Genomic DNA, 98,983 nt, shown 5'->3' on the forward strand with positions numbered 1-98,983 from the left:
AAGGCACTGCGCAAGCTGCGTCACCCGACCCGCTCGGAACGCCTGCGCAGCTTCCTAGATAATGAACCTGGCAATACCCAATAAAAAATATTCTGCTATAATGGCGGCCTTTCGGGCCTTTAGCTCAGTTGGTTAGAGCAGAGGACTCATAATCCTTTGGTCGCGGGTTCGAGCCCCGCAGGGCCCACCAAAATGAATCAAGGACTTGCAGCGTCAGTTGCAAGTCCTTTTTCTATTCTATACATTCCTTTCAATACACGTCCTTGTGTTTAATTATTCCAACAGATGAATAGCTTAATAAAGAGGAAAATAGCCACAACTCAACAATAATTCGGATATAAAAGAAATCTTCTAGCTTTCTTTGAATTTACACACAAAATTTGTTTAATAAATCAATACAAACAAGCCATTGACAGTTTAGCCTGAGTCTTCCTGACAAGCCGATGGAGTCTCTGCATGAAACGCAAACTGTTGTGTACCTTGCTGGCGATCGTGGCGCCGGCCAGCTGGGCGGCCGGTGTGCTGAATATCTACAACTGGTCGGATTACATTGCCGAAGAAACCGTCCCGGCCTTCAGCAAGGCCAACGGCATCAAGATCCGCTACGACGTCTACGACAGCAATGAAGTGCTGCGTGCCAAGCTGATGACCGGCAAGTCCGGCTACGACGTGGTGGTGCCCACCCACAATACGCTGGATATGGGCATCAAGGCCGGCATGTTCCGCACGCTGGACAAGAGCAAGATTCCGAATCTGGCCAAGCTCGACCCCGAGCTGATGAAGCTGATGGAGCGTTTCGATCCGGGCAACCAGCATGCCGTGCCCTACTTCTGGGGCATCAACACGATAGGCATCAATAGCGATCTGGTGAAAAAAGCACTGGGCGGCAAGCTGCCGGAAAACCCGTGGGATCTGGTATTCAAGCCCGAGCTGGTGGCCAAGCTCAAGGGCTGTGGCGTCAGCGTGCTGGATTCGCCCAGCGAGTTTTTCCCGATTGCCATGCATTACTTTAGCAAAGATCCGAACAGCCCCAAGCTCGAAGACTATCAGGCCATCATGCCGCAGCTGCGCGAGCTGCGTAAGTCGTACACCCGCTTCTCCTCGTCCGGCTATATCAACGAGCTGGCCGGCGGCTCGGTCTGCGTCGCCATGGGCTATTCGGGCGATCTGAACATCGCCAAGCGCCGCGCTGCCGAGGCCAAGAGCAAGGTACATGTCGAGGTCTTGCTGCCCAAGCATATGGAAGTGTGGGTGGACTCGATGGCGATTCCGAAAGATGCGGCCAACGTCGACAATGCCTACAAATTCATCAATGCCATGCTGGAGCCGAAAACCGCTGCGGCCAACGCCAATGCGGTGACCTATGCGCCCGGCGTGCTGGACGCACGGCAATACATCGACAAGCAATACGTGAACAACCCGACCATCTTCCCGCCGAAAGAGGCGATGAAAGACAGCTTCATCGCGCTGACCGTGCCGGCCAGAACGATTCAGGGTTATACGCGGCTGTGGCAAGGCCTGAAGGCCGGGCGCTAAAAACAGCTGACAAAACCGGCACGCCGGCACAAGCCTTGGCCGCAATGCGGCCAAGCTGCACCTTGCAGCATCAGGGCTTTTGTCGGCGAGGCGGCGTCAGCAGCGGGGCTAGCTCACCAGCGGCAGTTCGTCCCAGCTGGTCGTCAGCCGTGGCGAGCACAAGGCCTGGCGCATCAGCCAGTCATCGCTGTGCAGCTCGCAGGCCAGACGCAGCGCGTCATGGCCGTAGCGACGGTTGATGCGGTCCATCACCTGCATCAGCTGTCGCCGGCGCGGGTCGGCCGGCGGCTCGAACAGATCCGGCTGATGGCTGGCCGCCGGCTGCAACTCAAGCAGCATCACCGTCGCCTTCTTGTAGCCGATCTCGGGCCGGTACAGCTGGCGCAGTGCCGTCAGCGCGGTGTGGGTAATCGCCAGCAGATCATCCGTGGCCTGCGGCAAGGGCAACACCAGCCAGCCGCGATACTGCGCGTCTTGCAGCTTGAAGCGGTCGCTGCGAATGCCGACCCCGACCAGCCGCGCCAGCAAGCCATCCTCGCGCAACTTGTGGCTGGCAGTGGCGGCATGATGGCTGATGGCACTTTCCAGCGCCGGCAAATCGCTGAGGCGGTGCGCAAAGCTGCGGCTGGCGATGATCTGCTGGCGCGGCGCGGCCACCTCCTCCAGCGCCAGACAGCTCTCGCCATTAAGCTCGGCCACCGTGCGTTCCAGCACGATGCCGAACTGGCGACGAATCTGCCGCAGCTCAGCCCCCTGCAAATCGCGGGCAGTGTGAATGCCCATTGCGGCCAACCTTGGCGCCAGCTGCCGCCCGACGCCCCAGACACTGCTCACCGGCAAACGCCGCAGCAACTGCTCGCGCCAGTGACTATCCAGCCAGTCCCAGGCAAACACGCCGCCGGTGCGCGCATGGGTCTTGGCCACATGATTGGCCAGCTTGGCCAGCGTCTTGCTGCTGCCGATGCCGACGCAATTGGGAATGCCGACGCGGCGCAACACATCGGTGCGAAGGTTGGCCGCATGGCTTTTGAGATCGGCCACGCCATCCAGCAGGATGAAGCTCTCGTCTATCGAGTACACCTCCTGGCCGCAGCCCCAGCGGCCGATCACATCCATCATGCGGCGGCTGAGGTCGCCATACAGCGCGTAATTCGAGCTGAACACCGCCACCTGATGGCGACGGCAAAAACCGGCAATCTCGAAATACGGCACAAAACCGGGAATGCCCAGCGCCTTGGCCTCGGCGCTGCGCGCCACCACGCAGCCATCGTTATTGCTGAGCACGATCACCGGCTTGCCGGCCAGGTCGGGGCGAAACAAGCGCTCGCAACTGGCGTAAAAGCTGTTGCCGTCCACCAGCGCAAAAGTCGGCATCTCAGGCAAACCGCTTGATGCAGGCCGTCACCACGCCCCAGATTTGCAGCTCCTGCCCATCCGCCAGGCAAATCGGCGCATAAGCCGGATTCTCGGCACGCAATTCCAGCCGGCCATGCTGGCGGTACAGGCGCTTGACGGTGAAATCGCCATCCACCACCGCCAGCACGATCTGGCCATGCTGCGGCAGCAGCGCCCGATCCACCACCAGCAAATCGCCACTGGCGATGCCGGCCCCGCTCATGCTGTCGCCACTGACGCGCAGCATGAAAGTCGCCGCCGCATCCTGGATCAGGTACTCGTTCAGATCGAGCATGCGCTCCTGATAATCCGCCGCCGGCGACGGAAAACCCGCCGGCACCCGGCTGGCAAACAGGGGTAGATATAACAAATCTGATTGACTCGACGGCCTGTAGATTGGCTGTAGCATAGCGGACTCCTGAAATCATTTTGATTATGTACAAATTCAAAAGAAAGGCCAAGCCCTGCGCGACCATATCCGCCACAGACTGTAGCAAAGTGCCACGGCAACACAAAAAAAGGGGAAGTCCCCGATAGCCGCAAAAAAGCACTAGCCATTACAATAGCGCGCTTCCGGTTTGCTTACTTCCAACAACGACAGCAGCCGATTGCCGGAGTCAGGCTGCAGACATAACCAGGGATAGACATGTCCTCCACCCTCTTTCGCCGTGTACTGACCCCGACGGCACTGACACTGCTACCTGCACTGGCCCATGCCAGTGTTGACGGTGCCAGCCTGTCGACCTGGTGGGCTGTGCCATTTGCCGGCCTGCTGCTTTCGATCGCGCTGATGCCGCTGCTGGCCCCCGCCATCTGGCACCATCATTTCGGCAAGATTGCTGCCGGCTGGGCGCTAGCCTTTGCCTTGCCCTTTGCCGCCCAACACGGTGCTGGCACGGTACTTCACGAGATTGCGCACACGCTGGCACTCGAGTACATCCCCTTCCTGATTCTGCTGGGCACCCTGTTCACGGTGGCCGGTGGCATCTATATACGTGGCAATCTGCATGGCTCGCCCGCCCTCAATACCGGCGTACTGGCGATCGGCACCGGCCTTGCCAGCTTTACCGGCACCACCGGCGCAGCCATGCTGCTGGTTCGCCCGCTGATCCGCGCCAATGACAACCGCCGCCACAAGACTCATGTATTCGTGTTCTTCATCTTTCTGGTGGCCAATATCGGCGGCTCGCTGACCCCCTTGGGCGACCCGCCGCTGTTTCTCGGCTTCCTGAAAGGTGTGGGCTTCGGCTGGACCATGAGCCATATGCTGCTGCCGATGCTGAGCGCCAGCGCGATCCTGCTGATCATGTTCTATCTGCTGGACTGCCATTTTTACCGCAAGGAAAGCCTTGCAAAGTTGGCCGCAGACCCGACACCTGACAGCCCGCTGGCCATCGAAGGGAAGATCAACTTTGCTTTGCTGGGTGGAATTGTCGGCGCGGTCTTGCTGTCCGGCCTGTGGAAACCCGGCATCGCCTGGCAGGTATACGGTATCGATATCGAGCTGCAGAACGTCGCGCGCGATGTGCTGCTGCTGGGTATTGCGGCACTATCACTGAAGCTGACACCAAAGACCTGCCGCGAAGCCAATGCCTTCAACTGGGCGCCAATGCAGGAAGTAGCCAAGCTGTTTGCTGGTATCTTCATCAGCATGATCCCGGTACTGGCTATGCTGAAAGCCGGTCACAATGGTGCCTTCTCCGGCCTCGTCAGTCTGGTCAGCCAGCCTGATGGCACGCCTGTAAATGCCGCCTACTTCTGGCTGACTGGCGCGCTGTCGAGCTTCCTAGATAATGCACCGACTTATCTGGTGTTCTTCAATTTGGCTGGCGGCGATGCCCAGCACTTGATGAGCACCGGCGCCAACACCCTGCTGGCGATCTCGATGGGCGCCGTCTTCATGGGTGCCAACAGCTATATCGGCAATGCACCCAACTTTATGGTGAAGGCGATTGTGGAAGAGCGCGGCGTGAAGATGCCGAGCTTCTTCGGCTATATCGGCTGGGCTGCTTGCTGCCTGATTCCGGTCTTTATCCTGCAGACCTTCCTGTTCTTCTGAGTCTCAGAAGGTTGGCCGCAAAAAGCCCTGCCCCGGCAGGGCTTTTTGCTAACTGCGATTCTTGAGCACACCAAAAACAAAACCCCGCACAAGGTGCGGGGTTTACGTGTGCCGTAGGAACTGGCTCGACTTAAACGCTCAGTACCGTCAGAACGTCGTCTTTCACCACATCCACCGGACGGGTACCGTCGATCTTCACATACTTTGGCGCCTTGGCATCGCCGGAAGCAGCCATTTCCGAGTAGAAGCCAACCAGTACTTCGGTCTGCTCGTGATAAACGTCCAGACGCTTTTTCACGGTTTCGGCCTTGTCGTCATCACGCTGCACCAGCGGCTCGCCAGTCTCGTCATCCACGCCTTCCACTTTTGGCGGATTGTATTTGACGTGGTAGGTACGGCCCGAAGCAACGTGTACGCGGCGACCGGACATACGGTCGATGATGTTTTCATCCGGCACGTCGATTTCAACCACGAAGTCGATATCAACACCAGCGGCCTTCATTGCCTCAGCCTGCGGAATGGTGCGCGGGAAGCCGTCAAACAGGAAACCGTTGGCGCAATCCGCCTCGGAGATACGCTCTTTGACCAGACCGATAATGATGTCATCACGAACCAGACCACCTGCATCCATGATTTTCTTGGCTTCCACACCCAGCGGAGTGCCGGCCTTCACCGCAGCGCGCAGCATGTCGCCGGTGGAGATTTGTGGAATGCCGAATTTTTCGCGAATGAAATTCGCTTGAGTACCCTTACCGGCACCAGGCGCGCCCAACAGAATCAACTTCATCTCTAAAACTCCCTAGTATTTACTTCGTTGTGTTATCCGGAAAGGTTGGCCGCAAAGTACGCGCGCACTCGTGCCAGATCTTCGGGTGTATCCACCCCGGCCAGCGGAGCCTGATCGACACAATCAACCGCAATGTCATAACCATGCCACAGCATGCGCAACTGCTCCAGTGCTTCGTACTGTTCCAGCGGCGCAGGGCTCAGCTGGTTGTACTGCTGCAAGAGCGATGCGCGATAGGCATAGATGCCGATGTGGCGGAAAATCGGCAAACCTGCCGGCAGTACCGACTTATCCTGCGCAAAGGCATCGCGCGGATACGGAATCGGCGCGCGGCTGAAATACAGTGCCTTGCCGGCCTTGTTCAGTACCACCTTGACCACGTTCGGGTTCAGCATCTCTGCCGCATCATGCAGCGGATGGGCCAGCGTGGCCATGCTGGCATCGGTCTGCTGCAGCAAGCGGGCAAGACTGTCAATCAGCGCCGGCTCGATCAGCGGCTCGTCACCCTGCACATTGACGACGATATGATCCGCCGCCAGCGCCAGCTGCTCGGCCACCTCGGCCAAACGGTCGGTACCGCTCGGGTGATCGGCACGGGTCAGCAAGACCTGCAGGCCATGCTCGCGGCACACATCGACAATGCGCTGACTGTCGGTTGCCACCACCACCTGCTGTGCCGCCGATTGCAGCGCACGTTCGGCAACACGCACGACCATCGGCTTGCCGCCGATATCGGCCAGTGGTTTTTCCGGCAAGCGACTGGACGACAGTCGGGCCGGGATGACCACGGTAAAACTCATTTGACTTCTTCCTCTGCGGCCAACTCGCGCGCTTCGCTTTCCAGCATCATCGGGATGCCATCACGAATCGGAAAAGCCAGGCGATCAGCCTTGCAGATCAGTTCCTGTGCCGGCTTGTCCAGATGCAGCGGGCCCTTGCACAGCGGACAGACCAGAATCTCGAGAAATTTTGCATCCATGTCTTGTTTCCAGTTGCGACAAAATCCATGTCGTCAGATCGGGTTCCACCTGTGCATGTACAGGTAGCACCCACAGTTTACCATGATTGTTGCGCTGCAACTTCACCGCATCCTTGGCAGTGACGATGATCGCATCAGCGTCCGCCGGCCACACCTGACCGGCAAAGTCATGATGATCCGGCAGGGCCACCGTGGCTGCCGGCCTTAGCCCCAGTTGTTGCAAGCCATCAAAAAAACGTTGTGGGTGGCCGATACCTGCCATCGCCACAACACGCTGGCCGGCAAAGTCACCAGCCTGCCGTGCTGGCAACTCGCCCGCAAGATGCTCGAAAGCACCATATTGCAGACGTTGGCGAAAAATCGGCAAGGCTGGCGGAAAGGCCGGCAACTGTCCGCCCGAACCGTTGATCACTACCGCATCCACACTACGCAGACGCCTCCACGATTCACGCAACGGCCCGGCTGGCAGCAGATGGCCATTACCGATGCCACGCCGGCCATCCAGCACCACAATTTCGAGACTACGCCCCAGTGCATAATGCTGCAGGCCATCATCGCTGAGCAGCAGCTGCACATCCGACACCTGTTGCAGCAAAAACTGCGCGGCGGCCACGCGGTCGCGGCCAACCACCACCGGCATGCCACTGGCCGCCAGCAACAGTGGCTCATCCCCCACTTCGGCTGCGCTACAACGCTCATCAACCAGGGTTGGCCGCAAGACGCTGCCACCATAGCCACGACTGATCACGCCAACCTTGATACCCTGCTGGCGAAAGCCGGCCAGCAAGGCCTGTGTCAGTGGCGTCTTGCCCACCCCGCCGACATTGATATTGCCGATGATGACCACCGGCACCGGCAGCGTCGTCTGCTTCAATACCCCCAGGCGAAACAGCCAGCGGCGCACTGCCGCCAACAATATGAACAGGCACTCCAGCGGCCACAGCAACACGGTCAGCCAGAAACGCGGCTGATACCAGTGACGTTCCAGCGCGCTCATCCCGCTGCCTTTTTGGTGGCGAAGGTCACGCGCAGGATACCGGCCTCACGCGCCGCCTCCATCAGCAGCACTACCGACTGATGACTGGCCTTGGCATCGGCATTGATGATCAGCACGGCCTGCTTCTGTCCCTGAGCCAAAGTGCGCAATTGCTGACTCAGACTGGCAAGATCGCTAGCTGCCAACAGTTGGCCTGACAGCGCATAGCGGCCATCGGCAGTCACGGCAGCCTGCAGCGGTGCCTGCTTCGGTGCCTCGGATTGCCCCTCCGCACTGGGCAGATTCAGCTCCAGCTCGGCATAACGGGTATAGCTGGTGGTCACCATCAGGAAAATCAGGATCACCAGCAGCAAATCAATCAGCGGAATGAAGTTGATCTCGGGCTCTTCGCGATGGCGATTGCGTCGGAAATTCATCGGCCCTTAGTCCTCGCGACGGCCGCCACACACGGCGTCCAGCAGATGAATGGCCTGCGCCTCCATCTCGACCAGCAAGGCATCGACACGGGCGCGGAAGTGGCGATAGAAGAACATGGCCGGGATGGCGACGATCAGACCGAAGGCGGTGTTGTACAGCGCCACCGAAATACCATGTGCCAGCGCACGCGGGTCGCTGCCGGACGGCGATTGCGCACCGAAGATCTCGATCATGCCGATCACCGTACCCAGGAGACCCAGCAAGGGAGCCATGGCCGCAATCGTGCCCAGCGTAGTCAGATATTTCTCCAGGCCATGTGCGACGATACGGCCTTCATCCTCGATGGCCTCCTTCATCACCTCGCGCCGGCCACCAGATTGGCGCAGACCTGCGGCCAACACGCGCCCCAGCGGGGAATGCTGGCGCAGTTCGCTGACCATTTCCTTGCTGACGCCATTGCGGCGGAATTCCTGCAGGGTTTGCGCCAAGAGATTAGGCGGCGTCACCACCGCAGTGCGCAGGCTGTAAAAGCGTTCGAACACAATGACCGACGCCACAATAGATGCCAGAATAATGGTCCAGATCGGCCAACCGGCCGCGTCGATAATCGACCACACAGGAACTCTCCAGAAACGGATTAGGGAATGCCGAGACTTTATCGGCTCGGACTGATAGCTGCAACCATGCCACTCACTACACTGGCATTCACAACTGTTTGCAGCTTTGCGCGCTAAGTCCGCAACTTTACAGGGCTTTTTCTACTTGCCAACAAATGCTGTGGATAAGTCTGTGGAGAAACTGCTGACACCTCAGGCAAACCCTTGTCCTGCTTGGCTTTTATCGTAAATACCTGAAAAACAGGCAAAATATAAATAATTGATTTTAAAAGATTTTTATCTTTTCAATCTTGAGCCGGTAGTCAGATTGTCATACGCAATCAACACAGCACGGCCAGATACGACTTGTGGATTAATGCACCAAACATGTTCCTGACTTCGCCTCAAACTGACGTCATCAGCGTCAGCTCGCTCAACCGGCTGGCACGCGAGCTACTGGAAACCGCCCTGCCCCCTTGCTGGGTCGAGGGCGAGATTTCCAATCTGACCCTCGCTGCCTCGGGCCATGCCTATTTTTCGCTGAAAGACCGCCAGGCACAGGTACGCTGCGTGATGTTCCGTAACCGGCTGTCTGCATTGGGATTTCGCCCACGCGAAGGCATGCAGGTCGAACTGCGCGGCAGCGTTACCCTTTACGAGGCGCGTGGTGATTACCAGATCAACGTCGAAGACATGCGCGAGGCAGGTCAGGGCCGCTTGTTCGAGGCTTTCTTGCGGCTGAAAGCCCAGCTTGAGGCCGAAGGATTGTTCGACAGTCGGTATAAAAAAGCGCTGCCGAGCTTTGCCACCAGCGTCGGCATCATCACCTCGCCTGCCGCGGCGGCACTGCGCGATGTGGTGACGACCTTCCGCCGCCGCATGCCGTCGATCAAGCTGGTTCTCTATCCGGCCCTGGTGCAAGGCACACAGGCGGCGGAACAGCTGGCCCAGGCCATCAGGGTGGCCAATCAGCGCAAGGAGGTCGATGTGCTGTTGCTGTGTCGTGGTGGCGGTAGTCTCGAAGACTTGTGGGCATTCAATGAAGAGGTACTGGCGCGCGCCATTCACGCCAGTGAATTACCGATTGTCAGCGGGGTTGGCCACGAGACCGACTTTACCATTGCCGACTTTGTCGCCGACCGGCGGGCGGCCACACCAACCGCCGCGGCCGAATTGCTGTCCACCGACCAGCAGGTACTGCAACGCCAGCTGGAACAACAGCGCCGCCAGCTTGACCGCGCACTGGCACGCCTGCTGACCGACAAGGGCCAGCGCCTCGACTATCTCGCCCGCCGTCTGCGCCACCCCGGTGACGCCCTGCGCCAGCAAAGGCAGACCTTGCAACAGATGCAGCTGCGCCTGCAGCACAGCGTCCGCCTGCAACAGCAAAACCACTACCGCCGCACGCAGACACTGCAGACACGGCTACAACAATTACGTCCTCAACCCGGGCGTGAACAGCAGTCACTGGCGCTACATGCGGCCCGTCTGCGTGCCGCCATGCGCCAGTTATTGAATGGCAAGCAGGCGCAAAGCCAGCAGCTGCAAGCCACCTTGCAGGCCATCAGCCCGGAGGCCGTGCTGGCGCGCGGCTATGCCATCGTGCAGCGACTGGATAACAGCGTGGTGAAAGACCCAGCCAGCCTGCAGCATGGCGAAAAGCTCAAGCTGCAGTTGGCCGCAGGTGAGGCACTGGTCAGCGTCGAGCAGCAGCAAGGCACTCAGCCGCAGCTGCCATTTTGACGATACGGGCTTGACGCAGATCAAAAGCCGGCAGACGATACCGACTTTCAAACGGCCGTTTTAATCATCATGAACCATCGTCTTGCCAAGCTCGTGTTCAATCTGTGGCCGCCCTTTCGCGGTGCAGGCATCAAGGTCAAATCCATCAGCCCGGACTGGCGGCGTGTCGAAGTACAGCTGAAACTGGGCATGCTCAATCGCAATTATGTCGGTGTGCACTTTGGCGGCAGCCTGTACGCAATGACCGACCCGTTTTTCATGCTGATGACGCTGAAAAACCTCGGCAAGGATTACATCGTGTGGGACAAGGCCGGCGACATCGACTACATCAAGCCGGGCAAAGGTATCGTCAATGCCGTTTTCCGGCTGGATGAAGCCTTTCTAGCCGAGGCGCGAACCCGAACTGCCGATGGCAATAAATTCTTGCCGACACTGCAAGTCGAGGTCACCGATCAGCAAGGCGAAGTGGTCTCGCGCATTAACAAAACCTTGTATATCCGCCGCAAGCAAACGCGCGCCGGCCACTGACAGCCGCGCCATGATGCTTTACTATCGACCTTGGCCGCAGCGATGCGGATGACGGACTGACATCAAGTAAAGATACGGAACATTCATGGCTCAGCTTACACCGGTACTGCTTCTGATCCTCGACGGCTTCGGCCACCGCGAAGAAGGCGACGACAACGCGATTCTGGCGGCGCGCACCCCGCACTGGGATGCGCTGAAGGCACGTTATCCTTACAGTACGCTGGATGCCTCCGAGCACAATGTCGGCCTGCCATCCGGCCAGTTCGGCAATTCCGAAGTCGGCCACCTCAATATCGGTGCCGGTCGCATCGTGCAACAGGACATCAGCCGCATCGATTGCGATATCGAAGCCGGCACCCTTGCGGCCAACCCGGTGCTGGCCGAGGCCATCCGCACCGCCAAGAACAGCAACAGCACGCTGCACATCATGGGCCTCTTGTCCGATGGCGGCGTCCACAGCCACGAAAACCATATTCACGCCCTGATCGAAGGTGCGCAGGCGGCCGGCGTTGGCCGCATCGCCCTCCACGCCTTCCTTGACGGCCGTGACACCCCGCCGCGCAGCGCCGAAACCTATCTGCAGCGCCTCGATGCCGTACTCGCACGCTGCCCGAATGCCCGCGTCACAACCGTCAGCGGCCGCTACTGGGCGATGGACAGAGACAAGCGCTGGGAGCGCATGCAGGCACCTTGCCATGCGCTGGTTGAAGGCGAAGCCGAATTCCATGCGGCCAACACGCTGGACGCACTCGCGGCGGCTTACGAGCGCGGCGAGAATGACGAGTTCGTCAAGACCACCATTATCGGCGAACCGCTGAAGATGCTGGATGGCGACGTGGTGGTGTTCATGAACTTCCGTGCCGACCGCGCGCGCCAGCTGACCTCGGCACTGACCGACCCGGCGTTTGACGGCTTTGCCCTGCGCCAACCAGCCTTTGCCATGTATGCCACCCTGACGTCCTACGGCGAGGCCTACAAGAATCCGGTTGCCTACGCGCCGCAAAAAATCAGCAATGGCCTGGGTGAGTACCTGTCCAATCAGGGCCTCAAGCAGCTACGAATTGCCGAAACCGAGAAATACCCGCACGTCACCTATTTCTTCAACGGTGGCGAAGAACAGGTTTATCCGGGCGAAGACCGCATTCTGGTGCCCTCGCCCAAAGTCGCGACTTATGATCTGCAGCCCGAAATGAGTGCGCGTGAAGTGACCGCGCACATCGTCGAGGCAATCGAGAGTCGTCAGTACGCTGCCATCATCTGCAACTACGCCAATGGCGATATGGTTGGCCACACCGGCGTGTTTGATGCTGCGGTCAAGGCCGTCGAAACGCTGGATGAGTGCGTGCAGCGCTGCGTCGATGCCATGCTGGCTATCGGCGGCGAAGTGCTGGTCACCGCCGACCACGGCAATTGCGAGCAGATGCACGATGACATCCACCATCAGGCACATACCCAGCACACCCTGCAAAAGGTGCCGCTGCTGTATGTTGGCCGCAAGGCCAGCCTGCAGGACGACGGTGCGCTGCGCGATCTGGCACCGACCCTGCTGGCGATGATGGGCCTGCCGCAACCGGCAGAAATGACCGGCCGCAACCTGATCAACTTCCAGTGAAACAACTGCTAGCCTTCACCTTTGCCAGCACGCTGTCTGCCAGTGTGCTGGCTGCGCCTGCGGCCAACACCGCCGCACCGCAGCAAGACCTGCAATCAGTCCGCAAGGAAATCAACACCTTGCAGAAGGATATCGCGCAAAAAGAAGCCGAACGCAAGAAAACCGCCGGTGAAATCGCCAAGTCGGACCAGGCACTGCAGGCGACTCACCAGGCCCTGAACCAGCTGGAGCAAAAGCAGCAAAACACTGGCAGTCAGCTCGATCAGCTGCAAAAAGAGCTGTATGACATCCGTACCCGTGTTGCGGTTACCCGGCAAAAAGTCAGCAAGATGCTGGCCGCCGAATACAAGCGCGGCAGTCAGCAGGATGCGCTGACCATCCTGTTCAGCAGCCAGGACCCGAACCAGCGCGCCCGTCACCTTACCTATTACTCGCACATCCATCGCGCCCAGCAAGAGCAGATCCAGCAATTGCAGGAGCAGGAAATCCAGCTGGCGGCGATGAGCGAGCGGGTTGAAGACGAACTGGTACGGCTGGGCAAACTGTCACGCGAGAAAGTCGAAGAAAAACGCCGCCTGCAGACTGCGCGTAACGAGCGCAGCCAGCAAGTCAGCGAGCTGGATCAGAACATCCGCAATCAGCAACAAAAACTGCGTCAGCTCAAGGAAGATGAAAAAGAGCTGACCGCGCTGATTGCCCGTATTAACGCCGAAATCCGCCGCCGCGAGCAGGAGCGCGCCGCCAAGGCCGCCGCCGCCCGCAAGGCGCGTCAGGAAGCCGCCAGGTTGGCCGCAGAAAAACGCCGCCAGGAACTGGCCGCGGCGAAGAAACAAGGCAAGCCGGCACCGCCCGAGCGCAAGCCGGAAAGCAAGCCTGAAAGCAAGCCGGAAGTCGTGGATGAAGTCGTCGACAGCAGCCAGTCCGGCAAGGCCTTCCGCAGCCTGCAAGGCCGCATGAAGCTGCCGGTTTCCGGCGAGATTGGTGGCCGCTTTGGCAGCAAGCGCGGTGAAGGGGCAAGCTGGAAGGGCCTTTACATCCGCACCGCAGCCGGCACGCCGGTGCGCGTGGTCGCCGATGGCGATGTCGTCTACGCCGGCTGGTTGCGCGGTTTCGGCAACACCATGATTATCGATCACGGTGGCAACTACATGACCGTGTATACCGGCTTTGGCACCATGGTGCGCGGCACCGGCGCCTCGATCAAGGGTGGTGATGTGCTCGGGGCAAGTGGCTCGCTGGAAAGCGGCGAGACCGGTTTGTATTTTGAATTGCGCTATATGGGTCGCCCGATCAATCCGCAGTCCTGGGCGCGCTAGCATCAGTACAGAAAGTCAATAATGAGTACTCCACGTCTTCGTAAACTTGCCTTGCTGACCACTGGCGCCATTCTCGGCGGGGCTTTGAGCATCAGCATCCAGGCCTTTGCCGACAAGAGCAGCAGCCAGATCCTGCCACTGGACGAGCTGCGCACCTTTGCCGAGGTATTCGGTCGCATCAAGCAGGACTATGTCGAGCCGGTTGAAGACAAGAAACTGATCAACGAAGCGATCAAGGGCATGTTGTCCGGCCTTGATCCGCATTCCGACTACTACGATCCGGCCGAATTCAAGGAATTCCGCGAAGGCACCCAAGGCGAATTTGGCGGCTTGGGTATCGAGATCGGTGCCGAAGATGGCTTGGTGAAAGTGGTATCGCCAATCGAAGACACACCAGCGCAGAAAGCCGGCATCAAGAGCGGCGATCTGATCGTCAAGATTGACGACACACCGGTGCGCGGCCTGTCGCTCAACGATGCCGTCAAGAAAATGCGCGGCAAGCCAGGCACCAAGGTGACGCTGACTATCGCGCGCAAGAATGAATCCAAACCACTGGTATTCAGCCTGACCCGCGCCATCATCAAGACCCGCAGCGTGAAATCTCGCATGCTGGAGCCAGGCTTTGGTTATGTCCGCGTGGCACAGTTCCAGGAACACACCACCGAGAACTTTGCCCAGGCGCTGAGCCAGCTTTACAAGGACAACAAGGAGCCGCTGAAGGGCCTGGTGCTGGATCTGCGTGATGACCCGGGCGGCGTGCTGCATGGTGCTGTCGGCGTGTCAGCCGCCTTCCTGCCGCAGGACGCGCTGGTGGTTTATACCGAAGGTCGCGCGACCGATTCCGGCATGAAGCTGTACGCCAATGCGCGTGACTACCAGCGCAGCAAGGGCCCGAACTACTACGCCAATGTACCGGGCGAAATCAAGAATGTGCCGCTGGTAGTGCTGGTCAATGCCGGCTCGGCCTCCGCCTCGGAAATCGTGGCCGGCGCGCTGCAGGATCACAAGCGCGCCGTGATTGTCGGCACGCAAACCTTCGGCAAGGGCTCGGTGCAGTCGGTGCTGCCGCTGTCGAATAGTGGCGGCATCAAGCTGACCACCGCGCGCTATTTCACGCCGAAGGGCCGCTCCATCCAGGCCAAGGGTATCGAGCCGGATATCGTGGTAGAAGAAGGTAACGAGGCCTTTGCCCCGCTGCGCATCCGCGAGGCTGATCTGGAACGCCATCTGGCCAACCCGGCCGAAGCCGACAGCAAAAAACCCGCTGCCACACCAGCAGGCAAGCCGGCCAATGGCAACGAGCCGAAAGCCGACAAGGCAGCCAAGACCAGCGACAACAATGTCGATCAGCAGCTGAACCAGGCGCTGAACATCCTGAAGGTTCAGCAGGTCCTGCTGAAGAAGTAAGCGCAGTTTGCCGGAGACTGGCGGCCCAGCCGTCTCCGGCGTCTGCCTCTGTCGCGCGCCTTCAGTCGCTGTGCGTCGATTCGCGCACGATAGTCATATTTTCCCGCTAGATTACAGACCGTACACCACCCTCACCCGTGCAGGCACACGCCATGTTGCATCCCGAATTCGTTCTCGCCTTTCGCGAGGCAGCCCCGTATATCAATGCCTTCCGCGGCAAGACTTTTGTCGTGGCCATCAATGGTGAATGCCTGGCGCAAGGCAATCTGTATGGCCTCGCCCAGGATCTGAACCTGCTGGTCAGCCTCGGCGTGCGCATCGTGCTGGTACACGGCGCGCGCCCGCAGATTGATGAACAGCTGAAGTTACGCGGCATAGAACGACGATTCCATCAGGGCCGCCGCGTCACCGATATGGCAACGTTGGCCGCAGTCAAGGCGGCGGTCGGCGGGCTGCGCCATGATCTCGAAGCTTTCCTGTCCATGGGCATGCCCAATTCACCGATGCATGGCGCGCACCTGCGCATCGCCGGTGGCAACTTCGTGACTGCCCAGCCACTGGGCGTGCTCGATGGCGTCGATATGGAATACAGCGGCAAGGTGCGCAAGATCGACACCGAGGCCATCAATCTGCGCCTGCAACGTGGCGAGCTGGTGCTGAGCTCGCTGATCGGCTACTCGCCGACCGGCGAAGCCTTCAATATGACCATGGAGGAAGTCGCCTGCCAGATGGCGGTCGAGTTGAAGGCCGAAAAGCTGATCTTCATGGTGCAGAGTCATGGCCTGATCGACAGTGACGGCACGCTGCACAGCGCTCTGTCAGCCGACCAGGCGGACGAGATTCTGGCGGCCGGCATCGATAACGAAGAATGCCGCCTGAGCCTGCCGTATGCGATTCGCGCCACCCGCGAAGGCGTCGCCCGCTCGCATCTTGTCAGCCATGACGAGGATGGTGCCTTGCTGGTCGAGTTGTTTACCGACTACGGCACCGGCACCATGATCGCGCGCGATTCGCTGGTGAAGATCCGCGAAGCCAGCATCGATGATGTCGGCGACATTCTCGCGCTGATACGTCCGCTGCAGGAACAAGGCGTGCTGATCAAGCGCAGTCGTGAACACCTGGAAATGCAGATCAAGGACTACATCGTGCTCGAGCACGACGACCGCATCGCCGCCTGCATCGCCATGCTGCCCTTCCCTGATGACAAGATGGCCGAGCTGGCCTGCCTTGCCGTCAGCAATGAACGGCGCAAATCGGGCTATGGCGATCTGCTGGTGAAATATGTCGAACAGCGGGCAAGGCTGTATGGTTTCCGCTCGCTGTTCCTGCTGACTACCCAGACTGCGCACTGGTTTGCCGAGCGCGGCTTTGTTGCGGCCAACGTTGACGACTTGCCGGCCTCCCGCCGCGAGTTGTACAACCACAATCGCCGCTCGAAAGTGCTGGTCAAACCCTTGTGATTGCAAGGTTGGCCACAAGCTGTCATCAATGTGACACAATTGGCTTTTATTGTTTCGTCTCTTAGCAAGGAATCAACAACATGGCACGTATGGTCAACTGCGTTAAGCTCGGTCGCGAAGCCGAAGGCATGGACTTTCCCCCTCTGCCAGGCGCACTGGGCCAGCGCATCCTGGAAAACGTTTCCAAGGAAGCATGGCAAGGCTGGCTGAAGTATCAGACCATGCTGATCAATGAAAACCGCCTGAGTCTGGCCGACGCCCGCGCGCGCCAATACCTGGCCGCCCAGATGGAAGCTTACTTCTTCGGTCAGGGCGCCGATCAGATCGCCGGTTTCACCCCGCAGTAATCGCAAGCCAGCCCTCCTCGCGAGGGCTTTTTTCTCCCCAGGCAACATATCATCAGCATAAAAATGACTCCAAACGACAACCTGCTCAATCGAGAACTCGGCCTGATCGAATTCAACCGTCGCGTCATGGCCCAGGCCGAAGAAGAACATCTGCCCCTGCTGGAGCGGCTGAAATTCCTGTGCATTGTGTCGTCCAATATGGACGAGTTTGCTGAGGTACGCGTTGCCTGGCTGAAAGATGCCGCGCATACCACCCCGGATCGCATCCTGCCCGACGGCAACAAGCCGGCCGAAACGCTTGCTCACCTCGCACAGGCCGCCCAGAGTCTGGTGCAGGAACAATACCGCCTGCTGCGCGATGAAATCTTCCCGGCCTTGCGCGCCGAAGGCATCATTTTCTGGCGCCGTAACGAATGGGATGCCGCCCAGCGCGAATGGGTCCGCGAGTATTTCTTCCGCGAGCTGATGCCCATCCTGACGCCGATCGGGCTGGATCCGTCCCACCCCTTCCCCAAGCTGCTGAACAAGTCGCTGAACTTCATCATCGAGCTGGAAGGGGCCGACGCCTTCGGTCGCGAATCCGGCATTGCCATCATGCAGGCACCGCGCATCCTGCCGCGGGTGATCAAGCTGCCGCCGGAACTCGCCGATGGCAACCCGAATACCTTTGTCTTCCTGTCGTCCATCATTCACGCCCATATTCACGAGCTGTTCCCCGGCATGCTGGTCAAGGGCTGCTACCAGTTCCGCGTGACCCGCGACAGCGAAGTCAGCGTGGATGATGACGATGTGAAAAACCTGCGCACCGCGCTGCAGGGCGAATTGCGCCAGCGCCAGTTTGGCGATGCCGTGCGTCTGGAGATTGCCGATACCTGCCCCGCGCATATGGAAGCCTTCCTGCTGCATACCTTCAATCTGCAGTCACAAGACGTGTACCGCGTTGATGGCCCGGTGAATCTGGTACGGCTGATGCAGGTACCGGATCAGGTCGATCGCCCGGATCTCAAGTTCAAACCGTTTACCGCGACCTTGCCGGCACCGCTGGCCAAGAAGGCTTCGCTGTTCGAGGCCATCCGCAAGCAGGACATCCTGTTGCACCACCCCTTCCAGTCCTTCCAGCCGGTCATCGATATGCTGGTCAATGCCGCCATCGATCCTGATGTGGTGGCGATCAAAATGACGGTTTACCGCACCGGCACCGACTCGGTGCTGATGGAATCGCTGATTGCCGCCGCCCGTGCCGGCAAACAGGTGACGGTGGTGGTCGAGCTGATGGCACGCTTTGATGAAGAAGCCAATATCGGCTGGGCATCGCGTCTCGAAGACGCCGGTGCCCACGTGGTGTATGGCGTATTCGGCTACAAGGTACACGCCAAGATGCTGCTGGTGGTGCGTCGTGAAGACGGCAAGCTCAAGCGTTATGCCCACCTCGGCACCGGTAACTACCATCCGCGCACCGCGCGGCTGTATACCGACTTTGGCCTGCTGACCTGCAATGAAGAGATCGTCAGCGACGTCAATGATCTGTTCGTGCAGATTACCGGCCTTGGCCGCGCCGGCACCATGAAGCATCTGTATCAGTCGCCGTTTACCCTGCACAGCATGATCATCAGCGCGATTGACCGCGAGATCTCGCATGCGCAAGCCGGCAAGCCGGCGCAGATCATCGCCAAGATGAATGCGCTGCTGGAACCACAAGTCATCCAGGCGCTGTATCGCGCGAGCCAGGCCGGGGTGAAGATCAACCTGATCGTGCGCGGCGTCTGCGCGCTGCGCCCCGGCGTTGAAGGCTTGTCGGAAAACATCACCGTGCGCTCTATCGTTGGCCGCTTCCTCGAGCACACCCGCGTGTTCTACTTCCTGAATGACAAGGCTGAAGACCTGTTCATTGCCAGCGCTGACTGGATGGGCCGCAACTTCTTCCGCCGCATCGAGACTTGCGTACCGATTCTGGATCCGAAACTGAAACGCCGCATCATGAAAGAAGGCCTGCGCATTTATCTGGACGACAATGCCAATGCCTGGGAGATGCAGTCTGACGGCAGCTATCGCCGTCGCCTCGCTCGTGGCAAAGGGCGCTGCGCTCAGGAAACACTGCTGCAGGAATACACTTCCTGAGCATTGTCAGGCTGAACAGGGCGGCGCTGCGGAACTTATCGGCAGCGCCGTTTTCTTTTCTGCATTACCTTTTTTAGGAGTCCCCATGGACTGGCATGTACTTTGGTATGTCCTGTCCGGCCTGCTGATCCTGATCGGCCTTGCCGGCACCATCTATCCCGCCCTGCCCGGCCTTGGCATCCTCGCAGCCGGCATTCTGCTCGCCGCCTGGGCTGGCGACTTTGCCTATGTCAGTTTCTGGCCGCTGCTGACCATCTGTATCGTCGGCGCAGCCGGCATGATCATCGAAAGCGTGGCCGGCCTGCTTGGTGCCAAGAAAAGCGGTGCCAGCCGCGAGGCGCTGTGGGGCTCGTTTATCGGCGGCCTCGTCGGCATGTTTCTCGGCCTGATCGGTGCCATCATCGGCCCTATCATCGGCGCGATTGCCGGTGAACTCAAAGCCCGTCGCGATCTGCCGCAAGCCGGCAAGGTCGGCGTTGCCACCTTCATCGGCTTTCTCGCCGGCACCGTCGCCAAGATTGCCTGCGCCTTTGCCATGCTGGCTGTTTTTGCCGCCGCCCTGATCATCTGAACCCTTGCGGCCAACGTTGGCCGCACAGCCAGGCCCGCCACTGCTAAAATTGGCGGGTCTGCTTTTTTCCAACGGAAACCACAACACCATGGCTCAATATGTGATGTCCATGCTCCGCGTGAGCAAGATCGTCCCGCCCAAGCGCCAGATCATCAAGGACATTTCGCTGTCCTTCTTCCCGGGTGCCAAAATCGGCCTGCTGGGTCTGAACGGTGCCGGTAAATCTACCGTGCTGAAAATCATGGCCGGCGTCGAGAAAGAATACGACGGCGAAGTCCAGTGGCAGCCGAATCTGAAAATCGGCTATCTGCCGCAGGAACCCCAGCTCGACCCGGAAAAAACCGTGCGCGAGGAAGTCGAAAGCGGCATGGGCGACGTGATGGGCGCACAAAAACGCCTGGAAGAAGTCTACGCGGCCTACGCTGATCCCGATGCCGACTTTGACGCATTGGCCGAAGAACAGGCCAAGCTCGAAGCCATCATCTCGGCCGGTGCCGGTGACAACATCCAGCTGCAGCTGGAGTTGGCCGCAGATGCACTGCGCCTGCCACCGTGGGATGCCAAGATCGCCCCGCTGTCCGGTGGTGAAAAACGCCGCGTCGCCCTGTGCAAACTGCTGCTGTCGCAGCCTGACATGCTGCTCTTGGACGAACCGACCAACCACCTGGACGCCGAATCGGTCGAGTGGCTGGAACAGTTCCTGTGCCGCTTCCCTGGCACCGTGGTCGCGGTTACCCACGATCGTTACTTCCTCGACAATGCTGCCGAATGGATTCTGGAACTCGACCGTGGCGAAGGCATTCCATGGAAAGGCAACTACTCCGGCTGGCTGGAACAGAAAGAAGCCCGCCTGACCCAGGAAGCCAAGTCCGAAGCTGCGCGCGCCAAGGCGATGAAGCAGGAACTGGAATGGGTACGCCAGAACCCGAAAGGCCGTCAGGCCAAGTCCAAGGCACGTATTGCGCGCTTTGAAGAGCTGTCCAGCTTCGAAACACAGAAACGCAACGAAACCCAGGAAATCTTCATTCCAGTGGCCGAGCGTCTGGGTAATGAAGTCATCGAATTCGAGAACGTGTCCAAAGGCTTTGGCGATCGTCTGCTGATCGACAACCTGAGCTTCAAGGCTCCGCCAGGTGCCATCGTCGGCATCATCGGCCCGAACGGCGCCGGTAAGTCGACCCTGTTCAAGATGATTGCCGGCAAGGAACAGCCGGATAGCGGTAACGTGAAGATCGGCCAGACCGTGCAGATGGCTTTTGTCGAGCAGCACCGCGACAGCCTGGAAGCGGACAAGACCGTATTCGAAGATGTGGCCGCCGGTGCCGACATTCTGACCGTCGGCAAGTTCGAAATGTCCAGCCGCGCTTATCTGGGCCGCTTCAACTTCAAGGGCGGTGACCAGCAGAAGAAAGTCGGCATGCTGTCCGGCGGCGAACGCGGCCGTCTGCATCTGGCCAAGACCTTGCTGCAGGGCGGCAACGTGCTGCTGCTTGACGAACCATCCAACGACCTTGACGTGGAAACCCTGCGTGCACTGGAAGACGCGCTGCTGGAATACGCCGGTACCGTGTTCGTGATCTCTCACGACCGCTGGTTCCTCGACCGTATCGCCACCCACATTCTGGCGGCGGAAGGTGATTCGCAGTGGACCTTCTTTGACGGCAACTATCAAGAGTACGAAGCCGACAAGAAGAAGCGTCTGGGCGAAGAAGGTGCCAAGCCTAAGCGCATTCGCTACAAGCCGATTACCCGCTAAGTTTCTGGCAGGGAAAAGCAAAAGCCGGGCAATCATTTGCCCGGCTTTTTCACGCCTACGAAATGTGCAGACAAAAAAAAGGGCACGGCCCACCACCGTACCCTAAACACACACATCAAGAGGAAAAAACTGCGTCCTACATCATGGATCGCTAGCGATCGCTTGCTGCAAAATTCAGTACCGCCATTGTAGTCGCTCGAATACATGGCACCTTGACCGAAATCAATAGATACATCCATGTCATTTTGCAATGCAAAAAAGCCCCGCCAGGCGGGGCTTTTTTTAACAAGCAGCAAGCAATCAGGCAGCCGGGCCGGTCTTGCGACGGCTAACTGCAGCACTTGCTACTTTGGCAGAGTTTTCGGCCGCTTCAACACTGGCTTCAGCAAAGTCAGCGCCAGCCTTCTTTACAGTCTTGGCAGCCGTTTCGAACGCAGCATTGCTGCTGTTCACCAGATTCTTCAGGGTCTGCACGGCAGCATCGGAACCAGCCGGTGCGTTCTTGGCCAGACGATCGATCGCATCCAGTACCGACTTGTTGGTCTCGGCAACCTGCTCTTCAACGAAAGCAGTCAGTTCGGTCTGGGTAGCCACGGTCGCATCATAAACTTCACGTGCTGCAGACAGTGCCTTGTCGATGCTAGGCTGCGCCAGGCTGGTTTGCAGTTCGGCGAAAGCCTTAGGATCTTTGGCTGCAGCGATCTGCTTCAGGGTCTGGGCATTTTCAGCCAGCAATTTGCGGGACATTTCCAGTTGCAGACTGGCCAGACGCTCGGCGCTGGACAACAGGATACCGGACAGGCGAACGGCTTTGTCGAACTGCGACTGACCGAATGCGGAAAACTCTTGTGCAGTAGTAAACATGATTAATCCTCTTCGTAACATAAAAATCAGCAGCAATTAGCGCGTAAGCCTTCACTCGACGTTGCCGCGGATGCAACACTTGTCATTATATTGTGCACTGCACAATAGTCAATTCTATATTGTCTTGCCGCAGCGGTAAGTCGCTATTTTTGCAACACTAATCTGCCCAATGAGCGTAACGATCAATCATGTCATTCAGATTAATCCTGTACGACAGCCAAGCTACAAAATCACGCGGCTACTGTGACATCCACAAGCTGACGTTCCTTGCTGCTTGCAAGTTATCCCGGATTGAAAGCCAAAAGACAAAGCGATACACTTCCTCAATAAAATAAATCTATCCGGTGATAAAGATACCAAATGAGCCAAGCGGCCAACCTTTTTGACATCAAATCCGCCAGTCTGGATTTGTTGAGCATCCTGCTACGCACCACCAGTCTGGAACAACTGACACCGGCTTTCAGTCAGCGACTTCGCCACACCGAACCGGAAGCCTACATTCTGGACATTGACGCGCTACCGGAAAGCGAACTCGAAGGCCTTGCCCAGGTTTGTCATTTGTTGCGCAAGCACCAGGTGCATCTGGTCGGTATTAGACACAAAGACCCGGCTTTCGCAGCGGTAGCCGCCAAACTGGGCTTGCCTTATCTCGGTGGCGCCAGCCGTAACACCGCGCGCGCGGAAGAGGCCGTTGTCAGCCGCCAAGCCGAGCCGGCTCCGCAACCTCAAGCACCACAAAACACCATGATCATCGACAGGCCGGTTCGTGCCGGCCAGCAGATTTACGCCAGAGGCGCTGATCTGGTGGTGCTGGAAATGGTCAGTGCCGGTGCCGAGCTGATTGCCGACGGCAGCATTCATGTCTACGCCCCGCTACGTGGCCGAGCCTTGGCAGGTGCGCGCGGCAATACCTCCGCCCGTATCTTCGTGCAAAGCATGGAGGCAGAGCTGGTCTCCATCGCAGGCGTCTACCGGACCATCGAACAAGATTTGCCTGACAGCATCCGCCACAAGCCAACCCAGATCTATCTGGAGCAAGAGCGTGTGGTGATGGTGTCGCTGAACAAATAACCCCGGATTCATAAGGATTTCATCGTGGCAAAAATCATCGTAGTTACCTCCGGCAAAGGTGGTGTTGGCAAAACCACCACCAGTGCCAGTTTTGCGTCCGGCTTGGCCCTGCGTGGCCACAAGACTGCCGTGATCGACTTTGATGTTGGTCTGCGCAATCTCGACCTGATCATGGGTTGCGAACGCCGCGTCGTATATGACCTGATCAATGTGATCAATGGTGAGGCCAGCCTCAACCAGACCCTGATCAAGGACAAGAACTGCGACAACCTCTATGTGATGCCCGCTTCACAAACCCGCGACAAGGACTCCCTGACTCGCGAAGGCGTTGAGAAGGTGCTGAACGAGATGGCTGGCATGGGCTTTGAATACATTGTCTGCGACTCGCCAGCCGGCATCGAAAAAGGTGCACTGATGGCTCTGTACTTTGCCGATGAAGCTATCGTCGTCACCAATCCGGAAGTCTCCTCGGTGCGTGACTCGGACCGCATTCTGGGCATCCTCGCCTCCAAGTCCCGCCGCGCCGAAGAAGGTCGCGAACCGGTCAAGGAGCATCTGCTGATTACCCGTTACTCGCCGGCACGTGCCGACAAGGGCGAGATGCTGACCGTGGATGACGTCAAGGAAATCCTGCGGATCAGCCTGATTGGCGTGATTCCCGAGTCTCAAGCCATCCTGCAGGCCTCGAATGCCGGTACTCCCGCCATTCACCTGAAGGGAACGGATGCATCGGAAGCCTACTCTGATGTGGTATCCCGTTTCCTCGGCGAAGATAAACCCATGCGTTTCCTGGAAGCAGAGAAAGTTGGTTTCCTCAAGCGCCTGTTTGGAGGCTAAGCAATGTCCCTGATCGATATGATTTTTGGCAAACGCCAAAAAAGTGCCTCGATTGCGCGTGAACGGCTGCAAATCATTCTGGCTCACGAGCGCGGCGGTAAAACCGGTACGCCAGACTACCTGCCCGCCCTGCAACGCGAACTGATGGAAGTGATTTCCAAGTACGTCGCTGTCAACCAGGACGATATCAAGGTCCATCTTGAGCGTCAGGACAATTTCGAAGTACTGGAAGTCAACATCGTGCTGCCGGAGCACCAGCGCTGACATCATGACCCTGACCGAATTACGCTATATCGTCGCCGTCGCCCGCGAGAAGCACTTTGGCCGGGCGGCGCAACGCTGCTTCGTCAGTCAACCTACGCTCTCGATTGCCATCAAGAAACTGGAAGACGAACTGGGTGTGACGCTATTTGAGCGTGGCAGTCAGGAAGTTTCGGTTACCGAGATTGGCGAACGCATCATCGAACAGTCACAACGTGTGCTGGAAGAAGCCGATGCCGTCAAACGACTGGCTGGTGAACATCAGAATGAATTGTCAGGCCCGCTGAAACTGGGGGTGATCTTCACCATCAGCCCCTATCTGCTGCCCAAGCTGATTCCAGCCCTGCGTATTCTGGCGCCGGACATGCCGCTGATTCTCGAGGAAAACTATACGGCACGCCTGGCAGAGATGCTCAAGCGTGGCGAAGTTGATGCGATTATCGTGGCTGACCCGTTTGACGAGCCAGGCACCGTCGCACTACCGCTTTATGATGAGGAGTTTGTCGTTGCGCTTCCCAAAGGTCATCAATGGGAGCGCCGCACAGAAATTGCCTCACACGAGCTGGCCAGCGAGAGTGTCCTGCTGCTAAGTCAGGGCAATTGCTTCCGCGATCATGTCTTGCAGGCTTGCAGTGAGATTGCCAGCAAGAGCAGCCACAATAGCGGCCCGCTGGGTGCCAGCGTGCAAGGCAGTTCGCTGAATACCATTCGTCACATGGTGGCCAGTGGCATGGGTATAACCGTTTTGCCGCAAACCTCGGTTTCGGAAGCTGATGCCGGACTATTGGCTATCGTGCCATTCACGGCCCCTGCCCCATCACGCAGGGTCTTGCTCGTTACACGCAAGCAATTCTTCCGCAGAAAAGCGGTGGAAACGCTGCAACAGGCGGTTTTCAGCTCGGGCCTTGAGCATGTCGCCATGCTTGACCAGCAAGCCTGAGGCAGATAGCAGGCAATAAAAAAGGTTGGCCGCATGCGGCCAACCTTTTTTGTATCCGGCACGATTACAGTGTCAGACCACCGGTCACTTCGATTGCCGCGCCATTGATATAGCTGGCTTCGTCCGATGCCAGGAAGGCGTAGACGTTGGCGATTTCTTCCGGCTGCGCCATGCGACGCATCGGCACCTTGTCTTCCATCGCCTGGATGACTTTCTCTGGCATGGCCTTCAGGATAGGCGTTGCCACAAAACCCGGGCAGACAGCATTGGCACGAATGCCTTTTTTGCCAAGCTCCTTGGCCCAGGTCTTCACAAAACCGATCACACCGAACTTGGTAGCGGCATAGTTGGTCTGGCCAAAGTTACCGTAAACACCCACTACGGAAGAAGCATTCAGGATTACGCCAGAACCTTGCTCAACCATGGTATCGACCACGGCACGGGCACAGTTGTAAACCCCCTTCAGGTTGATGTCGACGACCTTGTCAAACTGGTCTTCGGTCATTTTCATCAGCTGGGCATCCATCACGATGCCGGCATTGTTGACCAGTACATCGATGCGACCAAAGCGCGTCTTCAGGTCACCAACCATATCGGCGATCTGTGCCTTGTTGGTAACATCGACCTGATAGCCCACTGCCTCGCCGCCAGCAGCCTGCAACTCTGCGACAACTGCATTCACAGTCTCGAGATTGAGGTCACAAACCGCAACAATCGCCCCTTCTTTGACAAACTTCTCTGCTGTAGCTTTACCGATACCACTGGCACCACCAGTAATGATGGAGACTTTACCTTTCAAGCGCATGATATTTCCTTCTGCGAGGTTGCGGACAACCCAATGATTAGACTGGACATCCCCCATCGGTCACGGGATTAGCGTCCCTGTTCTTTTTATTCGGGCGAAGCACAATATCTGCAATGCACAATCTGCTGATGCAATGCACAACACCTTGCGCTGCAATATAGCGCATGGCTGCCGCAAAGGTAAAGCAATGACTCTAGCCTCTGACGTTAACGGCAACTGCTGTGGCAAAAAAAAACAGGCAGCCTAGGCTGCCTGTTTTTTTCGGAAGGTCGACTTACTCGAGACCCTTGCTCGCCAGGTAATCTTCGTAATTACCGGTGTAGTAGTCAAAGCCACCGTTGCCGTCCAGTTCGATCACGTGCGTCGCCAGAGAGCTGACAAACTGACGGTCATGAGAAACAAAGATCAGGGTGCCTTTGTATTTCTCCAGCGCCATATTCAAGGCTTCGATCGACTCCATATCCATATGGTTGGTCGGCTCGTCCATGATCATCACGTTCGGCTTCTGCAGGATCAGCTTGCCGTACAGCATGCGGCCCTTTTCGCCACCGGACAAAACACGCACGGCTTTATCGACATCATTGCTGCCAAACAGCAAGCGCCCCAGCGTACCGCGAATCACCTGCTCGTCATCACCTTCCTGACCCCACTCGCGCATCCACTCGGTCAAGGTCATGTCGGAGTCAAAATCGGCTTCGTGATCCTGGGCAAAATAACCGATCTGCGCCTTTTCCGCCCACTTGATCGCACCGCTGTCTGCGGTAATACCTTCCGCCATAGAGGTCTCGAATGCGCCAGCCAGCAGCTTGACCAGCGTAGACTTACCGGCACCGTTAGGACCAATAATTGCCAGACGCGCACCGGCTTCGAGAATAAAGCTCAGATCTTTCAGCAATACCTTCTTCTCGTAAGCCTTGTTCAAGCCAGCCACTTCGACCGCCTGACGATGCAGCTTGAACTTGTCATCCATTTCAAAGCGGATGAACGGGCTCTGACGGCTGGATGGCTTCACCTCGACCATCTCGGACTTCAGCTTGTCCACCTGCTTCAGACGGGAAGTCGCCTGACGGGCTTTCGACTTATTGGCAGAGAAGCGGGCTGCAAATTCCTGCAGTTCCTGGATGCGCTCTTTGGCCTTGCTGTTGGACGACAATTGACGCTCACGGGCCTGCGCGGACGCAATCATGTAGTCATCGTAACTACCCGGGTAGATACGGATGGTGTTGTAGTCCAGATCAGCCATGTGGGTGCAGACCGAGTTCAGGAAATGTCGGTCGTGCGAAATGATGATCATGGTGGAGTTGCGCTCGTTCAGCACATGCTCCAGCCAGCGAATGGTGTTGATGTCCAGGTTGTTGGTCGGTTCGTCCAGCAACAGGATGTCCGGGTTGGAGAACAGCGCCTGCGCCAGCAACACTCGCAGCTTCCAGCCTGGCGCCACTTCGCTCATCGGGCCGAAATGCTGATCGACAGGAATACCCACGCCCATCAACAGCTCGCCTGCACGCGACTCAGCCGTATAGCCGTCGTATTCTGCAAACTTGGCCTCCAGGTCGGCCGCACGCATGTAGTCGTCTTCAGTCGCTTCGAGATTGGCATAAATCGCATCGCGCTCGCTCATGGCGGCCCACATCTCGACATGACCTTGCAACACTACATCAATGACACGCTGGTCTTCGTAAGCAAACTGATCCTGGCGCAGCTTACCCAGGCGCAAACCATTCTCGATCGCCACTTCGCCGCTGGACTGCTCCAGATCGCCACCGAGAATCTTCATGAAAGTCGATTTGCCGGAGCCGTTTGCACCGATCAAACCGTAACGGTTACCTTCCCCGAACTTGACGGAGACCTTCTCGAACAGCGGCTTGACGCCGAACTGCATGGTTATATTGCTTGTCGTAATCACTTGGTAATCCCCAAACCAGTCACAATCCGTACCGGAAAACCCGGCATTTTACCACAAAAGTCCATGTAATCAGCGCTTTGCCCAAGCAGCATCTTTGCTTGCCCTAGCCCACATGATTTCCGTTACAATCGTTGCCATCCATTTGACCCTTAAACAAGAATAGGCAGATCTTATGCTTACCGGTAGCCTCGTAGCGCTCGTCACTCCGATGTTCGAGGACGGCCAGGTCGATTTCGAATCCCTGAAGCGACTGGTGGATTTCCACATTGATAACGGTACTGATGGCATTGTCGCCGTAGGTACCACCGGTGAGTCCGCCACCCTTGATGTAGAAGAACACATTGCCGTGGTCAAGGCCGTTGCCGAGCACGCGGCAGGCCGCATCACTGTAGTCGCCGGCACCGGCGGCAACTCTACTGCCGAAGCAGTCGAGTTGGCCGCGCTGGCCAAAACTGCAGGCGCCAGCCACTCCCTGTCGGTTGTTCCTTACTACAACAAACCAACCCAGGAAGGCATCTACCAGCATTACCGCAAGATTGCGGAAAGCGTAGACCTGCCAGTCATCCTTTATAACGTGCCAGGTCGCACCGTTGCCGACATGAGCAACGATACCGTGCTGCGCCTGAGCGAAATCGACAATATCGTCGGCCTGAAAGATGCAACCGGTGACATTGGCAGAGCATGCGACCTGTTCAAGCGCGCTCCGGCTCAATTTGGTCTTTATTCTGGTGACGACCCGACTGGCATGGCTTTCATGCTGTGCGGTGGCCATGGTGTTATCTCCGTTACATCAAATGTTGCGCCACTCCTGATGAGTCAGATGTGTAAAGCCGCACTGAGCGGCAACATCGCCTTGGCTCGCGAACTGAATGACAAACTGCAGGGCTTGCACAAACATCTGTTTATCGAGCCGAATCCGGTGCCGGCAAAATGGGCACTGACTCGCCTGGGTCTGATGCCAAGCGGTATTCGCCTGCCACTGATCGCACTGAGTGAGGCCAACCACGGCATCGTCGAGGCCGCCATGAAGCAAGCCGAGGTACTCTAAATCGTGAAAGCCCCGTTCAACAAAACCGTGCTGCTGGGTCTGCTGACCGCCACATTCATTACCGGTTGCGCAACCGGCAGCAAAGAACTGGTTGCGGCCAACTATCAGTCCGACACCAAACCAGCAGCCAAAAGCCTGGAAGTTCCGCCCGACCTGACCAATCCCAGTCAGCAAGATCGCTACCCGCTGCCGAATGCTGCAGCCGGCCTGAACAGCAAGGTTGCGGCCAACGCCGTGATCACTGCGGACCAGAAAGCCAGCGCCAAAATCGAGCGCGCAGGTAGCCAGCGCTGGATCCGAGTCGAGGGCAAGTCCCCAGCCGAGGTTTGGCCCTTACTGAAGGCCTTCTGGCAAGACAATGGCTTCGTCATCCAGAATGAAGAGCCAGATGCGGGCCTGATGGAAACAGACTGGGCAGAAAACCGCGCCAAGCTGGGTGCCGATCCCTTGCGCAATCTGCTGGAAAGCGTGGGCCTTGGCTCCGTGATGTCCACTCCAGAACGTGACCGCTTCCGCATTCGCCTGGAACAAAGCGGCACCGGCACTGACGTATTCTTCACCCACCGCGGCATGTACGAGATCTACACCAAGGAAGGGCGCGAAGAAACTCGCTGGCAGCCCCGTCCAGCCGATCCGGAGCTTGAGGCTACCTTCCTGGCACGCTTCCTGGTTCGACTCGGCATGGATCAAGCCACTGCAACCGAAAGCGCTCGCCAGAGCCTGAGCCAGCAAACCAAGGCCAATACCGTCAAGCTTGAGAATGGCAAGCTGGTTGTTGCTGACGACTTTGAACGCAGCTGGCGCCGTATTGGCCTCGCGCTTGAGCGCCAAGGCTTTGCCATCGTAGACAGAGATCGCACACTGGGCATTTACTATATCAGCCCGCTCAAGGATGAAAGCAGCAAGCCTGAAAGCGAAAGCAACGGCATACTGTCATCGCTGGCTTTCTGGAAAGACAAACCAGCCAGTACCGGCAAACTCCCGCAGGAGAGCATGCGCATCCAATTGCAGAGCGCAAACAATCTAACCAGCATTGATGTTCAATCCAGCAAGGGCCAAGCCTTAAGCCAAGCAGAAAAGAACAATATCTTGCAAAAACTGATTAGCGAGCTGCAATAAAAAATAAAGCCGACCACGAAATGGTTGGCTTTATTTTTATATAAAACTAACTACCAAACAAAAAGCCCACCGAAGCGGGCTTTTTGTTTCTACCGATCAGTAAATTACTGAGCAGCGGAAGCAGCAGGAGCGGAAGCGTCAGCTGCGGAAGCATCAACGGCCGGAGCGGAAGCTTCAACGATAGCCGGAGCGGAAGCTTCAACGGCAGGAGCGGAAGCTTCAACCGGAGCGGCTTCTTCTTTCTTGCCGCAAGCAGACAGAGCAACGGCCAGCAGAGCAGCAACGAGGAGCGACTGTTTCATTTGTAAATACCTTTGAAAGCAAGTGTTGAACAATTTGTCTGAAACACTACCTTCTCAAGTGAAATTTGTAAAATGAGGAAAGTAGTGCAGTACTAATCAGTTCGCAAATTGTAGCATGAAAAAATTTGCTGAAAAGAGGTAAAACCATAAAATATTGCGAGTGAGCGCGGACAGTCTTTCGCGTTGCAACAAAAAGACAGTGCTTGACTTTAATTAGAGCCAAAACAATATACGCATTTATTGACAAGCCCGCAAGCCGCCCGCGGTATTTTTTACTATTTACTTGGCGACATGCCACCAGCCTGCGTGATAACCCTCTAACAATAAAGGAATCATCGCGTCGGAAACCAGTCCAGCAGCCAGGTGACGTTCATTGGCAAGCTGTTGCCACTGCACGACATCTTGAGCAGACACCTCCAGCCGCTCTCCGTTGCAGTACAGCATTCCATCGGAATAAAGAATCAGGCTCTTCAAATCCAAAGCAACGCCGCATGCTCTCACCTGCTCCGCAAACTCCTCATCATCCAGCTCATCCTCACTCCCCTCATAGAAAACATGAGGCTTGGGCTCTGTCAGATAATGACCAAGGAAGTCGGCAACCAGCTTTTCGTCCCACTGAATCTTGTTGAGCATCCCGGCCACCTGCTTGACCATGTCCTGACCGATTCTTGCCGGCTCTTGCTGAGTAGCAAGATCAGGATCCGCATAACGCCCGTCAATACAGATTCTGTCCTGCATATAAACCAGAAACTCGGTAGCCAGCTCCTGGCTTGACGGCGCCCGAAAACCGATCGAATAAGTCATTCCCGGCTCAAGTGCCACGCCATAATGTGCGTACATCGGCGGCAGGTAAAGCATGTCACCATGCTCGAGGACAAACTCCTCTTCCACATCAAAATGCTTGAGCACCTTGATTGGCGCATCCTCAATGAAGTCTTCGTCTTTTTGCGAAGAAATCTGCCAGCGCTTGCTACCACCTACCTGCAGCAGGAATACGTCGTAAGAGTCAAAGTGCGGGCCAACAGTTCCACCCGGTGGCGCATAACTGATCATTAGATCATCCAGTCGCGCATATGGCATGAAATTGAATCGCCACAGGATATCGGCGATATGCGGCACATGATGGTTAACGTTCTGCACGAGTATGGTCCAATCCGACTCTGGCAGACGACGCAGACGGCCGGCCCGGAATGGACCGCGCTCCAGCGACCACTTGCCATTGCGGTATTCGATCAGTCTGGATTCAACGTCCTCGCTGCGCGACAGCTCGACGAGGCGATCAAAATCCATAGGCTCGCCCACATCACGCAAAGCACCCTTGATCAGTAAAGGCTTCTTGTGCCAGTAGTCGCGCAGAAAAGTTTCGGCGGACATCCCGCCCAGTAGTTCGACAGCGTTCATTTCCAGATTCTCAGTAAGACAAACTGCAATGGTTTACAATGCACGGTACGTGCTGGAGCCGATTATGGAGAAAATCTTCAGATAAGGCTTGATGCAGCACTAATACCTGTCGTTTCAATCCATTCAATACGGTAATTTTTCATGCCTATCGTTAAAAACTCGGTAGTGACCCTGCACTACGAAATGTTCGATGCCGACAACAACCTGCTGGACAAGACCGAAGAGCCTATTGCCTACCTGCATGGCGGCTACGATGGCATTTTCCCGCTGGTTGAAGAAGCCCTGCATGGCAAAGATGTTGGCGACAGCATCTCGGTTACCATGACCCCGGACGATGCTTTCGGCGATCCGGAAGAAGAACTGATCCGTGTCGAGCCGCTGGATGTTCTGCCGGACGAAGTTGAAGTCGGCATGATGTTCGAAGCTGATGATCCGGAAACCGGCGACATCATCCTGTTCCGCGTCACCGACGTTGCCGATGGCAAAGCTGTACTGGATGGCAATCATCCACTGGCTGGCCTGACCATCCGCTTCGAAGCCAAAGTTGCCGAAGTTCGCGCCGCTACTGCTGACGAAGTTGCCCATGGCCATGCCCATGGCGAGCACGGCCATCACCACTAAGCCGCGCTAGTCCTGATTGGCAGGTTTCGCGTTGCGAGTACCTGCCAATCCCAGCATCGCAATCATCGCCGCCACCGCAATACAAAACAGCACATACGCCTCATTCGGCACACCCGAGCGCAACTTCACCAGCAGCCATCCTGCCAGCACCACGGCAAAACCGACAGCCAGCCTTGCTTGCATTCTCGCAGCCAATGGCTGCCATTTCTTGCGATACACCATCAGGGCCAAGGACAAGCCGAGCGCCCCACCTGCCAGCACATCCAGCGGCCAGTGCACGCCAATGGCGACTCTCGACAGCAAGACCATCCACAACCATCCCGAAGCCAAATATCTTAAGTTTGGATAGTGCTTTGCCACTGCGGCCAACATCACTGCAGAAAAAATGGCATGGCCGGACGGAAAAGACTCGTTTACCGGCAAAACATCCAGCAGATTGACACTACCAGCTGGCAGGGCCAGAGGTGGGCGAAGCACATCAAACCAATCCTTCAGCAGCACACTGGCGAGAATGGCCAGCACGGCCAGCAAGATTTCCGCAACGCTACCACCCCGCCTCACTAGCGACAGACCAAGCAGCACTGCCACAGCAAAAATCGGCTCACCGGGAATACTCGCCAGTCGCCAGAAAACCCCGGGTAACACCTGCAATTCATGATGCAGCGTCAGAAAAATCGCCTGATTACTACCCGCCAGCCACAACAGCAACGCTGCAAACAACAAGAGCGGCAACATTAGCCTGCTCATGGCAAACGCCCCAGACTCACACGGTCATTCCCAGCCAGATCGACGATCGTTTCGACGGCAACAAAGCCTGCGGCCAACAATAATTCGCGACAAGCCGGCCCCTGATCATAGCCATGCTCCAGCATCAGCCAGCCCTGCGTTAACAGATGATTGGCAGCGCCGGCAATGATTTCACGCAGGCAAGCCAGGCCATCCGCCTCGTCGGTAAGTGCCATGCGAGGCTCGAAACGCACATCCCCCTCTCCCAGATGGTGATCCTGCGCCTCGATATACGGCGGATTGCTGACAATCAGCGCAAAACGGGCCGAGGCATCAGGCAAGGCCTGGTACCAGCTGCCCTGATGAAATTGCACCTGCGCCCCCAGCTTGGCCGCATTGCGTGCTGCCTGCGCCAGTGCCGCGCTGGACAAATCTACCGCATGTACCTGCCAGGCTGGGGCCTCCAGCGCCAGCGTGACAGCAATCGCACCACTGCCGGTGCCGAGATCTAGTACACGCAAGTGCTGCGAGCGATCCAGCCTTTGCAAGGCCTGCTCGATCAGATGTTCGGTTTCCGGCCGCGGAATCAGCACATCCGGACAGACCTCAAACACCCGGCCATAAAACTCGCGCTCACCCAGCAGATAGGCGATCGGCAGACCTGCAAGACGCTGCTGCGCTAGCGCAGCATAAACCTCCCACTGTGCTGGCGGCATCTCGTCATGGCTGGCGGACACCAGACCAGCATGACTCTTGCCGCTGACCTGACAAAGCAAAAGCCGCGCCTCCAGGCGCGGCAGCGAAAACTGCATGAGTGCTTGTTGATAGCTAGGCATGATCTATAGAAGAAACAGGCTGGCAAGGCCCAGGAAAATGAAAAAGCCGCCGGAGTCGGTACAGGCCGTGATCAGCACGCTGGAGCCTACGGCCGGATCCTTGCCGAATCGCTCCATCATGGTCGGAATCAGCACCCCCATACTGGCCGCCAGCATCAGGTTCAGCGTGGTTGCGGCCAACATCACCAGCCCCAACGAGAAGCTGCCATACAGCAGCCACGCCAGCACTGCGAGCGCCCCACCCCAAATCAGGCCATTGATAATGCTGACACCCAGTTCCTTGCGCCACAGACGCTGCATCTGGCCCGGCTGCAACTGGCCCATCGCCAGCGCGCGCACAATCATGGTAATGGTTTGATTACCCGAGTTCCCACCGATACCGGCCACGATCGGCATCAGGGCCGCCAGCGCCACCAGTTTTTCGATCGAGCCTTCAAATGCGCCAATTACCCGGCTGGCGATAAAGGCGGTACACAGATTGATGGCCAGCCAGGCCCAGCGGTTGCGTACCGAATCGATCACCGGGGCGAACAGGTCTTCCTCTTCCTTCAGACCGGCCAGATTCAGTACTTCGGTTTCGGACTCTTCACGAATCACGTCGACCATCTCGTCGACCGTCAGGCGGCCGATCAGCTTGCCCTGCTCGTCGATCACCGGCGCGGTTACCAGGTCATAACGCTCGAACGCCAGCGCCGCATCGGCAGCCTCTTCTTCAGGATGAAAGCTCACCACCTCGGTCGCCATCACTTCGGCAACTTCAGCCTCCGGGTCTGACACCAGCAGCTTGCGGATAGGCAGGACACCCTTGAGCACGTCATCCTCGTCGACCACGAAAATCTTGTCGGTATGGCTGGGCAGCTCGTCGAAGCGGCGCAGATAACGCAGCACCACCTCGCAACTGACATCCGGACGTACGCGCACCAGCTCGTAGTCCATCAGGGCACCGACCTGATCTTCCTGGTAAGACAGAGCCGACTGCAGCTGTTGCCGCTCTTCTTCGTCGAGGCTGCCCATGACTTCGTACACCACATGGCGTGGCAAGTCAGGGGCAAGGTCAGCCAGTTCGTCAGCGTCTAGCTGCTCGGCCGCGGCTACCAGCTCGTGCTGGTCCATCGCCTCGATCAGCGATTCGCGCACCGCATCGGAGACTTCCAGCAGGATATCGCCTTCATCCTCACTATCGACCAGATCCCACACCAGCAGGCGGTCGTCCAGCGGCAGTGCTTCAAGGATGTAGGCGATATCCGCCGGATGCAGCTGTTCGAGCTTGGTTTCCAGCTCGGCCAGATTCTGTTTGTGAACGAGAGACTCGACCAGGTCGTGGCGAGGCATTTCCTGGCGATGAACCAGGTCTTCAATCAACCGCTGACGCTCGATCAGGCGCTGTACCTGAGCGAGGTTATCTTGCAGACGATCGGTTGGCTGTTTTTTATCGATAACCGTCATGCATGGCTCCTGCCGCCTGGGCGGGAGCAAGCACCGGTCACAGGCGGGGTATTATTGTGCTGGCGCGCGGCCAGAAAAACGAATCAGAAAGGGGTAACTGGGTAAGTCCATACGTTTTTGCCCGTCTGACGGGCGATACGAAAAGAGAATGAAATTGTAGCATGGGCAGGCGAAGGCCAGCCAGTGGCTGGCCTTGTGAAACGGCTCAGGGCAGCTCGGCCATACCCATACGTCGCTGGATGATACGCGTCTTGCGTTGCAAGCCGGTTGCATTGCGGTTTTTATCGTAGAAACGCGGGTTGGGCACCATGGCGGCCAGCTTGGCAGCCTGGCCACGACCAAGGTTGGCCGCAGAAGTCCGGTAATAGTGTCGCGCTGCCGCTTCGGCCCCGAACACGCCATTGCCCCACTCGATCACGTTCAGGTAGATCTCGAAGATGCGGCGCTTGTCCATCACCGCCTCCAGCATCACGGTAATCACCGCTTCGTCTATCTTGCGCCACGGGGTTTTCTTGCTGGACAAGAACAGATTCTTGGCCAGCTGCTGACTGATGGTCGAGCCACCAGCCACGATACGCCCCTGTTTGAGATTCTTCTCGAACGCGGCCTCGATGCCATCCCAGTCAAAACCTTCGTGATCGGCAAACTTGGCATCCTCGGCTGCGATCACCGCACGCTTGAGATTGGCCGAAATCCGGTCGTAAGGCACCCAGCTATGCTTGAGCTCGGCATCAGGATTGTCTTCCTGCAACTTGGCCAGCTGGGTATCCATGAAGGCGCTGCTGTCAGGATTGGCATGCCGCCAGTAGACGATATGACCGAAGATCCACAAGTAGTACAAAAAAAGAGCGGTCAGAACGACCGCTCCGATACGCAGAAACCAGCGCATGCTCAGGCCAGTACCTCGCGCAGCATATTGGTAACCTTGCGCGTTGCCGGCTGCACACCGCGCCAGATGCGGAAGGATTCTGCCGCCTGCTCGACCAGCATGCCCAGACCATCAGCCAGCATCGCTGCCTGCTCGCTTTGTGCACGGCGCAGGAACGGTGTCAGGCCACGGCTGTAAACCATGTCATAGGCCAGCGCCTTGGGGGCAAAGATGCCAGCAGGGATCGGTGGCAACTCGCCGGACAGGCTGGTGGAGGTACCGTTGATCACGATATCAAACTGCTGACCTGCCAATGCATCGTAAGAAACGGCTGCAATCTCGCCCAGTTCGGCAAACTGCGTGGCCAGATCCTGCGCCTTGCTGACGGTGCGATTGGCAATCGTCATGCTGGCAGGCTGCTCGGCCATCAGGCTAGGCAATACGCCACGCACGGCACCACCGGCACCCAGCAGCAACACGCGCTTGCCGGCAATCGGTGCATCCATATTCTCGACAATATCGCGCACCAGACCGATGCCATCGGTGTTGTCACCGTAGATCTTGCCATCGCGGAAGCTCAGGGTGTTCACGGCTGCGGCCAACCTGGCGTTGTCGCTGACTTCATCCGCCAGCTTGAAGGCATCACCCTTGAACGGCAGGGTGACATTCAGCCCCTTGCCGCCTGCAGCGACAAAGCCTTTGACAACCTCATCAAACTTGTCGAGCTCGGCAAACAGCTTCTCGTATTGCAGCTGTTGCTGGCTGGCAGCAGCAAACTCGGCATGAATGAATGGCGATTGGCTGTGCGAAACCGGATTGCCGATGACGGCGTAACGATCAGTCATGATTCACTTCTTCCCAAACAGAAAATTGCGGACCTAGCAGGTTGCTGCCTCTATGGACGTCTGCACACTTTGCCTTCAGGCAGCGCAAACTGCAAGTCAGCCCTGAATCCACGGCAGGCCAGCCGCTTTCCAGCCGGTCAGATTGCCGCGATGCTGCGCCTCGTCACGGTCACCCTCAAAGCCTTCAAGAATGTTGTAGGCATGTGAATAACCCGCCGCTGCGGCCAACCTTGCAGCCTCGTCCGAACGCGCACCGGAGCGGCACAGAAACAAGACCGTCTTGTCACTGGCCACCTGTTGTTGCAGCTGCTGGACAAAAGCCTGATTCGGCACCATACCCGGGAAACTGCGCAACTCGATACGCAAGGCATCCGGCACCACGCCGACGAACTGCCACTCTGCCGCGCTGCGCACATCGACAATCACCACGTCCTCGCGCGCGCTCTTCAGCTGCCAGGCTTCGGCCGGGGTCAACAGACCGGCGTAGCTGATGCCCTGTTGTTCACCACGCTGCGCTGCTTGCTGCAAGATCAGTTCGTTTGCCATCTTCGTTTCCCGTCTGGTTTTGGATATCACCCTACCTTAATACAGCGTCTGACGGCTGTCATCAGCCCGAATCAAGCCCCAGCATGGTGCAAGACCAAGCAAAAGCACCAATTGAGTGCGCAAGCACCAAATATGGGCATACCAGACAGCAAATGCCACGTGCCTGTCATGGCAAATATGGCAAAATAGCCCAGGATTTCCCGCGCCACGAGCTGGCACACTTCATGCTAGACGTAGCACACTGAAATTTGCGTCATCACACATTGATGCACCTTGTCGCTCTACAGGAGAACACCATGGCGGTTGCAGACGTAGTCAAGCTCATTACCGAAAACGACGTTAAATTCGTAGACCTGCGCTTTACCGACACAATGGGTAAAGAACAGCACGTCACCATTCCGGCTCACGTTCTGCTGAGCGATGCCGACGCATGGTTCGAAAACGGCCACGCGTTCGATGGTTCCTCCATCGCTGGCTGGAAAGGCATTCAAGCCTCCGACATGCTGCTGATCGCTGATCCGGCAACCGCCAAGATCGATCCGTTCTTCGACGAGCCAACCGTATTCATGAGCTGCGACGTGATCGACCCGGCCGATGGCAAGGGTTACGACCGCTGCCCACGTTCCGTAGCCAAGCGCGCCGAAGCCTACCTGAAGGCTTCCGGTATTGGTGATACCGCCTACTTCGGCCCGGAGCCAGAATTCTTCATCTTCGACAGCATCACCTGGGGCACCGACATGTCCGGCTGCTTCGTGAAGATCAAGGCAGAAGAAGCTGCCTGGGCCTCCGCTGAAGAGTTCGAAGGTGGCAACACCGGTCACCGTCCTGGCGTAAAAGGCGGCTACTTCCCGGTTCCGCCGGTTGATTCGTCCCAAGACATCCGCTCGGCCATGGTGCTGCTGCTGGAAGAACTGGGCGTACCGGTTGAAGTTCACCACCACGAAGTGGCTACCGCCGGCCAGAACGAAATCGGCACCAAGTTCAGCACCCTGACCCAGCGCGCTGACTGGACCCAGATCCTGAAGTACGTGGTACACAACGTAGCTCACAGCTACGGCAAGACCGCGACCTTCATGCCGAAGCCTATCGTTGGCGACAACGGTTCCGGCATGCACGTTCACCAGTCGATCTGGAAAGACGGCAAGAACCTGTTTGCTGGCGACGGCTACGCCGGCCTGTCTGACACTGCCCTGTACTACATCGGCGGTATCATCAAGCACGCCAAGGCCCTGAACGCCATCACCAACCCGGGCACCAACTCCTACAAGCGTCTGGTTCCGCACTACGAAGCACCGGTTAAACTGGCTTACTCCGCCAAGAACCGTTCCGCTTCCATCCGTATCCCGCACGTGGCCAACCCGAAAGGCCGTCGTATCGAGGCACGTTTCCCGGATCCGCTGGCTAACCCGTACCTGTGCTTTGCCGCCCTGCTGATGGCGGGTCTGGACGGTATCCAGAACAAGATCCACCCGGGCGATGCTGCCGACAAGAACCTGTACGACCTGCCACCAGAAGAAGACAAGCTGATCCCGACCGTGTGCGCGTCGCTGGATGAAGCGCTGGCCGCTCTGGACGCAGACCGCGAGTTCCTGACCCGTGGCGGCGTGTTCTCCAATGAATGGATTGACGCTTTCATCGAACTGAAGATGAAAGAAGTCAACCTGACTCGCATGACTACCCACCCGGTAGAATTCGCGATGTACTACAGCCTGTAAGCGATTCGACCCGCGTACGCTGCGAACCCGCAAGCTTCGGCTTGCGGGTTTTTTCATGCCTGCTCACCAGCATTTTGCCTCTCGGGCAAAACTGGCTAGCCTTTGCGCAAAGGCCATGACCGGTATTTCACTGGAAAATAATGAGATAAATTCTCATTAACAAACAAGCACACCAGACCGAAAGCCGCCCATGCGCCAAACACCGTTCCGCCCGACGCTACTCGCCATCCTGTTGGCCACCCTGCCTTACGCGAGCCATGCCGCCGAATTGCCGACCATCCGCGTCACCGCCACACCTACCCAGGACCAGACCATCAATCAGGAAACCCTGGCCAAGCAACAGGCACAGGACCTGCAGGACATCTACAACAGCGACAGCGCCATCAGCATCGGCGGCGGCGGCAATCCGGTGGCGCAAAAGGTCTATATCCGCGGCCTTGAAGAGTCGCTGCTGAACATGACCATCGATGGCGCCTTTCACAATGGCAAGATCTACCATCACCAGACGGCGCTGATGATAGATCCGCTGCTGCTGAAAAAAGTCGAAGTCGAAAAAGGCACGGCCTCGGCCAGTGCCGGCCCGGGTGCACTGGCCGGTGCGATGCGCCTCGAAACCGTCAGCGCGCGTGATCTGCTGCGCGCCGATGAACGCAGCGGCGCCATCGTCGGCCTAGGTGTTTCCAGCAACAAGGGCTGGCGCAGCAATGCCAGCGCCTTTGGTGTGCTGGATAACGGCAGCGACCTGCTGTTCAGCCTCAGCCGTCAGCAACAGGACTACTACAAGGACGGCAATGGCCAGCGCCTGAACGAGTCCGACAGCAATATGGACAATGTGCTGTTCAAGCTCGGCGTGCCACTGGCCAACAAGCAATCGCTGCAATTCAATTACCAGCACAGCGACGAACACGGTATCCGTAATGCCCGCGCCAATATGGTGGGTTTCTTCCATCCGGTGGTGCCGAATGACCCGATTCCGCAGAGCCAGCTGCGCGACACCAGCAGCATCCGCTACCAGGCGCTTGGTCTTGGCGCTATCGACAAGGCCGAAGTGCTGCTGCATCGCTCGGCTGTCGATAGCGATCGCACCAGCAAGGTTGGCCGCAACTATGGCGAATCGCTGCGCACCCACGGTCTGGATATCAATTTGAAGTCCAGTCTCGGCGAGCACTTGCTGCGCTACGGCCTGAACTGGCGCGAAGACGAGTCGCGCGCCCGCCAGATCAGCAATTCGCAAAACAACACCGGCAGCGGCCATGAACGCGCCAGCGTGCTGGGCGGCTACACCGAGGCGGTGCTCAGCTTCTCGCCACTGACCTTGGCGGCTGGCCTGCGTTTTGACAGCTATGACTACCGCGATAATCATGGTCAGCACTTCAGTAGCAGTGGCGCCAGCCCCAGCCTGCAGGCTACCTTCGACCTGAATGACAACTGGCAGCTCAAGGGCGGCCACGCCCGTGCACTGCGCGGCGTCGGTCTGAAGGAAGCCTTCATGCTGGATATCGCCAGCTGGAAAAACGCCAGCGAGATTGACCCGGAAAAAGCCAGCAATAGCGAACTGGGCCTGCAATACCAGCGTGGCGGCCTGAAGCTTGCGGCCAACGTCTTCAATCAGCGTATCGACAACTTCGTCACCTCCTTGCTGTGCACCCCGCCGCGTGGCGTCTGCCGCGACAATGCCGGCACCGCCAAGGTGAAGGGCTATGAGCTGTCTGCCGATTATCAGCTGGGCCAGCTGAGCGCCGGCCTCAATGTCAGCCACAGCAAACCCAAGCTGAATGGCCGTCTGCTCGGCGATGGCGACCTCGGCCTTGGCACCTACACCGGTCGCACCTGGGTTGCGCATCTGGGCTACCAGCTGCCGCAATACCAGCTGGAGCTTGGCTGGCAGGGCCGTCTGACCGAAGGCATCGATTACCAGCCGGTGGCGGCCAACGGCACCACCATGCGCAAGGATGGCTATGCCGTGCATGATGTCTACCTGAGCTGGAAGCCAAGCGGCAAGAACCTGCCACGCGTGAATTTTGCCGTGAAGAACCTGTTCGACAAGGCGTATTACGACCAGGCCACCTACGCCTATCAGGGCGCACAGCAAAAAGTGCTGGGCTACCCTGAGGCTGGCCGCGACTTCCGTCTTGACCTGAGCTGGCAGTTCTAAACCCGTGAAGCACACGCCCGAAGATGCCAGTCTTCGGGCGTTTTCAATGACTGGCCCGCCACATGACTTGCCGTCTTAAAGCGCCAAGCCCGGCACTTGCTAATGCAGCCGGTTTGTTTGCTATCATTCCGGCATGTCCAGCCGCCCTCTCACCACGATTGCCCTGCTCTGCCTGCTCAGCGGCATCAGCACGGCCCAGGCCAATACCATCTACAAATATGTAGACAAGGATGGCCGCGTGACCTTTACCAATATCCCGATCAAGGGTGCCAAGCCTTTTCTGGTCACACCATCCAGTGGTGGTGGCAATGGCGGCAACGGCATCGCCAACAGCAGCCCCAATCCTTCTGCTGCGCCAGCAGCGCCCAGCACACCGCGCCAGCAAAGCACCGGCAATATCCCCAGCGTCAAACCCGAGACCCAGCGCAACCGCGACCGCGGCCGTAATCGCATCCTGCAGGACGAGCTGGCCAACGAGCAAAAGGCACTGGCCGATGCGCGCAAGGCCTTGCAAGCAGCCAGCAATGCCGACACCACACAAAAACGCAAGCTGCAGGACGAGATCACCGATCGCGAACGAAATATTTCAGCACTGCAAAGCGAGCTGAATATGGAGAACGCACCGAAGTAAAGCATGGTGCATGAATATGCACCATAATAGGGCAATCTGATTTTCTCAGGCCGATCAGCGCATGGCGCGCTTATTGCTAGCTAACAGGAAAGATTGCGGATGCCCTATATGAACCCGAGCTCATCGCCCGCCAGTTACGCCGGACTGGAGTTGCTGGACACGCCCGTGATGGTGGTGCAGCGCAATGGCGAACTGCACTTCGCCAATCCCGCCTGCGAAAGCCTGCTCAAGGTTGGCCGCAAGGAATTGCAGCGCCACAGCCTCTACACCCTGTTTCGCGATGCCCGCGCCTTGCGTAATGCGGTGCAGATGGCGCTCGATCATGCCGGCAGCTATATCGAGCACGACCTCGAGCTAGCCCCGGAAAGTGGCAGCCCGCTACACGTCAGCCTGACTGTTACCCCCATCGACAGCCCGCCGCGACTGGCCTTGCTGGAATTGCGCCCGATCGAGCAGCAATTGCGTATCGCCAATGAAGAGCGTCTGCTGCTGCAACAACAAGCCAACCGCGAGCTGATCCGCAATCTGGCACATGAAGTCAAAAACCCGCTGGGTGGCATCCGGGGTGCGGCGCAATTGCTGGAGCACGAAATCGCCGACCGGCCGGAATTGCTCGAATACACCAGCGTGATCCGCGAGGAGGCGCTGCGCCTGCAGACCCTGGTCGATCGCCTGCTGGCCCCGCATCGCCGCCAGATCGCCAGCGATGTAAATATCCACGAAGTGCTGGAACGGGTACGCAGCATCCTGCTGGCCGAGTACCCGCAAGGCCTGCAGATTCGCCGCGACTACGATATCAGCCTGCCCGGCCTGGCTGCCGACAAGGAGCAGCTGATCCAGATCGTGCTCAATATCGTGCGCAACGCCGCCCAGGCCATGCATGGCAAAGGCGAGATCACCCTGCGCACCCGCGTTGCCCGTCAGGTAACACTGGCACGCAAGCGCCACAATCTGGCGCTGCATATCCAGATCATCGACAACGGCCCCGGCATTCCCGAGGAAATCCGCGACCACGTGTTCTACCCGCTGGTGACCGGCCGCGCCGATGGCACCGGCCTCGGCCTGACGCTGGCGCAGACTTTTGTCCACCAGCACGGCGGCATCATCGAATTCGAATCCCGCCAGGGGCACACCTGCTTCAACATCCTGATGCCCTTCGGCCCGGATGCATAACAAGAAAGGCTAAGCCATGACCCAATCCGTCTGGATCATCGACGACGACAAAGCCATCCGCTGGGTGCTGGAAAAATCGCTCAGCCGCAGCCAGATCAGCTGGCAGAGCTTTTCCAGCGCGGATGATGCGCTGAACGCGCTGTACGATCAGCTACCCAGCGTCATCATCAGCGATGTGCGCATGCCCGGCACTGACGGCCTGAAGTTTCTGGCCAAGGTCAGGCAGGAGCACCCGGATCTGCCGGTCATCATCATGACGGCGCATTCCGACCTCGATTCGGCCGTAGCGGCCTTTCAGGGCGGTGCGTTCGAATATCTGCCCAAACCTTTTGATGTCGACCAGGCCGTCACCCTGATCGAACGGGCACTCGCCCAGAGCCGCGACAATGGCAGCAGCCTCGGCAATAACGAGGCGATGCCCTCGCTGCTGGGCCAGGCCCCCGCCATGCAGGACGTATTCCGCGCCATCGGTCGCCTGTCGCAATCCAGCGTCACCGTGCTGATTACCGGCGAATCCGGCTCCGGCAAGGAGCGTGTGGCCGAAGCGCTGCATCGCCACTCGGTACGCGCCAGCAAACCGTTTATCGCCCTGAACACTGCCGCCATTCCGCGCGATCTGCTGGAGTCCGAGCTGTTCGGCCATGAAAAAGGCGCGTTCACCGGAGCAGTCGCCACCCGGCGTGGCCGCTTTGAAGAGGCCGAAGGCGGCACGCTGTTTCTCGATGAAATCGGCGATATGCCGACCGAGCTGCAGACCCGCCTGCTGCGCGTGCTGTCCGATGGCCATTTCTACCGCGTCGGCGGTCATACCCCGGTCAAGGCCAATGTGCGGGTGATTGCCGCCACCCACCAAAACCTCGAAGAACACGTCAAGCAAGGCAAGTTCCGCGAAGACCTGTTTCACCGCCTGAACGTGATCCGCCTGCGCCTGCCGCCGCTGCGCGAGCGCAGCGAGGATATTCCGCTGTTGGTACGCCACTTCCTGTCGCGCACCGCGGCCAACCTGGATATGGAAGCCAAGCGCCTGACAGAGGCGGCGATGCAGCGCATCCAGCACTACCCCTTCCCCGGCAATGTGCGCCAGCTGGAAAACCTGTGTCAGTGGATTACCGTGATGGCCCCCGGCCAGACGGTTGACCTCGGCGATCTGCCGCCCGAGTTCCGCGATGTGCCAGTGACGGCAGAAAGCAGCTCGCAGCCGATACCCGGCAACACCGGCATCGCACCGCCGCAAGCCGCCAGTACGGCCGACTGGTGCACACTGCTCGCGCGCGAGGTCAGCCAGCGCCTGGCGGCCGGCGAAACCGGCATTATTGATGACCTGACCGCGCGCTTCGAGCGCACCTGCATCCAGAGCGGCCTCGCCCACACCGGCGGGCGCAAGGTCGAGGCCGCACAACTGCTGGGCTGGGGCCGCAACACACTGACCCGCAAGATTCAGGAACTCGGACTGGAGGGCGGCGAATGAGGATCCGCGAATGGCAGGTCGGCGAAGCTGCCGATCTGGCACAACTGGCAGCGCTGCTGCAAAGCTGCGTGCAAGGTGGCGCGTCAATCGGCTTTCTGGCCACGCTGGACGACCGTGGCGCGCAAGAATACTGGCAAGGCCTTGCGGCCAACCTTGGCCCGGAGTTGCGCTGCTGGCTGGCCATAAACGAGGCAGGCATCGTAGGTAGCATCCAGCTGGCCCCTTGCGGCAAGCGTAATGGCCGCCACCGCGCCGAAATCCAGAAGCTGATGGTGCATCCGCAAGCCCGCGGCCAGGGCCTTGCCGCACGGCTGATGCAAGTGGCAGAAGAAGCTGCGCAGGCCGATGGCCGTACGCTGCTGGTGCTGGATACCGATGCCGGCTCGCACGCAGCCCGCCTCTATCCACGCTGGGGCTGGCAACACGCCGGTGACATCCCCAACTATGCCGCCAGCCCTGACGGCAGCCTGCACACCACACGCTACTTCTTCAAACAGCTCGCCGGCTGATATCGGTACGATACAAAAGACTGCGGCCAACTTTGCTAAGGTTGGCCGCAGTCTTTTTATCATCTCAAAACATCAATGGAACATCAGCACCGGTACATGGCTGTGCTTCATCAGCGTGCGGGTAGTCGACCCGAACAGCTTCTCTTTCCAGCTGTTATGACCGAATGCGCCCATCACCAGCAAGGCGGCGCCCTGACTGTCACACTCGGCGATCAGGATCTGCGAGTTGGAGCCACGTGCCGACAGGGCTAGCGGCTCGGCTGGCAGGCCGTGGCTGGCAAGATAGGCTGCACCCTCTGCCGCCAGACGCTCGGCCTCTTGCGGATCGGCATGATTGGCGATGACCTTGCGTGGCAAATCATGCGCCAGCCCCAGGAACACGAACTGCTGCAAGGCACGCGCGGCGCACGGGCTGCCATCATAGGCCAGCAGCACACAACGCGCGGCGGCCGGTTTTTTCACATCCGGGGAGAACAGCAACAATGGGCGCGCCGGATTAAGCAGGTAGTTTTCCAGCCAGCGGCTGTCATGCTCCTGCTCGACATCGCCGAGATGACTTTCGGTAGCCACCACCAGTACATCGTGCAGCGGTGCATGCTTGGCCAGCTCGTCTTCCGGGTGGCCACCTTCGGCAACCGCCGAAGACAGCTCGATAGCCAGCTCGCCAGCGCGATCACGCACATCGTCCAGCAGATTGCGCGCGGTTTCCAGCCAGCGCTTCTCCAGGCTGGCATCACGCGCCGCACGGTAGGCATAAGCGCCAGCCGGCATCGCCTCGCCATCCAGCAGCGGTGCAGCATCAATCAGGGCAAGAGCAGTCAGGGAAGCCTGGTGCGATTTGGCCAGCTCCAGTGCGTAATCACGGGCTCCGGCGGCACCGTCGCCGCTATCCAGAACCAACAGAATCTTCTTCATCATGCTGTTTTCCTTATCTTCTTGACGCAGCCCGGGCAAGGTGGCTGCGGTTTCTCAGGTTGCCGATATTCTCATGACGCCTGAAGTAACAGAAAGTTTTCAGCAAAAACTTGTTCCAGATCAAGCATCAGCAACTTCCGCATCCGGCACGGCAGCCGCCAGTACATGCAAGGACATGTCTTGCAGACAGAGCATGCTCAGATAACCGTCGTAGACCTGACCTGTATCGAGATACAACACATTATCCCGCTGACGCGCATGTGGCACCACAGAATGCCCGACACAAAGCAGATCAATGCCAGCCACGCGGTTTCTTGCCTCGCCGCGGAAGCGCTCACGCGACCAGGTACACTCACGCCGCAGAGTCTCGCCATTGTTGCAGAGTGCCAGATCGTCTGCGGCCAACCTTTGCGGCAGCACCTGCCAGTCATCTTCGGGACAATCGGCATGAATGATGCCCACGGTACGTTCGCCTACCGCCAGCATCATCGCCAGCGGCAATGCAGCAAAAGCGGCTCGATAGGGCTCGCGCTCGGCCTCCGGCAAGGTCATGAACCAGTCACCGCCGTTGAGCTGATAGCGCTCCTGCCAGTCGCTGCCATCCTGATAGTCAATGGCCATCTGTTCGTGATTGCCGCGCACGGCGTAGAACCACGGCTTGGCCAGCCAATCCAGCACCGTGCGCGACTGCGCGCCACGGTCTACCAGATCGCCAACCGAAAGCAGCCGGTCGACTGACTCATCGAAGCCAGCCTGCACAAGTAAGGCTTGCAAGGCATCGAAACAGCCGTGAATGTCGCCCACGACAAAATCACGGCCCAGCGCATTGGAGGAAAGTACCCGAAACAGATTCATGAGTGCCGGCAAACAAGCTGCCCGGATGATTTGACAGACAGGCAGTGTAGCAGATGGCAACAGACAAGCCTTGTGCAGAGACAAGCGTAGAAATGAAAAACGCCCAGCATGTGCTGGGCGTTGAATTGGTGGCCAATCGCGGAATCGAACCACGGACACACGGATTTTCAATCCGTTGCTCTACCAACTGAGCTAATTGGCCAAATCTGAAGCGGCAAGTTTTGTGGTGGCCAATCGCGGAATCGAACCACGGACACACGGATTTTCAATCCGTTGCTCTACCAACTGAGCTAATTGGCCTTCTTGCGCTGCACTGCCGTGCTGCATCAGAGGTGCGCATTAAAGCAGATAGGATTTACAGCGTCAAGCACTTTTTTTAAAAAACTTGAAATCAAGGCTGCGCATCCGGCTGACGGCTTGGGTGCGCGGCCGCAAATGCCTCCAGCTGTCCGAGGTTCTCAGCAATCTTTTGCAGCAATGGAAACTGCGTCATATCGACCTTGAATCTCGTTGCATTAAAGACTTGTGGCAGCAGACAGACGTCCGCCAGTGTCGGTTCATCACCAAAGCAGTAACGCCCAGCATGCGGAGCCAGCATGCTTTCCAGCGCCTGGAATCCCTGCTCTACCCAATGCCGGTACCACTGCATACGCGCGGCTTCATCGACTGCCAGCTCGTCCCTCAGGTAATTGAGAATACGCAAATTGTTGACCGGATGAATGTCGCAGGCAATCAACAGCGCCGCCGCACGGATCCTCGCTCTTTGCAGCGCATCGCCAGGCAACAGGCGGGCCGTGTCGGGATATTGCTCGTCCAGATATTCACAGATTGCCAATGACTGCTGCAAACACGCATCGCCATCTTGCAGCGCCGGCACCAGCCCCTGCTGCTGTCGCTGCAGGTGCTCTTGACTGCGTTGCTCGCCCTTGACGAGATTCACCGCATGCGACTGGTAAGGCAGGCCCTTGAGGTTCAGGGTGATCCGGACACGATAGGCGGCGGAAGAGCGGAAGTAATCAAATAGCGTCAGTGTGACAGTTTCATTTTTATGCATTGTTCACCTCCTAGATATCAGTAGACACCCTGCATCTTAGTCATTTGCCTTACGCAACACGATACCCACCCTGTGCAAATAGCAGACTTGTTCTGCCCATCATTGCCCCCTGTTTGACACAAAGCACTAGCAGCCCGCGTGGAATCTCAGTAAACTCGAGTGCAATTTTCTTGCAACCCCGAGCAATGAAAATGCAAAACTTAAAACAAAATTCCAGAGCAAACCCCCAACAGGAGTAATCATGTCCGCTTTCTCCCTGGACAAGACCGACATCAAGATGTTGGCCGCACTGCAAGCCAACGGTCGTCTGACCAATGTCGAACTGGCAGAAAAAGTTGCACTATCCCCATCCCCTTGCCTGCGTCGCCTGAAGCAACTGGAAGACTCTGGTGTCATCCGCCAGTACGTTGCCCTGCTCGACCCGGCAAAAATCGGCCTCGGCCTGCAGGCCTTTGTCCGCGTGACACTCGAAAAGCGCGGCAACACCCATCTGCAAAGTTTCATGGATGCCGTTCAGCGCTGGCCTGAAGTCGTGAACTGCTACGCAATGACCGGTGAAATGGATTATCTGCTGCAGGTTTATTTTGAAGACCTGCAACACTTTTCCCGCTTTGTCATGGATGAGCTGCTGCAGCAGCCGGGCGTTGAAGACGTCAAATCCAGCTTCGTACTCAAAGAGTTCAAGCAAACGACCGCACTGCCGATCGCCCATCTCAATCCTTGAGACTGCCAACACCCCCCGTTATGCGGGGGGTGTTTGTTTCAGCTATCATAAAGTCTCTTCAAGCCTGCCGAGCCTGCCGTGACTAGCTACCACCCGCCCTTGGCCCGAACGCTCAACCTTCGCTCGCTTCTGGTCATTGCCCTGATAACCATTTGTGCGGGCAGCGCCTACTTTATCTACGGCTTGCAGCAACTTAATGCTCGCCTCGCCCAGACTCATGAGCTGATAGAACAACGATTCAATATCGTACTGGCACAGAGCATCTGGGATCTGGATCTCAATAATACCCAGCAGTTACTGGACAGCATTGCCAGGCTTGATGGCGTCAACAAGGTCGAGCTGCAAACTACACTTGGCCAGCGCCTGAGTAGCAAAAATGCGGGACGAACACATAACGAACTGATCCGCGACTTCCCGATTGCCTCAGAACGCAGTGGCAAACGGCCCATCGCCACGCTACGGGTTTACCTCGGCAAACAGGCACTAATAAACAAGCTGCTACTCGAAACACTGGCATTGGCATGTGCCGGTATTTTTGCGCAACTGACGCTTTTGGGCGTACTGCAATGGACTTTGCGACAGCAGCTCAACCAGCAGCTTGAAATCATCGGCAGTCAGCTCAATGAAGACCTGAGTAGCCTTGACTTTCCTAACCGTGAAATCAACAACCTGGCCAGACTGTTGAATCGCGAACGCCTGAGCAGACTGCAGGATGAGTTGATGACGCAGGCACAGCTGGCCACACTGCAACAGCAGCGCGAACAGCTGGGTGAGCTGCTGACGCTCAGAACCCAGGAACTGGAGTTACTAAGCCGCCAGATGCAGTGGCTGCACGCGCAGTCATCACGGCTGATCAATCTGCACAATGAAGACGGCCTGCTGATTATCGAAGAGTGTCTGCATCGCCTGCAGCGCTTGCTGAATGTTGACCAGATCAACTTCATCAAGCTGCCCGGGACACGTGCTGACGAGATATGGAAAGCCAACCTATCTGGCGTGGAGGCCGGACTGTTTCTCAACTCGCCCTGGCTCAGGCCTTTGCTCGAAGCCAGACAAACTATCAAGATCAGTAATCGCAATGACTTTCCACCGGACGGCCACAGCGAGTTTCTGACACTGAGCGAAAGTGGTATTCAGAGCCTGTTCTTGCAGCCAACCTTTATCGCCGGACGGCACTATGCACTGCTGGCTTGCCAGCATCACGAAGAGCGTGACTGGAACGAAGCCGAGCAAGCACTGATAGGTAGCACAGCCAATCTGCTGAGCTCTCTCTGCATGCGCCACAATCTGCACGAGCTGATCAGTCGCCAGCAAAGCCGTTTGCAGGATGCAGAGCACATGCTGTCGGTGCTACCTTTTCAGGACGGTTTGACCTGTCTTGCCAATCCGGTGCGATTGCAGAACGAGAAAAAGCATTTTCTGGAGTTGGCTTTCAGCCACCAGATTGCCCTGAGCGTGCTGCTGATAGATATCGACCACTTTCGCACCTTCAACAGCATCCGCGGTAATTCAGCCGGCGATGACTGTCTGGTTCGCATTGCGCAAAGCCTGCAAAAAATTGCCGACGAGAATCAACAGAATGGCCGTAACGGCCTTGCCGTACGTTACAGCGGCAAAAGCTTTCTGCTGGTTTTACCTGGGAAAGGTCGCGAACAGGCCGAGATCGTGGCGCAGCAGCTGGTTGACGAGGTGTACCACTGGCAGATTCCGCATCCGGCCAGCAGCACCCCTTTTGTGACGATCAGTATCGGTGTGGCAACCATCTCGCTGCAGCGCCATAACAGCATCGAAGAAGTCATCGATGATGCGAGGCAAGCGCTGCATCTGGCCAAACAGCTTGGCCGCAATCGCTATAGCCTGCCCCCGATACACTGATTACAGCCCCAGACGCTGCCAGATGGTCGATACGGTGCCCGCCTGATTCAGCGTGTAGAAATGCAGGCCAGGTGCACCATTGGCCAGCAAACGGTCACACAGCTCGGTCACGACATCTAGACCCAGCGCACGAATGGATGCGGTGTCATCCATATACGACTGCATGCGCAGGCGTAACCAGCGTGGCACTTCTGCCCCGCACATATCCGAGAATCGACAGAGCTGGCCAAAATTGGCAATCGGCATGATGCCCGGCACGATAGGGATATCCACACCACGCGACTGCACCTCATCAACAAAGCGGAAATAGGCATCCGCATTGAAGAAATACTGCGTCATCGCCGAGTTGGCACCGGCTTTGGCCTTGCGTACGAAATTGTTGAGATCATCTTCGGCCGATTTGGCTTGCGGATGAAACTCAGGATAAGCAGCCACTTCGATATGGAAGTGATCGCCATGTTCTTCACGGATGAAGCTGACCAGCTCGTTTGCGAAGCGGAACTCACCCGCCTCAACCATGCCTGACGGCATATCGCCACGCAGCGCCACGATATGGCGGATGCCGTGATTGCGGTACTCGTTGAGAATCGCGCGAATATTCTCGCGGGTCGAACCGATGCAGGACAAGTGTGGCGCGGCAGCATAGCCTTCATTGCGGATTTCCAGCACGGTAGACAGTGTGCCATCACGCGTGGTGCCACCGGCACCGAAAGTCACCGAGAAGAACTCGGGATTGAACTGTGCAAGCTGCTGGCGCGTAGTACGCAGTTTACTGATGCCTTCCGGCGTGCGCGGCGGGAAGAACTCGAAGCTGAATGTTTTACGGTCTGTCATGGTGATCTGCTTTGTTTTCGGGTTATCCCTGCGATAACAGCGCCACAAGGGCTGCCTGCGACCAAGGTTGGCCGCAAAAAACGGGCAGGTAATTTTAACCACCTGCCCGCTTTCACTTCACAAATCTTTATTAATAACGATAGTGTGCCGGCTTATATGGGCCTTCTTTCGGCACGCTGATATATGCAGCCTGCTGATCAGACAGCTCGGTCAGACGGGCACCGATACGCTCAAGATGCAGACGGGCAACTTTCTCGTCCAGATGTTTAGGCAGCACATAAACCTTGTTCTGGTATTGCGCACCGTTTGCGAAGATCTCGATCTGCGCCAGCACCTGGTTGGTGAAGGAGTTGGACATCACGAAGCTCGGATGACCGGTAGCACAACCCAGATTCACCAGACGACCTTCGGCCAGCAAGATGATGCGCTTGCCATCCGGGAAAATGATGTGATCAACCTGTGGCTTGATGTTTTCCCACTGGTACTGACGCAGGCTGGCAACTTCGATTTCGCTGTCGAAGTGACCGATATTGCACACGATGGCGTTATTGCGCATACGGGCCATGTGATCGTGAGTGATCACGCCAACGTTGCCGGTGGTGGTGACGAAGATATCAGCCTGATCGCAAACTTCATCCATGCGAACCACGCGGTAGCCTTCCATCGCCGCCTGCAGAGCGCAGATCGGGTCGATTTCGGTGACCCAAACGGTTGCGCCCAGACCGCGCAAGCTCTGCGCGCAGCCCTTGCCCACATCGCCATAACCCAATACGACAGCAACCTTGCCGGCAATCATCACGTCGGTAGCGCGCTTGATGCCATCTACCAGCGACTCACGGCAGCCATACAGGTTATCGAACTTGGACTTGGTTACCGAGTCGTTAACGTTGAACGCCGGGAATGGCAGCTGGCCGTCTTTTTCCAGCTGATACAGACGATGCACACCGGTGGTGGTCTCTTCGGTCACGCCCTTGATGTGTTGCAGACGTTTGGAGTACCACTGCGGATCAATCGCCAGATAGCGCTTGATCGCGGCAAACAGCGCAGTTTCTTCATCATTGGTCGGATGGCCGATGACGCCGATATCCTTTTCTGCCTTGCTGCCCAGCATCAGCAGCAGGGTTGCGTCGCCGCCATCATCCAGAATCATGTTGGCAGGCTGGTTTTCCGGCCATTCGAAGATCTTGTGGCTGAATTCCCAGTATTCATCCAGGCTCTCGCCCTTGAAGGCGAATACCGGAATGTTGGCCGCAGCAATCGCCGCAGCCGCATGGTCCTGGGTCGAGAAGATATTGCACGATGCCCAACGTACCTCGGCACCCAGCGCGGTCAGGGTTTCGATCAGCACGGCGGTCTGTACCGTCATGTGCAGGGAGCCGGCAATACGTGCACCGCGCAACGGCTGGCTATGCTTGTACTCCTCGCGGATGGCCATCAGGCCTGGCATTTCGGTTTCGGCGATATTCAGTTCTTTGCGGCCCCAATCGGCCAGATTGATATCAGCAACAACGTAATCGTTGAATGCAGCCATCGTGTCATCCTTTTCACGAAGGCCGGGAGGGATGCGGCTCACCCGCCATCCCGTGCCCGGCACGGGTTGGGCGATATTGCAGGCAATATCGCAATTAGCAGGTGAGCGCCGTTTTGAAGAGTCCGGGCCTGGGGCCTTGCCTCGCAGCGCTCCCCGGAACCCCGTCATTATGGCAGAAGATACCGTTGCCGCAGCTATTTTCGATGGACAAAACAAAACCGCCTGTCGGCTGACAGGCGGTTTGCAGAGCGGGAAGTCATCAGACGCCGCGGGATTTCCAGAAGTAGCGCCCGACAAAACCGGGAAACGCGAAGACCAGAAACAGGGACAGAGTCACCACATAAAACTGCCAGTTCTGGCTATGGTGCGGCGTATGCCGCCCCTCCAGCACATAGGCAAGCCCACCCAGCAGCAGATACAGCGTTACCAGCTCCAGCAAGTGCCAGCCAAAGTGCTTGCCACCAGCGGGTTGCCAGAAGCCGGCAACACGATTACTGATAAACGGCAGGTTGGCCGCAATAAGCGACAGCAACAACAGAACGGTAACGCTGACTTCCACAATCTTTCCTTACAGGCTGTTCAGGGACAGTTTCATCGCTTCGACACACATGGCGACCAAACGTTCCGGCATCACACCCAGTGCCAGCAATGCCAAGCCATTGATGGACAGAACCATCTTCATGTCACCGGACATCATGATCGGGCTGTTGTCCTGTACATCATCAAAGTAAACCAGCTTGACGATACGCAGGTAGTAGAAAGCACCGATCAGCGACATCAGCACGGCAAACACTGCCAGCCAGATCAGGTCGATGTTGACGATAGCCTGGATCACCGCAAACTTGGCGTAGAAACCAGCCAGCGGCGGAATGCCTGCCATGGAGAACATGGCCAGCAGTACCAGGAAGGCATACCAGCTGTTACGGCTGTTCAAGCCTTTCAGGTCGTCCAGTGTTTCGCACTCGAAACCAGCACGCGACAGACCGAGCAGCAGACCGAAGGCCGCCAGCGACGTCAGTACGTAAACCAGCACGTAGAACAGTGCGGACGCATAACCTTCGTGCGTACCGGCAATCAGCCCCAGCAACAGGAAGCCCATGTGCGAGATGGTCGAGTATGCCAGCATACGCTTCAGATTGGTCTGGGCGATCGCAGTGATGTTACCGATAGCCATCGACAAGGCGGCAACGATAATCAGCATGCCCTGCCAGTCCGCAACCATTTCGCCCAGACCCTGAATCAGGATACGGATAACGAAAACGAATGCGGCCAACTTAGGTGCAGCACCGATCATCAGGGTCATCGCAGTCGAAGAACCGTGATAAACGTCAGGCACCCACATGTGGAACGGCACCACGCCCAGCTTGAACGACAGGCCGGCAACGATGAAGACCAGACCAAATACCAGCAGGGTGTGGTTGGCAGTACCCGAAGATACGGCCTTGGCAACCGCGGCAATATCCAGCGAACCGGTAGCACCGTAAACCATGGACATACCGTACAGCAGCAGGCCGGAAGCCAGCGCGCCCAGTACAAAGTACTTCATGGCCGCCTCAACCGCACGGGCAGAATCACGCTGCAGCGCGATCAACGAGTACAGCGACAGCGACAGCAACTCCAGACCCATATACAGGCTGACGAAGTTGTTGCTGGATACCATCAGGTTCATGCCCAGCAAGGCGAACAGGCTCAGGGTGAAGAAATCGCCGCGATACATTTCGCGATCCTTCATGTACTGGCGGGTATACACCAGTACCAAAGCCGTTGCGCCATACATGGCAATCTTGACGATATCGGACAACGGATCGTCAATGAACATGCCACTGAAGGTAATGGTAGCGTAAGGTTGGTAAGTCGCTACCTGGATACCGGCTGTCACCAGCAGGGTCAGGATGGACAAGGAATAAGTAATACCGCGCTTGGCATCCGAAATAAACAGATCAAGCAGCAAGATGGCACAGAGCGCCGTGAACAGGAACAGTTCCGGCAAGGCCACCATCAGGTTGAGATCAGCCAAAGTCATTTTGTCTTCCTTGTGGCCTTAGTTCAGCTTGCTCTGCGCAACATGCGCGATCAGCTCGTTCACGGACAGGTGCATCTTCTGGACGAACAGCTCCGGGTACAGACCCATGCCCAGCACGGTCAGTGCCAGAATCGCCAGAATCAGGAATTCACGCTTGTTGACGTCCTGCATCTCGGCAACATGATCGTTACCGACATCACCGAAGATCACGCGCTTATACATCCACAGGGTGTAGGCGGCACCGAAAATCAGGGTAGTTGCAGCCAAGGCAGCAACCCAGAAGTTCACTTTTACCGCACCCATGATCACCATGAACTCACCGACGAAGCCGGAGGTTGCCGGCAGACCGGAGTTGGCCATGGCAAACAGCATCATGAAGGCAGCGAAGATAGGCATCTTGTTCGCCACACCACCGTAGTCGGCGATATTGCGGCTGTGGACACGGTCATACATCACACCGATACACATAAACATCGCGGCGGAAACAAAGCCGTGCGAAACCATCTGCACCAGTGCACCTTCAACCGCCCAGACGTTCAGCTCGGTACCGGTGAACAGGAACAGACCCAGGGTCACGAAGCCCATGTGCGAAATCGAAGAGTAAGCCACCAGCTTCTTCATATCGGTTTGCACCAGCGCCACCAGACCGATGTACACCACCGCAACCAGCGACAGGCCCACCATCATCGGTGCCAGCTGTACCGAGGCATCCGGCACGATAGGGAGAGCAAAACGCAGGAAGCCGTAAGCACCGATCTTCAGGGTGATCGCAGCCAGTACCATGGAGCCACCAGTTGGCGCCTCAACGTGAGCGTCCGGCAACCAGGTGTGAACCGGCCACATCGGCACTTTCACGGCAAACGACAGGAAGAAGGCAACAAACAGCAGCAGCTGAACTGTCAGCGGAATCTGCTTCAGATTCTGGAACGCCAGAATGTCGAAAGTCTTGCCAGCCTGGAAATACAGGTAGATGAACGCTACCAGCATCAGCAGGGAACCCAGCAGGGTATACAGGAAGAACTTGATCGACGCATACACGCGGCGTGGACCACCCCAGACACCGATGATCAGGTACATCGGGATCAGCATGCCTTCAAAGAAGACATAGAACAGGATGGCATCCAGTGCGGCAAACGCACCGTTGATCAGGCCGGACATGATCAGGAAAGCGGCCATGTACTGCGCGGTACGCTTCTGGATCACTTCCCAACCAGCCAGCACCACCATCAGAGTGGTAAAGCTGTTGAGGACGATGAACAGCATCGAGATGCCGTCCACACCCAGGTGGTAGTTAATGCCCAGTGAAGTAATCCACGGGGTGTTTTCGACAAACTGCATGCCACCATGCAGATTGTCGAAATCGGTAAACAAAGGCAGTGACACCAGGAAACCGGCCAGCGCACCAGCCAGCGCCAGCCAGCGCGCCAGCGTCGCGCGCTGGTCGCCGCCCGTAGCAAGCACCAGCAGGCCTGCCACGATCGGTGTCCAGATCACCAGACTCAAAGGATTAGCGAACATATCGAGAACCTAAATGTTATATCGATTCCGGTAACCGACCCTTAACGCAGGATCAGCGGCTTGAACCAGTAGGTCATCAGCACCAGGAGGCCAATGATCATCACGGCGGCGTAACTGTAGATGAAACCTGTCTGCAGTTTGCGCACCACTTTAGAGAAGCAGCCTACCAGGCGTGCACTACCGTTTACGATCAGACCATCAATCAACAGCATGTCGCCGACCTTCCAGAAGAAGGTACCCAGAGCACGCGAGCCCTTCGCGAATACGTTGAAGTACAGCTCATCCATGTAGTACTTGTTCTCGAGCAGCGTGTGTACCGCGCTGAACTTCTGTTTGATGGCAGCCGGAATATGCGGCGCCTTCATGTAGAAGAACCAAGCCAGTGCCACACCTGCTGCGGCCAACCAGAACGGCAGGGTCACGAAGGCATGCAGACCCATTGCTACCGCATCATGGGCATGATGCATCGCAGCTTCCAGACCCGGGTGAGCTTCCAGATTGGTGTAGATCACACCATTGAAGAACTCGCCACCAACCAGCGGGTGCAGGGCAAAGAAGCCGATGACTACCGATGGAATGGCCAGCAAGGTCAACGGCAGGGTAACCACCCATGGCGACTCGTGCGGCTTGTCATTCGGGCCCAGACCGTGATGATGGTCATCACCGTGCTCGTCATCGTGGTGGTGATGGTCATGCTTGACCTCCATCCAGCGTTCCTTGCCGTGGAAGACCAGGAAGTACATGCGGAAGGAGTAGAACGCTGTCACGAACACACCGGCAATAACAGCAAAGTAGGCAAAGCCGGAAGCAGCCAGATTGCTGTTCTGTACCGCCAGGATGATGGAATCCTTGGAGTAGAAACCGGACAGGAACGGCGTACCGATCAGTGCCAGCGAACCCAGCAGCGAGGTAATCCAGGTAACCGGCATGTACTTGCGCAGGCCACCCATATTGCGCATGTCCTGATCATGGTGCATGCCCATGATGACGGAACCCGCCGCAAGGAACAGCAGTGCCTTGAAGAAGGCATGGGTCATTACGTGGAACATCGCTACAGAGTAAGCCGAAGCACCCAGCGCAACAGTCATGTAACCCAGCTGCGACAGAGTGGAGTAAGCCACGACACGCTTGATGTCGTTCTGGACGATACCCAGGAAACCCATGAACAGCGCGGTAATCGCACCGGCAGTCATCACCACGTTCAGCGCCACATCCGACATCTCGTACAGCGGGCTCATGCGCGATACCATGAAGATACCGGCGGTAACCATGGTCGCCGCGTGAATCAGTGCGGAAATCGGGGTTGGGCCTTCCATGGAATCTGGCAACCACACATGCAGCGGGAACTGCGCAGACTTACCCATCGCGCCAACGAACAGCAGGATGCAGGTAACTGTCAGCAGCGACCACTCGACACCCGGAATGATCTGGATAGTCTTGTTGGCCAGTGCCGGAGCCGCAGCAAACACATCGCTGTAGTTCAGCGAACCACCGAAATAAGCCAGGACCAGGCCGATACCCAGCAGGAAACCGAAGTCACCTACACGGTTAACCAGGAAGGCCTTCAGGTTGGCAAAGGTCGCAGTCGGACGCTTGAACCAGAAGCCGATCAGCAGGTAGGACACCAGACCAACCGCTTCCCAGCCGAAGAACAGCTGGACGAAGTTGTTGGCCATTACCAGCATCAGCATCGAGAAGGTAAACAGCGAAATGTAGCTGAAGAAGCGCTGGTAACCCGGGTCTTCCTTCATATAGCCGATGGTGTAGATATGCACCATCAGCGATACGCTGGTTACCACGACCATCATCATCGCAGTCAGGGAATCCACCAGGAAACCGACCGAGAATTCGAAGCCGCCAACCGTCAGCCAGGTATAAACCGGCGCGTTGAAAACCTGGGCGGTACCGTCAAGGAAGTCCTTGAGTACGCCAATCGACAGAACCGCCGAGACTGCTACGCCGAGAATGGTAACGACGTGTGCAGCCCGACGACCGATCGCCCAGCCAAACAGGCCTGCAATCATCGAGCCCACCAGCGGTGAGAGCGCGATCAGCAGGTATAAGCTTTTCGTATCCATGTTTGTCGTGCTTTAAAAGTGTAATCCGGAAACTTAGCCCTTGAGGCTGCCCAAGTCTTCTACGTTGATGGTGTCCAGTTTACGGAACAGTACCACCAGGATAGCCAGACCGATCGCCGACTCGGCGGCTGCTACGGTCAGGATAAAGAAGACGAAAATCTGTCCCGCGGTATCGGATAGATAGTGCGAGAACGCGATGAAGTTGTAATTCACCGCCAGCAGCATCAGCTCGATGGCCATCAGCAGGATGATGAGGTTTTTCCGGTTAAGGAAAATACCCAGCACACTGATGGCAAACAGGATGCCGGCCAGTACGAGGAAGTGAGTGAGTGTCAGCACTTTTTTTCCCTACGGCCGTCAGGCCTGTTGCTCGTTGGATTCCGGAGCGGCAGGCTTGACTACGTCTACCTGCACGATACGCACGCGGTCATTACGACGCACACGCACCTGCTCCGCCGGATTGATGTACTTGCTGTCAGCACGCTTGCGCATGGTGATACCGATAGCGGCAATCATCGCAACCAGCAGGATGATGGCAGCCACTTCGAATGGCAGCAGGTAAGTGGTGTACAGCTGCAGGCCCAGCTCGCGAACGTTGCTGACGTTGGCCGCAACCTCCTGCGCCTGGAATCCGGCCAGATTGGCCTCCGGGCTGGAGAGAATCAGGGCCATTTCGGCAACCATCACGATGGCTACGGTGCCGGCCAGCGGGAAGTGACGCCAGAAGCCTTCACGCAGCTTCTCGATATTGATATCCAGCATCATCACCACGAACAGGAACAGCACCATGACCGCGCCGACGTAGACCAGTACCAGCGCAATCGCGAGGAACTCGGCCTGCAACAGCAGCCAGTGACCAGCCGCAGTGAAGAAGGCCAGCACCAGGTACAACGCAGCGTGTACCGGGTTCTTGGCTGTCACCACACGGAATGCGGCGAAAATAAGAATCGCCGACAGCACATAAAAAACAACCGCCTGAAAGCTCATGTCTCCCCCTTAGCGATACTTGGCATCCGCAGCCTTGTTGGCCGCGATTTCAGCCTCGTACTTGTCACCCACCGCCAGCAGCATCGGCTTGGTGTAGTAGAGGTCGCCACGCTTTTCGCCGTGGTATTCAAAAATGTGGGTCTCGACAATGGCATCAACCGGACAAGCTTCTTCACAGAAGCCGCAGAAAATGCACTTGGTCAGATCGATATCGTAGCGGCTGGTACGACGGGTACCGTCGTCACGCTGCTCGGATTCGATAGTGATGGCCATTGCCGGGCAGATCGCCTCGCACAACTTACAGGCAATGCAGCGCTCTTCGCCGTTGGCATAACGGCGCTGAGCGTGCAAGCCGCGGAAGCGCGGAGACAGCGGAGTTTTCTCTTCCGGGAACTGAACGGTGATCTTGCGGGCAAAAAAGTGACGACCAGTCACCATCAAGCCCTGCACCAGCTCGACCAGCAGGAAGGTTTTAAAGAAGTTGCGGATCATTGACATTTTCTTTATCCAGTCCGACTCAGTTCCACAGTGTCAGCGGGCTCATCATCCAGCCGCCAACTACCACTACCCATACCAGCGATACCGGAATGAAGATCTTCCAGCCCAGACGCATGATCTGGTCGTAACGGTAACGCGGGAAGGTCGCACGGAACCACAGGAAGCAGAACAGTACCATCGACATCTTCACCAGCAACCATACGATGCCGGATTCGCCGAGCAGACCCCAGCTAGCCGGGAATGGCGACAGCCAGCCACCCAAGAACATGATGGCAGTCAGCGCTGCAATCAGGATCATGTTGGCGTATTCGGCCAGGAAGAACACGGCAAAGGCCATACCCGAGTATTCCACGTGGAAACCGGCCACGATTTCGGATTCACCTTCCGCCACGTCAAATGGCGCACGGTTGGTCTCGGCCACACCGGAAATCAGGTAGACCAGGAACAGCGGGAACAAGGGCAACCAGTTCCACGAGAAGATAGAGCCACCGGCCATGCCAGTACCCTGCTGCTTCACGATTTCAACCAGGTTCAGACTGCCCGACACCATCAGTACACCCACCAGGGCAAAGCCCATGGCGATTTCGTAGGATACGATCTGCGCCGAAGAACGCAGGGCACCAAGGAAGGAGTACTTGGAGTTACCGGCCCAGCCTGCCACGATCACGCCGTAAACACCCATGGAGGTGATGGCCATGATGTACAGCAGCGAGGCATCGATATTCGCCAGTACCAGATTGTCGGTAAACGGAATCACCGCCCAGGCTGCCAGTGCCGGCATGATAGACAGCACCGGAGCCACCAGGAACAAGCCCTTGCTGGACTTGGTCGGCAGAATGATTTCCTTCATCAGCAGCTTCACGCCGTCAGCCAGTGGCTGCAGCAGACCTTTCGGACCGACCCGGTTCGGGCCGATACGAATCTGCATGTAGCCAATGACCTTGCGCTCAGCCAGCGTCAGATAGGCAACGCCTATCATCAGCGGGCCCACGATGACCAGGATCTTCAGCAGTGTCCACACCGCCAGACCGGCATCTGCACCCAACAGGTTTTGCAGAAACTCCATGGATTAACCTCGCTTGATCTGAATCTGGTCAAACAGGCCGCCCAGACCACGGGTAGCCGCATGGGACGCCACGCGTACAGCACCGGCCGGTACAGCATCATCGGCTGCCACCAGCAGCGCCACACTGTGACCACCCTGCTCTACCTGTGCACGCTCGCCGGCAACCAGACCCAGACGGGCAAGCTCAGCCGGATTCAACGCGATCTGCGGTACGGCGGCATCAGCCGTCAGTTGCAACGAAGCGGCACGACGGCAGATAGCATCGGCATCGTACATGGCGACTTCACCGATACGCTGCAGACCTTCGGCAACCGCAAGGTTGGCCGCAACCGGCTTGATCGCATTGCCCAGTGCGCTAGCGATATCACCACCAGCCAGCAGCTCGGCACGGACCTCTTCGGCACTGTTGAAATCGAAACCGGCGACGCCCAGCATATTGCCCAGTACACGCAGTACCTTCCAGGCCGGACGTGCTTCGCCTTGCGGACGAACCACTCCGTTGAAAGTCTGCAGACGGCCTTCCATGTTTACGAAGGAACCGGCAGTCTCGGTGAACGGCGCGATAGGCAGCAGTACGTCGGCGTAGTCCAGCATCGCCTCGCCCTTGTAGGCGGTCAGGGCAATAACGGTAGCGGCCTGCCTCATGGCAGCAACCGCTTGCTGGCTGTTGTAGCTGTCAGCTTCGACTTCGGTATTCAGCAGGACATAAGCTTTGCGTGGTGCAGCGAACATTTCACCAGCAGTCACACCGGCAGTCACCGACTTGCCGAACGGGCCACGCGCCGGATTGGCACCGGCAATGTCAGCACCAACGCTGTTACCGGCTTCGGCCGCGATACCGAAACGGGCACCGCTGATACGCGCGATTTCTTGCGCCAGCGACAGCAGTTCAGCAAAGGCTGGGTGATGTTGTGCCACATTGCCCAGCACGATGGCGGCAGTTTCGCCAGCACACAGGCTTTCGGCGATCGCACGTGCATCGCTTGCAACGTTGGCCGCAGCAACATCCAGCTGGGCGGCTTCGCCCTTGATCTCGGCAACCGCCTTCAGCACCTGCGCCAGCGCATTAACCAGCGCTTGCGGGGCAACGATCAGCTTGGCATTAAGCTTGGTCAGCAGATCATCATCACTGGTGTGAATAACGTTCAGCGCCATGCCCTTCTTGACAGCCTGACGCAGGCGCGAAGCCAGCAGTGGCTGCTCCTTGCGCTGGGTCGAACCGACAAACAGCACGGACTTGGCAGCCAGCAGTTCGCTGATGGAGCTACCCAGCCACAGTGCACCCTGCTGGGCGGCGGCGACGCGTTTGTCACCACGACGCAGCTGGCTGTCGATGTTGTTCACGCCGAAACCACGCGCAAGCTTCTGCGCCAGATACAGCTCTTCAGTCGTGCTGTACGGGCTGGAGAGGAAGCCGATGGCGTCCTTGCCGTGATCGTTGGAAACGCCGTTCAGACCTTTGACAACATATTCCAGAGCAGTCTGCCAGTCGGTTTCATGCCACTTGTTGTCAAACTTGATCATCGGCTTTTGCAGACGTTCGGCACTGATCAGGCCTTCGTATGCAAAGCGGTCACGGTCGGCAATCCAGCATTCGTTGATTGCTTCGTTTTCCAGCGGCAGCACACGCATCACTTCATTGTGCTTGACCTGGACGATCAGGTTGGCCCCCAGACCATCGTGCGGGCTGACCGACTTGCGACGCGACAATTCCCACGCACGGGTGGCGTAGCGGAATGGCTTGGAAGTCAGCGCACCAACCGGGCACAGGTCGATCACGTTACCGGAGATTTCCGAGTTAACGGTCTTGCCCAGATAAGGCATGATCTCGGAGAACTCGCTGCGGTTGGCCATACCGATTTCCTGGTAGCCACCGATTTCCTCGGTAAAGCGCACGCAGCGGGTGCAATGGATGCAGCGGCTCATTTCCTCGGCGGAAACCAGCGGGCCCATATCCTTGCCTACCACGACACGCTTTTCTTCCTGATAGCGCGAAGCGGAGTTGCCATAACCTACCGCCAGATCCTGCAGCTGGCATTCACCACCCTGATCACAGATCGGGCAGTCCAGCGGGTGGTTGATCAGCAGAAACTCCATCACGCCTTGCTGGGCTTTTTTGGCCAGTGGCGAGGCAGTGTGGACTTTCATGCCGTCAGTTACCGGGGTCGCACAGGCCGGCAGCGGCTTGGGCGCTTTTTCCACTTCAACCAGACACATGCGGCAGTTGGCCGCAATGGACAGTTTCTTGTGGTAGCAGAAGTGCGGAATATATGTACCGGCAGTGTTGGCCGCATCAATGATGGTGCTGCCTTGGGCCACTGTCAGTTTTTTACCGTCGATTTCGATTTCTAGCATCGCTCAACACCACTTGTGATCCACCAAGGACTTCTTGTGCTTGATGAGATGTTCAAACTCGTTGCGGAAGTGTTTGGTGAAGCTGCGCACCGGGAAGACCGCGGCATCAGCCAGCGCACAAATGGTGCGGCCAGCCATATTGTTGCCAACGGAATCCAGCAGCTCCAGATCGCCCTCACGGCCTTCACCGTTGGCGATGCGATGGATGACGCGGTACAGCCAGCCGGTACCTTCACGGCAAGGCGTACATTGACCGCAAGACTCTTCGTGATAGAAGTAAGCCAGACGCTCAAGCGCTTTCACCATGCAAACATCTTCATTCATGATGATGACGGCACCGGAACCCAGCATGGAGCCAGCTTTGGCAATGCTATCGTAGTCCATGGTCAGTTCCATCATCACATCGCCTGGCAATACCGGCGCGGAAGAACCACCCGGAATGACGGCTTTGAGCTTCTTGCCGTCTTTCATACCACCGGCCATTTCCAGCAGATCCTTGAAAGGCGTGCCCAGCGGAATCTCGTAGTTGCCCGGACGATTCACATGACCCGAAACCGAGAACAGCTTGGTACCACCATTATTCGGCTTGCCGGCTTCCAGAAATTTCTGGCCGCCATCACGAATGATGAAAGGCACCGAAGCAAAAGATTCGGTGTTATTGATGGTGGTTGGCTTGCCATACAGACCGAAGCTGGCCGGGAATGGCGGCTTGAAGCGCGGCTGGCCTTTTTTGCCCTCCAGCGACTCCAGCAGGGCTGTCTCTTCGCCGCAGATGTAAGCACCATAACCATGGTGAGCAAACAGATCGAAGTTGAAACCGCTACCCAGAATGTTTTCACCAAGGAAGCCAGCCTTGCGGGCTTCGTCCAGAGCCTCTTCGAACAGCTCGTAAGCTTCGAAGATTTCACCGTGGATATAGTTGTAACCTGCCTTGCAACCCATCGCGTAGCCGGCAATGATCATGCCTTCGATCAGCGCGTGCGGGTTGTAAATAATGATGTCGCGGTCCTTGAATGTGCCAGGCTCGCCTTCATCTGTATTGCAGACAACGTACTTGTCGCCCGGGAACGAACGCGGCATGAAGCTCCACTTCAGGCCAGTCGGGAAACCTGCACCACCACGACCACGCAAGCCGGAGTTTTTCACCTCGGCAATTACGTCTTCCTGGGTGATTTTGTTTTCCAGAATTTTCCGAAGGGCCTGATAGCCGCCACGAGCCACATAAGACTCGAGACGCCAGCAGTCCGGGGCGGCGGTGTCCACACCCTCGAAAATTACGCCATTGACGAAAACTGCCATTATTCCAACTCCGCCAGTTTCTTATCGATCGCTTCGCGGCTCATGAAACTGCACATGCTGTGGTTGTTCACCAGCAGTACAGGTGCATCACCACAGGCACCCATGCACTCGCCTTCCAGCAGGGTAAACTTGCCGTCAGTTGTGGTTTCGCCAATGCCGATGCCCAGTTTCTCGCCGATATACTCGGCCGCATTCATGCCGCCACGCAGTGCGCAAGGCAGGTTGGTACAGACCGTAATCTTGTACTTGCCGACCGGCTTCATGTCGTACATGTTGTAGAAAGTGGCAACTTCATAAGCTGCAACCGGCGGAATACCGACATAATCGGCTACGTATTCGATCACTTCTGCATTCAGACAGCGATCTTCCGGAGTGGCACCGGTCGCGCGACGCTCGGTCAGCGCGATACGCAAAGCAGCCATAATGGCCGAACGGTTCTGTTCGGCTGGATACTTGGCCAGTTCACGGTCAATTTTTGCCAGAGATTCTGCGGATAACATTAGCGGTCGATCTCCCCAAACACCACGTCCTGGGTACCAATGATGGCGACAACGTCGGCAATCATGTGGCCACGGGACATTTCGTCCAGACTTGCCAAGTGGGCATAACCTGGAGCACGAATCTTCAAGCGGTAAGGCTTGTTGGCACCATCAGATACCAGGTAGATACCAAACTCACCCTTAGGATGCTCAACAGCAGCATAAGCTTCACCTTCAGGTACACGCATACCCTCGGTGAACAGCTTGAAGTGGTGAATCAGCTCTTCCATATTGCTCTTCATGCCTTCACGGCTTGGCGGAGCAAACTTGTGGTTTTCAGTGATAACCGGGCCAGAATTTGCCTTCAGCCAAGCGACGCACTGCTTGATGATGCGGTTGGACTGGCGCATTTCTTCGATACGAACCAGATAGCGATCGTAGCAATCACCTGTCACGCCAACCGGAATATCAAACTCCATGCGGTCGTACACATCGTACGGCTGCATCTTGCGCAAGTCCCAGGCAATGCCGGAACCACGCAGCATCGGGCCGGTCATACCAAGGTTCTTGGCACGCTCAGGTGTTACCACACCGATGCCGACCGTACGCTGCTTCCAGATACGGTTATCGGTCAGCAGGGTCTCATACTCGTCCACTTTTTCCGGGAAACGGTTAGTGAAGTCTTCGATGAAATCCAGCATGGTGCCTTGACGATTTTCGTTCAGACGAGCGATTTCTTTGGCATTACGGATCTTGGATGCCTTGTACTGCGGCATGCTGTCAGGCAGATCACGGTAAACACCACCCGGACGGAAGTACGCTGCGTGCATACGAGCACCGGAAACGGCCTCGTAGCAGTCCATCAGGTCTTCACGCTCACGGAAGGCATACAGGAACATCGTCATCGCGCCGATGTCGATCGAGTGTGCACCGATCCACAGCAAGTGGTTCAGGATACGGGTGATCTCGGAGAACATTACGCGAATGTATTGCGCGCGCTCCGGCACATCGATACCAGCCAGCTTTTCGATTGCCAGGCAGTACGCATGCTCGTTACACATCATGGACACGTAGTCCAGACGATCCATATACGGCAAAGACTGGATGAAAGTCTTGCTTTCAGCCAGTTTTTCGGTACCGCGATGCAGCAGACCGATATGCGGGTCGGCTCGCTGTACGACCTCACCATCCAGCTCCAGAACCAGACGCAATACACCGTGAGCAGCCGGGTGCTGAGGACCGAAGTTCAGCGTGTAGTTACGGATATCAGCCACCGTAGTTCTCCTCACGAATGATGCGCGGCGTAATCTCGCGCGGTTCGATGGTGACAGGCTGGTAGATCACGCGCTGCTGGGTTGCGTCATAGCGCATTTCGACATAGCCCGACAACGGGAAGTCCTTGCGGAATGGATGACCGACAAAACCATAGTCCGTCAGCAGACGGCGCAGGTCAGGATGGCCTTCGAACATGATGCCATACAGGTCAAACGCCTCACGCTCGAACCAGTTGGCCGCAGACCAGATATCCACCACGCTTGGCACTACCGGAAACTCGTCATCCTCGGCAAACACACGCACGCGGACACGCCAGTTGTGGGCGATGGACAGCAAATGGTAAATCGCCGCAAAACGCAGGCCGTCTTGCGGTTCATCACGATACGCGCTGTAGTCGATGCCACAGACATCGATACACTGCTCGAAACTCAATTCAGGGTGATCACGCAACGTGGTCATTGCAGACAGCACGTCAGCGGATTTACAGACGATGGTCAGCTCGTCCAGGGCGATTTTGGCCGAAACCACTTTTTCGCCAAGAACCTGCTCGATTACCGACTGCAGTTTTTCCATACGGGATGCCATGGTTAACCTCAGCGGGCGATGGTATTGGTACGCTTGATCTTGTTCTGCAGCTGGATGATGCCATACAGCAGCGCTTCGGCAGTCGGAGGACAGCCTGGCACATAGACATCGACCGGTACGATGCGGTCACAGCCACGTACTACGGAATAAGAGTAATGGTAATAGCCACCACCATTGGCACAGGAACCCATGGAAATAACCCAACGCGGCTCGGCCATCTGGTCGTAAACCTTGCGAAGAGCTGGCGCCATCTTGTTGCACAAGGTACCAGCTACAATCATCAGGTCAGACTGACGTGGACTAGGGCGAAACACGATACCGAAACGGTCCAGATCGTAACGTGCAGCACCAGCGTGCATCATCTCGACCGCACAGCACGCGAGGCCGAAAGTCATCGGCCACAGCGAACCTGTTCGTGTCCAGTTGATCAGCTTGTCAGCAGTAGTAGTAACAAACCCTTTTTCCAGAATGCCTTCTACTCCCATTCCAGAGCTCCTTTTTTCCACTCATAGATGAAGCCAATGGTCAGAATCGCCAGGAAGATCAGCATTGCACCAAAGCCGAACATACCGAGATCCTTCAGGACAATAGCCCACGGGAACATAAAGGCAATTTCCAGATCAAACAGAATAAACAGAATGGCGACCAGATAATAACGGACGTCAAACTTCATGCGAGCGTCTTCAAATGCCTCAAAGCCGCACTCATACGGAGAAAGTTTCTCCGGATCTGGACGATTGGGGGCCAGCAGCCACCCCATCAGCAAGGGACCGACGCCGACCAGCAGGCCGACAATGACGAACATCAGAATGGGAAAGTAATTTTGCAGCATTTCCCGCGCACCTCTAAAAGAAAGGAGGCTATTAACCTCCTTGGCTCCAAGCAAAACAGGCCACCGGTTTCCCGATGGCCTGCTTTATCAAAGTGGTGCCGACAGTGAGACTCGAACTCACACAGCCTATGGCCACTACCCCCTCAAGATAGCGTGTCTACCAATTTCACCATGTCGGCACAGAAACTAGATTGTCATTCTGGGATAACCGCACCAGAAGCTTTGCTTGCATCAGCGCCATTCGGGACTGGCGAACCTGACTGCACGGTTACATTGCTCATAACACCCAGCTCAGTATTTTTAGTAGAGTGCGAGAAACCAATAACCATCAAAGACGAGAAGAATACGACAGCAGCAATCGCTGTTGCCCTACTCAGAAAATTCGCGGAACCGGTGGCACCAAAAAGACTACCCGAAGCACCACCACCGAAAGCCGCACCCATATCAGCGCCTTTGCCATGCTGCATCAGGACAAGGACGATGATTGCCAGCGCCGAAGCAAGCATAGCAATGAGTGCCAGTGTATTCAGAAGTTCCATACTATACCGTTTTATTTGCGGCCCAGCAAATTTGCTGGAAACCATCAACATTCAGTGATGCACCGCCTACTAACGCGCCCGACACACTTGCCAGACCCATAATTTCTCTAGCGTTATCGGGCTTCACACTGCCCCCGTAGAGGACGCGAATACTATCAGACGCCATTTCGTATTGCAACAATGTCTGTGCAATAAATTGGTGCATCTGGTCAATTTGCTCAAGGGAAGCAACCCTGCCTGTCCCGATAGCCCAGACGGGCTCATACGCAACAACCAGTTCTGCACCGATACCTTTCAGCACTGAAAGCTGCTCTGCAATCACCGCTTCATAAACCCCGGACTCACGCTCGGCAAGCGTTTCCCCGACACAGTAAACAGGCACCAACCCTGCACTCACACAAGCATCAAGCTTCGCGCGCAGCACCTCGGCACTCTCGGCAAAATACTGACGACGCTCCGAGTGGCCCACAAGCACATACTTGCAAGCAAGATCCGCCAACATCCCGGCATTCACTTCTCCGGTATATGCACCTTCTGCCACATAACGACTGACATCCTGAGCAGCAAGACTGACTGTAGCTGCAGCCGAAATAGCCTCAGCAACTTGAGACAGATATGGAAATGGCGGCGCAATAGCCACATCCACGCTCGCCTCTGGCAAGTTGCGGATGATGCCCGCAACCAGCTCAGTCGCCATCGCTTGGCGACCATTCATTTTCCAGTTTGCGATGACAAGTTTGTTCATCATGCTGTTTGCCTCTTCATTATGTGAATCGAGACATTATACCAGCCCGATCCAATATCTCGTTTTGTGTCATGACTGTAATATTTCTGAAAACTTGCACGTTTAGGATGCACCCCATCCTAACTCGTCGTGAACTTTCGGGAGCAAGCATGAAACAATCTATCCGTTGGGCAGCCACCCTGGCCGTGTCCGGTTTTGTAGCAAGCAGCGCGTTTGCGGCAGACATCACTGGTGCCGGTGCTACCTTCCCGTACCCGCTGTACGCGAAATGGGCCGAGTCTTACAAGAATCAGACCGGCAACAGCATGAACTACCAGTCCATCGGTTCCGGCGGTGGCATCAAGCAGATTCAATCCAAGACTGTCGACTTTGGCGCTTCCGATATGCCGCTGAAGCCTGAAGATCTCGAGAAAAGCGGCCTGATCCAGTTCCCGACGGTGATCGGCGGTGTTGTACCCATTATCAACGTACCAGGCATTGCGCCAGGTCAACTGAAACTCTCCGGCGCACTGCTGGCTGATATTTACCTGGGCAAGGTCAGCAAATGGAATGATGCAGCGATCGCCAAACTGAACCCTGGCGTTACCCTGCCTGATCTGCGCATTACTCCGGTTCGTCGCTCCGACGGCTCCGGCACCACGTTCATTTTCACCAACTACCTGTCCAAGGTTTCTACTCAATGGAAATCCGATGTGGGTGAAAGCACTGCCGTTAACTGGAAAACCGGTGTAGGTGGTAAAGGCAACGAGGGTGTGGCCAACTACGTAACCCGCATCAAAGGTGGTATTGGCTACGTCGAATACGTGTATGCCAAGCAAAACAAGATTGCACACACCCAGCTGCAGAATGCTGCCGGCCAATTCGTCAACCCTGATGACAGCAGCTTCAAAGCCGCTGCGGCCAACGCTGACTGGGCCAAGACACCAGGTTTCTACCTGCTGCTGACCAATCAGCCAGGCAAGGACAGCTGGCCGATTTCGGGTGCTACTTTCATCCTGATGCACAAGAAACAGGACAAACCAGCTCAGGGCCTGGAAGCCATGAAGTTCTTCGACTGGGCGTACAAGAATGGCGACAATACCGCAAGCCAGCTTGACTATGTACCGATGCCTGCCAACGTTAAGACTGTTATCCGCAATAGCTGGAAACAGGTAAGCGACGCTGCCGGCAAACCGATCTGGAAGTAATTGTTATAGACATGCAGTTGCAGTAGCCGGGGCACTGCCCCGGCTTTTACTGCTTGGCTTAATCAGGTAAACCCATGGACAAACTCAGTAATAGCTCAAGCCTGAAGCGACAGATGCTGCTGGATGCGGCTTTTCGCATGACAACCAGAGCATTTGCCTTCCTTGTGCTCGCACTGCTGGTCGGCATTCTGATTTCGTTGCTGATTGGCGCCATGCCCAGCATCAAGCACTTTGGTATCGGCTTTCTTTTCAGCAGCGACTGGAATCCGGTAACCGAGGTTTACGGTGCCATCGTACCCATCTTCGGCACGCTGGTTACCTCTCTCATTGCTCTGATGATTGCCGTACCGGTCAGTTTTGGTATCGCCATTTTCCTGACAGAACTTTGCCCGCCATTCCTCAAGCGTCCGCTGGGCATTGCGGTCGAACTGCTGGCAGGTATTCCGTCCATCATCTACGGCATGTGGGGCCTGTTTGTCTTCGCTCCCTGGTTCGGCGACAACGTCCAGCCCTGGATCATGGACAATATCGGTCCGCTGCCTTTCATTGGCCAATACTTCCAGGGCGCACCGATGGGTATCGGCATTTTCACGGCCGGCCTGATTCTCGCCATCATGGTGATTCCGTTCATTGCATCGGTAATGCGTGACGTTTTCGAAGTTGTGCCCGCCATGCTGAAGGAGTCGGCTTACGGTCTGGGCGGCACCACCTGGGAGGTTATTCGTCACGTGGTTCTGCCGTATACCAAGGCAGGCGTGGTCGGCGGCATCATGCTTGGCCTCGGTCGTGCACTGGGTGAGACCATGGCGGTGACATTCGTCATCGGCAACTCCACCAATCTGCCAGGCAGCCTGTTTGACGCCGGCAACTCGATTGCCTCGGCGCTGGCCAACGAGTTTGCAGAAGCAACTGGTGTTTTCCACATGTCCGCCCTGATTGAACTTGGCCTGATCCTGTTCTTCATTACCTTTGTAGTACTTGCCTGCTCCAAACTGTTGCTGATGCAACTGAAAAAGCAGGAAGGCAAAGCATCCTGAGACCCGGGCAGATGAACGAGACTCTGATACAGCAAACTGGAAAAACCATGGCAAGCTCGGTTAACACCTCCCGAAATAACCGCATTTATGCTCGCAGACGCTTTACCAACGCCTTCAACATGACCGCATCGATGCTGGCCATGGGTTTTGGTCTGTTCTGGCTGGCATGGATTCTTTACACCTTGGTCCTGCATGGCCTGTCCGGCATGAGCATGGATGTCTTCACCAAGGTCACCCCGCCACCCGGTTCTGCCGGCGGCTTGGCTAATGCCATTGTCGGCTCGCTGAAAATGACCTTTTTCGGCACGCTGATCGGTACGCCGATCGGCATCCTGGCCGGGGTCTACCTGGCTGAATTCGGTAATCGTGGCTGGCTTGCTCCGGCAACGCGCTTTATCAACGACATCCTGCTGTCAGCACCGTCCATCGTGATTGGCCTGTTTGTTTACGAGATGTTTGTCGTTACCACTGGCCACTTCTCCGGTTGGGCCGGCTCGCTCGCGCTGTCGCTGCTGGTTATCCCGGTTGTGGTACGTACCACCGAGAATATGCTGCGCCTGGTGCCAGGCAGTTTGCGCGAAGCGGCATTTGCCCTGGGTGCGCCACAATGGAAAGTCACCATGCTGGTTACCTTGCGCGCAGCCAAGGCCGGCGTACTGACCGGCATCCTGCTGGCTGTCGCCCGTATTTCCGGCGAAACCGCCCCACTGCTGTTCACTGCACTGAACAACCAGTTCTGGAGTGATATGAACCAGCCGATGGCCAACCTGCCTATCGTGATCTTCCAGTTTGCCATGAGCCCTTACGAGGATTGGCACGCACTGGCATGGGCTGGTGCCTTGCTAATTACCCTGAGCGTATTGACGCTGAATATTGTTGCCCGCTGGATGGGCAGTCAGAAATCTTCTTCTCATTAAGGCTTGCCGAACCATGAATCAACAAGCAAACAAGCTCCAGGTAAAAAACCTGAACTTTTACTACGGCAAGTTTCACGCCCTGAAAAACATCAATCTGGACATTCCTGCCGGCAAGGTAACTGCCTTCATCGGCCCGTCCGGCTGCGGCAAATCGACCCTGCTGCGTACCTTCAACCGCATGTTCGAGCTGTATCCCGGCATGCACGCCGAAGGCGAAATCCTGCTGGATGGGCAGAACATCCTGGCCAAGTCCATCGATGTAAACATGCTGCGCGCCAATGTAGGCATGGTTTTCCAGAAGCCAACCCCGTTTCCGATGTCCATCCATGACAACATTGCATTTGGCGTCAAGCTGTACGAAAACCTGTCTCGTACCGAAATGGAAGAGCGCGTCGAGTGGGCGCTGCGCAAGGCGGCACTGTGGAATGAGGTAAAGGACAAACTGAAGCAGTCGGGCAATTCGCTGTCCGGCGGTCAGCAACAGCGCCTATGCATCGCCCGTGCCGTTGCAACCCGTCCGGAAGTCTTGCTGCTGGACGAGCCGACCTCAGCACTCGACCCGATCTCTACCGCCCACATCGAAGAGCTGATCAACGAGCTGAAGCAGGAATACACGATTGCGATCGTGACTCATAATATGCAGCAGGCGGCACGTGTCTCTGACTACACTGCATACATGTATCTTGGCGAGCTGATGGAGTTCGGTGCAACCGACAACATCTTTACCGCCCCCAAGCGCAAGGAAACCGAAGACTACATCACCGGCAAGTTCGGCTAAGTCGGTTTCTTTGACGGACTTCCAAGGGCAGCCCATTGCGGGCTGCCCGATTCTGTTTGTTTAATTATTCAGCAAGAAATATTCACCCCATTATGACAATTTATACAGAACTAATCTGTCAGTAACATGTCTATTTTGTGAATTTTTCTTGTCAATATTTAAGGTTGTATTGTGGATCTGGAACATATCAGCGGAATTGAAAAAGCCGCGAAGAGCAGCAAAGCAGAGTTTTTGCGCCTGGGCATGGGTATTCTGTTCGTTCTTGGCGTACTGTTTTATACCTCGACCACCGAGCACGCCAGTATGGTGCTGATCGTTGCTGCCGGTATTGGTGCCTACATGGCCATGAATATCGGTGCCAACGACGTAGCCAATAACGTAGGACCTGCGGTCGGTTCCAAGGCACTGACCATGGGTGGTGCACTGGTAATCGCGGCGATCTTCGAAGCAGCCGGTGCCATCATTGCCGGCGGTGAAGTCGTCGGCACGATTCGCAGCGGCATTATTGACCCGTCCCTCATCCCAGATCAGACAACATTCATCTGGCTGATGATGGCCGCACTGCTGGCTGCAGCCCTGTGGCTTAACCTGGCGACGGCCGTCGGCGCGCCGGTATCCACTACCCACTCGATTGTTGGTGCGATTCTGGGCGCAGGCATTGCTGCGGGTGGCATGGGCATCGCGGACTGGGGCAAAGTCGGCACGATTGCAGCCAGCTGGATCATCTCCCCCCTGCTGGGCGCAGGCATCGCCGCCCTTTTCCTGTACGTGGTCAAACGCAGCATCACCTACCAAAGTGATATGTTGGCCGCAGCACGCAAAATGGTACCGCTGCTGGTAGCACTGATGGCCTGGACATTCAGCAGCTATCTGATGCTCAAAGGCCTGAACCGCATCATGGATGTCAGCTTCACCCATGCCATTCTTGGTGGTCTGGCAATCGGTGTGATTACCTTCCTGGTGCTCAAGCCTATGGTTTCCCGCAAGGCAGATCAGCTGGAAAACAACAAGCAGTCGATCAATACCTTCTTCACCGTACCACTGATTTTTGCTGCTGCACTGCTGAGCTTTGCACACGGCTCCAACGATGTGGCCAATGCTATCGGCCCCTTGGCTGCTATTGTTGATGCCCTTACTCACATTGGCAGCGGCGAGATCGTGCAAAAGGCCAGTATCCCGCTGTGGGTAATGGTGATTGGCGCGCTCGGCATTTCGGTTGGTCTGGCACTGTATGGCCCGAAAGTCATTCAGACCGTTGGCAGCGAAATTACCGAACTCGACCAGATGCGTGCCTACTGTATTGCCATGTCGGCGACCCTGACCGTTATCGTGGCCAGCCAGATGGGCCTGCCGGTCAGCTCTACCCACATTGCGGTGGGTGGCGTATTCGGTGTCGGCTTCCTGCGTGAATACCTGAAAAACCGCTATGAACTGATGGTGCAGGAGATCAAGGCACACCATCCGGAAGGTGATCAGGAAGCCATCGATGCCTTCCTGTTCAAATTCAAGCAGGCTGGTATCGATGAAAAAGGTGCCATGCTGAAAGATCTGAAGATCCGCGCCAAGCAACAGCTTGACCCTGCGCATTTCTCCAAGATGGAACGCAAGAACCTGAAAAAGGTTTATCGCAAAGAGCTGGTAAAGCGCGAGCAGATCATGAAAATTGCTGCCGCCTGGGTGATTACCGTACCAGCCTCGGCCATCATGGCAGCAATCATTTTCTTCCTGATCCGTGGCATTACGCTGTAATGGATGCAGACTTGAAAAGCCACCGCAAGGTGGCTTTTTTGTTTCATGCCCCGCTACCATCAGCCAGCCTGATAGCCTTTGCGGGCCGGACAGCACACTCGGTGCATGCCTGAGACAGAAATGCCTACCGCGATACTGCGACTGACACGATTGCGTCAGCCGGGATTTTCAGCAAAAAAGCCCAAACCAGCCACCGCCTTGACAGTTACATAAATCATATAAATCAAATGCTTAGACGACAGGACAATGAACTAGCGCAAATTATGTAACATTCCCGCAATGTCCGGCTTGACGCTGTCTGGTTTATTACGAAAAATGCCGCCTTTTATGACTTGAACTCCCATCATGCTCGACTTGCTTACGAGTCTGGATCCGACACTGGCAGTAGTACTGGTACTTTCTGTCGGCTTTGTCCTGGCCTTCGAATTCATCAACGGCTTCCATGACACAGCCAATGCAGTTGCCACTGTCATTTACACACAATCAATGAAGCCACAGACTGCCGTTTTTCTGTCCGGCATCTTCAACTTCCTCGGCGTTTTCTTTGGTGGTCTGGCTGTTGCCTACGCCATCGTCAATCTGATTCCAACCGACCTGCTGCTGAACATTAATTCCAAGCAAGGTATGGTCATGGTGTTTGCACTGCTGACCTCTGCCATCGCCTGGAACCTCGGCACCTGGTATTTCGGCATTCCCGCCTCCAGTTCGCACACCCTGATCGGTGCCATTCTTGGCGTTGGTGTCGGCAATGCGCTGATTACCGGTGAATCGCTGGCTTCAGGCATCAACTGGTCCAAGGCGATGGATGTTTTCCTGTCGCTGTTCCTGTCGCCGCTATTCGGTGCAGGCTTGGCCGGTCTGATGCTGTTCACCATGCTGAAACTGCGCCCGAACAGCAATGTGCACAAATCGCCATTCCAGCGCCAGCAGCTGGAAGGCCGCAAGCATCCGCCATTCTGGGCACGCTTCATGCTGATCGTTTCGTCGATGGGCATGAGCTTTACCCACGGCTCCAACGATGGTCAGAAAGGTGTCGGCCTCGTGATGCTGGTGCTGATCGCCCTCGCACCAGCCCACTTCGTGGTCAATCTTGATGCCGAGCCTATCCAGATCGAGCACACCCGTATTGCCGCCCAAGAGCTGAATGCCTTGTATGTACGTAATCAGGCGGTGATCGATGCCAAGTTCCCGAACAGCGGCAAGCATACTTGTGAAATCAGCAAGATCCCGCAGGAAACCCTTGATCTGCTGGCTGCTATCGGCGATGCCAAGAGCTATGACGCGCTGGCCGAAAATGCCCGCTGGAGTGTCCGTACCCAGCTGATCTGCCTTGGTGATGCGGCCAAGAAAATCAGCCAGGTTCCAGGCTTGTCCGAGCTGGACCGCAAGCAGCTGAAGTCCATCCGTCAGGATCTGTCGGCCACCACCGAATACGCACCGGCCTGGGTGATCGTGGCAGTCGCACTGGCCATCGGCCTGGGTACCATGGTCGGCTGGCGTCGTGTGGTGAATACTGTCGGCGAGAAAATCGGCAAGAAAGACATGACCTACGCCCAGGGCATGTCGGCACAGACAATGGCGGCGGCTTCCATCGGTATCGCCAGCATGATCGGCGCGCCGGTGTCCACCACCCAGATTCTGTCCAGTGCCGTAGCCGGTACCATGCTGGTAAACCGTTCCGGCGTGCAAATGAGTACGGTGAAAACCATTCTGACCACCTGGGTGCTTACCCTGCCGGTCAGCATGGGTCTGGCCATCTCTCTGTACTACCTGGGTGTCAAGCTGTTCGTCTGAATACACTGACGACTTGCTGCAAACAAAAAGGCTGCCAACCGGCAGCCTTTTTGCATCATGCTTTCAGGAAGTGGGCGCGTCCCGCCAACCAGCGCTGCAGATGCGCTTCGGCCAGTTGCGGCCAACGTTCCAGCATGCGTGGTGCCAGTTGCCGCGCGGCCTCCAGCAGCTCGATGTCTGCCTCAAGATCGGCAAAGCGCAACATCGGCACCCCGCTCTGTCTGGCACCGAGAAACTCGCCCGGCCCGCGGATATTCAGATCCTGCCGTGCAATCTCGAAACCATCGGTGTGCTCGTAAATCACCTTGAGTCGCGCCTTGGCCAGCTCCGACAGCGGCGGTTCGAACAGCAGCACGCAAGTCGACTTGGCTGCTCCCCGCCCTACCCGACCACGCAACTGGTGCAACTGCGCCAGCCCCATACGCTCGGCGTGCTCGATCACCATCAGGCTGGCATTCGGTACATCGACTCCCACCTCGATCACCGTGGTGGCGACCAGCAGTTGCAGCTCGTTGGCCGCAAACTTCGCCATCACTTCGGCTTTCTCCGCCGCTTTCATCCGGCCATGTACCAGTCCGACACCCCATTGCGGCAAATCCTGCTGCAGCACGGTAAAGGTATCGACGGCCGTTTGCAGCTGCAGCGTTTCCGACTCCTCGATCAGCGGGCAAACCCAGTACACTTGCTGCCCTTCGCCGCAGGTCTTGTCGACATAGCGCACGACTTCATCGCGCCGCTCGGCATTGATCAGCTTGGTCACAATCGGCGTGCGCCCCGGCGGCAGCTCGTCGATAACCGAGACATCGAGATCGGCGTAAAAGCTCATCGCCAGCGTGCGCGGAATCGGCGTCGCCGACATCATCAGCTGATGCGGCTCCGCCCCTTTTTGCTGCAAGGCCAGCCGCTGGCCGACGCCAAAGCGGTGCTGCTCATCCACGATCACCAGCCCCAGCCGTTCGAAGTGCACATCATCCTGAAACAGCGCATGGGTACCGACCGCCAGCCGTGCCTCGCCGCTGGCAATCCGCCCGGCCATTTCACCACGCGCTTTCTTGCGCAGGCTGCCGGACAGCCACGCCACCTCGATGCCCAGCGGTGCCAGCCATGCGGCCAACTTCAGATAATGCTGCTCGGCCAGAATCTCGGTCGGCGCCATCAGCGCCACCTGAAAGCCGGCCTCGATCGCCGCCAAGGCCGCCATCGCCGCGACGACGGTTTTGCCGCTACCGACGTCACCCTGCAGTAGCCGGTTCATCGGGTGTGCTTCGGCCAGATCTGCGGTGATTTCGCCCAGAACTTTTTGCTGAGCACCAGTCAAGGCAAACGGAAGGTTGGCCGCAAGCTGGCTGCGCAGGCTACCGTCACCACGAATCACCGGCGCCTGGCCCTCACGTCGCGCCCGGTAAGCAAGGCGCATCGACAGTTGCTGCGCCAGCAACTCGTCAAACTTCAGCCTTTGCCAGGCAGGCAGATTGCCATCGCCAAGCTGGCTGGCCGAGTATTCCGGGCCAGGTCTGTGCAGCAGGTGCACAGCGTCGGCCAGCGGCATCAGGCCAAGACTGCGTCGCACCTCATCCGGCAAAGTCTCGGGCATGGGCTGCACCTTGAGTTCACCGTGAATCAGCTTGCGCAGCACCGGCTGATTGAGACCATTCACCGTCGGGTAGACCGGTGTCAGGCTATCGGCCAGCGCATCCCCCTCGTGCACGGTGCGCAGTTTCGGGTGCACCATCTCGTCACCGTAAAAGCCGCGCCGCAGCTCGCCCAACGCCCGCACCCGATTGCCCTTGGCCAGTGCCTGCTGGGTATTCGGGTAAAAGTGGATGAAGCGCAGAATGACCTTGCCGGACTTGTCCTCGATTTGCGCCACCAGCTGCCGGCGCGGCCGGAACTGGATTTCACAGGACGTGACCTCGCCCTCAACCAATACCGCCTGGCCATAAGGTGCCTGGGCAATCGGGTACAGATGGGTTTCGTCTTCGTAACGCAGCGGCAGGTGCAAGACCAGATCGAAGCGGCGGCGAATGCCGAGCTTCTCGAGTTTTTTGGCAGTCGCCTCCGCGACCTGGGGCGGCTGGCTGGCGATGTCGGCGGGATGATTCATGCCCAGATTGTAACCAAAGCAAAACGGGATGGCACCGGCCATCCCGTTTTGTCAGCGCAGATTCACGCGGATTACTGGCGTTCCCACACCTGGGTGCGGCCCAGCAGGCTGATGCCGAGGAAGCCGCGTACTTCCAGCTTCTTGCCACCCTCGATCAGTTTGGCCTTGGCGCTGTAAACCTTGCCGGATTTCGGATCGAGGATCTTGCCGCCCTCCCAGCCATCGCCGCCCTTCTTCAGGCCGGTCAGAATGGTCATGCCGTTTACCGGCTTGCCTTTGAGCGCACCTTCGCACTTGTCGCATACCGCATCAGGGTTCAGCAGCAGCTTGGCGATGCGACCGGTCAGTTCGCCATTGGCACCTTCACTGATCTCGACAATGGCCTTGGCCTGTTTGGTTTCGTCGTCGATGGTCTTCCAGTTACCGGCCGCGCCATTGGCCATTGCCAGTGCGCTAGCCAGCAGCAGTGGCAGCGCCAGCAGGGTCTTTTTCAGTGTTGTCATGGTCATTCCTCGTGTTGTGTTTACCGTTGCCGTTTCTGCCCGCAGGCAGACAGCACTTCTTGCGGTGCCGGAAAAATTAGCAGCCTGCTGCTGCAGCGTCAATCAGAATGCAAACATTCGTTTGAATGTCATGTGCGACCGCTACGCAGGCAAGCCGCCCAATCCTCACGCCCATTGGCACTGGCGCGTAATGCCGCACTCTCCCAGTCATACACCACCCGTCGCAACTCGACCTGCCAGCCAGCATGAGCACGCGTCAGCAAGGCATAGCTGGCGTGCGGGCTGCCGGCCTCGATCCGGTGAAAGCCGCCGGCATCATCGGCATACGCCGGCAAACCGACACTGCCCGGATTCACCACCAGCGGGCCATCACATAATTGCACGCAGCGTGCCAGATGGGTGTGACCGCACAACAACAGACTGCAATCCGGCAAGTGGCCGATGCGGGCGCGAATGGTGTCATCACTGGCCAGCCGGGTCTGGCCGCCGTCGATTTCCTCCAGCAGGTATTGCAGATCGGACAGCGGCGAACCATGACACAAATGCACATCGCCCAGTTGCAGACTGGTCGGCAAGGCACGCAGCCAAGCCAGCTGAGCCTCGTCCAGCTGGCCGGCGGCAAACTGGTCGGACGCGCCACCGGCCTGCCCTGCGGCACAAGCCAGCAACTGGCGCTCATGATTGCCGGCGATGGTCGGCCAGAACTGGGTCATCAACAGGCTGGCAGTTTCAGCCGGCCACAAGGGGCCGGACAGGATGTCACCCAGATTCAGCACCTGCCGCACACCTTGACCACGAATATCGGCAATCACTGCCTGCAAGGCCGGCAGATTGCCGTGAATGTCGGATAAAACGGCAAAACGATCTGGCTGCATTCTGGCCTCCCCTCAATCCGGTACGCTGAAAACGCCGTCGGCCACCTTGCTGACGCGGCCACCTACCTGCACCTCGCCCGCAGCCGACACATCGAGATACAGCACATTCGGCCGGCCGATCACCTCGCCCTGCTCGATGCGCCACGACAGCGGCGCGTGGCCGTTAAGCGCACACCAGCCACCGAGATTGGCACAGGCGCTGCCGGTGCCCGGGTCTTCGACAATCGCCCCCTGCTGCAGGAAGAATAGCCTGACCGTAGCCACACCGGCAGCCTCGTGCCACAGATAGGCGACACTGCGCCCCGGCCGCAAGGTGGCATGCTCGGCAAACAGCCTGGCATCCGGCTCGGCACGCAGCACCGCCTCGCGGCTGGCGAGACGGATCAGCAGCTGTTCGCTGCCGGCGTTCACCCACATCGCCTCGGCGGCGATGTCTTCGGGCGGCAGGCCCAGCATGGCCGCCGCGTCGGTGCGGCCAACGTTGGCCGCACGCTGCGTTGCTGCCACCGCAGTCAGGCGGAACACGCCATCCTGCACACTGATCGGAATCAGGCCGGCACGGGTACGCAGGCTGAATGCCTCACCCGGCTGGCGCAGCGTGTGCAGCACCGCGGCACTGCCAATGGTGGGGTGGCCGGCAAACGGCAATTCGAAACTCGGGGTAAAAATCCGCAGGCTGGCCAGTGCCTCGCCATCATCCGGCAGCAGAAACACGGTTTCGGACAGATTGAACTGGCGCGCAATCAGCTGCATGTCTTCGTCTGACAGGCCACGCGCATCAGTAAACACCGCCAGCGGATTCCCGCCAAAACGGCTCTCGGCAAACACATTGACGATCTGATAAGCAAACTGGCGACTCATGCTTGCTCCTTTGCAGCATTGGCCTGCAGCTGAGCCAGCAGGCCGCTGTTTTCCTGCTGTATCCAGTATTCGGCAATCTTGCCGTCTTCCACCCGATACACCGCGCTACCCACGGTAATCAGCGGCAAACCTGTCGGCGTAAAACCGTCGATCTCGGCCAAGTGATGACCATATTGCCGCCAGCGTGCGTAGACCTTGTCGCCATCGGCCAGCAACTCTTCCAGCTCGAAACGGAAGTTGCCGAACATCGCCAGAAACTCCTCGACATGCTGCTGGTAGTTGGCTGGAGTGCGCATCACCACCTCGCCTGGCGCAGCCGACACCAGCTGATTGGCACGCACCTCGGCTGCCAGATACAGCGCGGCTTCTTGCGGTGCCAACCCGCCGCGAACGCGGGTGACAAATTGCCTCACGATTTCCTTTGCCGACATATTTCTCCCCATTCATGACTGGTATTTGATTGATCATTCATTTGGCCACAACTTATCGACACAAAGTAGCCCGAACAGGCAAACAGACTGTGCTGGCGGCAAAACAATCCAGCTAACACCTTGGATTGAATAATGAATTTAGTATCCACCGAAAGTTTGTTACACTCGCCCCCCACGCCAAGTCGTGCTTAAAAAACAGACTACCCGCCAAGGGTGGCACCATTTTTTGACCTCAACCATGTGAGACCCTCATGCAGCAAACTCCTAGCCTGTGGCACCGCCTGCTTAATGGCAGCATCGTGGTGCAAATCATCATCGGCATGCTTGTCGGCACATTGCTGGCCACCACCATGCCGGCCTTCGCCGCCAAAATCACCTTTCTGGGCGCCCTGTTCGTCAAGGCACTGAAAGCGCTGGCCCCTATCCTAGTTTTCGTGCTGGTGATCTCGGCACTGGCGGGCAAGCAGCATGGCGTGAAAAGCAATATGCGTCCGGTGCTGATGCTTTATCTGCTTGGCACTTTTGCTGCCGCGCTTGCCGGTGTCGGTTTCAGCTTCCTGTTCCCGAGCGAGTTGGCACTGGCCAATGCTGCGGCCAACTCCCAGCCGCCACAGGCGATCGGCCAGGTCTTGTCCAGCCTGTTGTTCCAGCTGGTGGACAATCCGGTCAATGCACTGCAAACCGGCAACTTCATCGGCATTCTGGCCTGGGCTATCGGTATCGGTCTGGCAATGCAACATGTGAGTCAGGCGACCAAGCAGGTGATGCATGATCTGTCGCATGCGGTTTCCAGCATCGTGCACTTTGCCATCCGTTTCGCCCCGCTGGGCGTGATGGGCCTGGTTGCCGACACCATCCTCACCAGCGGTCTCGATGCCCTGCTCGGCTACAGCCATCTGCTGGCCGTACTGCTGGGTGCGATGCTGTTCGTGGCGCTGGTCATCAACCCGGTACTGGTTTTTGCTGTCACCCGCCGCAATCCATTCCCGTTGGTTTTTGCCTGCCTGCGTGAAAGCGGTGTGACCGCCTTCTTCACCCGCAGCTCTGCGGCCAACATTCCGGTCAATATGGCGCTGTGTGCCAAACTGGGTCTGAACAAGGACACCTATTCGGTGTCGATCCCGCTGGGTGCCACCGTCAATATGGCCGGTGCCGCCATTACCATTTCGGTACTGAGCCTGGCCGCCGTGCACACCCTAGGTATCGCCGTTGATCTGCCAACCGCGCTGCTGCTGTCGGTGCTGTCCGCCGTTGCCGCTTGCGGTGCCTCCGGCGTGGCCGGTGGCTCGCTGCTGCTGATCCCGCTGGCCTGCAGCCTGTTCGGCATCAGCAACGACATCGCCATGCAGGTGGTGGCCGTCGGCTTCATCATCGGCGTGGTGCAGGATTCTGCCGAAACTGCGCTGAACAGCTCGACTGACGTGCTGTTTACCGCCGCGGCCTGCATTGCCGCCGGCGATGTGAGCGAGCCACAGCCGCAAGTGGCCCGTCAGGGTGCCTGAGCCTGAGCTTGTCCAAAGAAAAACCCGTGCCACGGCACGGGTTTTTCTTTTCTGGCAGCACACCAGCCAACACTCAAGCCACGCCCCACACCTTGCGCAGCTGTGACAGCGTGGCCACGATGGCCGGGTTGAACTCCTCGCTCTTGGGGTAGATAAAGCTCAACAGTGCCACCACCCGCGTATGCGGCCAGATCGCCAGCTCGCCTTTCTCCGCCAACTTGATTGCCTGATCCTCGCGCATGATGGCAAGGCCAAGCCCCGCACGCAGCAGGGCCATCGGGTTGGCCGCCTCGTCGGTTTCCAGCACCACATTGGGCAACAAGCCCTGCCGCGAAAACATCGCATGCAGCAAGGTGTGAATATGATGCGCCTGTGGCGCGCCTATCCACGGCATCGCTGCCACATCCTGCCAGCCGGCGTACAAGAGCTTTTCGCGATACGCCAGCGGCGCCACCACGCGGTAGTACAAAGTCTGCAGCGACAGACCGAGCACATCGCGCGGAATATGCGGGCCGATGTAAAAGCTGCCGCCCAGCAGGCCGGCCGAGACCTGCTCGCGCAGGTCTTCGGCATGGCCATGCCGCGTCTTGATTTCCAGCAGCGGCAGGCTGGACACCAGCTCGCCAAGCAGCGCACCGAGACGCAGGGTTTCGGTGTCACCCACCGTGCCCAGCTGCAGCACGCCGGACAGCTCACCCTGCAGCTGGCGCGCCTTGCCCATCAGCTGGCTGGCACTGCTGAGCACCTGCTCGGCCTCGACCAGCAAGACCTCGCCGGCACGCGTCAGACTGACGCGCCCCGGGCGACGATCAAACAGCGCCACCCCAAGCTCCTCCTCCAGCGCCTTGATCTGCGCGGTAATGGCCGGCTGGGTCAGGTGCAAGGCCTCGGCCGTGCGCGTGATATTGCCCAGCCGGGCGGTGGTGACAAAAGCTCGCAGCTGATTGATCTGCATGGCTTAGTGGTGCAGGAAGCGGACCTGGCCCGGCTCGATGCCGATGCGCACATCCGCCCCGAGTGGGAACAGCGGCAAGCCGGCAAAGTGCGCCTGGTCTGCGGCCAACGTAACGTCGCCGACCCGCACCCGATAGCGCGAGAACTCACCGAGAAACTCGGCGCTTTCCACCTTGCCATCCAGCCACACCCGCGAGGCATCACCCTGTTCGTCAGCCACGCAGATGCTCACCTGATGCGGACGGAAGATCATCGCCGCGCGCCCTGCCGCCGGTAGCTCGGCCGGACGCGGAAACTGCAGATCGCCCAGGCCGTCGGCGCGGAACAGCATCTGCTCGGCCCCCTGTGTCGACAGCTCGCCCTCCAGCATATTGGCCGTGCCGACAAAGCCGGCAACAAAACGATTGACCGGAAAGTCATACAGGCCGGTGGCCGCGCCGACTTGCTGCAGGATGCCCTTGTCGAGCACCGCCATGCGGTCGGCCGTGGTCATCGCCTCCTCCTGATCGTGCGTCACGAAGATGGTGGTCAGCCCCAGCTTGCGCTGCAGGTTTTTCAGCTCCTCGCGCATCTGTACCCGCAGCTTCTTGTCGAGGTTGGACAAAGGCTCGTCCAGCAGCAGTACCTTGGGCTCGATCACCACGGTACGCGCCAGCGCCACCCGCTGTTGCTGGCCGCCCGACAGCTGCGCCGGCCGCCGCTGGGCGTAATCCGACAGGCCGACCAGCTCCAGCGCTGCACCGACCTTGCGCTTGATGGCATCACGGGTCTCGCGCCGCTCCTGCAGGCCGAAGGCCACGTTCTCCCAAATGGTCATGTGCGGCCACAGCGCGTAGTTCTGGAACACCATGCCGATATTGCGCTGGTGCGGCGGAATGCCGGTAATGTCCTGGCCATCCACCAGCAACTCGCCACGCTGATGCTGGTTAAAGCCGGCAATCAGCCGCAACAGTGTGGACTTGCCGGAGCCAGATGGCCCGAGCAAGGCAAAGAACTCGCCCGGCTCGATCTTGAGATTGATATCGCGCAACACCTCGGTCTTGCCATAGCTGAGGCTGATGTGACGGGCTTCGACGGAAACTTTGTTCAGATTCATGTGATGTCTCCCAGGCTTAATGCTGCTCGGTATTGCCTTGCGCAGTAGCGCGCGATTTTTCAACAAAACGGTGCGACAGATACGTACCCAGTGCCACCACAACTACCGCCAGCACGCCCAGCGCCGCTCCTGGCCCGCGGCCGGAGATGCTCTGCATATACAGGTAAATACCATAACTCATCGGTGCCTGGCTCTGGCTGGATGTCAGCAGCAAGGTTGCCGACAGCTCGACCGCAGCGGTAATGAAGCTCGTCACGAAGCCGGCGAGAATGCCACCAGCCATCAGTGGCACCATGATGCGACGGATGGTGCTGGCGCGTGAGGCACCGACACTCTGCGCGACTTCTTCCAGCGAGATGTGCACCTGCTGCAATGCGGCCATGCAGGAACGCAGCGCATACGGCAGACGACGCACGGCATAGGCCAGCATGATCAGCACCCAGGTATTGATCAGCTGAGTCTCGGTGAACGGCAGGGTGACGTCCTTGAACAGGCGCAGATAGCCGATCGCCAGCACAAGGCCAGGAATCGCCAGCGCGGCCGATGCCAGATAATCCAGCCACTGGCGAGCCGGCAACTGCGTGCGCAGGATCAGGTAGGCAATCGTGGTACCGATGATCACATCAAGGCCAGCCGCGCCCAGACAGTACAGCAAGGTGTTGTGGATCATGCCGCCGGACTCGTCCAGCACCGTGGCGTAATGCTCGAGCGTGTAGGCATCCGGCAATACCGAGAAGCTCCACACCTTGGCAAAGGACATCAGCAGGATGCCGAAGTGCGGGGCCAGCGTGATCAGCAACACCAGCACGATCCAGCCGTAGGCGAGTACCGACTCCCAGGCGCTGAGCTTGCGCTTTTGCAGTGCGTTGCCGCCCTTTTGCAGCGTGGCGTAATCCTTGCCCTTCATCACCCGTGCCGCCATCCACAGCGCAAGAATCGAGAAGCCGATCATGATCACGCTGATCACATAACCCAGCGGATCATCCAGCCCCACCGAGGTAATGCGCAGATAAGCCTGCGGCGCCAGCATATTGGTCACGCCCATCACCAGCGGGGTACCAAGGTCATCGAATACCTTGACGAACACCAGTGCGGCACCCGCCAGAAAGCCCGGCATGGACAGCGGGAAGATCACCCGCATGAACAGACGCCAGCCCTTGGCACCGAGGTTCAGCGCCGACTCTTCCATCGCGCCGTCGATATTGCGCATGGCGGCGACAAGGTTCAGCAGGATGAACGGGAAGTAATGGATGCTCTCGACAAAGATCACCCCGGTCAGCCCTTCCATGATCGGGATGGTGAAACCGAAGTACTCGTTCAGCAGCAGATTGACCGAGCCATTGCGGCCGAAAATCAGCTGCAACGCCACTGCACCGACAAAGGGCGGCATGATCAGCGGCAGCACGCCAAGTGTCTGGATCAGCAAGGCGCCGCGAAACTCGAAACGCACCGTCAGATAGGCGAGCGGCACCGCAATGACCGACGCAAAAAACACGCTGGCAAACGCTACCCACAGACTGTTGAAGAATGACTCGCGGAACACCGAATTGGTAAAGAAGGTACTGAAGTGCCCCAGCGTCAGCGTGCCGTGCTCGTTGACGAAGGCGGTGTAGATCACCGTGCCGACCGGCACGACGAGAAACACCAGCAAGAAAGCCAGCACCAGCAGGAAGGCCAGCCAGGGCCCCCAGCCTGTCAGCTGCCAGCGCTGGCGCATGGATGCGATGCCGCCGGTGGCGGCAAGAGTGGTAGACATAGGAAACTCCGCTCAGAAAAGCGCGTGGCACCTTGCGGCCAACCTTGAGGTTGGCCGCAGGACATTACACTCGAGACCTGCGGCAGCCCGGCCGGCCATCAGCCGTGGCGCCGACAGTCGCGGGATCAGATCATGCCGCTGGCCTGTTCGGCCAACTGCCGTGCCTTGTCGTAATTGGCACGCGCACGATTACCCCAGGTCTCCTCCAGCCCGGTCAGCTGCTTGGAAACCGCCACCTCGCGCCGGCTCTTGCGGAACAGCTCGAGGAAAGACTCGTTCTTGCTGTCAGCAGCGTTCACGAGTGGCGAGTAAGCCAATGCCCGTGCCTGCTGGATCAGCGCGGCGGCTTTCGGGTTGTTCTTGCCACGCAAACGCTTCTCTGCCTCGTGAATGGCACGGGTTGCGCCTTGCAGCTCTTTCAGACGGAAAGTGACCATCTGGTCAAACATACTGACCACCACCTGATAGCGCGATTCGGACAACTCGGGGTTGAACTGCACCTTGGCGCGCATCGCTACGGCCTGGGCATCCGGATAGCCCTTGGGCACATTCAGGCTCTTGTACGGCAATACCGGCAGACGGCTGATCTTCGGATCAAACAGCAGCTCCTGGCCTTCCTTGCTCAGGGTAAAGGCGATGAATTTCTTCGCCTCGGCCGGGTTTTTGCTGCCGGCTACCAGCGCGATGTTGGCAGGCACCACCGAAGTCACACTCGGATAAACAAACTCGACCGGGAAGCCGGAAAACTTGCCGGCCAGACCGAAAAAGTCGATCACAAGACCAATGCCGAACTGGCCGTTATTGACGCCGTCCGGCACGCCAAAGCTGCGGTCAGTCACCGCCGCCGCATTGCCCATGATTCGCAGCAGCTGGCTCCAGCCCTTGTCCCAGCCCTCGCCTTGCAGCATGGTTTCCACCGTCAGGTGGGTGGTACCGGAACGCGATGGCGAGGACATCGCCACATGACCGAAGTACTCCGGCCGCATCAGATCCGCCCACTCTTTCGGTGGCGGCAGATTATTGGCCTTCATGTAACGGGTATTCCACATCAGGCCATAACCGCCCAGCGCCTGACCGAAATACATACCTTGCGGATCGTTGATCGGGTAATTGCCGATCTTGGCCGGAGTCGCCGGATTCACCACATCGGGTGCGGGCTGCAGCAGTTTTTCGCGGGCCAGCACCTCGAACGCATCCGGTGCACTGGCCCACATGATGTCCGGACGCTGGCCGGCAGACAGCTCCTTGATATAGGCAATCGACGCGGTGGTGTTCTTGTTCAGGATTTCGATCTTGATACCGGGGTTTTTCGCCTCGAATGCCTTTTCGTAGACAGTGGTGAGGTCTTTCGGGAACGACGTCAGAACGGTGATGGTGCCGGCACTGGCCAGCAGCGGCATGGCGCAAAGCAGGGATGCGCCCAATGTACGCAACGGGAATACAGCTTGCATGATGATCTCCTCGCCCTTGTTGTGGTATGTGGCCAGTCCAGAGTAGGTAGGCGACGCAGGCTAGACCAATCATGCTTCGTGATAGTCGCTATTAGTGATTGTTTAGGGATGAAGATTTAAGCAATAAACATCAAACACAGATACTTTTTTAGGGTTTTGATTCTTAAAAACAGGAAATATCAACTTTAAAACCCCAACGATTGTTTTAATTTAACTGTAACAATTTCATCATATTCAGTCGGCAAGCCATCAGATGACACCATATCGGTGACAGACAACCATGAAAAAAGCGGCCCGCAGGCCGCTTTCTTGTCAGCAAAAAGCTGTACTTATTCGCCCAGCACCATCACGGCGTCGGCTTCAACCTGTACGCCTTTTGGCAGGCTGGCCACGCCGATAGCGGCACGCGCCGGGAAGGGCTGGCTGAAGTACTGGCCCATGATTTCGTTGAAAGTACCGAAATTGGACAGATCGGTCAGGAAGGCATTCAGCTTCACGATCTGGTCCAGGCTGCCGCCAGCGGCTTCACATACCGCTTTCAGGTTCTTGAACATCTGGTGGGTTTCAGCCGCAAAGCCGCCTTCCACCACGGTCATGGTGGCCGGATCCAGCGGAATCTGGCCGGACAGGTAAACGGTATTGCCCGCCTTCACCGCTTGCGAGTAAGCGCCAATCGCGGCCGGAGCCTTGTCGGTATGGATGATTTCTTTCGCCATCATTGTTCTCCTTCTTCGTGCAGGAACAGGGTTAACAGTTCATTGAGAAAACGCTGGCCCTTCAGCGTCGGGCGGATATGCGTGAGATCCTGCTCGATCAGCCCTGCGGCCAGTGCCTCGCGCAATTGCGATTGGATACAGGATACAGGCAAACCGGTGCGCTCGCTGAACAGCCGTGATTCAAAGCCGCCAGTCAGCCGCAGCAGATTCATCATGAATTCGAACGGCAGATCCTTGCGGCCAACCTTGTGCTCGCTCTGCAGCGGATTACCGGCCGCCACGGCCTGCATATAGGCTGCCGGCTGCTTGACGCGCATCTGCCGCACAATGCCTTCGTGCGAGCTGATCTTGCCGTGCGCACCAGCACCGATGCCGACATAGTCGCCAAACTGCCAGTAATTGACGTTGTGCCGCGAGAATCGGCCGGGCTTACCGAAGGCCGAAGTCTCGTAATGCACATAGCCGGCCGCCTCCAACCGTGCCTCGATCGCCTCCTGCATATCGGCCGAATCGTCATCGTCGGGCAGGTTTTTCGGCAGCTCGACAGCAAACAGGGTGTTCGGCTCGATGGTCAGGTGATAGGCCGAGATATGCGTGACGCCAAAAGCAATGGCGGTATCGATATCGGCCAGCGCCTCGGCCAGCGTCTGCTGCGGCAGCGCGTACATCAGGTCGAGGTTTACATTGTCGAAATGCGTGAGTGCGATCTCGACAGCACGACGCGCCTCGTCGCCATCATGAATGCGCCCCAGAGCTTTGAGGTGATGCGGTGCAAAGCTCTGGATACCGATCGACAGGCGATTAATGCCCGCCGCACGGTAGCCGGCAAAACGCTCGTACTCGAAAGTGCCGGGGTTGGCTTCCATGGTGATTTCGGCATCCGGATGGATACGCACCCGTGCGCGCAAACCAGCCAGCAACGCGTCCATCGCCTCGGGCGAGAACAGGCTGGGCGTGCCGCCACCCATGAAGATCGAGGTAATCGGCCGCCCCCACACTGCTGGCAGGCTGTATTCGAAGTCACGCAGCAAGGTGTCGATATAGGCCATCTCGTCAAAGCCTTCGCCAACCCGACTGCGGCCAAGGTTGGCCGCATCCTGCACGGCAATGGTCTTGCCCTGCGGCTTGAACTCGTGGGAGTTGAAGTCGCAGTACGGACACTTCTTCACGCACCAGGGAAAGTGGATGTACAGCGCCAGCGGTGGCAACTCCTTGAGGCCGCCTTTCAGCGCAGTCAGATCAATCACGCTCATGCCAGCTGGGCTTTCAGTTTGGCCAGCAACGCCTGCATGGCCTGGCCGCGATGGCTGATGGCATTCTTGGCCTCGGCCGGCAGATCGGCCACGGTACAGCCGTGCGACGACAGCCAGAAATGCGGGTCGTAACCGAAACCGCCATTGCCGGATGGGCTGTCGACCACCTCGCCATACCACGCGCCGTCTACCACCAGCGGCTGCGGGTCGTCAGCGTGACGCACCAGCACCAGCACGCAGTAGTAATAGGCACGGCGGTTGTCCTTGCCTTGCAGGCGCTCGACCAGCTTGGCGTTATTGCGCTCGTCCGACTTCGGTTCGCCGGCATAACGTGCCGACAGCACGCCAGGCTTGCCACCCAGAGCCTCGACGCAGATGCCCGAATCATCAGCCAGCGCCGGCAGGCCGGTGACATGGCTGGCGTGACGGGCTTTTTCCAGCGCGTTTTCGAGGAAGGTGTAATGCGGCTCCGGACATTCCGGCACATTCAGCCGGCCTTGCGGAATCACCTCGATGCCCAGCGGGGCCAGCAAGGCGGTAAATTCTTTGAGTTTGCCAGCGTTATTGCTGGCCAGTACCAGTTTGTCGATCATGTAATGCTCCAACAGACAGGCCCGCCGTAGCGGGCCGTAGTGATGTGTCCATCTTACAGGGATTTGCCGCAGTCTCAAGCCTGCCCTGAAGCCACCGCCGGATCAGGACAATACAATATCACTGCAGATATACTCGATTCACACTACCGTCTGATTGCAAGGTGCCACGCTCATGGCCTATCAAGTTCTGCTGGTCGAGGATGATCTCGAGCTGGCCAGCCTCACCCGTGACTATCTGGCGCGGCACGATATCGATATTTCCATCCAGCCTGACCCTTTGCAAGTCGCAGCACAGTTGGCCGCACAGCCGTGGGATATGCTGGTGCTGGACATCATGCTGCCGGGCAAGGACGGCCTGAGTCTGTGCCGCGAGCTGCGCCCGGTCTACAGCGGCCCCATCGTGATGCTGACTTCGCTGGACAGCGATATGAACCATATTCTCGGGCTGGAGCTTGGCGCCAATGATTACATCCTGAAGAGCACGCCGCCGGCGGTGGTTGCTGCCCGTCTGCGCGCGCAGCTGCGCCAGCATAAACCTGTGCCCACCGCCGCATCAGCCAGCAGCGAAACGTCTGCGACAGCCAAGCTAAAACGTAACGGGCTGCGCTTTGGCCAGCTACGCGTGGATGAAAGCAACCGTGAAGTCTGGCTGGCAGAGGATCGCATCGCCCTATCCACCACCGAGTTCGATCTGCTCTGCTTGCTGGCCAGTCATGCCGGCGAAGTACTGGAGCGCGACACCCTGCTGCGCCAGGTGCGCGGCTTTGGCTACGACGGTTTCGACCGCAGCATCGATATCGCCATCTCGCGCCTGCGCAAGAAACTGGGAGATGAAGCCAGCCCGCCTCGACGCATCAAGACTGTGCGCAACAAGGGTTATCTGTTTTCGCCCGATCAGTGGTAAGCCGCCATGCGCAAGATGTTCATCCAGTTTTACCTGCTGCTGATCAGCTGTTTTCTGGTGGCCGTCGCCTTGGCCGGCCTCGTGTATCAGGAAATCAATCGCAAGAACGGCAATGAAGTCGAAACCCTGCTGGTGCGCAATGCGCTGACACTGGTGGCCAACCACCTGCACGACCTGCCCGCTACCAGTTGGCCGCACGCTCTTGTCGAGATCAACCCCTTGCTGGACTTCCCCGTCAGTCTGATAGCGGTGGCACGCATCGAAGTAGATGATGAGGGCCGCGCCGATCTGGATGAGGGCAATATCGTCTATCTCGAAGACAACCAGACTTACTACCTGCGCCTGCCGGGCAGCACGCAAGCCTTGCAGGCCGACACCTCCGACCTGCTGATTTATCTGCACGAAGTACGTGACCTCGATTATCTGCTGCTCGGGCTGATCAGCCTGTTCCTCGCCATTCCGGTGTTGCTGTGGGCGAGGCCGCACTGGCAAGAACTGCAATTGCTGGATCGCAGCGCCCATGCCCTGCGCCGTGGCGAGTTGCAAACCCGCGTCAGCCTGCCAGCCACATCCGCGCTGCACCCCCTGGCCAACAGCTTCAATGACATGGCCAGTGAAATCAGCCTGCTGCTGGATAGCAAGCAACAGCTGCTGCAAGCCGTCGCCCACGAGCTGCGTACACCGCTGGCCCGCCTGCGTTACCGTATCGCACTACTGGATCTGCCCGAGGACAGTCAGGACCATCTGGGCATCCAGCACGATCTGGACAGCGTCAACCTGCTGATTGACGAGTTGCTGCTGCACGCCAGACTCAGCCACCCCAAACTGGATCTCGCCAGCGACGCATTCTTCTGCAAACCCTGGCTGGATGGCCGCATTCAGGCCCTGCAAAGCCTGCATCCGGGCCTTGGCATCCTGTCGCACAGCTATTGCGAGTCACTTCACGGTGATTTGCGCCTGCTCTCGCGCGCGCTGGACAATCTGCTGGGCAATGCCCAGCGCTACGGCCATGGCCAGATACTGATCGAGGTCAGCTGCGAAAATGGCATGCAGGAGCTGAGTGTGCACGATAACGGCCCCGGCATTCCGCAAGGCGAGCGACAGCGCGTGCTGGAACCCTTCTACCGACTGCCGCAAGACAAGCAGGGCAAGCTGGCTGGCCACGGCCTGGGCCTGGCCATCGTTCAGCGCATCATGCTGGCCCATCAGGGCGAAATCCGCATCAGCGACAGCCATCTTGGCGGCTGCTGCATCACTCTCAACTGGCCGCTACAAAGCGTTACAAATACCAACATGGCGTAACAGACCCGCCTGCCTCACCTGCCTATCATTCACCTCAAGCAAGCCAACATTGCTACCCGATAGAAAGGTGAACGCCATGAAAAAACTGTCCCTGATCTGCACCGGCCTGGTTCTGGCTGTTGCCGCTTCCTCCGGTTTTGCCGCAGATGCCAAGAAACCGGCTTCCGCGCCTGCCGCTGCCGTACCGTCCAAGAAGGCCGAAAAGCACGCGTCCCAGCCTGCGGTAAAAACCCACAAGAAAGTTGAAGTCAAGAAGTAAGCCGTCTTCCAATCTGCTGTTCCCTGATTCTTACGCAAAGGAAATCATCATGAAAAAACTCGTTACTGTTGCTCTGGGCGTTACCTTGGCTCTGGCCGCTTCCACCGGTTTTGCTGCTGATGCCAAGAAAGCCGCTTCTGCTCCTGCTGCTGCCGCTCCAGCCAAGAAAATGGAGAAAAAAGCTGCCAGCAAGCCTGCCGCTGACGCCAAGAAAAAAGTTGAAGTGAAGAAGTAAGCTTTGCTGACTTGAAGCTTGCCTTGAAAGCACTAACGCCATACTGCTGACACAGTATGGCGTCTTTTTTTGTCAATCAGCCGGCCGTGGCAATCAGACTGACTGCCCTTGCGTTGCCAGCATGGCGCGAATAAACAACGCCTCGTCTGCGCCGCTCAGCTCCTTGCTGTCCGACAGCATGCGCCGCCACTGGCGACCGCCCTTCTCGCCGTGGAACAAACCCAGTACGTGACGCGCGATATGGCGCACGCTACTGCCATCCTGCAAGCGCGCAGCGACATAAGGCAACAAGGCCTCAACCACCTTGCCGCGCGACAGCACTTCATGTTCGTCGCCGTAAAACAGCGCGTCCCATTCGGCCATCAGATAAGGATTGTGGTAAGCCTCGCGGCCAACCATCACGCCATCGACATGCTGCAGATGAGCCGCGATTTCGGCATTGGTCTTGATACCGCCATTGATCAGGATTTCCAGCTCGGGACGCTCCTGCTTCAGGCGATAGACATAGTCGTATTTGAGTGGCGGGATCTCGCGGTTTTCCTTCGGGCTCAGGCCTTTCAGGATGGCATTGCGCGCGTGCACGATGAAAGTGCGGCAGCCGGCTTCGGCTACGGTGTCGACAAACTCGCGCATATAGTCATAGCTGTCGATGTGGTCGATGCCGATACGGTGCTTGACCGTCACATCAATGCTGACCGCGTCGCGCATCGCCTTCACGCAATCTGCCACCAGCTTGGGCTCGGCCATCAGACAGGCACCAAACGCCCCTTTCTGTACACGCTCCGACGGGCAACCGACATTCAGATTCACCTCGTCATAGCCCCATTCCTGGGCGATCTTTGCGCAGCGCGCCAGCTCGTCCGGCTCTGAGCCACCCAGCTGTAGTGCCAGCGGGTGCTCGGCCTCGTCAAAACGCAGATGGCGGCCAACATCACCGTACAACAACGCACCGGTCGTCACCATCTCGGTGTAGAGCCAGGTATGACGCGTGATCAGGCGGGCGAAATAGCGGTAATGGCGGTCAGTCCAGTCCAGCATCGGGGCAACGGACAAACGGCGGGACGGCAAGGTCTTGGCAGTCATCAGCGGGTGCAGCTAAGCATTTGAAAAGAGGAAGGATTATCCGGATTGCACCCGCCAAGGTCAATGTTTGCGGCCAAGCTGGCTACAGTTGGCCGCAAGGGCTCAAATTTCCAGCGACTGCTTTTGCAGGTTCACCAGCTCGTTAATACCTTTTTCGGCCAGTGCCAGCAGAGCGTTCATCTCGTCACGGCTGAACGGCACACCTTCGGCCGTGCCTTGCACTTCAACGAATTGGCCACTGCCGGTCATCACCACATTCATGTCGGTTTCGCAGGCAGAGTCTTCGGGATAATCGAGATCCAGCAGCGGCACGCCATCGACAATCCCCACCGAGATGGCGGCAATATGATCACGCAGCGGGTTGGCCGCAAGCTTGCCGGCAGCCATCAACGCGGTAATGGCATCCGACAGCGCAATAAAGGCACCGGTGATGCTGGCCGTGCGGGTACCGCCATCGGCCTGAATCACATCACAGTCAATCTGGATCTGGCGCTCGCCCAGTTTTTCCAGATCAACCACGGCGCGCAGGCTGCGACCGATCAGGCGCTGTATTTCCTGGGTACGACCCGATTGCTTGCCGCTGGCGGCTTCGCGGCGCATGCGACTGTGGGTAGAGCGTGGCAGCATGCCGTATTCGGCAGTCACCCAGCCTTTGCCGGTGCCACGTAAAAATGGCGGGACGCCTTCATCCACGCTGGCGGTACAAATCACCTTGGTGTCGCCGAATTCGATCAGCACCGAACCTTCGGCATGGCGGGTGTAGTGACGGGTAATGCGAACCTCGCGCAAGGCGTCGGCAGCTCTTTGGGAATGGCGCATGGCGTACTCTCGATGGCAAAACGTCATTCTAGAGTAAGCTGCCATTTCGTCCTATTATTCTGGGCTCAAGCCTTGACTGAGCTCACGGTCGAGAATCATGTCCTGGATGTAGTCACTCAGGGCATCACTATGAGTCACTCGGGTATCCAGTACATCGCTCCGCCCCGCCGTATCCATAGCTTCGGGCAGTAGAGTCAAGGCGACTGCGGTCAGATTATCTCCATGCTCGCCGGCTCTTTTTTCTGCCACATTCATCAATACCGGCAAGACCATGCCGGCCAAGCGGCCGGTAAAGACCTTGGCCAGTTCTTCATCGGGAACTGCCGACCACAGCCCGTCACTGCACAACAGGATAGTGGCACCTTCACTCAGGTCGCAGGGTGGTAACAAGGCAATTTCCGGCTCGCCTACCGCGCCAAGGCAGTTGTAGATACGATGTCTTGCCGGATGGGTAGCCGCATCACTCTCATTCAGAAAGCCGGTATCTATCATGCGCTGCACATGGGAATGATCTCGGCTGCGCAAGGCAATCTTGCCGTTCTCCAGCAGATAGAAACGTGAGTCGCCTGCGTAAACTGCATAGACCTTGCCATTTTGCACGACGGCAGCAACGACAGTGGTGCTCGGCACCTCACTCAGACAACGCAGAATAGCGTGATCGATGATTGCCTGGTGCGCGTCGGCAATGGCGGCGCTGAGAAAATGTTTCGGTTGCTCCAGCAGCGGGTAGGCTTGCTGACGAAACTGTTCAAGCAAGACATCAACGGCAATCTGGGCGGCAATCTCGCCATCGACATGCCCACCCATACCATCCGCCACCACCAGCAACAGACTCTCTTCAGTACAGGCAAGGCCAAAACGGTCCTCATTGTTTTGACGGCCGCCGATTCTTGAATCAACCGACACAGAGAACTTCATTTGCGCTCTCCCGGGGTCTTGCCAAACCAGTTACCCGCTTTTTGCCACCAGGACTTTGGCGGCTCAGGGGGGGCATAATTATTGTCCTGCAATATTCGCTGCATTTGGCCAAGACTCGCCAAGCGCTTCATCGGATCCAGTAGCAGACACTCATCAACCAGTGTCAGCAAGGGCAAGGAGTAGTACTCGGCAAAAGCCTTTGTCGCCGGCTCCAGCTTGTCCTGTCGCAAACGCTCGTCAGCCGGCGGTAATCGCCCACCGCCCATCATGCTGTAGATGCACGCAGCCAGACCATAGATATCAGTCCACGGCCCCAGCTTGGCCAGTGCATCGTATTGCTCCGGCGCCGCATAGCCTGGCGTAAACATCGAGGCGAAAGCTTGGCCGGAGCGCCGCATCGTTTGCCGGGCCGCGCCAAAGTCCAGCAACACTGGCGAGCCATTGCGCCGCAGGTAGATATTGGCTGGCTTGATATCCAGATGCAGCAGATGCTGCAAATGGACCTCGCGCAAACCACCGATCAGCTCGGCAAACAAGCGCCGGATTTTGACCTCACTCAAACGGCCGCCCGCGATCTCTACCTCTTTGCTCAGTGGCCGCCCTTCCGCATACTCCATGACCATATAGACCGTATTATTGGCACGAAAGAAGTTGGCCACACTGACAATATTCGGATGCTGGATTGCGGCCAACATCCTTGCTTCTTCAAAAAAGCATTTCAACCCATGCCGGAAAGACTCCCTATCCAGCTCATTGGATATGGTTACGCCACCGTCAGGCAACCGTTTTGTCATTTCCTGCGGCAGGTATTCCTTGATCGCAAACTTGCGATCATGCTGGTCAAGCGCGAGATAGACTTGGCTGAATCCGCCGGCACTGAGCTCTCTTACTATTGTGTACTCTTCAAGCCTGAAGCCTGCGGGAAGAGCACTTTGCTTGGAATGCGTCATTGGCGTTGTTATAGTGTTGTGATCCCTGATCTTTATTGCAGCATCAGGGAGTTCTGCAATTTTATTCTATCTCACAGGACTATCCCATGATCTTAAGCATGACCGGTTTTGCTTCGACTACCCGTGAATTTCCGGGCGGCCTGCTCTCTCTCGAACTTCGTGCGGTCAATCATCGCTATCTCGACATCCAGATTCGTCTGCCTGAAGAGCTGCGCGTCATTGAAGCGGCCATCCGCGATACCATTGCCGGCAAAGTCAGCCGCGGCAAAGTCGAATGCCGTATCGGCATCAGTCACAATGAAGCCGACAGCCAGACACTAGAACTGAATCACGACACCGTACGTCAGCTGCTGGCGATGGCGACTGAAGTTCAGAGTATTGCCCCGCAAGTTCGCGACCTGGGCATGGGTGAGATCCTGCGCTGGCCTGGCGTACTGAAAACCAACCCGCTCCCACCTGAAACCTTGCAGCAACTATGTATCAATGCCCTGCAGCAGGTCCTCGAAGATTTCCGTGCCACTCGCGCACGAGAGGGCGAAAAACTGGCCAACGTACTGCATGATCGAATTCAGGGCATGCAACAGATCATCACCGACATCAAGCCTCGCCTGCCCGTAATTCTGGAAAACTACCGTGCCAAACTATCTGCACGCCTGCAAGAAGCCCTCGGAAACATTGATGACGATCGCATCAAGCAAGAGTTTACACTGTTTGCCCAGAAGATTGATGTCGACGAAGAGCTGGAGCGCCTGAATACTCATCTCAGCGAAATTCGCCGCATCCTGAAAACCGGCGGTCAAGTCGGCAAACGGCTTGATTTCCTGATGCAGGAACTCAATCGCGAAGCCAATACTCTCGGCTCTAAGTCTGTATCGACAGAAACCACGCAAGCTTCAGTCGAATTGAAAGTCTTGATTGAACAGATGCGCGAGCAAATCCAGAACGTGGAGTAACATTCCAGCCATAGTAAGCCGTTGCTCCAATTGTATAAAAGCCCCGCCTGTCGGGGCTTTATTCGTTTCAACTCATGTCATCTCGTAGCAACTGTAATGACCCACTAAAAACCTGCACAGGTCATAATTCACACAGGAGCACGTGATGAGCATGACCATGGAAGACGATATCAAACGCTGGACCGCCAAGCGCAAAGCCGCGCTGGTGATGGAGATCAT

Annotated in this window: 97 protein-coding genes, 4 tRNA genes and 1 riboswitch (1 of these 102 only partly in view); of the genes, 41 read left to right on the forward strand and 60 right to left on the reverse strand. The window is 57.5% G+C overall.

The window, feature by feature from the left end; translation table 11 throughout:
* The 3 genes from rpoD to ACZ9W6_RS08335 all read left to right on the forward strand — a co-directional run.
* On the forward strand, positions 1-84 hold the 3' portion of the coding sequence (gene rpoD / locus ACZ9W6_RS08325; RefSeq protein ID WP_465190635.1) for an RNA polymerase sigma factor RpoD. It extends 1,851 nt beyond the left edge of the window; the window shows 84 of its 1,935 coding nt (coding positions 1,852-1,935); its start codon lies off the left edge, out of view; the stop codon is at positions 82-84.
* Positions 85-113: 29 nt separating this feature from the next.
* A tRNA-Ile gene (locus ACZ9W6_RS08330) sits at positions 114-190 on the forward strand.
* Positions 191-456: 266 nt separating this feature from the next.
* Positions 457-1,536, forward strand: a complete 1,080-nt coding sequence (locus tag ACZ9W6_RS08335) for a polyamine ABC transporter substrate-binding protein (protein ID WP_465190636.1) — start codon at positions 457-459, stop codon at positions 1,534-1,536.
* A gap of 108 nt (positions 1,537-1,644) precedes the next feature.
* Here ACZ9W6_RS08335 and ACZ9W6_RS08340 read toward each other — a convergent pair whose 3' ends face one another.
* Both ACZ9W6_RS08340 and ACZ9W6_RS08345 read right to left on the reverse strand, forming a co-directional pair.
* Positions 1,645-2,910: a Y-family DNA polymerase gene (locus tag ACZ9W6_RS08340; RefSeq protein WP_465190637.1), complete on the reverse strand. Its 1,266-nt coding sequence runs from the start codon at positions 2,908-2,910 to the stop codon at positions 1,645-1,647.
* A 1-nt stretch (position 2,911) separates the two neighbouring features.
* Positions 2,912-3,301, reverse strand: coding sequence for a LexA family protein (locus ACZ9W6_RS08345; protein ID WP_465190638.1), 390 nt, complete (start codon positions 3,299-3,301; stop codon positions 2,912-2,914).
* Between the two features lie 276 nt (positions 3,302-3,577).
* Here ACZ9W6_RS08345 and ACZ9W6_RS08350 point away from each other — a divergent pair, with 276 nt between their 5' ends.
* On the forward strand, positions 3,578-4,990 hold the full coding sequence (locus ACZ9W6_RS08350; RefSeq protein WP_465190639.1) for a sodium:proton antiporter: 1,413 nt from the start codon (positions 3,578-3,580) through the stop codon (positions 4,988-4,990).
* A gap of 130 nt (positions 4,991-5,120) precedes the next feature.
* Here ACZ9W6_RS08350 and adk read toward each other — a convergent pair whose 3' ends face one another.
* From adk to ACZ9W6_RS08380, 6 genes are read right to left on the reverse strand one after another with little or no spacing between them, the layout of a single operon-like run.
* Positions 5,121-5,777, reverse strand: coding sequence for an adenylate kinase (adk, locus tag ACZ9W6_RS08355; protein ID WP_465190640.1), 657 nt, complete (start codon positions 5,775-5,777; stop codon positions 5,121-5,123).
* A 32-nt stretch (positions 5,778-5,809) separates the two neighbouring features.
* On the reverse strand, positions 5,810-6,577 hold the full coding sequence (gene kdsB / locus ACZ9W6_RS08360) for a 3-deoxy-manno-octulosonate cytidylyltransferase (RefSeq protein WP_465190641.1): 768 nt from the start codon (positions 6,575-6,577) through the stop codon (positions 5,810-5,812).
* Positions 6,574-6,735, reverse strand: a complete 162-nt coding sequence (locus ACZ9W6_RS08365; protein WP_465190734.1) for a Trm112 family protein — start codon at positions 6,733-6,735, stop codon at positions 6,574-6,576. Before ACZ9W6_RS08365 ends, kdsB begins: the two co-directional genes overlap by 4 nt.
* A complete protein-coding gene (gene lpxK / locus ACZ9W6_RS08370) occupies positions 6,662-7,753 on the reverse strand; it encodes a tetraacyldisaccharide 4'-kinase (RefSeq protein ID WP_465190642.1) in 1,092 nt (363 codons plus the stop codon). Before lpxK ends, ACZ9W6_RS08365 begins: the two co-directional genes overlap by 74 nt.
* On the reverse strand, positions 7,750-8,169 hold the full coding sequence (locus ACZ9W6_RS08375; protein WP_465190643.1) for an ExbD/TolR family protein: 420 nt from the start codon (positions 8,167-8,169) through the stop codon (positions 7,750-7,752). The genes lpxK and ACZ9W6_RS08375 overlap by 4 nt, the downstream gene beginning before the upstream one ends.
* A gap of 6 nt (positions 8,170-8,175) precedes the next feature.
* Positions 8,176-8,787, reverse strand: coding sequence for a MotA/TolQ/ExbB proton channel family protein (locus tag ACZ9W6_RS08380; protein WP_465190644.1), 612 nt, complete (start codon positions 8,785-8,787; stop codon positions 8,176-8,178).
* A gap of 366 nt (positions 8,788-9,153) precedes the next feature.
* Here ACZ9W6_RS08380 and xseA point away from each other — a divergent pair, with 366 nt between their 5' ends.
* From xseA to ettA, 10 genes are all read left to right on the forward strand, one after another.
* Complete coding sequence (xseA, locus tag ACZ9W6_RS08385; protein ID WP_465190645.1) at positions 9,154-10,509, forward strand: exodeoxyribonuclease VII large subunit; 1,356 nt, start codon at positions 9,154-9,156, stop codon at positions 10,507-10,509.
* 69 nt (positions 10,510-10,578) lie between these two features.
* Entirely contained in the window at positions 10,579-11,037 is a 459-nt protein-coding gene (locus tag ACZ9W6_RS08390) for a DUF4442 domain-containing protein (protein WP_465190646.1), read from the forward strand.
* Positions 11,038-11,122: 85 nt separating this feature from the next.
* Positions 11,123-12,649 carry a 2,3-bisphosphoglycerate-independent phosphoglycerate mutase gene (gpmI, locus tag ACZ9W6_RS08395; RefSeq protein ID WP_465190647.1) on the forward strand — a complete coding sequence of 509 codons (1,527 nt, stop codon included), beginning with the start codon at positions 11,123-11,125 and terminating at the stop codon, positions 12,647-12,649.
* A complete protein-coding gene (locus ACZ9W6_RS08400; protein ID WP_465190648.1) occupies positions 12,646-13,965 on the forward strand; it encodes a murein hydrolase activator EnvC family protein in 1,320 nt (439 codons plus the stop codon). Before gpmI ends, ACZ9W6_RS08400 begins: the two co-directional genes overlap by 4 nt.
* A gap of 21 nt (positions 13,966-13,986) precedes the next feature.
* The gene (locus tag ACZ9W6_RS08405; protein ID WP_465190649.1) at positions 13,987-15,372 is read left to right on the forward strand and encodes a S41 family peptidase; all 1,386 of its coding nucleotides are present in this window, start codon (positions 13,987-13,989) and stop codon (positions 15,370-15,372) included.
* Positions 15,373-15,524: 152 nt separating this feature from the next.
* Positions 15,525-16,832 (forward strand): amino-acid N-acetyltransferase, encoded by a 1,308-nt coding sequence (gene argA, locus ACZ9W6_RS08410; protein ID WP_465190650.1) that lies wholly within the window; start codon positions 15,525-15,527, stop codon positions 16,830-16,832.
* Positions 16,833-16,912: 80 nt separating this feature from the next.
* Complete coding sequence (locus tag ACZ9W6_RS08415; protein WP_465190651.1) at positions 16,913-17,179, forward strand: oxidative damage protection protein; 267 nt, start codon at positions 16,913-16,915, stop codon at positions 17,177-17,179.
* A 63-nt stretch (positions 17,180-17,242) separates the two neighbouring features.
* Positions 17,243-19,297, forward strand: a complete 2,055-nt coding sequence (gene ppk1 / locus ACZ9W6_RS08420) for a polyphosphate kinase 1 (protein ID WP_465190652.1) — start codon at positions 17,243-17,245, stop codon at positions 19,295-19,297.
* A gap of 85 nt (positions 19,298-19,382) precedes the next feature.
* Positions 19,383-19,868 (forward strand): DUF456 domain-containing protein, encoded by a 486-nt coding sequence (locus ACZ9W6_RS08425; protein WP_465190653.1) that lies wholly within the window; start codon positions 19,383-19,385, stop codon positions 19,866-19,868.
* A gap of 88 nt (positions 19,869-19,956) precedes the next feature.
* Positions 19,957-21,624: an energy-dependent translational throttle protein EttA gene (gene ettA / locus ACZ9W6_RS08430; RefSeq protein ID WP_465190654.1), complete on the forward strand. Its 1,668-nt coding sequence runs from the start codon at positions 19,957-19,959 to the stop codon at positions 21,622-21,624.
* 300 nt (positions 21,625-21,924) lie between these two features.
* Here ettA and phaP read toward each other — a convergent pair whose 3' ends face one another.
* Entirely contained in the window at positions 21,925-22,488 is a 564-nt protein-coding gene (phaP, locus tag ACZ9W6_RS08435; protein ID WP_465190655.1) for a TIGR01841 family phasin, read from the reverse strand.
* A gap of 360 nt (positions 22,489-22,848) precedes the next feature.
* Between phaP and minC the strand changes: the two genes are divergently transcribed.
* The 4 genes from minC to ACZ9W6_RS08455 are packed head-to-tail and all read left to right on the forward strand — an operon-like array spanning position 22,849 to position 25,597.
* Complete coding sequence (minC, locus tag ACZ9W6_RS08440; RefSeq protein ID WP_465190656.1) at positions 22,849-23,559, forward strand: septum site-determining protein MinC; 711 nt, start codon at positions 22,849-22,851, stop codon at positions 23,557-23,559.
* A 24-nt stretch (positions 23,560-23,583) separates the two neighbouring features.
* On the forward strand, positions 23,584-24,396 hold the full coding sequence (gene minD, locus ACZ9W6_RS08445; protein WP_465190657.1) for a septum site-determining protein MinD: 813 nt from the start codon (positions 23,584-23,586) through the stop codon (positions 24,394-24,396).
* Positions 24,397-24,399: 3 nt separating this feature from the next.
* The gene (gene minE / locus ACZ9W6_RS08450; protein ID WP_465190658.1) at positions 24,400-24,660 is read left to right on the forward strand and encodes a cell division topological specificity factor MinE; all 261 of its coding nucleotides are present in this window, start codon (positions 24,400-24,402) and stop codon (positions 24,658-24,660) included.
* Between the two features lie 4 nt (positions 24,661-24,664).
* Entirely contained in the window at positions 24,665-25,597 is a 933-nt protein-coding gene (locus ACZ9W6_RS08455; RefSeq protein WP_465190659.1) for a LysR substrate-binding domain-containing protein, read from the forward strand.
* A gap of 64 nt (positions 25,598-25,661) precedes the next feature.
* On the opposite strand, the gene fabG is transcribed toward ACZ9W6_RS08455, so the two are convergent.
* Together fabG and ACZ9W6_RS08465 are read right to left on the reverse strand one after the other, a co-directional pair.
* The gene (gene fabG / locus ACZ9W6_RS08460; RefSeq protein ID WP_465190660.1) at positions 25,662-26,402 is read right to left on the reverse strand and encodes a 3-oxoacyl-ACP reductase FabG; all 741 of its coding nucleotides are present in this window, start codon (positions 26,400-26,402) and stop codon (positions 25,662-25,664) included.
* Positions 26,403-26,676: 274 nt separating this feature from the next.
* Positions 26,677-28,308 (reverse strand): ABC-F family ATPase, encoded by a 1,632-nt coding sequence (locus ACZ9W6_RS08465; protein WP_465190661.1) that lies wholly within the window; start codon positions 28,306-28,308, stop codon positions 26,677-26,679.
* A gap of 172 nt (positions 28,309-28,480) precedes the next feature.
* Between ACZ9W6_RS08465 and dapA the strand changes: the two genes are divergently transcribed.
* Both dapA and bamC read left to right on the forward strand, forming a co-directional pair.
* Complete coding sequence (dapA, locus tag ACZ9W6_RS08470) at positions 28,481-29,356, forward strand: 4-hydroxy-tetrahydrodipicolinate synthase (protein ID WP_465190662.1); 876 nt, start codon at positions 28,481-28,483, stop codon at positions 29,354-29,356.
* A 3-nt stretch (positions 29,357-29,359) separates the two neighbouring features.
* Complete coding sequence (gene bamC, locus ACZ9W6_RS08475) at positions 29,360-30,475, forward strand: outer membrane protein assembly factor BamC (protein ID WP_465190663.1); 1,116 nt, start codon at positions 29,360-29,362, stop codon at positions 30,473-30,475.
* Between the two features lie 104 nt (positions 30,476-30,579).
* Here the strand turns inward: bamC and ACZ9W6_RS08480 are convergent, their stop codons facing one another.
* The gene (locus ACZ9W6_RS08480; RefSeq protein WP_465190664.1) at positions 30,580-30,777 is read right to left on the reverse strand and encodes a hypothetical protein; all 198 of its coding nucleotides are present in this window, start codon (positions 30,775-30,777) and stop codon (positions 30,580-30,582) included.
* 279 nt (positions 30,778-31,056) lie between these two features.
* A complete protein-coding gene (locus tag ACZ9W6_RS08485; RefSeq protein ID WP_465190665.1) occupies positions 31,057-32,178 on the reverse strand; it encodes a JmjC domain-containing protein in 1,122 nt (373 codons plus the stop codon).
* 141 nt (positions 32,179-32,319) lie between these two features.
* Here ACZ9W6_RS08485 and ACZ9W6_RS08490 point away from each other — a divergent pair, with 141 nt between their 5' ends.
* Positions 32,320-32,799, forward strand: coding sequence for an FKBP-type peptidyl-prolyl cis-trans isomerase (locus tag ACZ9W6_RS08490; RefSeq protein WP_465190666.1), 480 nt, complete (start codon positions 32,320-32,322; stop codon positions 32,797-32,799).
* Positions 32,800-32,805: 6 nt separating this feature from the next.
* Here the strand turns inward: ACZ9W6_RS08490 and ACZ9W6_RS08495 are convergent, their stop codons facing one another.
* The 6 genes from ACZ9W6_RS08495 to ACZ9W6_RS08520 all read right to left on the reverse strand — a co-directional run bounded on the left by ACZ9W6_RS08495 (position 32,806) and on the right by ACZ9W6_RS08520 (position 38,066).
* Entirely contained in the window at positions 32,806-33,546 is a 741-nt protein-coding gene (locus ACZ9W6_RS08495) for a phosphatase PAP2 family protein (RefSeq protein ID WP_465190667.1), read from the reverse strand.
* Positions 33,543-34,337: a peptide chain release factor N(5)-glutamine methyltransferase gene (gene prmC, locus ACZ9W6_RS08500; protein ID WP_465190668.1), complete on the reverse strand. Its 795-nt coding sequence runs from the start codon at positions 34,335-34,337 to the stop codon at positions 33,543-33,545. Before prmC ends, ACZ9W6_RS08495 begins: the two co-directional genes overlap by 4 nt.
* A gap of 27 nt (positions 34,338-34,364) precedes the next feature.
* Positions 34,365-35,807, reverse strand: coding sequence for a magnesium transporter (gene mgtE, locus ACZ9W6_RS08505; RefSeq protein ID WP_465190669.1), 1,443 nt, complete (start codon positions 35,805-35,807; stop codon positions 34,365-34,367).
* 205 nt (positions 35,808-36,012) lie between these two features.
* Positions 36,013-36,696 (reverse strand): monofunctional biosynthetic peptidoglycan transglycosylase, encoded by a 684-nt coding sequence (mtgA, locus tag ACZ9W6_RS08510; RefSeq protein WP_465190670.1) that lies wholly within the window; start codon positions 36,694-36,696, stop codon positions 36,013-36,015.
* 2 nt (positions 36,697-36,698) lie between these two features.
* A complete protein-coding gene (gene aroE, locus ACZ9W6_RS08515; protein WP_465190671.1) occupies positions 36,699-37,520 on the reverse strand; it encodes a shikimate dehydrogenase in 822 nt (273 codons plus the stop codon).
* 96 nt (positions 37,521-37,616) lie between these two features.
* The gene (locus ACZ9W6_RS08520; protein ID WP_465190672.1) at positions 37,617-38,066 is read right to left on the reverse strand and encodes a rhodanese-like domain-containing protein; all 450 of its coding nucleotides are present in this window, start codon (positions 38,064-38,066) and stop codon (positions 37,617-37,619) included.
* A 296-nt stretch (positions 38,067-38,362) separates the two neighbouring features.
* On the opposite strand from ACZ9W6_RS08520, the gene glnA reads away from it, so the two are divergent.
* The 6 genes from glnA (at position 38,363) to ACZ9W6_RS08550 (ending at position 45,717) form a co-directional block, all read left to right on the forward strand.
* Complete coding sequence (glnA, locus tag ACZ9W6_RS08525) at positions 38,363-39,781, forward strand: type I glutamate--ammonia ligase (RefSeq protein WP_465190673.1); 1,419 nt, start codon at positions 38,363-38,365, stop codon at positions 39,779-39,781.
* Between the two features lie 190 nt (positions 39,782-39,971).
* A complete protein-coding gene (locus ACZ9W6_RS08530; RefSeq protein ID WP_465190674.1) occupies positions 39,972-41,936 on the forward strand; it encodes a TonB-dependent receptor domain-containing protein in 1,965 nt (654 codons plus the stop codon).
* Positions 41,937-42,069: 133 nt separating this feature from the next.
* The gene (locus tag ACZ9W6_RS08535) at positions 42,070-42,567 is read left to right on the forward strand and encodes a DUF4124 domain-containing protein (RefSeq protein ID WP_465190675.1); all 498 of its coding nucleotides are present in this window, start codon (positions 42,070-42,072) and stop codon (positions 42,565-42,567) included.
* Positions 42,568-42,675: 108 nt separating this feature from the next.
* The gene (gene glnL / locus ACZ9W6_RS08540; RefSeq protein WP_465190676.1) at positions 42,676-43,740 is read left to right on the forward strand and encodes a nitrogen regulation protein NR(II); all 1,065 of its coding nucleotides are present in this window, start codon (positions 42,676-42,678) and stop codon (positions 43,738-43,740) included.
* Positions 43,741-43,756: 16 nt separating this feature from the next.
* On the forward strand, positions 43,757-45,208 hold the full coding sequence (gene ntrC / locus ACZ9W6_RS08545; RefSeq protein WP_465190677.1) for a nitrogen regulation protein NR(I): 1,452 nt from the start codon (positions 43,757-43,759) through the stop codon (positions 45,206-45,208).
* Positions 45,205-45,717, forward strand: coding sequence for a GNAT family N-acetyltransferase (locus ACZ9W6_RS08550; protein WP_465190678.1), 513 nt, complete (start codon positions 45,205-45,207; stop codon positions 45,715-45,717). Before ntrC ends, ACZ9W6_RS08550 begins: the two co-directional genes overlap by 4 nt.
* 72 nt (positions 45,718-45,789) lie before the next feature.
* On the opposite strand, the gene ACZ9W6_RS08555 is transcribed toward ACZ9W6_RS08550, so the two are convergent.
* From ACZ9W6_RS08555 to maiA, 5 genes are all read right to left on the reverse strand, one after another.
* On the reverse strand, positions 45,790-46,635 hold the full coding sequence (locus ACZ9W6_RS08555) for a universal stress protein (RefSeq protein WP_465190679.1): 846 nt from the start codon (positions 46,633-46,635) through the stop codon (positions 45,790-45,792).
* 117 nt (positions 46,636-46,752) lie between these two features.
* Entirely contained in the window at positions 46,753-47,487 is a 735-nt protein-coding gene (locus ACZ9W6_RS08560) for a metallophosphoesterase (protein WP_465190680.1), read from the reverse strand.
* 126 nt (positions 47,488-47,613) lie between these two features.
* Positions 47,614-47,689, reverse strand: a tRNA-Phe gene (locus ACZ9W6_RS08565).
* Between the two features lie 22 nt (positions 47,690-47,711).
* Positions 47,712-47,787 (reverse strand) — tRNA-Phe (locus ACZ9W6_RS08570).
* A 91-nt stretch (positions 47,788-47,878) separates the two neighbouring features.
* Entirely contained in the window at positions 47,879-48,541 is a 663-nt protein-coding gene (maiA, locus tag ACZ9W6_RS08575; RefSeq protein ID WP_465190681.1) for a maleylacetoacetate isomerase, read from the reverse strand.
* Between the two features lie 241 nt (positions 48,542-48,782).
* On the opposite strand from maiA, the gene ACZ9W6_RS08580 reads away from it, so the two are divergent.
* A complete protein-coding gene (locus ACZ9W6_RS08580) occupies positions 48,783-49,265 on the forward strand; it encodes an Lrp/AsnC family transcriptional regulator (RefSeq protein ID WP_465190683.1) in 483 nt (160 codons plus the stop codon).
* Positions 49,266-49,343: 78 nt separating this feature from the next.
* A complete protein-coding gene (locus ACZ9W6_RS08585; protein WP_465190684.1) occupies positions 49,344-51,140 on the forward strand; it encodes a diguanylate cyclase domain-containing protein in 1,797 nt (598 codons plus the stop codon).
* Here the strand turns inward: ACZ9W6_RS08585 and metF are convergent, their stop codons facing one another.
* The 20 genes from metF to tpiA all read right to left on the reverse strand — a co-directional run bounded on the left by metF (position 51,141) and on the right by tpiA (position 69,787).
* A complete protein-coding gene (gene metF, locus ACZ9W6_RS08590; protein ID WP_465190685.1) occupies positions 51,141-51,974 on the reverse strand; it encodes a methylenetetrahydrofolate reductase [NAD(P)H] in 834 nt (277 codons plus the stop codon).
* A 130-nt stretch (positions 51,975-52,104) separates the two neighbouring features.
* Entirely contained in the window at positions 52,105-53,505 is a 1,401-nt protein-coding gene (ahcY, locus tag ACZ9W6_RS08595) for an adenosylhomocysteinase (RefSeq protein WP_465190686.1), read from the reverse strand.
* 96 nt (positions 53,506-53,601) lie between these two features.
* A riboswitch (S-adenosyl-L-homocysteine riboswitch) is annotated at positions 53,602-53,666 on the reverse strand.
* Positions 53,667-53,764: 98 nt separating this feature from the next.
* Entirely contained in the window at positions 53,765-54,064 is a 300-nt protein-coding gene (locus tag ACZ9W6_RS08600; RefSeq protein ID WP_465190687.1) for a DUF2818 family protein, read from the reverse strand.
* 9 nt (positions 54,065-54,073) lie between these two features.
* Positions 54,074-55,528, reverse strand: a complete 1,455-nt coding sequence (gene nuoN / locus ACZ9W6_RS08605; RefSeq protein WP_465190688.1) for an NADH-quinone oxidoreductase subunit NuoN — start codon at positions 55,526-55,528, stop codon at positions 54,074-54,076.
* 18 nt (positions 55,529-55,546) lie between these two features.
* Positions 55,547-57,046: an NADH-quinone oxidoreductase subunit M gene (locus ACZ9W6_RS08610; RefSeq protein ID WP_465190689.1), complete on the reverse strand. Its 1,500-nt coding sequence runs from the start codon at positions 57,044-57,046 to the stop codon at positions 55,547-55,549.
* A gap of 41 nt (positions 57,047-57,087) precedes the next feature.
* Positions 57,088-59,124 (reverse strand): NADH-quinone oxidoreductase subunit L, encoded by a 2,037-nt coding sequence (gene nuoL / locus ACZ9W6_RS08615; protein ID WP_465190690.1) that lies wholly within the window; start codon positions 59,122-59,124, stop codon positions 57,088-57,090.
* A 33-nt stretch (positions 59,125-59,157) separates the two neighbouring features.
* On the reverse strand, positions 59,158-59,463 hold the full coding sequence (nuoK, locus tag ACZ9W6_RS08620; protein WP_465013011.1) for an NADH-quinone oxidoreductase subunit NuoK: 306 nt from the start codon (positions 59,461-59,463) through the stop codon (positions 59,158-59,160).
* 18 nt (positions 59,464-59,481) lie between these two features.
* Positions 59,482-60,111: an NADH-quinone oxidoreductase subunit J gene (locus tag ACZ9W6_RS08625; protein ID WP_465190691.1), complete on the reverse strand. Its 630-nt coding sequence runs from the start codon at positions 60,109-60,111 to the stop codon at positions 59,482-59,484.
* Positions 60,112-60,120: 9 nt separating this feature from the next.
* A complete protein-coding gene (nuoI, locus tag ACZ9W6_RS08630; protein ID WP_465190735.1) occupies positions 60,121-60,600 on the reverse strand; it encodes an NADH-quinone oxidoreductase subunit NuoI in 480 nt (159 codons plus the stop codon).
* 28 nt (positions 60,601-60,628) lie between these two features.
* Complete coding sequence (nuoH, locus tag ACZ9W6_RS08635; protein WP_465190692.1) at positions 60,629-61,675, reverse strand: NADH-quinone oxidoreductase subunit NuoH; 1,047 nt, start codon at positions 61,673-61,675, stop codon at positions 60,629-60,631.
* Positions 61,676-61,678: 3 nt separating this feature from the next.
* Complete coding sequence (gene nuoG / locus ACZ9W6_RS08640; RefSeq protein ID WP_465190693.1) at positions 61,679-64,030, reverse strand: NADH-quinone oxidoreductase subunit NuoG; 2,352 nt, start codon at positions 64,028-64,030, stop codon at positions 61,679-61,681.
* 3 nt (positions 64,031-64,033) lie between these two features.
* Complete coding sequence (gene nuoF, locus ACZ9W6_RS08645) at positions 64,034-65,329, reverse strand: NADH-quinone oxidoreductase subunit NuoF (protein WP_465190694.1); 1,296 nt, start codon at positions 65,327-65,329, stop codon at positions 64,034-64,036.
* Positions 65,329-65,829 (reverse strand): NADH-quinone oxidoreductase subunit NuoE, encoded by a 501-nt coding sequence (gene nuoE, locus ACZ9W6_RS08650; protein ID WP_465190695.1) that lies wholly within the window; start codon positions 65,827-65,829, stop codon positions 65,329-65,331. Before nuoE ends, nuoF begins: the two co-directional genes overlap by 1 nt.
* Positions 65,829-67,082: an NADH-quinone oxidoreductase subunit D gene (locus ACZ9W6_RS08655; RefSeq protein WP_465190697.1), complete on the reverse strand. Its 1,254-nt coding sequence runs from the start codon at positions 67,080-67,082 to the stop codon at positions 65,829-65,831. Before ACZ9W6_RS08655 ends, nuoE begins: the two co-directional genes overlap by 1 nt.
* The gene (locus ACZ9W6_RS08660) at positions 67,075-67,668 is read right to left on the reverse strand and encodes an NADH-quinone oxidoreductase subunit C (RefSeq protein WP_465190698.1); all 594 of its coding nucleotides are present in this window, start codon (positions 67,666-67,668) and stop codon (positions 67,075-67,077) included. Before ACZ9W6_RS08660 ends, ACZ9W6_RS08655 begins: the two co-directional genes overlap by 8 nt.
* A gap of 8 nt (positions 67,669-67,676) precedes the next feature.
* Entirely contained in the window at positions 67,677-68,153 is a 477-nt protein-coding gene (locus ACZ9W6_RS08665; protein WP_017509630.1) for a NuoB/complex I 20 kDa subunit family protein, read from the reverse strand.
* Entirely contained in the window at positions 68,144-68,500 is a 357-nt protein-coding gene (locus ACZ9W6_RS08670; RefSeq protein WP_465190699.1) for an NADH-quinone oxidoreductase subunit A, read from the reverse strand. The genes ACZ9W6_RS08665 and ACZ9W6_RS08670 overlap by 10 nt, the downstream gene beginning before the upstream one ends.
* Positions 68,501-68,593: 93 nt before the next feature.
* Positions 68,594-68,679, reverse strand: a tRNA-Leu gene (locus ACZ9W6_RS08675).
* A 15-nt stretch (positions 68,680-68,694) separates the two neighbouring features.
* Complete coding sequence (gene secG, locus ACZ9W6_RS08680) at positions 68,695-69,039, reverse strand: preprotein translocase subunit SecG (RefSeq protein ID WP_465190700.1); 345 nt, start codon at positions 69,037-69,039, stop codon at positions 68,695-68,697.
* Between the two features lies 1 nt (position 69,040).
* Positions 69,041-69,787: a triose-phosphate isomerase gene (gene tpiA / locus ACZ9W6_RS08685; RefSeq protein WP_465190701.1), complete on the reverse strand. Its 747-nt coding sequence runs from the start codon at positions 69,785-69,787 to the stop codon at positions 69,041-69,043.
* A 146-nt stretch (positions 69,788-69,933) separates the two neighbouring features.
* Here tpiA and pstS point away from each other — a divergent pair, with 146 nt between their 5' ends.
* The 6 genes from pstS to ACZ9W6_RS08715 all read left to right on the forward strand — a co-directional run bounded on the left by pstS (position 69,934) and on the right by ACZ9W6_RS08715 (position 77,246).
* On the forward strand, positions 69,934-70,971 hold the full coding sequence (pstS, locus tag ACZ9W6_RS08690; protein WP_465190702.1) for a phosphate ABC transporter substrate-binding protein PstS: 1,038 nt from the start codon (positions 69,934-69,936) through the stop codon (positions 70,969-70,971).
* A gap of 74 nt (positions 70,972-71,045) precedes the next feature.
* On the forward strand, positions 71,046-72,008 hold the full coding sequence (pstC, locus tag ACZ9W6_RS08695; RefSeq protein WP_465190703.1) for a phosphate ABC transporter permease subunit PstC: 963 nt from the start codon (positions 71,046-71,048) through the stop codon (positions 72,006-72,008).
* Positions 72,009-72,055: 47 nt separating this feature from the next.
* Positions 72,056-72,925, forward strand: coding sequence for a phosphate ABC transporter permease PstA (gene pstA, locus ACZ9W6_RS08700; protein ID WP_465190704.1), 870 nt, complete (start codon positions 72,056-72,058; stop codon positions 72,923-72,925).
* A 13-nt stretch (positions 72,926-72,938) separates the two neighbouring features.
* Positions 72,939-73,703, forward strand: a complete 765-nt coding sequence (gene pstB, locus ACZ9W6_RS08705; RefSeq protein ID WP_465190705.1) for a phosphate ABC transporter ATP-binding protein PstB — start codon at positions 72,939-72,941, stop codon at positions 73,701-73,703.
* 171 nt (positions 73,704-73,874) lie between these two features.
* On the forward strand, positions 73,875-75,452 hold the full coding sequence (locus ACZ9W6_RS08710; protein ID WP_465190706.1) for an inorganic phosphate transporter: 1,578 nt from the start codon (positions 73,875-73,877) through the stop codon (positions 75,450-75,452).
* Between the two features lie 345 nt (positions 75,453-75,797).
* Entirely contained in the window at positions 75,798-77,246 is a 1,449-nt protein-coding gene (locus tag ACZ9W6_RS08715) for an inorganic phosphate transporter (RefSeq protein ID WP_465190707.1), read from the forward strand.
* 55 nt (positions 77,247-77,301) lie between these two features.
* On the opposite strand, the gene recG is transcribed toward ACZ9W6_RS08715, so the two are convergent.
* The 5 genes from recG to ACZ9W6_RS08740 all read right to left on the reverse strand — a co-directional run bounded on the left by recG (position 77,302) and on the right by ACZ9W6_RS08740 (position 82,020).
* Complete coding sequence (gene recG, locus ACZ9W6_RS08720) at positions 77,302-79,350, reverse strand: ATP-dependent DNA helicase RecG (protein WP_465190708.1); 2,049 nt, start codon at positions 79,348-79,350, stop codon at positions 77,302-77,304.
* 71 nt (positions 79,351-79,421) lie between these two features.
* Positions 79,422-79,853 (reverse strand): DUF2147 domain-containing protein, encoded by a 432-nt coding sequence (locus ACZ9W6_RS08725; protein ID WP_465190709.1) that lies wholly within the window; start codon positions 79,851-79,853, stop codon positions 79,422-79,424.
* A gap of 128 nt (positions 79,854-79,981) precedes the next feature.
* Positions 79,982-80,728 (reverse strand): metallophosphoesterase family protein, encoded by a 747-nt coding sequence (locus tag ACZ9W6_RS08730; protein WP_465190710.1) that lies wholly within the window; start codon positions 80,726-80,728, stop codon positions 79,982-79,984.
* A 12-nt stretch (positions 80,729-80,740) separates the two neighbouring features.
* Entirely contained in the window at positions 80,741-81,589 is an 849-nt protein-coding gene (locus tag ACZ9W6_RS08735; RefSeq protein ID WP_465190711.1) for a PhzF family phenazine biosynthesis protein, read from the reverse strand.
* On the reverse strand, positions 81,586-82,020 hold the full coding sequence (locus ACZ9W6_RS08740) for an ester cyclase (RefSeq protein ID WP_465190713.1): 435 nt from the start codon (positions 82,018-82,020) through the stop codon (positions 81,586-81,588). The genes ACZ9W6_RS08735 and ACZ9W6_RS08740 overlap by 4 nt, the downstream gene beginning before the upstream one ends.
* Positions 82,021-82,271: 251 nt before the next feature.
* Between ACZ9W6_RS08740 and sstT the strand changes: the two genes are divergently transcribed.
* Positions 82,272-83,522 (forward strand): serine/threonine transporter SstT, encoded by a 1,251-nt coding sequence (gene sstT / locus ACZ9W6_RS08745; RefSeq protein ID WP_465190714.1) that lies wholly within the window; start codon positions 82,272-82,274, stop codon positions 83,520-83,522.
* A 73-nt stretch (positions 83,523-83,595) separates the two neighbouring features.
* Here sstT and ACZ9W6_RS08750 read toward each other — a convergent pair whose 3' ends face one another.
* The 7 genes from ACZ9W6_RS08750 to rdgB all read right to left on the reverse strand — a co-directional run bounded on the left by ACZ9W6_RS08750 (position 83,596) and on the right by rdgB (position 91,341).
* Entirely contained in the window at positions 83,596-84,477 is an 882-nt protein-coding gene (locus ACZ9W6_RS08750) for a LysR family transcriptional regulator (RefSeq protein WP_465190715.1), read from the reverse strand.
* 3 nt (positions 84,478-84,480) lie between these two features.
* Positions 84,481-85,572, reverse strand: a complete 1,092-nt coding sequence (locus tag ACZ9W6_RS08755) for an ABC transporter ATP-binding protein (protein ID WP_465190716.1) — start codon at positions 85,570-85,572, stop codon at positions 84,481-84,483.
* 16 nt (positions 85,573-85,588) lie between these two features.
* Complete coding sequence (locus tag ACZ9W6_RS08760) at positions 85,589-87,328, reverse strand: ABC transporter permease (protein WP_465190717.1); 1,740 nt, start codon at positions 87,326-87,328, stop codon at positions 85,589-85,591.
* A 125-nt stretch (positions 87,329-87,453) separates the two neighbouring features.
* Positions 87,454-88,779, reverse strand: coding sequence for an ABC transporter substrate-binding protein (locus tag ACZ9W6_RS08765; protein ID WP_465190718.1), 1,326 nt, complete (start codon positions 88,777-88,779; stop codon positions 87,454-87,456).
* A gap of 329 nt (positions 88,780-89,108) precedes the next feature.
* Entirely contained in the window at positions 89,109-89,495 is a 387-nt protein-coding gene (locus ACZ9W6_RS08770) for a RidA family protein (protein WP_465190736.1), read from the reverse strand.
* Positions 89,495-90,748, reverse strand: coding sequence for a radical SAM family heme chaperone HemW (gene hemW / locus ACZ9W6_RS08775; RefSeq protein WP_465190719.1), 1,254 nt, complete (start codon positions 90,746-90,748; stop codon positions 89,495-89,497). The genes ACZ9W6_RS08770 and hemW overlap by 1 nt, the downstream gene beginning before the upstream one ends.
* Entirely contained in the window at positions 90,745-91,341 is a 597-nt protein-coding gene (gene rdgB / locus ACZ9W6_RS08780) for an RdgB/HAM1 family non-canonical purine NTP pyrophosphatase (RefSeq protein ID WP_465190720.1), read from the reverse strand. Before rdgB ends, hemW begins: the two co-directional genes overlap by 4 nt.
* Before the next feature lie 172 nt (positions 91,342-91,513).
* Between rdgB and rstA the strand changes: the two genes are divergently transcribed.
* The 4 genes from rstA (at position 91,514) to ACZ9W6_RS08800 (ending at position 94,041) form a co-directional block, all read left to right on the forward strand.
* Complete coding sequence (gene rstA, locus ACZ9W6_RS08785) at positions 91,514-92,245, forward strand: two-component system response regulator RstA (RefSeq protein ID WP_465190721.1); 732 nt, start codon at positions 91,514-91,516, stop codon at positions 92,243-92,245.
* 6 nt (positions 92,246-92,251) lie between these two features.
* Entirely contained in the window at positions 92,252-93,547 is a 1,296-nt protein-coding gene (locus ACZ9W6_RS08790; protein ID WP_465190722.1) for an ATP-binding protein, read from the forward strand.
* A gap of 76 nt (positions 93,548-93,623) precedes the next feature.
* On the forward strand, positions 93,624-93,806 hold the full coding sequence (locus ACZ9W6_RS08795; protein ID WP_465190723.1) for a hypothetical protein: 183 nt from the start codon (positions 93,624-93,626) through the stop codon (positions 93,804-93,806).
* Between the two features lie 49 nt (positions 93,807-93,855).
* Positions 93,856-94,041: a hypothetical protein gene (locus tag ACZ9W6_RS08800; protein WP_465190724.1), complete on the forward strand. Its 186-nt coding sequence runs from the start codon at positions 93,856-93,858 to the stop codon at positions 94,039-94,041.
* A 93-nt stretch (positions 94,042-94,134) separates the two neighbouring features.
* Here the strand turns inward: ACZ9W6_RS08800 and dusA are convergent, their stop codons facing one another.
* The 4 genes from dusA to ACZ9W6_RS08820 form a co-directional block, all read right to left on the reverse strand.
* Positions 94,135-95,124, reverse strand: coding sequence for a tRNA dihydrouridine(20/20a) synthase DusA (gene dusA / locus ACZ9W6_RS08805; RefSeq protein ID WP_465190725.1), 990 nt, complete (start codon positions 95,122-95,124; stop codon positions 94,135-94,137).
* 102 nt (positions 95,125-95,226) lie between these two features.
* Positions 95,227-95,943, reverse strand: a complete 717-nt coding sequence (rph, locus tag ACZ9W6_RS08810) for a ribonuclease PH (protein WP_465190726.1) — start codon at positions 95,941-95,943, stop codon at positions 95,227-95,229.
* Positions 95,944-95,997: 54 nt separating this feature from the next.
* A complete protein-coding gene (locus tag ACZ9W6_RS08815) occupies positions 95,998-96,861 on the reverse strand; it encodes a PP2C family protein-serine/threonine phosphatase (RefSeq protein WP_465190727.1) in 864 nt (287 codons plus the stop codon).
* A complete protein-coding gene (locus ACZ9W6_RS08820; RefSeq protein WP_465190728.1) occupies positions 96,858-97,811 on the reverse strand; it encodes a serine/threonine protein kinase in 954 nt (317 codons plus the stop codon). Before ACZ9W6_RS08820 ends, ACZ9W6_RS08815 begins: the two co-directional genes overlap by 4 nt.
* Positions 97,812-97,897: 86 nt before the next feature.
* On the opposite strand from ACZ9W6_RS08820, the gene ACZ9W6_RS08825 reads away from it, so the two are divergent.
* The gene (locus tag ACZ9W6_RS08825; RefSeq protein WP_465190729.1) at positions 97,898-98,764 is read left to right on the forward strand and encodes a YicC/YloC family endoribonuclease; all 867 of its coding nucleotides are present in this window, start codon (positions 97,898-97,900) and stop codon (positions 98,762-98,764) included.
* Positions 98,765-98,983 lie beyond the last annotated feature (219 nt).

Source organism: Vogesella lacus (genome assembly GCF_979366295.1).

Excerpts from the sequence above, each read along its gene's own strand:
- ACZ9W6_RS08480 (WP_465190664.1), bottom strand. The coding sequence starts at position 30,777 with ATGAAACAGTCGCTCCTCGTTGCTGCTCTGCTGGCCGTTGCTCTGTCT.
- kdsB (WP_465190641.1), bottom strand. The coding sequence starts at position 6,577 with ATGAGTTTTACCGTGGTCATCCCGGCCCGACTGTCGTCCAGTCGCTTG.
- ACZ9W6_RS08550 (WP_465190678.1), top strand. The coding sequence starts at position 45,205 with ATGAGGATCCGCGAATGGCAGGTCGGCGAAGCTGCCGATCTGGCACAA.
- nuoE (WP_465190695.1), bottom strand. The coding sequence starts at position 65,829 with ATGTTATCCGCAGAATCTCTGGCAAAAATTGACCGTGAACTGGCCAAG.
- ACZ9W6_RS08405 (WP_465190649.1), top strand. The coding sequence starts at position 13,987 with ATGAGTACTCCACGTCTTCGTAAACTTGCCTTGCTGACCACTGGCGCC.
- ACZ9W6_RS08660 (WP_465190698.1), bottom strand. The coding sequence starts at position 67,668 with ATGGCATCCCGTATGGAAAAACTGCAGTCGGTAATCGAGCAGGTTCTT.
- sstT (WP_465190714.1), top strand. The coding sequence starts at position 82,272 with ATGCAGCAAACTCCTAGCCTGTGGCACCGCCTGCTTAATGGCAGCATC.
- mgtE (WP_465190669.1), bottom strand. The coding sequence starts at position 35,807 with ATGACGGTTATCGATAAAAAACAGCCAACCGATCGTCTGCAAGATAAC.
- ACZ9W6_RS08560 (WP_465190680.1), bottom strand. The coding sequence starts at position 47,487 with ATGAATCTGTTTCGGGTACTTTCCTCCAATGCGCTGGGCCGTGATTTT.
- ACZ9W6_RS08815 (WP_465190727.1), bottom strand. The coding sequence starts at position 96,861 with ATGAAGTTCTCTGTGTCGGTTGATTCAAGAATCGGCGGCCGTCAAAAC.
- nuoL (WP_465190690.1), bottom strand. The coding sequence starts at position 59,124 with ATGGATACGAAAAGCTTATACCTGCTGATCGCGCTCTCACCGCTGGTG.
- tpiA (WP_465190701.1), bottom strand. The coding sequence starts at position 69,787 with ATGATGAACAAACTTGTCATCGCAAACTGGAAAATGAATGGTCGCCAA.
- ACZ9W6_RS08530 (WP_465190674.1), top strand. The coding sequence starts at position 39,972 with ATGCGCCAAACACCGTTCCGCCCGACGCTACTCGCCATCCTGTTGGCC.
- ACZ9W6_RS08730 (WP_465190710.1), bottom strand. The coding sequence starts at position 80,728 with ATGCAGCCAGATCGTTTTGCCGTTTTATCCGACATTCACGGCAATCTG.
- nuoH (WP_465190692.1), bottom strand. The coding sequence starts at position 61,675 with ATGGAGTTTCTGCAAAACCTGTTGGGTGCAGATGCCGGTCTGGCGGTG.
- adk (WP_465190640.1), bottom strand. The coding sequence starts at position 5,777 with ATGAAGTTGATTCTGTTGGGCGCGCCTGGTGCCGGTAAGGGTACTCAA.
- ACZ9W6_RS08790 (WP_465190722.1), top strand. The coding sequence starts at position 92,252 with ATGCGCAAGATGTTCATCCAGTTTTACCTGCTGCTGATCAGCTGTTTT.
- gpmI (WP_465190647.1), top strand. The coding sequence starts at position 11,123 with ATGGCTCAGCTTACACCGGTACTGCTTCTGATCCTCGACGGCTTCGGC.
- ACZ9W6_RS08520 (WP_465190672.1), bottom strand. The coding sequence starts at position 38,066 with ATGGCAAACGAACTGATCTTGCAGCAAGCAGCGCAGCGTGGTGAACAA.
- fabG (WP_465190660.1), bottom strand. The coding sequence starts at position 26,402 with ATGCGCTTGAAAGGTAAAGTCTCCATCATTACTGGTGGTGCCAGTGGT.
- ACZ9W6_RS08795 (WP_465190723.1), top strand. The coding sequence starts at position 93,624 with ATGAAAAAACTGTCCCTGATCTGCACCGGCCTGGTTCTGGCTGTTGCC.
- lpxK (WP_465190642.1), bottom strand. The coding sequence starts at position 7,753 with ATGAGCGCGCTGGAACGTCACTGGTATCAGCCGCGTTTCTGGCTGACC.
- ACZ9W6_RS08800 (WP_465190724.1), top strand. The coding sequence starts at position 93,856 with ATGAAAAAACTCGTTACTGTTGCTCTGGGCGTTACCTTGGCTCTGGCC.
- pstC (WP_465190703.1), top strand. The coding sequence starts at position 71,046 with ATGGACAAACTCAGTAATAGCTCAAGCCTGAAGCGACAGATGCTGCTG.
- ppk1 (WP_465190652.1), top strand. The coding sequence starts at position 17,243 with ATGACTCCAAACGACAACCTGCTCAATCGAGAACTCGGCCTGATCGAA.
- mtgA (WP_465190670.1), bottom strand. The coding sequence starts at position 36,696 with ATGCGCTGGTTTCTGCGTATCGGAGCGGTCGTTCTGACCGCTCTTTTT.
- hemW (WP_465190719.1), bottom strand. The coding sequence starts at position 90,748 with ATGAGCGTGATTGATCTGACTGCGCTGAAAGGCGGCCTCAAGGAGTTG.
- nuoN (WP_465190688.1), bottom strand. The coding sequence starts at position 55,528 with ATGACTTTGGCTGATCTCAACCTGATGGTGGCCTTGCCGGAACTGTTC.
- ACZ9W6_RS08670 (WP_465190699.1), bottom strand. The coding sequence starts at position 68,500 with ATGCTGCAAAATTACTTTCCCATTCTGATGTTCGTCATTGTCGGCCTG.
- ACZ9W6_RS08770 (WP_465190736.1), bottom strand. The coding sequence starts at position 89,495 with ATGGCGAAAGAAATCATCCATACCGACAAGGCTCCGGCCGCGATTGGC.
- ACZ9W6_RS08665 (WP_017509630.1), bottom strand. The coding sequence starts at position 68,153 with ATGGGAGTAGAAGGCATTCTGGAAAAAGGGTTTGTTACTACTACTGCT.
- nuoF (WP_465190694.1), bottom strand. The coding sequence starts at position 65,329 with ATGGCAGTTTTCGTCAATGGCGTAATTTTCGAGGGTGTGGACACCGCC.
- ACZ9W6_RS08820 (WP_465190728.1), bottom strand. The coding sequence starts at position 97,811 with ATGACGCATTCCAAGCAAAGTGCTCTTCCCGCAGGCTTCAGGCTTGAA.
- metF (WP_465190685.1), bottom strand. The coding sequence starts at position 51,974 with ATGACAGACCGTAAAACATTCAGCTTCGAGTTCTTCCCGCCGCGCACG.
- ACZ9W6_RS08535 (WP_465190675.1), top strand. The coding sequence starts at position 42,070 with ATGTCCAGCCGCCCTCTCACCACGATTGCCCTGCTCTGCCTGCTCAGC.
- pstS (WP_465190702.1), top strand. The coding sequence starts at position 69,934 with ATGAAACAATCTATCCGTTGGGCAGCCACCCTGGCCGTGTCCGGTTTT.
- rph (WP_465190726.1), bottom strand. The coding sequence starts at position 95,943 with ATGCGCCATTCCCAAAGAGCTGCCGACGCCTTGCGCGAGGTTCGCATT.
- nuoG (WP_465190693.1), bottom strand. The coding sequence starts at position 64,030 with ATGCTAGAAATCGAAATCGACGGTAAAAAACTGACAGTGGCCCAAGGC.
- ACZ9W6_RS08625 (WP_465190691.1), bottom strand. The coding sequence starts at position 60,111 with ATGAGCTTTCAGGCGGTTGTTTTTTATGTGCTGTCGGCGATTCTTATT.
- dusA (WP_465190725.1), bottom strand. The coding sequence starts at position 95,124 with ATGACTGCCAAGACCTTGCCGTCCCGCCGTTTGTCCGTTGCCCCGATG.
- glnA (WP_465190673.1), top strand. The coding sequence starts at position 38,363 with ATGGCGGTTGCAGACGTAGTCAAGCTCATTACCGAAAACGACGTTAAA.
- dapA (WP_465190662.1), top strand. The coding sequence starts at position 28,481 with ATGCTTACCGGTAGCCTCGTAGCGCTCGTCACTCCGATGTTCGAGGAC.
- ACZ9W6_RS08760 (WP_465190717.1), bottom strand. The coding sequence starts at position 87,328 with ATGTCTACCACTCTTGCCGCCACCGGCGGCATCGCATCCATGCGCCAG.
- ACZ9W6_RS08495 (WP_465190667.1), bottom strand. The coding sequence starts at position 33,546 with ATGAGCAGGCTAATGTTGCCGCTCTTGTTGTTTGCAGCGTTGCTGTTG.
- ACZ9W6_RS08825 (WP_465190729.1), top strand. The coding sequence starts at position 97,898 with ATGATCTTAAGCATGACCGGTTTTGCTTCGACTACCCGTGAATTTCCG.
- ACZ9W6_RS08490 (WP_465190666.1), top strand. The coding sequence starts at position 32,320 with ATGCCTATCGTTAAAAACTCGGTAGTGACCCTGCACTACGAAATGTTC.
- ACZ9W6_RS08750 (WP_465190715.1), bottom strand. The coding sequence starts at position 84,477 with ATGCAGATCAATCAGCTGCGAGCTTTTGTCACCACCGCCCGGCTGGGC.
- ACZ9W6_RS08340 (WP_465190637.1), bottom strand. The coding sequence starts at position 2,910 with ATGCCGACTTTTGCGCTGGTGGACGGCAACAGCTTTTACGCCAGTTGC.
- ACZ9W6_RS08765 (WP_465190718.1), bottom strand. The coding sequence starts at position 88,779 with ATGCAAGCTGTATTCCCGTTGCGTACATTGGGCGCATCCCTGCTTTGC.
- ahcY (WP_465190686.1), bottom strand. The coding sequence starts at position 53,505 with ATGGCTGCATTCAACGATTACGTTGTTGCTGATATCAATCTGGCCGAT.
- ACZ9W6_RS08485 (WP_465190665.1), bottom strand. The coding sequence starts at position 32,178 with ATGAACGCTGTCGAACTACTGGGCGGGATGTCCGCCGAAACTTTTCTG.
- ACZ9W6_RS08350 (WP_465190639.1), top strand. The coding sequence starts at position 3,578 with ATGTCCTCCACCCTCTTTCGCCGTGTACTGACCCCGACGGCACTGACA.
- ACZ9W6_RS08375 (WP_465190643.1), bottom strand. The coding sequence starts at position 8,169 with ATGAATTTCCGACGCAATCGCCATCGCGAAGAGCCCGAGATCAACTTC.
- glnL (WP_465190676.1), top strand. The coding sequence starts at position 42,676 with ATGAACCCGAGCTCATCGCCCGCCAGTTACGCCGGACTGGAGTTGCTG.
- pstA (WP_465190704.1), top strand. The coding sequence starts at position 72,056 with ATGGCAAGCTCGGTTAACACCTCCCGAAATAACCGCATTTATGCTCGC.
- ettA (WP_465190654.1), top strand. The coding sequence starts at position 19,957 with ATGGCTCAATATGTGATGTCCATGCTCCGCGTGAGCAAGATCGTCCCG.
- ACZ9W6_RS08415 (WP_465190651.1), top strand. The coding sequence starts at position 16,913 with ATGGCACGTATGGTCAACTGCGTTAAGCTCGGTCGCGAAGCCGAAGGC.
- ACZ9W6_RS08455 (WP_465190659.1), top strand. The coding sequence starts at position 24,665 with ATGACCCTGACCGAATTACGCTATATCGTCGCCGTCGCCCGCGAGAAG.
- ACZ9W6_RS08740 (WP_465190713.1), bottom strand. The coding sequence starts at position 82,020 with ATGTCGGCAAAGGAAATCGTGAGGCAATTTGTCACCCGCGTTCGCGGC.
- prmC (WP_465190668.1), bottom strand. The coding sequence starts at position 34,337 with ATGCAGTTTTCGCTGCCGCGCCTGGAGGCGCGGCTTTTGCTTTGTCAG.
- secG (WP_465190700.1), bottom strand. The coding sequence starts at position 69,039 with ATGGAACTTCTGAATACACTGGCACTCATTGCTATGCTTGCTTCGGCG.
- ACZ9W6_RS08725 (WP_465190709.1), bottom strand. The coding sequence starts at position 79,853 with ATGACAACACTGAAAAAGACCCTGCTGGCGCTGCCACTGCTGCTGGCT.
- argA (WP_465190650.1), top strand. The coding sequence starts at position 15,525 with ATGTTGCATCCCGAATTCGTTCTCGCCTTTCGCGAGGCAGCCCCGTAT.
- ACZ9W6_RS08425 (WP_465190653.1), top strand. The coding sequence starts at position 19,383 with ATGGACTGGCATGTACTTTGGTATGTCCTGTCCGGCCTGCTGATCCTG.
- ACZ9W6_RS08580 (WP_465190683.1), top strand. The coding sequence starts at position 48,783 with ATGTCCGCTTTCTCCCTGGACAAGACCGACATCAAGATGTTGGCCGCA.
- ACZ9W6_RS08390 (WP_465190646.1), top strand. The coding sequence starts at position 10,579 with ATGAACCATCGTCTTGCCAAGCTCGTGTTCAATCTGTGGCCGCCCTTT.
- ACZ9W6_RS08735 (WP_465190711.1), bottom strand. The coding sequence starts at position 81,589 with ATGAGTCGCCAGTTTGCTTATCAGATCGTCAATGTGTTTGCCGAGAGC.
- recG (WP_465190708.1), bottom strand. The coding sequence starts at position 79,350 with ATGAATCATCCCGCCGACATCGCCAGCCAGCCGCCCCAGGTCGCGGAG.
- ACZ9W6_RS08555 (WP_465190679.1), bottom strand. The coding sequence starts at position 46,635 with ATGATGAAGAAGATTCTGTTGGTTCTGGATAGCGGCGACGGTGCCGCC.
- ACZ9W6_RS08335 (WP_465190636.1), top strand. The coding sequence starts at position 457 with ATGAAACGCAAACTGTTGTGTACCTTGCTGGCGATCGTGGCGCCGGCC.
- aroE (WP_465190671.1), bottom strand. The coding sequence starts at position 37,520 with ATGACTGATCGTTACGCCGTCATCGGCAATCCGGTTTCGCACAGCCAA.
- ACZ9W6_RS08610 (WP_465190689.1), bottom strand. The coding sequence starts at position 57,046 with ATGTTCGCTAATCCTTTGAGTCTGGTGATCTGGACACCGATCGTGGCA.
- minC (WP_465190656.1), top strand. The coding sequence starts at position 22,849 with ATGAGCCAAGCGGCCAACCTTTTTGACATCAAATCCGCCAGTCTGGAT.
- ntrC (WP_465190677.1), top strand. The coding sequence starts at position 43,757 with ATGACCCAATCCGTCTGGATCATCGACGACGACAAAGCCATCCGCTGG.
- xseA (WP_465190645.1), top strand. The coding sequence starts at position 9,154 with ATGTTCCTGACTTCGCCTCAAACTGACGTCATCAGCGTCAGCTCGCTC.
- ACZ9W6_RS08755 (WP_465190716.1), bottom strand. The coding sequence starts at position 85,572 with ATGAATCTGAACAAAGTTTCCGTCGAAGCCCGTCACATCAGCCTCAGC.
- ACZ9W6_RS08715 (WP_465190707.1), top strand. The coding sequence starts at position 75,798 with ATGCTCGACTTGCTTACGAGTCTGGATCCGACACTGGCAGTAGTACTG.
- rdgB (WP_465190720.1), bottom strand. The coding sequence starts at position 91,341 with ATGATCGACAAACTGGTACTGGCCAGCAATAACGCTGGCAAACTCAAA.
- pstB (WP_465190705.1), top strand. The coding sequence starts at position 72,939 with ATGAATCAACAAGCAAACAAGCTCCAGGTAAAAAACCTGAACTTTTAC.
- phaP (WP_465190655.1), bottom strand. The coding sequence starts at position 22,488 with ATGTTTACTACTGCACAAGAGTTTTCCGCATTCGGTCAGTCGCAGTTC.
- rstA (WP_465190721.1), top strand. The coding sequence starts at position 91,514 with ATGGCCTATCAAGTTCTGCTGGTCGAGGATGATCTCGAGCTGGCCAGC.
- minE (WP_465190658.1), top strand. The coding sequence starts at position 24,400 with ATGTCCCTGATCGATATGATTTTTGGCAAACGCCAAAAAAGTGCCTCG.
- maiA (WP_465190681.1), bottom strand. The coding sequence starts at position 48,541 with ATGCATAAAAATGAAACTGTCACACTGACGCTATTTGATTACTTCCGC.